The sequence below is a fragment of the Streptomyces albireticuli genome (assembly GCF_021228125.1).
GTDB lineage: Bacteria > Actinomycetota > Actinomycetes > Streptomycetales > Streptomycetaceae > Streptomyces > Streptomyces albireticuli.
On the sequence record NZ_JAJQQS010000019.1, the window covers coordinates 55,735 to 171,077 of the forward strand.

71 protein-coding genes and 3 pseudogenes (1 of these 74 running past the window's edge) are annotated in these 115,343 nt (G+C 72.6%); 32 read left to right on the forward strand and 42 right to left on the reverse strand.

Translation table 11 applies throughout. The features are described 5' to 3' along the window. Positions 1-701: 701 nt before the first annotated feature. Positions 702-1,268: a response regulator transcription factor gene (locus tag LUZ64_RS29055; RefSeq protein ID WP_232398974.1), complete on the forward strand. Its 567-nt coding sequence runs from the start codon at positions 702-704 to the stop codon at positions 1,266-1,268. A gap of 132 nt (positions 1,269-1,400) precedes the next feature. Here the strand turns inward: LUZ64_RS29055 and LUZ64_RS29060 are convergent, their stop codons facing one another. From LUZ64_RS29060 to LUZ64_RS29080, 5 genes are all read right to left on the reverse strand, one after another. Continuing rightward, complete coding sequence (locus LUZ64_RS29060) at positions 1,401-2,204, reverse strand: helix-turn-helix transcriptional regulator (protein WP_095583922.1); 804 nt, start codon at positions 2,202-2,204, stop codon at positions 1,401-1,403. A gap of 31 nt (positions 2,205-2,235) precedes the next feature. Further along, complete coding sequence (locus LUZ64_RS37845; RefSeq protein WP_372478754.1) at positions 2,236-2,505, reverse strand: amidohydrolase family protein; 270 nt, start codon at positions 2,503-2,505, stop codon at positions 2,236-2,238. A 412-nt stretch (positions 2,506-2,917) separates the two neighbouring features. Continuing rightward, positions 2,918-3,736 (reverse strand): ATP nucleotide 3'-pyrophosphokinase, encoded by an 819-nt coding sequence (locus LUZ64_RS29070; RefSeq protein WP_095583921.1) that lies wholly within the window; start codon positions 3,734-3,736, stop codon positions 2,918-2,920. A 180-nt stretch (positions 3,737-3,916) separates the two neighbouring features. After that, positions 3,917-4,822 (reverse strand): SAM-dependent methyltransferase, encoded by a 906-nt coding sequence (locus tag LUZ64_RS29075; RefSeq protein WP_095583920.1) that lies wholly within the window; start codon positions 4,820-4,822, stop codon positions 3,917-3,919. A 75-nt stretch (positions 4,823-4,897) separates the two neighbouring features. Then, positions 4,898-6,247: a condensation domain-containing protein gene (locus LUZ64_RS29080; protein ID WP_170116901.1), complete on the reverse strand. Its 1,350-nt coding sequence runs from the start codon at positions 6,245-6,247 to the stop codon at positions 4,898-4,900. A 496-nt stretch (positions 6,248-6,743) separates the two neighbouring features. Here LUZ64_RS29080 and LUZ64_RS29085 point away from each other — a divergent pair, with 496 nt between their 5' ends. The 5 genes from LUZ64_RS29085 to LUZ64_RS29105 all read left to right on the forward strand — a co-directional run bounded on the left by LUZ64_RS29085 (position 6,744) and on the right by LUZ64_RS29105 (position 14,582). Then, positions 6,744-7,682 (forward strand): acyl-ACP desaturase, encoded by a 939-nt coding sequence (locus LUZ64_RS29085; RefSeq protein ID WP_232398948.1) that lies wholly within the window; start codon positions 6,744-6,746, stop codon positions 7,680-7,682. A gap of 19 nt (positions 7,683-7,701) precedes the next feature. Next, entirely contained in the window at positions 7,702-7,962 is a 261-nt protein-coding gene (locus tag LUZ64_RS29090) for an acyl carrier protein (RefSeq protein ID WP_232398950.1), read from the forward strand. Then, complete coding sequence (locus tag LUZ64_RS29095; protein WP_095583917.1) at positions 7,949-9,172, forward strand: beta-ketoacyl-[acyl-carrier-protein] synthase family protein; 1,224 nt, start codon at positions 7,949-7,951, stop codon at positions 9,170-9,172. The genes LUZ64_RS29090 and LUZ64_RS29095 overlap by 14 nt, the downstream gene beginning before the upstream one ends. A 321-nt stretch (positions 9,173-9,493) precedes the next feature. Next, positions 9,494-11,128 (forward strand): ribosomal protection-like ABC-F family protein, encoded by a 1,635-nt coding sequence (gene abc-f / locus LUZ64_RS29100; protein WP_095583916.1) that lies wholly within the window; start codon positions 9,494-9,496, stop codon positions 11,126-11,128. Between the two features lie 112 nt (positions 11,129-11,240). Beyond that, entirely contained in the window at positions 11,241-14,582 is a 3,342-nt protein-coding gene (locus LUZ64_RS29105; protein ID WP_232398951.1) for a DUF4132 domain-containing protein, read from the forward strand. Positions 14,583-14,649: 67 nt separating this feature from the next. On the opposite strand, the gene LUZ64_RS29110 is transcribed toward LUZ64_RS29105, so the two are convergent. Then, positions 14,650-15,252, reverse strand: coding sequence for a TetR/AcrR family transcriptional regulator (locus LUZ64_RS29110; RefSeq protein WP_095583915.1), 603 nt, complete (start codon positions 15,250-15,252; stop codon positions 14,650-14,652). 227 nt (positions 15,253-15,479) lie between these two features. Between LUZ64_RS29110 and LUZ64_RS29115 the strand changes: the two genes are divergently transcribed. Next, positions 15,480-16,670: an FAD-dependent oxidoreductase gene (locus LUZ64_RS29115; RefSeq protein WP_095583914.1), complete on the forward strand. Its 1,191-nt coding sequence runs from the start codon at positions 15,480-15,482 to the stop codon at positions 16,668-16,670. 42 nt (positions 16,671-16,712) lie between these two features. On the opposite strand, the gene LUZ64_RS29120 is transcribed toward LUZ64_RS29115, so the two are convergent. Further along, positions 16,713-19,010 (reverse strand): MMPL family transporter, encoded by a 2,298-nt coding sequence (locus tag LUZ64_RS29120; RefSeq protein WP_170116900.1) that lies wholly within the window; start codon positions 19,008-19,010, stop codon positions 16,713-16,715. Between the two features lie 155 nt (positions 19,011-19,165). On the opposite strand from LUZ64_RS29120, the gene LUZ64_RS29125 reads away from it, so the two are divergent. Further along, positions 19,166-20,065 (forward strand): acyl-CoA thioesterase, encoded by a 900-nt coding sequence (locus tag LUZ64_RS29125; protein WP_095583912.1) that lies wholly within the window; start codon positions 19,166-19,168, stop codon positions 20,063-20,065. A gap of 45 nt (positions 20,066-20,110) precedes the next feature. On the opposite strand, the gene LUZ64_RS29130 is transcribed toward LUZ64_RS29125, so the two are convergent. The 7 genes from LUZ64_RS29130 to LUZ64_RS29160 all read right to left on the reverse strand — a co-directional run bounded on the left by LUZ64_RS29130 (position 20,111) and on the right by LUZ64_RS29160 (position 30,600). Then, on the reverse strand, positions 20,111-20,872 hold the full coding sequence (locus LUZ64_RS29130) for an SDR family oxidoreductase (RefSeq protein WP_095583911.1): 762 nt from the start codon (positions 20,870-20,872) through the stop codon (positions 20,111-20,113). Further along, a complete protein-coding gene (locus LUZ64_RS29135; protein WP_170116899.1) occupies positions 20,862-22,316 on the reverse strand; it encodes a coproporphyrinogen-III oxidase family protein in 1,455 nt (484 codons plus the stop codon). The genes LUZ64_RS29130 and LUZ64_RS29135 overlap by 11 nt, the downstream gene beginning before the upstream one ends. Before the next feature lie 67 nt (positions 22,317-22,383). After that, the gene (locus tag LUZ64_RS29140) at positions 22,384-26,406 is read right to left on the reverse strand and encodes a type I polyketide synthase (protein WP_095583909.1); all 4,023 of its coding nucleotides are present in this window, start codon (positions 26,404-26,406) and stop codon (positions 22,384-22,386) included. Positions 26,407-26,908: 502 nt separating this feature from the next. Continuing rightward, entirely contained in the window at positions 26,909-27,256 is a 348-nt protein-coding gene (locus LUZ64_RS29145) for a hypothetical protein (protein WP_232398955.1), read from the reverse strand. A 230-nt stretch (positions 27,257-27,486) separates the two neighbouring features. After that, the gene (locus LUZ64_RS29150; RefSeq protein WP_095583908.1) at positions 27,487-28,044 is read right to left on the reverse strand and encodes a hypothetical protein; all 558 of its coding nucleotides are present in this window, start codon (positions 28,042-28,044) and stop codon (positions 27,487-27,489) included. A gap of 25 nt (positions 28,045-28,069) precedes the next feature. Further along, positions 28,070-29,218 carry a catalase family protein gene (locus tag LUZ64_RS29155; protein ID WP_232398957.1) on the reverse strand — a complete coding sequence of 383 codons (1,149 nt, stop codon included), beginning with the start codon at positions 29,216-29,218 and terminating at the stop codon, positions 28,070-28,072. Further along, a complete protein-coding gene (locus LUZ64_RS29160; RefSeq protein WP_211305136.1) occupies positions 29,215-30,600 on the reverse strand; it encodes a Dyp-type peroxidase in 1,386 nt (461 codons plus the stop codon). Before LUZ64_RS29160 ends, LUZ64_RS29155 begins: the two co-directional genes overlap by 4 nt. Positions 30,601-31,313: 713 nt before the next feature. On the opposite strand from LUZ64_RS29160, the gene LUZ64_RS37585 reads away from it, so the two are divergent. The 3 genes from LUZ64_RS37585 (at position 31,314) to LUZ64_RS29175 (ending at position 34,250) form a co-directional block, all read left to right on the forward strand. After that, positions 31,314-32,369: a cytochrome P450 gene (locus LUZ64_RS37585; RefSeq protein ID WP_170116897.1), complete on the forward strand. Its 1,056-nt coding sequence runs from the start codon at positions 31,314-31,316 to the stop codon at positions 32,367-32,369. Positions 32,370-32,469: 100 nt separating this feature from the next. Then, positions 32,470-33,504, forward strand: a complete 1,035-nt coding sequence (locus LUZ64_RS29170) for a JmjC domain-containing protein (protein ID WP_095583906.1) — start codon at positions 32,470-32,472, stop codon at positions 33,502-33,504. 206 nt (positions 33,505-33,710) lie between these two features. Then, on the forward strand, positions 33,711-34,250 hold the full coding sequence (locus LUZ64_RS29175) for a hypothetical protein (RefSeq protein WP_095583905.1): 540 nt from the start codon (positions 33,711-33,713) through the stop codon (positions 34,248-34,250). A gap of 90 nt (positions 34,251-34,340) precedes the next feature. Here the strand turns inward: LUZ64_RS29175 and LUZ64_RS29180 are convergent, their stop codons facing one another. After that, positions 34,341-35,075, reverse strand: a complete 735-nt coding sequence (locus LUZ64_RS29180; RefSeq protein ID WP_248288947.1) for a dienelactone hydrolase family protein — start codon at positions 35,073-35,075, stop codon at positions 34,341-34,343. Between the two features lie 125 nt (positions 35,076-35,200). On the opposite strand from LUZ64_RS29180, the gene LUZ64_RS29185 reads away from it, so the two are divergent. Beyond that, the gene (locus tag LUZ64_RS29185) at positions 35,201-35,683 is read left to right on the forward strand and encodes a MarR family winged helix-turn-helix transcriptional regulator (protein WP_095583903.1); all 483 of its coding nucleotides are present in this window, start codon (positions 35,201-35,203) and stop codon (positions 35,681-35,683) included. Positions 35,684-35,752: 69 nt separating this feature from the next. On the opposite strand, the gene LUZ64_RS29190 is transcribed toward LUZ64_RS29185, so the two are convergent. Next, positions 35,753-36,304 (reverse strand): hypothetical protein, encoded by a 552-nt coding sequence (locus LUZ64_RS29190; RefSeq protein WP_095583902.1) that lies wholly within the window; start codon positions 36,302-36,304, stop codon positions 35,753-35,755. Positions 36,305-36,524: 220 nt separating this feature from the next. On the opposite strand from LUZ64_RS29190, the gene LUZ64_RS29195 reads away from it, so the two are divergent. Further along, the gene (locus LUZ64_RS29195; RefSeq protein ID WP_232398959.1) at positions 36,525-36,983 is read left to right on the forward strand and encodes a DUF6314 family protein; all 459 of its coding nucleotides are present in this window, start codon (positions 36,525-36,527) and stop codon (positions 36,981-36,983) included. A gap of 73 nt (positions 36,984-37,056) precedes the next feature. On the opposite strand, the gene LUZ64_RS29200 is transcribed toward LUZ64_RS29195, so the two are convergent. The 3 genes from LUZ64_RS29200 to LUZ64_RS29210 are packed head-to-tail and all read right to left on the reverse strand — an operon-like array spanning position 37,057 to position 40,371. After that, a complete protein-coding gene (locus LUZ64_RS29200) occupies positions 37,057-38,745 on the reverse strand; it encodes a hypothetical protein (RefSeq protein WP_095583900.1) in 1,689 nt (562 codons plus the stop codon). After that, a complete protein-coding gene (locus LUZ64_RS29205; RefSeq protein WP_211305135.1) occupies positions 38,720-39,490 on the reverse strand; it encodes a hypothetical protein in 771 nt (256 codons plus the stop codon). Before LUZ64_RS29205 ends, LUZ64_RS29200 begins: the two co-directional genes overlap by 26 nt. After that, on the reverse strand, positions 39,487-40,371 hold the full coding sequence (locus tag LUZ64_RS29210; RefSeq protein WP_095583899.1) for a hypothetical protein: 885 nt from the start codon (positions 40,369-40,371) through the stop codon (positions 39,487-39,489). Before LUZ64_RS29210 ends, LUZ64_RS29205 begins: the two co-directional genes overlap by 4 nt. Positions 40,372-40,596: 225 nt before the next feature. On the opposite strand from LUZ64_RS29210, the gene LUZ64_RS29215 reads away from it, so the two are divergent. Further along, complete coding sequence (locus tag LUZ64_RS29215) at positions 40,597-41,292, forward strand: 4Fe-4S single cluster domain-containing protein (RefSeq protein ID WP_095583898.1); 696 nt, start codon at positions 40,597-40,599, stop codon at positions 41,290-41,292. On the opposite strand, the gene LUZ64_RS29220 is transcribed toward LUZ64_RS29215, so the two are convergent. After that, positions 41,267-42,478, reverse strand: a complete 1,212-nt coding sequence (locus LUZ64_RS29220) for a macro domain-containing protein (protein ID WP_095583897.1) — start codon at positions 42,476-42,478, stop codon at positions 41,267-41,269. The two genes, LUZ64_RS29215 and LUZ64_RS29220, sit on opposite strands and share 26 nt — an antisense overlap. 221 nt (positions 42,479-42,699) lie before the next feature. Here LUZ64_RS29220 and LUZ64_RS29225 point away from each other — a divergent pair, with 221 nt between their 5' ends. The 4 genes from LUZ64_RS29225 to LUZ64_RS29240 are packed head-to-tail and all read left to right on the forward strand — an operon-like array spanning position 42,700 to position 49,386. Continuing rightward, positions 42,700-45,099 carry a protein kinase domain-containing protein gene (locus LUZ64_RS29225; RefSeq protein ID WP_170116896.1) on the forward strand — a complete coding sequence of 800 codons (2,400 nt, stop codon included), beginning with the start codon at positions 42,700-42,702 and terminating at the stop codon, positions 45,097-45,099. Then, on the forward strand, positions 45,096-46,898 hold the full coding sequence (locus LUZ64_RS29230) for a hypothetical protein (protein WP_143593403.1): 1,803 nt from the start codon (positions 45,096-45,098) through the stop codon (positions 46,896-46,898). The genes LUZ64_RS29225 and LUZ64_RS29230 overlap by 4 nt, the downstream gene beginning before the upstream one ends. Further along, a complete protein-coding gene (locus tag LUZ64_RS29235) occupies positions 46,895-48,946 on the forward strand; it encodes an AAA family ATPase (protein ID WP_232398960.1) in 2,052 nt (683 codons plus the stop codon). The genes LUZ64_RS29230 and LUZ64_RS29235 overlap by 4 nt, the downstream gene beginning before the upstream one ends. Then, on the forward strand, positions 48,943-49,386 hold the full coding sequence (locus LUZ64_RS29240; protein ID WP_095583895.1) for an FHA domain-containing protein: 444 nt from the start codon (positions 48,943-48,945) through the stop codon (positions 49,384-49,386). Before LUZ64_RS29235 ends, LUZ64_RS29240 begins: the two co-directional genes overlap by 4 nt. Before the next feature lie 43 nt (positions 49,387-49,429). Here the strand turns inward: LUZ64_RS29240 and LUZ64_RS29245 are convergent, their stop codons facing one another. From LUZ64_RS29245 to LUZ64_RS37590, 3 genes are read right to left on the reverse strand one after another with little or no spacing between them, the layout of a single operon-like run. Continuing rightward, positions 49,430-50,098: an RES family NAD+ phosphorylase gene (locus LUZ64_RS29245; RefSeq protein ID WP_095583894.1), complete on the reverse strand. Its 669-nt coding sequence runs from the start codon at positions 50,096-50,098 to the stop codon at positions 49,430-49,432. Beyond that, complete coding sequence (locus tag LUZ64_RS29250) at positions 50,098-50,733, reverse strand: hypothetical protein (protein WP_095583893.1); 636 nt, start codon at positions 50,731-50,733, stop codon at positions 50,098-50,100. Before LUZ64_RS29250 ends, LUZ64_RS29245 begins: the two co-directional genes overlap by 1 nt. Next, the gene (locus LUZ64_RS37590) at positions 50,730-54,353 is read right to left on the reverse strand and encodes a CHAT domain-containing protein (RefSeq protein ID WP_095583892.1); all 3,624 of its coding nucleotides are present in this window, start codon (positions 54,351-54,353) and stop codon (positions 50,730-50,732) included. Before LUZ64_RS37590 ends, LUZ64_RS29250 begins: the two co-directional genes overlap by 4 nt. A 291-nt stretch (positions 54,354-54,644) precedes the next feature. Here LUZ64_RS37590 and LUZ64_RS29260 point away from each other — a divergent pair, with 291 nt between their 5' ends. After that, the gene (locus tag LUZ64_RS29260; protein ID WP_211305134.1) at positions 54,645-54,950 is read left to right on the forward strand and encodes a hypothetical protein; all 306 of its coding nucleotides are present in this window, start codon (positions 54,645-54,647) and stop codon (positions 54,948-54,950) included. Further along, positions 54,947-55,600, forward strand: coding sequence for a hypothetical protein (locus tag LUZ64_RS29265; protein WP_095583891.1), 654 nt, complete (start codon positions 54,947-54,949; stop codon positions 55,598-55,600). Before LUZ64_RS29260 ends, LUZ64_RS29265 begins: the two co-directional genes overlap by 4 nt. Before the next feature lie 226 nt (positions 55,601-55,826). Here the strand turns inward: LUZ64_RS29265 and LUZ64_RS29270 are convergent, their stop codons facing one another. The 4 genes from LUZ64_RS29270 to LUZ64_RS29285 all read right to left on the reverse strand — a co-directional run bounded on the left by LUZ64_RS29270 (position 55,827) and on the right by LUZ64_RS29285 (position 60,260). Then, the gene (locus tag LUZ64_RS29270; protein WP_095583890.1) at positions 55,827-56,741 is read right to left on the reverse strand and encodes a DUF6734 family protein; all 915 of its coding nucleotides are present in this window, start codon (positions 56,739-56,741) and stop codon (positions 55,827-55,829) included. A 70-nt stretch (positions 56,742-56,811) separates the two neighbouring features. Further along, positions 56,812-57,714 carry a DUF6734 family protein gene (locus LUZ64_RS29275; protein WP_095583889.1) on the reverse strand — a complete coding sequence of 301 codons (903 nt, stop codon included), beginning with the start codon at positions 57,712-57,714 and terminating at the stop codon, positions 56,812-56,814. Next, the gene (locus LUZ64_RS29280; protein ID WP_095583888.1) at positions 57,711-58,289 is read right to left on the reverse strand and encodes a hypothetical protein; all 579 of its coding nucleotides are present in this window, start codon (positions 58,287-58,289) and stop codon (positions 57,711-57,713) included. The genes LUZ64_RS29275 and LUZ64_RS29280 overlap by 4 nt, the downstream gene beginning before the upstream one ends. 45 nt (positions 58,290-58,334) lie before the next feature. Beyond that, entirely contained in the window at positions 58,335-60,260 is a 1,926-nt protein-coding gene (locus LUZ64_RS29285) for a twitch domain-containing radical SAM protein (protein WP_107426690.1), read from the reverse strand. 602 nt (positions 60,261-60,862) lie between these two features. Here LUZ64_RS29285 and LUZ64_RS29290 point away from each other — a divergent pair. The 3 genes from LUZ64_RS29290 (at position 60,863) to LUZ64_RS29300 (ending at position 62,756) form a co-directional block, all read left to right on the forward strand. Further along, positions 60,863-61,321, forward strand: a complete 459-nt coding sequence (locus LUZ64_RS29290; RefSeq protein WP_095583886.1) for a hypothetical protein — start codon at positions 60,863-60,865, stop codon at positions 61,319-61,321. 131 nt (positions 61,322-61,452) lie between these two features. After that, the gene (locus LUZ64_RS29295) at positions 61,453-61,593 is read left to right on the forward strand and encodes a hypothetical protein (RefSeq protein WP_170116895.1); all 141 of its coding nucleotides are present in this window, start codon (positions 61,453-61,455) and stop codon (positions 61,591-61,593) included. Further along, the gene (locus tag LUZ64_RS29300) at positions 61,590-62,756 is read left to right on the forward strand and encodes a methyltransferase domain-containing protein (protein WP_095583885.1); all 1,167 of its coding nucleotides are present in this window, start codon (positions 61,590-61,592) and stop codon (positions 62,754-62,756) included. The genes LUZ64_RS29295 and LUZ64_RS29300 overlap by 4 nt, the downstream gene beginning before the upstream one ends. Positions 62,757-62,825: 69 nt before the next feature. On the opposite strand, the gene LUZ64_RS29305 is transcribed toward LUZ64_RS29300, so the two are convergent. Both LUZ64_RS29305 and LUZ64_RS29315 read right to left on the reverse strand, forming a co-directional pair. Beyond that, on the reverse strand, positions 62,826-64,832 hold the full coding sequence (locus LUZ64_RS29305; protein ID WP_232398962.1) for an ABC transporter ATP-binding protein: 2,007 nt from the start codon (positions 64,830-64,832) through the stop codon (positions 62,826-62,828). Positions 64,833-65,065: 233 nt separating this feature from the next. Further along, on the reverse strand, positions 65,066-65,608 hold the full coding sequence (locus tag LUZ64_RS29315) for a DUF1707 SHOCT-like domain-containing protein (RefSeq protein ID WP_095583883.1): 543 nt from the start codon (positions 65,606-65,608) through the stop codon (positions 65,066-65,068). A 175-nt stretch (positions 65,609-65,783) separates the two neighbouring features. Between LUZ64_RS29315 and LUZ64_RS29320 the strand changes: the two genes are divergently transcribed. Beyond that, complete coding sequence (locus LUZ64_RS29320) at positions 65,784-66,500, forward strand: RICIN domain-containing protein (RefSeq protein ID WP_267897212.1); 717 nt, start codon at positions 65,784-65,786, stop codon at positions 66,498-66,500. A gap of 144 nt (positions 66,501-66,644) precedes the next feature. On the opposite strand, the gene LUZ64_RS37850 is transcribed toward LUZ64_RS29320, so the two are convergent. The 3 genes and pseudogenes from LUZ64_RS37850 to LUZ64_RS29330 form a co-directional block, all read right to left on the reverse strand. Next, positions 66,645-67,250: a putative immunity protein gene (locus LUZ64_RS37850; protein ID WP_372478756.1), complete on the reverse strand. Its 606-nt coding sequence runs from the start codon at positions 67,248-67,250 to the stop codon at positions 66,645-66,647. A gap of 3 nt (positions 67,251-67,253) precedes the next feature. Then, positions 67,254-68,771 (reverse strand): annotated as a pseudogene (locus LUZ64_RS29325) (AMP-binding protein); the annotation flags it as partial. Positions 68,772-68,867: 96 nt separating this feature from the next. Further along, a pseudogene (locus LUZ64_RS29330) lies at positions 68,868-69,158 on the reverse strand (TetR-like C-terminal domain-containing protein); the annotation flags it as partial. Positions 69,159-69,450: 292 nt separating this feature from the next. On the opposite strand from LUZ64_RS29330, the gene LUZ64_RS29335 reads away from it, so the two are divergent. Genes LUZ64_RS29335 through LUZ64_RS29355 form a run of 5 tightly spaced genes read left to right on the forward strand, consistent with a single transcriptional unit; the run spans position 69,451 to position 82,811 of the window. Continuing rightward, on the forward strand, positions 69,451-76,203 hold the full coding sequence (locus LUZ64_RS29335; protein ID WP_232398976.1) for a type I polyketide synthase: 6,753 nt from the start codon (positions 69,451-69,453) through the stop codon (positions 76,201-76,203). After that, a complete protein-coding gene (locus LUZ64_RS29340; RefSeq protein ID WP_267897211.1) occupies positions 76,200-80,573 on the forward strand; it encodes a beta-ketoacyl synthase N-terminal-like domain-containing protein in 4,374 nt (1,457 codons plus the stop codon). The genes LUZ64_RS29335 and LUZ64_RS29340 overlap by 4 nt, the downstream gene beginning before the upstream one ends. After that, the gene (locus LUZ64_RS29345; RefSeq protein WP_095583880.1) at positions 80,570-80,866 is read left to right on the forward strand and encodes an acyl carrier protein; all 297 of its coding nucleotides are present in this window, start codon (positions 80,570-80,572) and stop codon (positions 80,864-80,866) included. Before LUZ64_RS29340 ends, LUZ64_RS29345 begins: the two co-directional genes overlap by 4 nt. After that, positions 80,863-81,663, forward strand: a complete 801-nt coding sequence (locus tag LUZ64_RS29350) for an alpha/beta fold hydrolase (protein WP_095583879.1) — start codon at positions 80,863-80,865, stop codon at positions 81,661-81,663. The genes LUZ64_RS29345 and LUZ64_RS29350 overlap by 4 nt, the downstream gene beginning before the upstream one ends. Then, on the forward strand, positions 81,660-82,811 hold the full coding sequence (locus LUZ64_RS29355) for a glycosyltransferase (protein ID WP_095583878.1): 1,152 nt from the start codon (positions 81,660-81,662) through the stop codon (positions 82,809-82,811). Before LUZ64_RS29350 ends, LUZ64_RS29355 begins: the two co-directional genes overlap by 4 nt. 11 nt (positions 82,812-82,822) lie before the next feature. Here LUZ64_RS29355 and LUZ64_RS29360 read toward each other — a convergent pair whose 3' ends face one another. From LUZ64_RS29360 to LUZ64_RS37855, 3 genes and pseudogenes are all read right to left on the reverse strand, one after another. Next, positions 82,823-83,881, reverse strand: a complete 1,059-nt coding sequence (locus tag LUZ64_RS29360; RefSeq protein WP_232398964.1) for a class I SAM-dependent methyltransferase — start codon at positions 83,879-83,881, stop codon at positions 82,823-82,825. Positions 83,882-84,218: 337 nt separating this feature from the next. Further along, positions 84,219-85,673 carry an APC family permease gene (locus tag LUZ64_RS29365; RefSeq protein ID WP_095583876.1) on the reverse strand — a complete coding sequence of 485 codons (1,455 nt, stop codon included), beginning with the start codon at positions 85,671-85,673 and terminating at the stop codon, positions 84,219-84,221. A gap of 149 nt (positions 85,674-85,822) precedes the next feature. Beyond that, a pseudogene (locus LUZ64_RS37855) lies at positions 85,823-93,776 on the reverse strand (SDR family NAD(P)-dependent oxidoreductase). 321 nt (positions 93,777-94,097) lie between these two features. Here LUZ64_RS37855 and LUZ64_RS29390 point away from each other — a divergent pair. Further along, positions 94,098-97,316 carry a bifunctional cytochrome P450/NADPH--P450 reductase gene (locus LUZ64_RS29390; protein ID WP_095583875.1) on the forward strand — a complete coding sequence of 1,073 codons (3,219 nt, stop codon included), beginning with the start codon at positions 94,098-94,100 and terminating at the stop codon, positions 97,314-97,316. Between the two features lie 70 nt (positions 97,317-97,386). Here LUZ64_RS29390 and LUZ64_RS29395 read toward each other — a convergent pair whose 3' ends face one another. From LUZ64_RS29395 to LUZ64_RS29415, 5 genes are all read right to left on the reverse strand, one after another. Next, positions 97,387-98,010 (reverse strand): TetR/AcrR family transcriptional regulator, encoded by a 624-nt coding sequence (locus LUZ64_RS29395; protein ID WP_095583874.1) that lies wholly within the window; start codon positions 98,008-98,010, stop codon positions 97,387-97,389. A gap of 68 nt (positions 98,011-98,078) precedes the next feature. Then, on the reverse strand, positions 98,079-99,158 hold the full coding sequence (locus LUZ64_RS29400) for a hypothetical protein (RefSeq protein WP_095583873.1): 1,080 nt from the start codon (positions 99,156-99,158) through the stop codon (positions 98,079-98,081). A 33-nt stretch (positions 99,159-99,191) separates the two neighbouring features. Beyond that, the gene (locus LUZ64_RS29405) at positions 99,192-102,719 is read right to left on the reverse strand and encodes a hypothetical protein (protein ID WP_095583872.1); all 3,528 of its coding nucleotides are present in this window, start codon (positions 102,717-102,719) and stop codon (positions 99,192-99,194) included. Then, on the reverse strand, positions 102,716-104,971 hold the full coding sequence (locus LUZ64_RS29410; protein WP_095583871.1) for a hypothetical protein: 2,256 nt from the start codon (positions 104,969-104,971) through the stop codon (positions 102,716-102,718). Before LUZ64_RS29410 ends, LUZ64_RS29405 begins: the two co-directional genes overlap by 4 nt. Positions 104,972-104,985: 14 nt before the next feature. After that, on the reverse strand, positions 104,986-107,643 hold the full coding sequence (locus tag LUZ64_RS29415; protein WP_095583870.1) for a DUF6603 domain-containing protein: 2,658 nt from the start codon (positions 107,641-107,643) through the stop codon (positions 104,986-104,988). Positions 107,644-108,289: 646 nt separating this feature from the next. Here LUZ64_RS29415 and LUZ64_RS29420 point away from each other — a divergent pair. Both LUZ64_RS29420 and LUZ64_RS29425 read left to right on the forward strand, forming a co-directional pair. Continuing rightward, on the forward strand, positions 108,290-110,029 hold the full coding sequence (locus LUZ64_RS29420; RefSeq protein WP_143593400.1) for a hypothetical protein: 1,740 nt from the start codon (positions 108,290-108,292) through the stop codon (positions 110,027-110,029). Between the two features lie 117 nt (positions 110,030-110,146). Then, complete coding sequence (locus LUZ64_RS29425) at positions 110,147-113,032, forward strand: hypothetical protein (protein ID WP_095583868.1); 2,886 nt, start codon at positions 110,147-110,149, stop codon at positions 113,030-113,032. Positions 113,033-113,180: 148 nt separating this feature from the next. Here the strand turns inward: LUZ64_RS29425 and LUZ64_RS29430 are convergent, their stop codons facing one another. Both LUZ64_RS29430 and LUZ64_RS29435 read right to left on the reverse strand, forming a co-directional pair. Beyond that, complete coding sequence (locus LUZ64_RS29430; RefSeq protein ID WP_095583867.1) at positions 113,181-113,666, reverse strand: DUF5709 domain-containing protein; 486 nt, start codon at positions 113,664-113,666, stop codon at positions 113,181-113,183. 237 nt (positions 113,667-113,903) lie between these two features. Next, positions 113,904-115,343 carry the 3' portion of a DUF8189 domain-containing protein gene (locus LUZ64_RS29435; protein ID WP_095583923.1) on the reverse strand. The gene runs 81 nt beyond the window's last position, so the window shows 1,440 of its 1,521 coding nt (coding positions 82-1,521); its start codon lies off the right edge, out of view — the gene reads right to left on this strand; the stop codon is at positions 113,904-113,906.

Here is a 115,343-nt window from a genome sequence, read left to right on the forward strand (position 1 = left end):
GTAACGTTCCGGCTACTCCGGTCACTTGGCCTGTGCGGGCGGAAACCGTCCGCTCGCGCACGCACTCACGCGGCTGGTACGGGGGCGCAGCCGCGTGAGTGTGGTGGTACCGGGACGCGTGCGCGCCGTGAGGCACCCGCATCACCTTGCTGGTGCGGGCCCTCACGGCGGTGCGGGTTCCCGCTTCCCGTCGTACTGTCCGGCGGCGGGGCCTTCCTTGTTCTCTTCCGCGACTCTTCCTCTCCTCCTGCGGCCACTTGCTCCCTGCGTACTGCCCGACTGCCTGCCGGTTTCCCTGTGGTCCGGCGGCGGGTCCGGGCGCCTTCCCCTACCGGAAAATGCTGTCGGCACCTCAGAGGTGAGTGAAGATGCTCAAGGAAGCCGTACCGGTCCACACGCCCGCATCCGCGACACCCGTTCCCTCCGCGACTTCCGCTACATCGGCTTCCGCTGCGGCCGAGTCCGATGAGGCGGCGTCCGTGGTCTCGTACGCCCGCCACCGAACGCCTTCCCCCGCTCCGGCCGCTCCCCCTGCTGAACCTCCGCTCGAGCCCGTGGGTGTCGCCCCGCTCTGGGCCGCCCTGTCCCCTTCCGCCGCTCCTGTGGGTGCCCCTCCCTCGGACGATTCGGTGGGAGGTGCGCGTCAGGCTCGTGCGCGGTCGGTGAATCTGGCGGGGGGTTGCCGGTTCGAGGTGGTGGTGATGCTGTCGGCGCGGGAGGTGCGCGGGTCCCGTCCGTTGGCCCTGGAGCTGCTCGCGGACCCGCTGCGCAACCGCGTCGGTGTGCGGGTGTTGTGCCCGCATACGTTGCGTGGGGACGCGGTGGCGCGTTCGGTGCTGTCTCGTCTTGTGGCCGGGGGTGCTGAGGTGCGGACGTGTACGGAGGCGTTCGATCCGGTGGTGGTCTTCGACGGGCAGGCGGCGTTCCTTCCGGCTCAGGAGGGGGACGAGGCGGGGGAGGAGGGGGGTTCGCTGGCGTATGAGCGGCATTTGGTGGGTTTTCTCGGCCGGATGTTCGAGCGTTTGTGGGAGTCGGGGAGTCCGGTCGAGGGTGCGGCGCCGGGGTACGGCGGTGACGCGCTGGGTGATCTGAAGTCGACGATTTTGCAGTTGCTGGCGTCGGGGCTGAAGGACGAGGTGATCGCTCGGCGGGTGGGGATGTCCTCGCGGACGTTCCGCCGTCATCTGGCCGCGCTGATGCACGAACTGGGCGCGGGCAGCCGCTTCCAGGCGGGCGTACGAGCCGCCCACCTCGGTCTCGTCAACTGACGCCCTCCACGCCTCCGGGGTCCGCGCACCCCGTGCCGGCAGGGTGAGTGCCCCGGTGCGTGAGGGGCGGGAGTGCCCGTGCCCCGTAAGGGCGCGCCCGCGATCCGAGCGCTACGCGTCGCCGGGCTCGCGTCAGCGGGAGGGTTCGATTCCCCAGGCCGCGGCGCGGGCGGCGGCGGCCGCGCGGTTGGGGAGGCCGAGCTTGGAGAGGATGTGCTCGATGTGGGTCCCCACCGTGCGCGGTGTGATGTAGAGCCGCTCGGCGATCTCCCGGTTGGTGCGGCCCGCGGTCAGTTCGGCCAGTACCTCGAGCTCCCGTGGCGAGAGTCCGCCGGGCCGCCGCGCGTCCGGGTGCCGCGCGTCCGGGTGCCGCGCGCCCGGGGCGGGGCCGGCCGCCGCGGACTCCTCGGACGGCGGGCCCGGCCGAGGGGCGACGGCCGCGGCGAGGGCCTCGGTGAGCAGTGTGACCACGGCGCGCGCCGGATCGGGGGCGCGCCGCGGCCGGCGGGTGCTGACGTTCAGCATGCCGACGTACCGGCCGTCGGCGGCGAACAGGCACTGGGCCACGCCACCCTCGATGCCGAGGGGGCGCAGCACGTCCTGGAAGCCCGGGGACGTGGCCAGGAGCTCCCGGGGGACGTCGCTGAGCCAGAGACCGCCCCGCGCCGGGCCGCGGAGCACGGGGAACACCGGGTCGTGGTGGAGGCTGGTCTCGATGTAGGCCGTGGCCTCGTCCGGGTAGCTCCCGGCCAGGGTGGTGTGGCGCCGGCGCAGCGGATCCCACCGGGTCAGCGAGGCGTGGTCGTACTCCACCACCTCCGACAGCGCCTCCAGGACCGTGTCGACGCCGGTCGCGCCGCTCGTGGCGCTCCTGGCGGCCTCACGGACGCGGACGGCCGCGTCCAGGATGTCCGCCGTGCTCCGCTCCGCTGTCATTCCCCAAGAATGATCATGTGCCTGGAATACGTCAATCGCGAAGGGTGTCGTGCACGACCCGCCCGTCCATGACCGTGAGGACGACGGGCATCTCCGGGATGTCGTGGGGGTCCGCGGCGAGCAGGTCCCCGTCGAGCACGCGGAGGTCGGCGACCTTGCCCGGCTCCAGGGAGCCCTTCCAGTCGTCGGCGAAGTCCTGCCAGGCCCCGCCGATCGTGTACGTACGGATCGCCTCCGCCAGGCCGACGCGCTGCTCGGGGCCGCTGACCCGGCCGGCGGTCTTCACCTCGCGCAGCAACATGGTTGGCGACGCCCTGGCGCCGGTCCGGGCACGTGACCGGGGCGACGGTCCACTTGACGGTGGCGTTCATATTGACGCCGAGGCCGTGGGCGGCCAGCACCTTCATGCTGCGCGCGGTGAGGAAGCCGCCGTGGATGACGTAGTGGCGTGCGTCGGGCCACGGGTGCTCGGCCATGGCCGCGGCGAAGGCGTCCGCGAAGGTGTCGCAGGCCCGGTCACCGGTGACGTGGACGCCCAGCCGGTGCCCAGCGGCGTGGGCGTACCTGATGGCCCCCGGCGGCGTGGGCGTACCTGATGATGGCGCCGATCCCGGCGCCCGGACATCGGTCATCCCACCGATACGCGTTCCGGCGGTGGCGGGGTCCTCGTGCCGAGCCGAGGCGGACGCCACCGCGCGGTCACGGCGAGGCCGTCAGCCGACGGGCATCCTCGGCGCGGCAGGCGTGGGGGAGAGGCCGGCGGGCACCCGGGAACCCGGCGCTGTGAGCTCCGCGGCGCCGTCGGGTACGGGGACGGCCGCGAAGATCGCGTCCTGCTGGGCCTGGAGCTCCTTCACACGCTCCGGCGAGGTGCCGGGCAGGCGTTGCTCCTCGTAGAGCTTGTGGGTGTCCACCTGGGCCTTCTTGCTGGCCGGGGTGTGGAACTGCACCTCGTACGCGTGCCCCCGGTGCGGCTCACGCCAGGCGGAGTTGATGCCCTTGTACCCCTTGGGCCGGTCCCAGGTGTTCGACCACTTCACGGTGTCGTCGCCCCACGCGGACAGCAGCAGCGCGGCGAGGCCGACACCGGAGGTGTACTTCCCGTCGGGCCACTGCAAGGTGTAGCGCACCGAGTCCTTCATCGTGGCCAGGGCCTGGTTGACGGTCTGGCCCGGCGTCTCCTTCATCGAGGTGGCGACCTTGCGCTTCAGCGAGTCCGGGGACTTCAGGCGCTGGTCGAACCCGATCAGCTCGGCCTCGCTCAGGACGGCGGCGGCCCGTACGCGCGGGCTGATCTCCTTCTCGGCCTTCTCGGCCTGCTTCAGGAACGCGTCCACGGCGCGGTTGTCGGAGGCGTTGAGCTCCAGCCCGTCCCCGTGCCAGCCGTCGTCGCGGGCGGTGCTCTCGCTCGTCCTGCCGACCCCGTCCGGGCCGGGGGCGGCCCACGCGGCCGCGGGCGCCATCCCGACACTCAGCGCCGCGGCCAGCGCGGCGGCCACCGCACCTCGACGTGCTCTGACCAGCATCCCCATGGAGACTCCCCTTCTTGTCCTGCGTCCGGGCCGTTCGCCGGCCCGCCCGCACGATCAACGTGGGGAGCGGCCATCGGTTCGCGCACCGCTCCCACCACGGGGCTATTTGACTGGATCACGACGGTTCAGGGCGAGAAAAGATCCAGGGGGTGTGCCCGGTCGCTCGGCTCGGCCGGCGGGCTACCGAGCCCGGCACTGCCGCCGACGCAGCGTGATCCGGTACAGAGTGGAGGCTTGTCGCATGAAGACGATCTCACTGGCCCGAAGGTAGGTGCGATACCGCCGATAGGTGTCGGGCCCGACGAGCGACTCGGCCTCTTCCCGGGCTCGGACCAGCCGGGTGGACCAGCCGCGCAGGGTGCGTACGTAGTCCCCGCCGTCCTCGCGCACCGCGGTGATCGCGAAGTACGGCTCACTCGCGGTGGTGATCTCGGACAGACGGGGCAGTGCCGAGCCGGGGAAGACCTCGCGGGCGAAGAAGGCGGGTACGGGTCCGTCGAGGTCACTGCCGTCGGTCAGCGCGATGGTCTGGAGGCTGAGGCGGCCGAACGGCGGCAGCCAAGCGGCACAGCGCGCGAAGAAGGCACGGTAGGCCGTGATCCGTTCGTCGTGCGGCATGTCCAGGTGGGTGAAGTGTTCGAACGCCCCGATCGAGACGATGCCGTCGTAGGGTTCGTCCGGCTCGTGATCACGCCAGTCCTGGATCCTGACGTCCACTCCGGGCAACCCGAGGGAACGTACGTGCGCGTGCTGGTCGGCGCTGAGGGTAAGGCCGACCGCGTGCCGGACACCGGTCTCTTCCGTGGCCGTCCGCAGGAGGCTGCCCCAGCCGCAACCGATGTCCAAAAGGCGGCCGTCCGCCGTGATGCCGGCCTGGGCGAGGTGGTACCGGAGCTTCGCGCGCTGGGCTCTCAGCAGCAGGTCGGTTCGCGCCGGATCACCGGTGATGCCGTCCCACAAGGCGCAGGAGTACGTCAGGCCGGGGTCGAGCCACAGTCCGTAGAACTCCTTGCCGACGTCGTAGTGGGCCTGAATGTCCGCGGCGGTGGCGCCCGCTCGGCCGCGCTGCTCGGGTGGGACACTCATCGGCCTTCTCCCTCGCGGTGGAAGCGGACGTGGCTACGGGCGCTCTGTTCCCCGGCCTTGAGCCGATTCACCGGCCTACGCATTCGAGAGATTTCCGCTGTGCAGGGCGCCGACGTGCCGGTGAGGATCGGCAGTGGCCATGGCGTCGAGCAGGAGCAGCAGCCGCCGTTGGTGGTCTGCCAGGTCGGCCCGCGTGTACTGCTCGCGGGTGGCCTGTACGTCCAGCCGCAGCCCGGCACCGTCGCGCCGGTCCAGGGCGAGAAGCTTCAGGCAGGCCGGTCGGCCGGCGGCGACGTGGACGCCGGAAACGGTGCAGGGGATACCGCCCATGCTGAGGGGACGACCGAGCGGCATGACGTTGACGATGAGCGAGAACCGGGAGGCGATGCTGCCGGGCAGACCGAGGTCACGGGCCAGATCCTCGCCGGGGTAGCGCTGATGGGCCACCGCCTCGTTCATCGCGCGGTCGACCTGGGTGAGCAGTTCGGCCAGCGGCATGCCGGAGTGGACCCTGAGGCGCAGGGGCACGATGTTGTGGAGCACGCCTGGGGTGGTCATGAGCGCGCGCTGCGGGCGGCCGGTGACGGCCAGGCCGATCACCACCTCGGGTGCCGCCGTCAGCCGGTGCGCGTACACCGCCGCCGCGGCACAAAGGAACCGTGACCGCGCGATCCCGGCAGCCAGGGCCGCCTTTTGAAGTGCTTCCGGGCGTGCGAGCGGACGTTCCCCGCTCACGCGCAGAGCCTGTTCGGCCAGGTAACCGCTGTCCGTGCCTTGCCGCCCGTCCGTAGGAGCCGGTCGGGCGGGCAGCGGGGCCGGGGCCGGTGGATCGCTGAACGTCCGTTTCCAGTAAGCGCCATCGGCGGCGTACCGCGGCGAGGAACGGTAGTCCAGGTCGGCCTTCACCAGGTCCGCCAGTGATCCGAACGGGGACGCCCCTACTGGTTCCCCGGCGGCCAGAAGCGCGTACACCCGCGTGAACCGGCGTGTGATCAGGAAGAGGCTGTAGCCGTCCGCCACCACATGGTGGGCACTGAGGTAACACAGCCAGTGGTCCGCCCGGAGCGCGATCAGCGCGCACCGGAAGAGCGGGCCGTGAGCCAAGTCGATCGGTTCGGCCATGTCCGCCGCGATCCAGCGCCGCGCCGCGCCGTGCGGATCAGGCTCACCGCTGACGTCGACGCACGCCCAGGCGCTGTCGGCCGCCGGGTGTACCTCTTGGACGGGGCCGTCCGGGGTGGCGGTGATGCGTACGCGCAGCGTGTCGGCCTCGGCGAGGACCTGTCTCATCGCCGCTTCGAACAGCCCGGTGTCGACCGGTCCGTGGAGGTGCGCGCACTGGCTGATCCGGTACGCCTCGTGCGCGCCGGACGCGTCCTGCTCGGCGAGCCAGATCTTGCGCTGTGCCGCGGTGAGCGGCAGCACGTGCGGGGTGGGGCGCGCTGTGCGGCCTTCGGCGTCAAGGCATTCTCTCCGGCTGGGAGCGGACGGAGTCGCACCGCTGGAACCGGGCATCGGCACCTCCCATGGGCTCCCGACGAGCCTCCCCGCCGGTCCCCGGGTTACACCATGTGGCATATACAGCCTTATGTGATCACCCGAAACGAAGGGCCTGGGCCGCCCCTTGAAGGTGCGGGTGTGCTCGCGGTGAGCGCCGTCCGCCGCCTTGGCGGCGCGCGTGCGTACCCCGGGCGGCGACCGCGAGACTCTCCCGGCGTACGCGGGCGTTCGCGTCGTCGTGCCCGCGCCTTCGCCCGCTCCTTTCCGCGATCAACTACCGCTCGTTGCCCGCATATAGACGCCACAGCGGCGCAGACTCGCATGAGGCATGAACGCGGAGAGGAAGCGCGACAAGTGAAGCCGGGACGCGTTCGGGCTTCGCCCGGCAGTCGGAGACCGCACGAGGAAATGAGGTGAGCAGGTGACTCCTGCTGCGGCTGAGAGCGTGCTGCGGGAGCTTGAGCCCTCGGTGGAAAGGCTGCTGGAACGCCATCTCGCGGCCGCTCATGACTGGCTGCCGCACCAGTTCGTACCGTGGAGCGGGGCACAGGACTTCGACGGGCCGCTGGAGGGCGCCGCCTGGCAGCCGGAACAGTCGGCTCTGTCGCCGGCCGTGCAGGACGCGCTGGTCATCAACCTTCTCACCGAGGACAACCTGCCCAGTTACCACTTCGAGATCGCGGTGCAGCTCGGGCGGGACGGGGCCTGGGGAGCGTGGAACCACAGATGGACGGCCGAGGAGGACCGGCACTCGGCCGTGCTGCGTGCCTTCGTCCACGCCCGCCGGGCGGTGGATCCCGTCGCCCTCGAACACCTACGGATCCGGCACATGGCGGCCGGGTGGTCCCTCGGCTGCTCCACGGTGCTGCACGGCCTGGCGTACGCCACCGTCCAGGAGCTGGCGACCCGGCAGGCCCACCGGAACACCGGCGCGCTGTGCGGTGACCGGCTGGGCGAGATGCTGATGACCAGGATCGCCGCCGACGAGAACCTGCACATGCTGTTCTACCGGGGGCTGTTCGCCGACGCGCTCCGGGCGTTTCCCGACGACGCCATGGTCGCCCTGGCGGATGTCCTGTGCGAGTTCCGGATGCCGGGGACCGGCATCCCCGGGTTCCGGGCGCGGGCCGTGCGCGTCGCCGCGGCCGGTATCTACAACCTGGACGTCCATCACGAGCACGTGGTGCAGCCGCTGCTGCGCGCCCTGTCGGTGATGACGGCGCCCGGCCTCGGCCCGGTCGGCGGACAGGCCCAGGAACGAATCGGCCTGTACGAGGAACGGTTGAAGGCACAGGCGGCCCGGGCCCGCGCGCTGTACGCACGTATGAACGCAAGCAGGACCCTCCCCCTGTCCCCGTGAGAGAACAGGAGCTGTCGTCATGACGAACCCCATGGACCAGGTCGCGCTTCCCGAGAATTTCATCGCCCTGCTGACCGATCACCTGAGGATTCCGGTACCCGCCGACGGGCTCTCGGCCGCGACGACGCTGGAGAGCCTTGACATCGACTCGCTGGCCCTGATGGAACTCGTGGTCGCCGCCGAGGACGTGCTCGGCATCGTCCTGCCCGACAGTGCCCTGGACCTCTCCCCGGCCGCCACCCTCGGCGAGGCGGCGAAGGTGTTCGATGAGGCGACCTGACATCGCGATCACCGGACTGGGCCTGGTGACTCCGGCGGGGCATACCGCCGAGGCGAACTGGGCCGCCCTGTGCCGGGGGAGCTCGGTCGCCGCCACCGACCCCCTTCTGGAGGGGCTGCCCGTCGATTTCTCCTGCCGGGTCAGGGACTTCGACGCCGAGGCGGAGCTCGGCCGGCTCGCACAGCGCCTGGACCCTTTCGCGCAGTTCGCACTGGTCGCCGCCCGGCAGGCGGTCCTCGACGCCGGCCTTGAGCCGCGCACCTGGCGAGGGGAACGGGTCGGGGTCGTCCTGGGCGTCGGCAGCACCAGCATGAGTACCTACGAAACCGTCTTCCACCACCTCCACACAGGGCAGCCGGAGCGTGTCTCCCCGCTCGCGCTGCCACGCAGCCTGCCGAACATGGCGGCGGGGGAGGTGGCGCTCGACCTGGGAGCGCAAGGACCGAATTTCACCGTCTCCACGGCATGTGCCTCGGGTGCCACCGCGATCGGGGTCGCGCGGGACCTGCTGCGCTCGGGCACGTGCGACATCGTGCTGACAGGCGGAGCCGAGGGGGCGCGGACCCGCATCTCCGCCGCCTGCTTCGCGCGGATGCGGGCGCTGTCCCGGCGCCGGGAACAGCCGGCGCTCGCCAGCCGTCCGTTCGACACGGCCCGCGACGGATTCGTCCTCGGCGAGGGCGCCGCCGTCCTGGTACTGGAACGGCTGTCCACCGCGCGGGCCCGCCGGGCACCGGTGCAGGCCCTGCTGCGCGGCTACGGGGCCAGCGCCGACGCACACCACCCCATCTCCCCGCACCCCGAGGGCCGGGGCGTACTGCAGGCCATCGCCGCCGCCCTCAAGGACGGCGGATGCCGACCCGGCGACATCGGGCACATCAACGCGCACGGCACCTCCACCCCGAGGAACGACGCGCTGGAGGCGGCGGCCCTCTCACGGGCCTTCGGGGACCGCACACCACCGGTCACCGCCCCCAAAGGCATCATCGGCCATTCCCTCGGCGCGGCCGGTGCGATCGAGGCCGTCTACACCGTCCTCGCGCTCCGCCACCAGACGGTGCCTCCGGTGGCGAACTTCCAGGACCAGGACACGGGCCACGAGATCGACATCGTCGCCGGGGAGCCGCGCCCCATCCGCGCGGACACCGCCCTGAGCTTCTCCTTCGGCTTCGGCGGGCAGAACGCGGTCCTGCTGCTCACGGCTCCCTGATGCCCGGAGCGGCAGGGGGAGAAGCCGACCCCTCCCCGCCCCCGCGCCCGCAAACGGCGTACCGCGCCCAGGCTCCGTAAAAACGACGTGCTGCCGACCGAGCGGTCCTGTTAGCATGCCGCGAGTATTGATCATGCGTTGAGGAGATGCAGGACATGGCGATGGACGACGACATCTCCGGGTGACTCCCCGGCTCCGACAGGCCACCGGCCGGTGCGCGGAAGCGCCGCCGTCGTGGCCTCGTTGTCGCATCCTCTCTTCCCTTGTCTGCTGCCGAGGCAGAAGTGTCATTCCTGCCTCCCTCCCCACGAGGTCATCTCCATGTCCGGCGTTTCCGTCGTCTGCTCGAACCTGTCCTTCACCTGGCCCGACCGCACCCCCGTCTTCCAGGGCCTGTCCTTTACCCTCGGCTCCGGCCGCACCGGCCTCGTCGCACCCAACGGCACCGGCAAGAGCACGCTGCTCAAGCTCATCGCCGGTGAACTGCGGCCCGGCACCGGATCGGTCTCCGTGACCGGCACCCTCGGCTACCTCCCGCAGAGCCTCCCTCTGACCGGGGACCTCACCGTGGCCGAGGTGCTGGGCGTCGCCGCGATCATCCGGGCCATCGACGCCGTCGAGTCCGGGGACGCCGACGAAAAGCACTTCACCACCATCGGCGACGACTGGGACGTCGAGGAACGCACCCGCGCCCAGCTGGACCGTCTCGGCCTGGCAGACCTCGCCCTGGACCGCACCCTGAGCACCCTCAGCGGCGGTCAGATCGTCTCCCTCGGCCTCGCCGCCCAGCTGCTGAAGCGGCCCGACGTGCTGCTGCTCGACGAGCCCACCAACAACCTCGACCTCGACGCCCGGCACAAGCTCTACGACGCGCTGGCGGACTTCCACGGCTGCCTGCTCCTGGTCAGCCACGACCGCGCCCTGCTCGACCGCATGGAACGCATCGCCGAACTCGACCGAGGCGAACTCCGCGTCCTCAGCGGGAACTTCACCGCCTACGAGGAGACCGTCCGCGCCGAGCAGGAGGTCGCCGAGAAGAACGTCCGCAACGCCGAACAGGAGCTGAAGCGGGAGAAGCGGGAGATGCAGCAGGCCCGCGAACGCGCCGAACGCCGGCAGAGCAACGCCGCCCGCAACCTGAAGAGCGCCGGACTGCCGCGCATCTTCGCCGGCAACATGAAGCGCGGCGCGCAGGAGTCCGCCGGACGGGCCGGTCAGATGCACGCCGGCCGGATCGACGAAGCGAAGGCCCGGCTGGACGAGGCCGGACGCGCACTGCGCGAGGAACAGCGCATCACCCTGGACCTGCCCGCCACCAACGTCCCCACCGGACGCAACCTGTTCTCCGGCGAACAACTCCACATCCACCTCGGCGAAAAGAACGTCTTCGCCGGCCACGGCGTCGACCTGACGATCCGGGGACCGGAACGCATCGCGCTGACCGGCCCCAACGGCGCCGGGAAGAGCACCCTGCTCCGCCTGCTCGACGGCGACCTGACCCCCGGGAACGGCGAGATCAAACGAGCCGACGGGCGCATCGCCTACCTCTCGCAGCGCCTCGATCTGCTGGACCCCGACCGCACGGTCGCCGAGAACTTCGCCGACTACGCCCCGGAACGGCCGCAGGCGGAGCGGATGAACCTGCTCGCCCGCTTCCTCTTCCGCGGTGACCGCGCCCACCTGCCCGTCTCCGTACTCTCCGGCGGCGAGCGGCTGCGCGCCACCCTGGCCTGCGTACTGTGCGCCGAACCGGCCCCGCACCTGCTGCTCCTGGACGAACCGACGAACAACCTCGACCTGGTCAGCACGGGCCAGTTGGAGGGCGCCCTGAACTCCTATCAGGGGGCCTTCGTGGTCGTCAGCCACGACGAGCGTTTCCTCCACAAGATCGGCGTGAACCGGTGGCTGAGGCTGTCCGACGGCCGGCTGACGGAGACCGGAGCCCCTGAGGTGTGAGCCGGCTGTTCCCCGGCGCCGCCGGGCCTGAGCCCCCGTCGAGAGTCCGTTGTCAGTGGTGACCCCTACCGTGGGGAGCACCCGATGACGGACTGTGATTTCAGGGGGAACCGTGCTGCTCAGCGAGCACACCGACGGCGCCGCGCCGCACGACGAGGACACGTTCACCATGCCCGGCGCGTGGCGGCGCGCGCTGCATCCCCGCAGAGGCGGCCTGTCCACACAGGTTCCCCCGGTCGCGGCGGACGCGGCCGAGCAGGCCGCGCGCCTGGCCGGGCGTGCCGCGGAGTGGACCGAGAAGGTCCTCGCCCACCCGCGGAGCGACCAGCGGCTCGTCGCCGCCGCGAGGGCTCGGCAAGAGGGTGACGCGAGCCCGCTGGGAGCCGCGGTCCTGGCCTTGGCCGACGGCGGGCGGGCGGTTCCGGCCGCGCTGCGGGCGGACGCCTGGGTGCGGGCCCATGGCCTGCCGTTCGCGGCCGAGGCCGTCGCGGAGCTCTTCGACCTCCATTTGGACTACGTCGAGGGCGAGCCCGGCAACGGGGTCGCCGTCCGGTCGGAGCACGGGTCCTACGTCTCCCACATGTACCGGCCCGTCGCCGACCGCGTCCGAGCCCTGCTCGCGGTGGCGGACGAGGAGGCGTACGCGAGGACGGTGGCCGCGCTGGCCCCGCACCGGACGGGCACCCGGCGCCGCGCCGTCGTGTCGTATCTCGTGCCCGGCGAGGCCGAGTGGGTGGCCGAGTGCTGCGCGGACGAAGGCCCCGGCATCCGGGGCGACAACACCGTCATGCGCATGATGCTGTGCTCCGTCGCCACCGCCCAGCAGGTCACGCGACTGGGTGGGCGTGACGACTACATGTGGCAGGGCTGGGACCTCGCCACGATCGCCGGTCTCACGGAGGCCGTCGGCCCGGCGATCGCCCCGTTCCTCACACAGGACCTGAACGCGGACCACGTCCTCAACGACACCCTCGAACTGCTCAGCGGCGCCCTGGCCGCGCTCCCGTCCGACGAGGCGTTCCGGGTCCTGCTGGCCAAGGCCGGGAACGCGTCCGTCCGCCCCGCGCTGCTCGACGCCGCGCTCCGGTACCCCGCGCGGGCCGTGAGGCTGCTCGGCGAGACATGCGCCGGACCCGATGAACCGGCGCCGCTCGTAAGACAGATGTTCACGGCGCACATCCGATCTCACCGTGCGCTGGCCGTGTCCCTCCTGCCCGCGCTTCCCGAGCGGGTCGCGGCACTCGTCGCACCCCTCGCCCACGGAGACGACCTGCTGCCGGAGGCACCCGCCGACTCCGTTCCGGAACTGCTGACGAGCCCGCCGTGGGAGGCGGCGGGGCCGCGCAAGGCCACCCTGGTGAAGGTGCCGGCCCCGGACGGCGACCCGCGTATCGCCTGGCTTCCGGGAGAGCGCGAGACATGGGCGGCCACGGAGAGCTGGTGGACCGCACCGGCAGCCGAGGCCGAATGGGCGAGGCAGCCGAGCCCGGAAGCACTGCGGAGCGGGTCGCTCCTGACATCGCTGCACGCGGCGGGGTTGTTCATCCACCTCCCGGCGGAGACAGTGCTGCCCCTGCTGGAGGAGTGGGCGCCGGACGACCTGTGGGACGTCGAAGGCTCTTTCAGACCGGTCGTGGCCCGGTTCGGACCGGACGCGCTCGCACCGGTGTTCCACGCCGCTTCGAGGCAACCGGTCACCGCGGGGCCGCTGCTGCTCCCGTTCGTCGGCCTCGGCGTCGCCCGGCTCATGGCCGACTGGCTGATCCGGCTCAGGACGGCGTCGGCCGTCGCGCGCGCCTGGTTCCTGCGGCACGGCGCGGAGGCTGCCGCACTGCTGGTGCCGGACGCCGTGGGCAAGCCCGGTGCCGCCCGTCGCGGCGCCGAGCGGGCGCTGCGGCTGGTCGCCGCTGAGCACGGTGATCAGACCGTACGGGACGCCGCGGAGGCGTACGGCCCCGCGGTGGTGCGGGCCATCGGTGAGCTCCTCGAGGCGGACCCCTTGGTGAGCGCCCTGCCGGTGCGCCTGCCCGAGGTGCCCGGCTGGGCGGACCCGGCGGTCCTGCCGCAGATCATGCTGCGGAAGGGCGGCGCGCTGCCCGTGGAAGCGGTCCGGAACGCGGTCGTCATGCTGGCCGTCTCCGCGCCGGGCGAGATGTATCCCGGCCTCGCCGTACTCCAGGACTCCTGCGAGCCGGAGTCGCTGGCGGAGTTCGCGTGGGGCCTCTTCCAGCAGTGGCGCCTCCATGGAATGCCGGCGAAGGAGAATTGGGCGCTGCACGCGCTCGGGGTGCTCGGCGACGACGGAACCGTCCGTGGGCTCACCCCCGTGATCATGGCCTGGCCGGGCGAGAGCGCGCACCACAGCGCGGTCGCGGGCCTGGACGTCCTGGCCCGCATCGGCACGGACACCGCGCTGTCACACCTGACGCGCGTCGCCGACCGGGTGAAGTTCAAGGCGCTCAAGGCCCGTGCCCAGCAGAAGATCGAGGAGGTGGCCGAGGAACTCGGGCTGACCCGTGACCGGCTGGCGGACCGTCTGGTGCCCACGCTCGACCTTGGCCCCATGGGCTCCACGGTCATCGACTACGGCGCCCGCCGGTTCACCGTCGGCTTCGACCAGCGGCTCCAGCCGTACGTCCGGGACGACGCGGGCAAGCTCCGCAAGGCACTGCCCGCCCCGGCCGCGCGGGACGACGCCGAACTGGCCGCGGCGGAGCGCAAGCGCTTCACTGCCCTGAAGAAGGAAGTACGGACCATCGCCTCCACGCAGGTGGGTCGCCTGGAGTCGGCGATGCTGACGGGGCGGACGTGGGAGGCGCCGGAGTTCGTGCGGTACCTGGTCCGGCACCCGTTGCTGGGTCTCCTGGTGCGGCGCCTGGTGTGGCAGGACGGAGCCGGTACGGCGTTCCGGGTGGACGAGGACGGCACGGCGCGCGACCTCACCGGCCGTGAGGTGCGCCTGACCGAGTCGGCGACCGTACGGCTCCCGCATCCCTTGCACCTGGGCGAGGGTCTCGACGCCTGGGCGGCCCGCTTCGCGCACGCGGGGATCGGCCAGCCCTTCCCGCAACTCCACCGCGCGGTCCACCGCCTGACGGACGAGGAAGCGGGCGACTGGCGGCTCTTCCGCTTCGAGGGGCTCACCGTGCCCACGGGCAGGGTGCTCGGCCTGGAGCGGCACGGCTGGGAGAGGGGCGAGCCGATGGACGCGGGCGTCGAACGCTGGATCTCCAAGCGGCTGGGGGCGAACCGCTTCGCGGTCATAGCCCTGCGGGAGGGGATACCGGTGGGGCAGATCGACTCCGCCCCTGAACAGTTGCTGGAAACCGTCTGGCTCGACACGAGGCCGGCCGATTACCTGCCGTTCCGCGAGTACGCGCTCCGGCTGGGGGAACTCGGCGCCGTCGAGGCGTCGGAACTCCTGTCCGACCTCACGGAGCTGACGGCGATGTGAGGCCAGGGGCTCCGCCGTCGGCGGAGCCCGCGGGAGGGGCTGACACGGCATCCGGCCGTGGTCGGCCTCACCCCTCCAGGTCGGAACGGCCCTCCTGGACCAGGGGAGTGGTGGCCCAGCCGTGTTCCAGGAGGGCGAACACATCGCGCAGGGTGCGGGCAGGGTCTTCGCTCGCCCGGGCGAGGCCGGGGGCTTCCAGGGCGAAGCGTGCCAGGCTGGTGACGGCCGGGTCTTCCGGGGTGAGCCCGGTGGCCTCGGCGAGGGTGGCGGCCAGCGTCTTCTCGTGGCGCGACCACATGCGCCGGGCGTAGTCCCGCAGCGCGGGGGTGGATTCGACGAGGATGAAAGTGGGGTCGTCGGTCCGCACGGCGCTACGGGTGAGCACCATGTGGTCGCGCAGGGCGTGTAGTACGGGCTGGCCGGGGGCCCGGTCGCGAACGGCGGCGACCAGAGCGCTCTCGATGTCCGCGTCCAGGTCGAAGACGAGGGCTTCCTTGCTGGGGAAGTGCTTGAACAGCGTGCTCAGCGAGACATCGGCCGCCTCCGCCACCTCGCGCACACCGACGTCGTCGAAGCCGCGCTCGGTGAACAGCCGCACCGCGGCATCCGTCAGAGCCTGCCTCGTCTGAGCCTTCTTGCGCTCGCGGCGTCCTGCCGTCGTCCCGACCATGCCCCCACCTTACCCCCGTGAAGGGATTCGATAGCAAAGGCGATCCGATTCAAAGTCGGAGCGGTTGTACTTTTAGATCTGCTGTGTTTTTGTGGGACGGGCCCCTGACCGGCACACGGCCGCCGGAAGCCCGGGGCCGGGCGGCGGCTGATCCGCCGTGCCCGGAACAAGGCGTCACCACAAAGACGCCGGCACTCTCTTCGACCCTCGAACGGAGCGTGACCCTCATGTCCACCACTCCTCGTATCGCTGTCGCCGGCGCCGGCCTCGGCGGCCTCGTCTGCGCACGCGTCCTCCAGCGACACGGCGTGCCGGTCACGGTCTTCGAGCGCGAGACCGACCCCCGCTCCCGCTCCCAGGGCGGCACTCTCGACATCGACGAGGCCACCGGCCAGACGGCCCTGCGCGCCGCCGGCCTGTTCGACCGTTTCCTCGCCCTGTCACGCCCCGAAGGCCAGGAGTGGCGTCTGTACGACCACCACGCGTCCCTGATACGCCACGACCGGGCCGGCGAGGGCGATCTGAGCAGGCCCGAGATCGACCGCGGTCAGCTGCGCGCGCTCCTGCTGGAGTCCCTCGCCCCCGGCACCGTCCGCTGGGGCCGCTCCGTACGAGCCGTCGTCCCGCTCCCCGACGGCACCGCCCGCCTGCACCACCACGACCGCACCGGCAAGGACTTCGACGACTTCGACCTGGTCGTCGGCGCCGACGGCGCCTGGTCCCGGGTGCGCCCCGCGCTCTCCGACGCCCAGCCCTCCTACGCCGGAGTCACGATGGTGGAAGCCCACTTCGACGACGTCGACGACCGCCACCCCGGCATCGCCCGCCTGGTCGGACACGGCACCATGGCGGCCAAAGCGGGCCGCCGCAGCCTGGTGCTGCAACGCAACAGCGACGGACACGTCCGCGCCTACGTCACCTTCCGCGGCCCCCAGGACTGGCACGCCGGCCTCGACCTCGCGGACACCGACGCCGTACGCGCGCGCCTCCTCGACCAGTACCAGGGCTGGCACGAGAGCCTGCTGGACATCCTTCGCGGGAACGAGGGCGGTTTCGTCAACCGGCCCATGTTCGTCCTGCCCGTTCCCCACACCTGGCGGCGCGTACCCGGCGTCACCCTGCTCGGCGACGCCGCCCACCTGATGCCGCCCGTCGGCGTCGGCGCCAACCTCGCCCTGCTCGACGGCGCCCAACTCGCCCGGGCCGTCATCGACCACCCCACCGTCGACGCGGCCCTCGACGCCTATGAGAACGTCATGCTGACCCGCGCCGCGGACCACGCCGGGACCGCCCGGCGGATGCTCGCCACCCTCATGCCCGACACCGACTCCGACACCGCCGTCTTCCCCGACACCCTCTGGCCGGCCGGCGCCCACCCTGACCCGAGCCCCGCCCACGCCGGTCGTGAGAGAGCCTGAAGAGCCGGTCCGTCCTGACCTCCCGCGCACGCGTCGGGCCCCTCAGCCGTCGGCGTCCTCGCGCAGCCCGACCCGGTTGTGCAAGCGGCGCAGCGGCCCGGGGGCCCACCAGTTGGCCCGTCCGGCCAACCGCATGAACGACGGTACGAGGAGGGCGCGGACCAGGGTCGCGTCCAGGACGACCGCCAGCGCGAGGCCGACGCCGAGCAGCTTCAGCAGCGTCACACCGGAGACGGCGAAGACGAACAGCACCACGGCGACGAGGAGCGCCGCGGCCGTGATGATCCGCCCGGTGTGCTGGAGCCCGAAGGCCACCGACTCCCTGTTGTCCCCGGTGCGCAGGTAACGCTCGCGGATCCGCGAGAGCAGGAACACCTCGTAGTCCATGGACAGGCCGAACGCCACGCAGAAGGTCAGGATCGGGATGGTCGCGTCCAGGGTGCCGGTGTGCGTCGGGCTGCCCACCAGGGGCGACAGGTGACCCTCCTGGAAGACGAACACCATCGCCCCGAACGTGGCGCTGAGGCTGAAGGTGTTGAGCACGAGCGCCTTCACCGGCATCAGCACGCTCCCGGTGAACAGGAACAACAGCACCAGGGACGAACCCACGACGATGCCGATGGCCGCCGGAGTGGCCCGGGCGATGGCCGACGTGCTGTCCCTCACCTCGGCGGCCCGTCCGCCCACCGACACCGTGCTCCCCTCCGGCGGCGCCACCTTCCGCAACCGGTCGACGAGCCGGGTGCCGGCGGAGGAGTCCTGCTCCACGGCGGAGACCACGGAGAACAGCGCGGTGTCACCGTCCACCAGCGCGGCACCGGCCGCTCCCGGCCCCCGGACCTGGCGCCCGGCGGCATAAGCGCCGGGCGCCGCGCTCACCTGACGGACGTCGCGCACCTCGGACAGGGCACGGGCGTAGGGCTCCAGGGCCTGCCGACCGCTTTGCCCCACGCCCTCCACCACCACCGGGACGGTACGCAGCACGTCCCTGTCGAACCGCTCGCGCAGCAGCCGCGTGGCGCGGTGCACCTGGGAGTCGACGGGCAGCGAGCGGTCGTCGAACAGCCCGGAGGAGACCCGGGTGAACGGGGACGCCAGAACGACCAGAACTATCACCGCGCCGCCCCCGTAGAGCAGCGGACGGCGCATCACCGCCATGGCGAACCGGTACCAGCGGCCGTTCTCCGGCGACACCGGCGCCGCCGTTCCGGAGGTGGCCCGCCGCGCCGGGCCACGCAGCCGGGCGAAGACGTCGTAGCGGTCGACCCGGTGGCCCAGGACGGCCAGCAGCGCGGGCAGCACGAAGACCGCCCCCGCGGCCGCGGAGAGCACCACGACGATGCCGCCGTAGGCGAAGGACCGCAGGAAGTACTGGGGGAAGACCAGCAGCGCGACCAGGGACAGGGCCACCGTCAGCCCGGAGAACGCGACCGTCCGCCCTGCCCTGCGCACCGTGGGGCCCAGAGCCTCCCGCACCGTGGCGCCGCCGCGCAGTTCCTCACGGAAGCGGGAGAGCATGAAGAGGCTGTAATCGATGCCGAGGCCGAGACCGAGCGCGGTGGTCGAATTCATCGAGTACACCGAGATCGACACGACACCGGCCAGGGCGTTGAGCACGGCCCGGCTCACCAGGACCGACAACAGCGCGATGACCAGAGGCAAGGCCGCGGCGACGGCACTGCCGAAGATCAGCAGGAGGAGGACGAGGGTGATCGGCATGGCGATCGCCTCGGCGAGCAGCAGGTCGTGCGCGGTCTGCTTCCCGACCTCGGTCTGCACCTGCGCGGGCCCGGCCGCCATGACCGTCAGCCCCCGCGCGTGCCGCCGGAGTTCCGGCACCAGCCGCTCCGCGGTCTTCGCCTGGGCGTGCTCGTCACCGCTCAGGGAGAGCGACACCAGCCCCATGGATCCGTCCCGGGACCGCAGCGCGGACGGACGCCCCGCCGTCCAGTACGAGCCGGCCGCCCGTACGCCCGCGGCCCGCTCGGCGCGCCGGGTCAGATCGGTGCCGAGGGAGGCCGTCGTCGGCGAGTCCACCGGACCCGCGCCGCTCAGCAGCAGTATCAGGTCGCCGTCGGTGGTGGGGAAGTGCTCGGACACCAGGCGCCCGGCACGGGAGGACTCCGCGTGGGGATCGGAGAACCCGCCGTGTGCGAGCCGGTTCTCCACGCCCAGACCCCCGAGCGCGGCCAGGACGAGGGCGAGCGCGCTCACCCACAGCACAGTGGTACGCCGCCGGTACAGCGCCGCGCTGAAGCGGTCGGACATGGACGGGACCTCCCCGGTCGAATGGTCTGCCGGGACGCGGGCCCGGCGGTCGTGCGGAGCCGTCGTGCTCATGGCGATCTCCGCCATGCGTGGTGCCGGGCCACCGTACCGACCCCCGCCCCTTCGGGAGGCCAACTCGGCCCCGTTCCAGGGGCATTCGGTTGATGGCCCGGGTCGCGGTGGTGATACTGGCTCTCGTGCGGTGAAGCCGAGACGGAGTGGGGTCCATGGACCGGGAACGCGCGCTTCTGGACCTGCTCGATCTCGCCCCCGGTGGGGGAACCCCCGGTCGGGGAGAGGGGGTCCACTTCGTCGGACGCCCTCCCCTGGAGCAGTCCGTCCCCGTGTACGGAGGGCATCTGGCCGCCCAGGCGCTGGCCGCCGCCGGCCGTACGGTGCCCGCCGCGCTGCCCGCCCACTCGGTGCACTGCTCCTTCCTGCGGCCCACCCTGCCGAGCGCGCCCTTCGAGTACCGGGTCGAGAAGGTGCGGAACAGCGCCTCCTTCGCCACGCGCCGGGTCCACGCGACCCAGCACGGCCTGGAGGTGTTCGACCTGACCGCGTCCTTCCACCGGCCCGGCCCGGGCCTGGACCACCAGGACCCCATGCCGCCCGTCCCGGACCCGGAAAGCCTGCCGACGTACGAGGAGCGGCTGACCACGGCGTTCGGCGAGGTGATGCAGCCCCTGGGGAAACCGTACGAGCTGCGCTTCGTCGGCCCGTTGAGCTTCGACACGGAGAAGAACCCCTCGCTGTCGTCCCCCCGGACCCGGGTGTGGGTGCGCGCCGAGGGCGAGCTGCCGGACGAGACGGCCGCCGGCGGCGCGCGCCTGCTGCACGCCTGTCTGCTGGTGTACGTCTGCGACGTCACCATGCTGGAGACGGTCCTCGTCCGGCACGGCATCTCGTGGTTCCACGCGGACGGCCGGAGCGTCGACTACACCGTGTGGATCCATCGTCCCTTCCGGGCGGACGACTGGCTGCTGTGCGCCTTGGAGACCCCGGCGGCCTCCGGAGGGCGGGGACTGGTCCTGGGCCGGGTCTTCACCCGTGCCGGCGTGCTCGTGGCCACCCTGGCCCAGGAGGGCCTGATCCGGGTGAGCGCCGGTCACGGGGCCCTCGGCTGAGGACCCCGTGACCACGGAGCGACGCCCGCACGCCACTTCGTACGGCTAGACGACCAGGCCGCCGGAGACCTCGACGGCCTGCCCGGTGATGTAACGCGCCCGGTCGGAGGCCAGGAAGCACACCAGGTGCGCCACGTCCTCGGGGGAGCCGAACGCGTGCCCGGGTATGAGGGACTTCAGGAATTCGGCCTTGTCCTCGGGTATCGCCGCGGTCATGTCCGTCTCGATCAGACCGGGGGCGACCGCGTTGACGGTGACGCCCCGGGCGCCGATCTCCTTGGCCAGCGCCTTGGTGAAGCCGATGACCCCCGCCTTCGCGGCCGAGTAGGCCGTCTGACCCGGGATGCCGTGCAGCCCGGACGAGGAGGCGATGTTGACGATGGCACCGCTGTGCTGCTTCACCAGGGGCATCAGCAGCGGCTTGGTGACCGTGTACATGCTGTCGAGGTTGGTGGCGATGACCTCGTGCCACTGCTGCGGGGCCATGCGGGCGAACAGGGTGTCACGCGTGACGCCGGCGTTGTTGACGAGCACGTCGAACCGGTCCAGGCGGTCCAGGGCCGCGCCGGCGAAGCGCTCGGCCTCGCCGGCGTCGGCGACGTGCGCGTACAGCGGCGTGCAGCGCTGCCCGGGGTGGGCGGCGCGCAGCTCGTCGGCGAGGGCGCGGGCCCGGTCCTCTCCGCTGTGGTAGCCGAACACGACGTCGGCGCCTTGCGCCAGCGCCAGGCGGACGACCGCGGCGCCGATGCCCCGCGATCCGCCCGTGACGATGACGCCGCGCCCCGCCAGGGGGAGGTCATCCGCCACTGCCCACCCCGGGCACCGGCAGTGTCACGCCCGCCGCGGCGGCGTGCCCGCGGGATTCCCTCCGGTGCCGCGCGGCCTGCTCCCGCAGCTCGCGGTAGCGTTCCTCGGCGACCAGGGCGGAGATCATGGGAGCGTAGAACGCGCCGTCGTCGACCAGCTTGATCCGCTCCGGAGTGACCTTCGCGAGGCCCCGCTCGGCCAGGGCGTCCCAGATGGTGGCGAACTTCTCGTAGATGTCGAGTCCCAGGGCGGTGCGGTACCGGGTCCGGTCGATGTCCGTGCTGATGAGGCTGCGGAAGAGCAGCATCAGCAGCCAGTCGTCGGGCGTGTGCCGGAAGCCGCGTTCGACCGGGAACCGGCCGTTGTCGATCGCCGCCTTGTACTGGGGCAGGCTGCGGTGGTTGATGAAGGACCACGAACGGCCGGACGGGAGCGCGGGATTGCCGAAGAAGGTGATCGCCGCGTAGCCCAGTCCGAGGCTGTCGACGTGGTCGAAGCGGGTGGTGTACCCCTCGCGGAAGTCCCGGGTCGTGGGGTCGCCGGGGCGGCGGAAGTTGTAGGTCGACAGCTGCTCGTAGCCGTGGTCGACCAGGAAGTCGCGCCCGGCCCGGTACAACTCCAGGTTGGCCAGGGTGCTGGGCAGCTCGTGGTAGCGGTTGAGCGCGAAGTCGGTCGGGCCGCCGACGTTCAGCTCGTAGTGGGTGATGTCGTAGACGTCCCAGGAGACCAGGGTCTCCAGGTCCTCCAGCAGGGTGTCGACCGTCTGCTGGGGCCAGCCGAAGATCAGGTCGACGTTGGCGGCCAGCCCGAGCTCGCGGGCCCATTCCAGGCTCTGGATGACGTGCTTGGTCGTCTGCTTGCGCCCGCTGAAGCTGTTGAGCCGTTCGTTGATCTGCTGGACGCCCATGCTGATCCGGTTCATCCCGGAGTCGGCGATCGCCCGCATCTTCTCCCGGGTGAAGAGCTGCGGAATGCCCTCCAGGGTGAGGTCCGCCTGATCCGAGATCTCCGGGAAGAGGCGGCGCACCATGTCCATGATCCGGTGGTACACGGCGGGCCGGTAGAGGTTCGAGGTGCCCCCGCCGAAGTACGCCCCGGCGAGGAGGACGCCCTCCATCTGTTCCCGGTACATCTCGGCTTCGCGTTCCACGTAGCCGTAGTAGTTCTCCAGTGCGGCGTTGCCCTGGAACTCCTCGACGGGGAACAGGCAGTAACCGCATTTGCCGGGGTCGGTCTTGATGCAGTACGGCACGCCGATGTAGAGGAACACCGGGGATTCGTTGTGCGTCTCGCTCAGGCGGCGGCGGTCCTCGCCGATCTCGTCGAGCGGCACGGAGAGCTCGTTCCAGAACCGCGGCGACGGGAAGCCGTGCTGGATCTTGTTGACCTGGCGTTCGGCCAGGTGGCTGTCGAGGTAGTTGTTGACGAAGTCGGGGGTTAACACGATTGCTGGCACTTCCCCTCTGGTGGGATCTGCCGGGTGGTCTGCCGGGCGCGGCGGGAGGAAAGGCTCACGAGTCCGTCGGGGCGGTCGCCGCGTCGGCCGGCTCCGCCAGGATGACCCGTTGCACGAGGTACTCCGCCAGTTCCTCGATGCTCTGGTATTCCAGTGCCTCCATCGCCTTGAAGCGGAAGTCGAGCTTTTCCTGGATGCGGCGCTGGAGTTCGGTGATGGACAGGGAGTCCAGGCCGATTTCCAGCAGTGCCAGGGAAGGATCGAGGTGGTGGATGTCGACCGCCAATTCGGCCGACATCCGCCCGAGGGTGTCGATGATCTCGTCGGTGAGCCAGCCGATGACCGCCTGACGGCGTTCCTCGGCCGTGAGGGGCTCGATGCGCTCCCGCAGTTCCCGCCGGGAATCGCCGCTCTCCCGGGCGCGGTCGCCGGCCGGTGCGGCCGGGACCGCCGAGGTGTCCGTCAGCGAGGCGACGCGCCGGAACTCGACGTCCTCCATCTCCGCGAGGATGTTCCCGGTGTCGTCCAGGACGCGCAGCCGGGCCGTGAACGCGGTACCGGAGTCGTTGGTCCGCAGCCGGACGTGACCCCAGACCTGGTCGGGGAGAGCGCCGCGCAGCACCATGCGGCCCACACCGACCGGGATGTACGTGCCCTTGGCCGCCCCGTCGCGCGCCGCCGCGGCGGTCAGGTGCAGGCAGCCGTCGAGCATGGTGGCGAAGCCGTGCTCGTGACCCACGCGCGACGCCCCGTCGGGAGCGGCCGTGATCCGGCCCAGCGCCTGGCCGGCCGCCTCGTCCAGCCACACCTCGCGGACGGTGGAGAAGCTCGCGCCGTACTCCATGCCGTCCTCCCGCAACAGCCCGTAGAGCCGCCCGGGCGCGAGCTCCGTGGGCATCGCCGCGCGCAGCTCCTCGGGACGGGTGGCGGCGGAGTCCTGCCGCGGGGCCGGTCCGACCTTCCCCTGGCAGTAGCGGGGGGTGCCCTCCCCTCCGGCCACGGCGAACCGGAAGCGGCCGTCCGTCGCGGGACCGTCGCCCTCCAGGCCGATCTGGACGCTGCTGGTTCCGGTGGGGGCCAGGAGGAGCGGCCGGACGAAGCCGACGTCGGTCAGCTCGACCGGCGCGGACCCGTGGCCGTTGACCGAGGCGTAGGCGTCCACGGCCAGGCCCAGGTAGGCGGTGGCAGGGAAGACGGTCGAGCCGAGGATGCGGTGGTCAACCCACGGTGTGCCCGCCCGCACCTCGTGCCGGTGGACGATCCGGGCGGCGGGCTCCGGCTCGGCCGGGGCCTCCGGGGCCGGGGACCGCCGGCGCGGGGCCGGTTCCGCCGGCTCGCGGCGCCCGGCGTCCGGCGTGTCCGTCAGCCAGTAGCGGTCCCTGCGGAACGGGTACAGCGGGGCGGACGAGGTGCGGCGGTGGCGCGGGCCGCGGTAGAGCGCGGGCAGGTCGATCGCGGCTCCGGCGGTGAACAGGGCGCCCGCGGCGGCGAGGAGGTTGCGTACGTCCTTGCGGTCGCGCGACAGGGTGGGGATCACGGTGACGCCGGTGGCCCCGAACGCCTCCGGGATGTGCGCCCGCAGGGCGGGGTGCGGGCCGATCTCGACGACCACGGTGCAGTCCAGGGCGGCCACCGCGCGCATGCTGTCGTGGAACAGGACCGGCCGACGGAGCTGCTGGCTCCAGTACTCCGGCCCCTCGGCGCCGGTCAGGGGCTCGCCCGTCACGTTGGAGAGCACCGGGAGGACCGGGGCCGCCGGGCGGAGCGCCGCGGCGGCCTTGCCCAGCTCGGGCAGGGCCGGGTCCATCAGCGGCGAGTGGAAGGCGTGCGACGTGCGCAGCCGGGTGGTCCGCACACCCGCGGCCCCGGCCAGGCGGGCCACCTCGTCCACGGCCTCCGCCCGGCCGGAGACGACCACGGCGCGCGGGCCGTTGACCGCGGCGACGGACACGTCCGCCTCGCGCCCGGACACCCAGCCCCGCACGGTCTCCGGGGGCGCGGCGACGGCCAGCATCACGCCGTCGCGCGGCAGCTCGCCCATGAGACGGCCGCGTAGCGCACTGAAGCGGGCCGCGTCCTCCAGGGGGAGCATGCCGGCGACGCACGCGGCGACGACCTCGCCGATGCTGTGGCCGACCACCGCGTCCGGAACGACCCCCCAGGAGCGCAGCAGCGTGGCGAGCCCGTACTCGACGGCGAACAGCGCCGGCTGGGCCAGCCGAGTGTCGTCGAGCACCTCCGGGGACGGCTCCTCGAAGAGTAGCCGCCGAAGCGGTACGGGCAGTTCGGTGTCGAGCACCTCGGCGCACCGCTCGACCGCGTCGGCGAAGACCGGTTCGCTGTCGTGCAGTTCGCGGGACATCCCGGGGTACTGCACGCCCTGGCCGGTGAAGACGAAGGCGGTACGGGCGGGTTTGGCCGGGTGCCCGCTGAGGACGGACGGGGGCGTGCGGCGGGTCCGCCACAACCGGAGGTCGTTGGCGATGCCGAGGGCGCCCCGGCCGGTCACCGCGAGGCGGTGGCGGTGCGCGGCACGCCCGGCGGCGGTGAACACGGCCGCGGGCAGGGTCTCCTGATCGGCCCGGGACAGGTAGTCCGCCCAGCGGTCGGCCAGCCCGTCGAGGCTCTCCGGGGACTTGGCCGACAGGACCAGCAGCTCGGCGGGGCGCGGCCGCGCGGTGTCACCGGCGCCGAGCCGGGCCCGCGGTGCCTCGCGCAGGATCGCGTGGGCGTTGGTGCCGCTGTAGCCGAAGGAGTTGACGGCGGCCAGGCGCGGGGTGTCCCCCCGGGGCCAGGGCACGGGTTCGCCGGGCACCTCCACCGCGGCGCCCTTCAGGTCGATCTTGGGGTTCAGCCGGTCGAGGTGGAGGCTGGGGTAGATGGTCTCGTGGTGCAGGGAGAGAGCGGCCTTGATGACGCCGAGGAGGCCGGCGGCGGCCTCGGTGTGACCGAAGTTGCTCTTCACCGACCCGACGTAGAGCGGCCGGTCCGCGGTGCGGGCGTGGCCGTAGGCGCCGGCGATGGCGTTCATCTCGATGGGGTCGCCGACCGGGGTCCCGGTGCCGTGCGCCTCGACGTAGCCGACCCCGGCGGGATCGACGCCGGTGCGCGACAGCACCGTGCGGATCACCTGCTCCTGGGTACGGCCGTTGGGCGCGGTGAGCGCGGGGGTGTGGCCGTCGTGGTTGATCGCGGTGCCGAGGACACTGGCGAGGATGGGGTCGCCCCGCTCCTCGGCGAGCGACTCCCGGCGCACCAGCGCGGCCACGCAGCCCTCGCTGCGGACGTAGCCGTCCGCTTTCGCGTCGAACGCCCGGCACTGCCCGGCGCGGGAGAACAGCCCTAACTTGCAGAAGGAGACGTGCACGTCGGGGGAGAGGATCAGATTGACCCCGGCGACGACGGCCGAGTCGCACTCGCCCGTGAGGATGGACTGCCGGGCCAGGTGCAAGGCGGTCAGCGACCCGGAGCAGGCGGTGTCGACCGTGAGGCACGGCCCCTTCAGGTCGAGGAAGTGGGCGATCCGGCCGGCGCTGATGCTGATCTCGTCGGCCATCGAGTCGTAGGCCGTGATTCCGGTGAGGCCGCCCGCGTCGTGCTTGAGGAAGGCGTAGTTGTTGCTGTTCATCATCGCCAGGAAGACGCCGGTGTCGCTCCCCCTGATCTCGTCGGGGTTCTGCCCCGCGTGTTCCAGGGCGTGCCAGACGGTTTGCAGGAGCAGGCGCTGCTGCGGATCCATGCGGGCCGCCTCGGCGTCCGAGATCCCGAAGAACGCCGCGTCGAAGAGATCGACGTCGTCGACGAATCCGCCGTGGCGGACGTAGGTCTTGCCCAGGGCCAGGGGGTCGGGGTCGTAGAGTTCGTCCACGTCCCACCGGCTGGACGGGATCTCCTCCACACAGTCCCGCCCTTCGCGCAGAACTGTGTGTATATCGTTCAACCCGTGCACCCTTCCGGGGAGCGTGCACCCGATTCCTACTAAGGCAATGGGCTCAGCATCCATGCCGACTTCTCCTCCAGGCGGTGGGGGCGATGCTGTCGTGAGGGCCGGGACGGGAGCGCGGCCTGGGACAGCCATCGGTTCGCGGAGCGTCGCGCGAGTTCGGTGCCGCACCGCGAATCCTCGAAGCGGATTGCGGTTCTATGAGCAGGAGTTGACCGAATTGCGCTTCCGCACACCCTCGCAAGGCTAGGTGCGGCCCGGTGCATGGGGCAAGGAGCTGCGAGGGGCGCAGAGGGGGCGCTCTCGGAGAGCGCCGGGCGCCGCCTTTTGTGACGGGCGTACGCTCCGCACGGCGCACACGGCGTGTGGGGCGGAGCGCAGTGCTCGGTGAGTGCTGAGGCGTGCGCCGGCGTGAGTACCCGGCGGGCGGTGCCCGGCAGTGAGATCAGGCCGGCGGCGCGCCCTCGGGCCCCGGCACCGGGGGCGCCGCTGCCGTCAAAGCCGTCAGGCGCGCCTCGGAGGAACGCCCCGCGCGCCGGACGCGTAAGGAACCGCACGCCACGAGTGCGTGCGGTTCCGGGGGCCGCTCGGCTGTGCGGGAAGGGCGACCGCGCCCGTCCCTGTTCTACTGACGGCCTCAGTAGAACATGAACGTCGGGTACAGGCCGTTGAGGTACTGCGTGATGACCTCGCCGGCACCGATTCCCCCGCCGTTGGCGGCGTTGGCCACGTCGTAGACCGATCCGTAGTTGCCCATCCAGTGCCAGGTCTTGGGTGCGGCGGCGGCCTTCGTGCTGCTGCACTGCCTGAGTGCGATGCCTTCCTGGGCGGTGAGGACGGCGTCGGTGGCCGGCGTGTCGCATACCGCTCGCGGGGCCTTGGGCGTGGTCGACCGCGGGTCGTCCGCGGCCGCCGCCGGGGCTGCCAGGCCGATCAGCAGGGCGATGGGGGCGGCCGCGAGAGCGTGGGTGCGAAGACGGTTCATGGTGACCTCCATGAGGGGATCAGATGTTCGACGGGGCGGACATCTGGACCAGCAACCGTACGGTGACCCGTTCTCCCGGGCGCTTCGGATGGGCCATTCGGGTGATGGCTGTGACGTTGACCAGCGGGGATGGGCTGATGATCTCCACATGGGGGTCGGTCGGGTCCGGCGCGGGCGGCGTCGGTGACGAGGAGGAAGGCGAAGACCGCGCTGCGCCGGAGATGGTCAGGTCAGGCCTGGGCCGCGTCCAGCAGGTTGTCGAACGCCGCGGCCACCGCGAGGCTCTTGGTGATGTCCTTGGGGCTGGCCTCCGGGTTCGGGCCGCCGTACCAGACATCGGCTTGTACCTGGTATTTCGCGATGTAGGGGATCGCGTCGTCGGAGGCCAGGCCCGGGTAGCCGACCGCGACGTCGACGAACATGTGGTCGATCCAGGGGGTGGCGAAGCGGATGACGTCGACGACGTAGGGTTTGAACTCGTCGCTGTAGGTCGCGCAGAAGAGGATCTGCTGGTCGTCGTTGACGAGCGCGACACGCAGGTCGTGGACCGTCCCGATGCGGCCCTCCCAGTAGGGCGCCTCGATGCAGGCCTTCTCGGCGCGCTCCCGGAAGACGGCGGGCCCGGTGGGCTGGATGACCGGTGCGATCAGGGTGAACTCGGACCGGTTCACGGCGCGCAGGCCGACGCCGTCGGTCTGGGAGCGGGGGCTCTGGAAGTGCTTGGCGATCTCCTCGACCGGTACGTCCGGGGAGATCGGCTGGTAGGTCGACGGGTCGAAGTCGTACATCTGGTTTCCTTTTCGGCAAGGGACGTCAGGACCGGTCGGGAAGCACGTCGGCCGCCGAGGCGGGTTCGGCGCGGTGCTGGCCGTTCAGCTCGTGGCGCAGCACGGACGAGCGCCGGTACACCTCCTTGCGGACGGCCTGGATCGGGCCGATCGGTACGTGCTCGGGAGGGCAGCGCCACGGGGTGAACGACAGGCCGTCGGCGGCGGCGAGGTTGTCCTCGCCGCCGATGTCCTGGCGGGGGAAGCGAAGTCTGCCGACCGTCACGAACGGGGACTCGTGTTCCTCCCATTCGACGGTGAGGTCGTCGACGGGCATGGTCTCCAGGGACGCGCACAGCTGCACCTGGAAGTCGAACTCGTGATCGGACCGGGCGAGCTCGCCGACCAGGGCGGGCCGGAAGACCTCGTCCTGGCTCGTCGGGTCGAGCACGCGGGCCCGCACGCCGGCCGCGGACGCGTCCGTCGGGCGGATGCGCAGTTTGGCGATGTAGTCGCCGTGGCGCATCGCGCCCATGGAGAAGAACGAGCTGAGGAGGAGGTTCTGCCAGCGGGCCCGCGCGCCCAGCCGCAGGAGCGCGCCGAGCTCGTCCCAGGCCCACTCCTCGGGCGGCAGCGTGCCGTACCCGGTCACCCAGTTGTAGTACATCCGGTGGTTGCCCCGACGGCCGTCGAGCCGGTACTTCGGCATGTCGATGAAGAGCTTCGACAGGAAGGTGTAGTGGGCCGCGGTGTTGCAGAAGAAGATGGGCCCGTTGATCATGTTGAAGTCCATCGTGCGGCTCGTGGCCTCGTCCGGCAGAGTGGTGGTGGAGTCCACTCCGAAGACCTTGACGGCCATGCCCACCACGTTGCCGAGCATCCGGTCGGCGCCCAGGTGGGACAGCCCGTTGGAGTAGCGGACCAGCACGTCGTGCGTCCCGGGCCTGCCGTAGACGCCCTGGGCGTACTCGGGCGGGGCGCCGTCGAGGATCTCGAGCGTGCCGCGCACCAGTCCGTACGCCTTCGCGTGGGCGAAGCGGACCGCGCGGCCCTCGCCCTCGCCCTCCACCGAGCCCCTCTCGAAGTCCTCGATGACGTCGATGGCCTGCCGCATGTGGCGGTCGAAGTCCGGTTCCGGTGGGGCGACATCGGCCGAGTACCGCACAGGGGAGAAGTTCATCTTGGACGGCGTCACCTGTCGTCCTCCGGTTTCTGTGAGGGGCGCGTGATGGTGGGGTCCCCGGCCGGGTCGGGCAGCGTGGTGAGCCACTCGAGCGCGGCGAGGCCGGGGAGGAAGAAGTACTCGCCGCCGCGCATGGTCACGAACCGGGGCAGCCCGGTCAGCCGGCGGCGGACCGGCCTGGCCGGGATGGTGTGCGTGCCGTCGCCGTCGTTGTTGCCGACCAGGGGGTCCTGCTCGGTGCCGAGCCCGGCGAAGTCGCCGCCGTTGAGCCACACCTGCTGCACGAACTCGAACTGCCGGGACAGGCTGGCGCCCATGAACACGAAGATGATCCCGCGGTCCACGCCGTCGTCGTCGAGGACCCCCTCGGGCAGCAGCGGGCCGTACGCGGCACCTCGCCGCAGCACACGGTGGATGCCGGTCTCGACCACGGTGTCCGTGAGGCTGTCCCTCGGGTTGGCGCGCCGGATGTGGGCGCCACGCGGCACGCACAGGCCCCGCGGGTCGTCGTAGTAGCGGAAGTCGTTGTTGCGCATCGGGTCCGCGCCCAGTTCCGGATCGTCGTGGTCCGGGGCCAGCGCGAGCGGCGCGCCGCTGCGCCAGCGACCGACGATCTTGGCCGCGAGCAGTTCCTCGTCCTCGGGTGAGCGCGCGTTGTCGCGCAGGTACCGGCGGAATCCGGCGACGTCGGCGCGCAACTGCCGGAAGGCCAGGTAGCAGCCGTTGCGGCTGAGCGCGTCCGGGACCGGCCCCTTCGGCGGTGTCCCGGATTCGTCCGGGTAGCCGAAGAGGAACTCGCCGGGCTGGACGGCGTCCTGACCGGGCAGCGGCTGATCGGCGCTGCCGACCAGATACGGGCTGGAGATGCCGTCCCGGAACCCGAAGTGCTCGCGGCCGGTGACCGGCACCCCGACGTCGAGCCGGTAGACCAGGCTCACCCCGGCAAGCCGCCCGGCCGCGTCCACCGGCTCGCGCAGCCCCTCGGGGGTGCCGGAGATGATCATCACGCCGATGTGTACGTCAGGGCCGCCCAACGGGGGGATCCAGTTGCCGGGATCGTTGGCGCCGACGTCGCCGAGCACCTCCTTGCGGGCGGCCATGCCCGCGCGGAACTCCTCGGAGAAGGAGGCGAGCGAGTCCTGCGGCAGGCCCAGCCGGGCCAGCCCTCGGTAGCTGAAGGCGATGTTGAGGGTGAACGGGCGGGGGCGCTCCCACTCCACCGCGCTGGTGACCTTCGGCAGGACGTCGCGCAGGGACCGCTTCGTCGCGGCCGGGTCCTCGATCCGGTACAGCAGGTACACGCCGTGGTAGTCGTCCGGGCGACGGCGCAGCACGGTGCCCTGGACGTCGTCCAGTTCCAGTGCGGGCGCCGTGCCCTGGCCGAGCCCGCTCACCCCTGGGGGTCGAACTGCCGGGTGGGTGCGGACATCGGGGGCCTCCTCCACGCTTCGCAAATATGGACATATTGTGCATCGTGGGTGCCCGCGGTGGCGGGAATCAGCTCATCGTGTCGCGAGGGCGATCGATCCCCTCGTCCTCTCCTGGGGTGGGCACGGACGGTGTCGCCGCCCTGGTCAGTCGCGTCCGGGTGGCTGGAAGCACGGGTTCCGAGGTCGTCCCGGGCAGGGGTGCGGTACCGGGGAATTCCTTAGTCTTCACCAGGGGAGTGCCGGAAACGTTCATGCTCGATTAAGGTCCGTGGGTAGCCGAAGCATTCGGGTTCCGACCCCGGATCTCCGAATTCCGCTTTTGGTGTGGGTGTCGCTTTATGCCGTGCCCGCAAAACCTGAGAAGGGAGTGCTCATGAAGATGGTCAAGGCTTTTGTGAAGCGGTTCAAGAAGGACGAGGACCTCGCCAACCACGCATGGGTCCTGCACGTCATCTGATGCCCCGTCGTCGGCGGAGGACACGGCGAAATGCCGCTGCCTCCGCCGACACCGCAGAGTGCCCATGGCCGCCGCGGTGCGCGGCGGCCATGGCCGCGCCGGATTCCGCCGCAGGCCGGGCCGCGGCGCGGAGCGGCGGTCCCGCCCGCTCCTCGCCCGGAGTTCTCCCCCTGCCGCGGGGAACGCATTTCATCGCTGTTCTAGTGGAGGCGGGATTCTCGTGGAAGAAACGGTGTCGGCGGCGGTGCACGGTCATTCCGTCGTGTACGCACCGCGCATTCAGGAACTGCTGGCCGCGGAAGAAAAGGTATTCCGGATCGACGCCACCACGGTCGGCGTATCCGACTGCCACCTGATGGCCGAAATCGTCGCGGCGCGCCCTGTACTGGCGACGGAGCGCTCGGTCTACAAGCCCGCCGCGGGAGCCGACATCCCCCACGACAGCGCCACGCGGACGATCCGCGCGCTCGGGCAGGACGTCATGGCGGGCATGCGGACTCCGCCGCCCCCGGCGCGCGGGCTGTCCGGCGCCTGGCCCTACGCGTCCACCGCCTATCTGCGCCGCTGGCTCTTCTCCTCCGACCCCCTGCCGGTCTCCCTGTTGTCGAAACGCGGCGTCACGCGCTCCGACACGCTCTCCCGGATCGTCGACCGGGCCGTCACCGCCTGGCCGGGATCCGGTGCCGAGGGCAGGGGCACCGCACTGGCCGAGCGGATACGCGGTGCTTCCGGTACCCAGGACCGGAAGCAGGCCGTCGCGATGTACCGGCGAGCGACGGCGACCCTCTGCGACGGCGTGGCCGCACTGGCCGGCAACGCCCTGTGGCTCATGGGGCCGGGAAGGAAGCGGGAGGGAGCCCCCGCCGACCTCACCGCGATCCTGTGGGAGACACTGCGGCTGCTCCCGCCCGCGTGGATGCTGTACCGCAAGGGCGGGGACGCGTACACCGCGCTGCACCCCGAGATCCGTCCCGCGGACAACGTCGCGCTCTTCCCCCTCCTGATGCACCGCCACCCGGATTACTGGTCCGACCCCCTGGAGTTCCGGCCCGAGCGGTGGGCCGGGGTGGAGGACCCGGAGAAGACGCCCGGGTTCATGCCGTTCGGCTTCGAAGGCGCCCGCTGCTGGGCCAAGCATCTGGTCGTGCCCCTGGCCGAGCGCCTGCTGACCGTCGGCTTCGACGACGGACTCGCCATCCGTAGCCCGCGGCGGGACGCGGAGGTCCCCCTGCGCTCCCTGCTCGCGGTGCGATTCGAGGCCGAAGCCGGGGCGTGAACGGCGCCGCCCCCTTGTGCCGCCCGCCCCGCCCCGCCCCGAGCCGACGCCGCCGACCGCAGACATCAGGCACCGACACCCTGACCCCACGGGAAACACCATGGAATCACCCACGCTGGCCGGCTGGGTCGGCGACGTCGAGAACTTCACCGGCGACCAGTGGCAGCGCCGACCGGCGGTCTTCGCGCCGGAGGCACTCGCCTCGCCGTTCGACCTCGACGAGCTGGACGACGCCTTCGACGGAGGGCTGCTGCGCACTCCCTACCTGGAGATGGTCCGCTCCGACAAGGTCACCGTCCCGCCCGAGGCCTACACCACCTCACGCGTCGTCAACGGCATCACACACCACGGCTTCGCCGACCGTGCGAAGGTCGTCGGACTCCTGCGCGCCGGGTCGACGCTGCTCCTGCGCTGTGTCGACCAGTGGCACCGTCCGACGGGCGATCTGGTGGCGCGACTCTCCGAGGAGCTCGGCCGGCGCGTGGAGGCGTTCTTCTTCGTCACGCCCGCGGGAAGCCAGGGCCTCGCGGTGCACCGTGACGACGCCGACGTGTTCGTCCTCCAGACGGCCGGGCACAAGACCTGGTACGTCCACGACGCGCCGACGGTCGCGGACTGGTCGCTGGGGGAACTCCCGGACGACGAGCACTCCCCGCTGCTCCTGCGCAGCGTCCTCGAGCCCGGCCACGTGCTCTACGTCCCGCGCGGCTTCGCCCACCGCGCGGTGGGCGCCGCCGGACTGTCCGCCCACCTGTCGCTGACGGTCCGTGACATTTCCCTCCAGGATCTGCGCACGGCTCTGGAGCGGAAGTTGTGCGAGGGGCTCGACCTCCCGGCGCGCCCCTTGGGCGAGGCCGCGATCGCCGACGCCTGCGCCACGCTGATCGATCATGTCCGGGCGAAGCTCGACACGATCGAACCGGGGGACCTGCGGCTGGCCGCACGGACCGCGCAGGCGGCGCGGCGGCCGGTCGCGACGGCGGATGCGGAGGTGGGGGCGGAGACGCCCGCGCGGACATTGGCCGAGGCGGCCCGGAGCTGGGGAGACGGCGGATCCGGTGCCAAGAGTGCCGGGTCGGCGCCCATCAGCCGTACGTGGCGCAAGCTCCGTGACGCGGCACGCACCGCGCGCTGACTCCGATGCCGGCGGCGATACGACACCGACGGGCTCCGGGACGGTGCGGAGGCGGATGGTTGAGCGTCAACAAGCCGTTTGTACAGGAGAGTTATGGCCGAATCGCCGACGGGTTACTGATGCTTTGAGGCGCCTTTGGGTCGGATCCATAGTGAAGAGCGACCGGAAACGGACGCCAGGAGATCGATCCGAAGGGAAAGAAGAACATGCGCAAGTTACGTGTGATCGCCGCGGCCGCCGCCCTCACGGCCACGGCCGGCCTCGGGCTGGCCGCACCGGCGGTGGCGGAGCCGGCGGCGGACCCGGTGCCCACGGAGCTGACGTGGGTCGGCCGGGACCCCTCGGCGGCGGTGCCGGACGGCAAGACGGCCATGTACGACATAGATGTCACGACCGCCCGGATCACCTTCACCGGCTACAAGGACCGGCAGGAGGCGACGCCGGAGCCGGCCGACTCCGCCGACCTGCTGACGACGAAGGTCCGCACCCCGCCGGCGAGCAATGACTGCACCTTGTTCGCGAGGATCCCGTTGAAGTTCTACGGTTTCTACGGCGCGGGCCAGGCGTACAGCGACGAGGGCTGGCCGCACCGGAACAAGATCGACTCCGGTAAGTGGACGTGCCGGGCCACGTACTACGAACAGCGCACGAACTACGGACCGTTCAGCACCCCGAAGCTGTCCCCGCACACCGAGGCGAAGTTCCGGAGCGGGACGGCGCGGGTGGAGATCGTACGGATCTGGTGACGGCGCCCGGGCGCCGGGCCGGGGCCGGCGGCTGATGTCCTGGGTCGTTGAGGCCATGCCACCATCGGCTACCGGTCCGGCGCCACCACCTCAGTCGTCGGTCAGCGTGCGGCCGAGGAGGGGGAGCAGGCGGTCCCAGTGGTGCTGTAGTGCGGAGGGGTCGAAGGCGTCGGTGTCGGACATGGTGAAGCCGTGGACGGTGCCGGGGTAGATCTCGGAGGTGTGGTCGACACCCGCGGCGTCCAGGGCCTGGTTGAGCTCGCCGAGGGCCTCGGGCGTCAGGTCGCTTTCGGCGTGGCCGAGGTGGACCCGGGCGGTGAGCGTGGAAAGGAGGTCGCGCAGGCCGTCGGGTCCGCCGGTGCTCACGGGACCGTGGAATCCGGCGACGGCGGCCACCTGGCCGGGGTGGGCCGCGGCGGTGCGCATCGCCAGGAGGCCGCCTATGCAGTAGCCGGTCACCGCGACCGGTCCGGCGCTCACCTCGGGCCGGGTGGTGAGGAACCTGAGGTAGGCGTCGGCGTCGCTGAGGATCCGTTCGGTGGTGTGCGCCTCGATCAAGGGCATCAGCTCGGCGAAGACCGCGGTCCGCGCCTCTTCGCCGATGTGCTCGGGAAGTTCGATCACCGGTGCCGGGCCGTGCCGGTAGAAGGGGTTGGGGGCGAGCACGTAGTACCCGTGCCCGGCCAGCTCGCGCGCCATCTCCCGTAGTACGGGCCGCAGGCCGAAGCCGTCCGCGTACATCAGCACCCCTGGGTGCCGCTCGCCGTGGTCGGGGAAGGCGGCGAAGGCGTCGGCCCGGCCGTCCGGGGTGGGGATCTGCAACATCTCGGTGGGAATGGCGGATCTTCCTTCCTTGGGGTTCGCCGAATCAACGTTTGTCTCACTAACGGTTTCGGCGTGGGTGACCGTACATCGTTAGTCCGGCTAACGCAATGGGTAGGATGGGCCCCATGACCAGAGCCGAAGCCGCGGACATGCCCGACGACGCCGCGCGCGAGACGCCCGACCGGCTGCGCCGGCAGGCGAGCCGGCAGCTGTCGCAGCTGACCGCGCGGTCGGACCGGCTGATCAACGAGGGGCTGGCGCGCGTCGACGCACGCAAGTGGCACTACGCCGTGCTCGCCTCACTGCAGGACTGCGGGCCGGGCAGCCAGGCGACCCTGAGCGGGCGCACCGGCATCTACCGCAGCGACATGGTCGGCGTGCTCAACGAACTGGCCGAGCGTGAGCTCGTCGAGCGGGCGCCCGACCCCGACGACCGGCGCCGCAACGTCATTACGATCTCCCCCCGGGGCCGCCGCCACCTGCGCCGCCTCGACAAGGTCCTGGACGGCCTCCACGACGAACTGCTCGCACCGCTGGATCCGGCCGAACGCGACCAGCTCATGCGACTGCTCACCCGCTTGCTGGACCACCACACCCGGACCTCCTGACCCCGTGCGGTGCCCTCCGGTGTCGATGGCGCCCGGGCCGCTCACGCGCCACCCGGGCACCGCGCCGCCCTACGGCGCCTTGACCGCCTTGAACTCCACGAAGTCGAGGTCGCCCTCGCCGTACTGGTCCTTCCAGTAGAGCGCCTTGTCGCGCGGGAAGGCGGAGGACGCCGCGAAGTACAGGTACGAGCCGTCCCACCGCGTCTTGACGCGGAACGAGTCCCCGCTGGGCACCAGCATCCAGGGGTTCTGCCGGCAGCTGTCCATCAGGACGATCCGGCGTTGGTAGGAGTGACACAGCGAGGGCGTGCCGCCCCGGCGCCGGAGTCTGATCTGATATCCCTCACCCCATGTGGAGTTGCCGTCCTTCTCGAAGACGACGGGTATCCCGCGGTCTCCCGCGCGATCCGTGTAGCGCACCGCGTCCCCTTCCGCGGTGAGCCCGCGGTCGAGCTTCGTGGCCACCAGGTAGTAGGGGACGCCGGGCTCTACGGGGCCGGGCCCCGCGCCGTCGGCGGCCAGGGCCGGCGGGGGCGCGAGGGATACCGCCAGCATGGCGAGGAAACCGGCCAGGACGGCCGACGGACGGACTCTCGGGAGACTTCCTGAAGCGTGCTTCACCGGATCGCTCTCCTTCGGAACGGAACGTGTGGCCTTGAGCGGAGTCCGTACGTTCGGCCGACCGCCGCCACCGGTACGCCGCTCATGATCTACAACAACCGGCCCGTGACGAAAGGCTTTTGCGTCCGGGGCAGGACGGCGTAAGGGACAGGTGGTGTAATAAGGGATGCAGTTTTCCGTTCCCGACCGATCTTCCGCCCAGGCTCCGAGGCCCATGCCGGTGAGTGAGGCGGCTCCGTACCCGGTACCCGACGCGGCGGCTTATCTGACGGGGGAGTGGACCGTCGAGCGCGTCCTGTCCGACCTGGCGGCGGACCGTAGGGGCTCCTTCCGCGGCACGGCGGTGTTCCGGGAGGCCGACGACGGCCGGCTGACGCACACGGAGGACGGCGAGCTGTGCTGGGAGGGTGCGGCGAGCGCGGCGGGCCGCACACTGGTGCTGCTCCCGGCCGGGGACGGCACCTGTGAGGTCCTGTTCTCCGACGGCCGTTTCTTCCACGACCTGGACCTGCGCACGGGGCACTGGGCGGTCTCCCACCCGTGTGCGGCGGACAGCTACGAGGGGACGTTCGACGTCGTCTCCCGTGACGAATGGCGGGTGTGCTGGCGTACCACCGGCCCGGCCAAGGACCACTCGCAGCGTTCGGTCTACCGGCGCCGGCTCGCCCCGGGACGGTGAGGGAACACGGGGCCGCCCGCCGAAGGGTCGTCCCAGGTGAACTGAGACGACCCTTCGGCCGTGCTCGGCCGGCTCAGGGAGCGGTGCGTGGGAGGGGAAGCAGCGGCCACGTGTTCGACAGGCGCATGGCGGACTCCGTCACCGCCGGGTCGGCCGACTTCTCGACCACCTTCTGAAGGAACGCGTACGCCGCCGCCTCGTACAGCTCGGTCGTCGACCGCAGCCGCGCCGCGGTCGCCTCCCGGCGCAGCTCGGCGCGCTCGGCGGCCGTCGACTCCAGCGCCCGCGCCCGCTCGGCGGCGGCGACGGCGGCCTCCCGGGCCCGCTCCAGCCGGGCGCGCAGCTCCAGGTGGGAGCGGTAGGAGTCGAGGTACGGATGCTCCCGCAGCAGGCCGAGCAGGAGGCCGATCCCTCCGGACAGCAGGAGCAGGGCGACGAACATCCAGGTCACGGTGGCCGGTTCGAGGTGCAGGCTGTCCACCAGCGTCGGAGTCGGCCGGAGGTCCTCCATGCCGGCGACGCCTTCGAGGTCCTTGGGGAGCGGCTGCGGCTCGCGGTGCCGGAAGACCAGCTTGGACCGCAGGTGGCCGAGGGACCAGGTGGAGAACCCCCAGACCGCCAGCAGCGCGACCGCGGGCAGGTTCACACCCTTCGCCGAGGCGGTGGCCGGCCGGCCGCGCAGAGCCCGGCCGGCGAGGTGGGGGACGACCACCATGACGACGGCCGCCGAGACGGCGAGCATGCCCGACAGGGCGTCCGACTCGGTGCTGCCGGACCCGTGGAAGGGCTGGAACGCGATCCAGTAGATCGGCACCTCCACGGCCGCGATGACCAGCAGCAGGCTCCACACCATCCACCGGGGCAGCCCGGGCCGTACGGGCAGACCCTCCCACTGGGCGGCGTCGGCCTGCCCGCGCAGATCGGCGTACGGGTCCGCCTGCCGGGTCCCGGTCGGGTCCCGGCGGGTGTCCGCACCGGCCGCGGCGCCGGTCGCCGGACTCGGATCCAGGCTCTGCCAGTCCTCGTCGTCCGGCCCCTGGGGCGATGCCGCGCCCGGTCGCCGCTTCCCGCGGCTGCCGCCGTCGCCGTCGTCCGCGTCGTCCCCGTGCGGGTGACCGGGGCCGTCGGTGTCGTCCCCCGGGTGGCCGGGGGTGTGCGCGCGTCCGTTCCTCCGCTCGGGTTCCTCCGTACCCTCGTCGAGGTCCAGGTCGCCGAACCGGGCGCGCAGCCAGCGTTCCTCCAGTCGCTCCCGGACGCCGTCCCGGAACCGCTCCCAGCGCACGGCCCGGGCGGCGAGCCGGTCCAGCTGCGCCCGGTTGGTGTCCAGCCAGCGCCGGTTCTCCGCCAGTTGCTCCTCCAGCCGCCGGACCTCGGCCTCGGCGCCGGCGGCGGCCGAGAGGGTGTTCGCCTCCTGGGCGCGCGCCCGGGCCTCCTCGTCCTCGGCCTCCTCGGCCAGCCGGTCGCGTATGTGGTCGCGCACGGATGCCAGCTGGGCGAAGTAGGGTATGCGGTCCCCGCTGCCCAGGACCCACGGATCCAGGGCGCCGGCCTCGGCCGTCCTGGCACCGCGGCGGCGCGCGGCACGGAACAGGCGCAGCTGGTCCGGCCGCTCCGGGACCAGGGGAACGCGCTGCGACCCGGTCGGGTACGGAGCGCGGCGGGTGTCGCCCGCGGTCGTGGCGGGCCCGCGTCGGAAGGGGCGGGCGAACCGCGCCCGGCGGGGCGTGCCCCCGGGGTCAGCGCCGGTAGTCGTCGTGGACACGGGCTTTGGCCCTCCCTTCCATGATCTCCGTCCAGAAGGCGTCGAACGGCTCGTACTCGCTGGGCTTCGCCTCGCGGCTCATGCCGTAGCCGACCGGGTAGACGTCCATGCCGGACAGCTTCGGCACCCCTCGGGGGCCGATCAGCTCCTCGACGGCGCTCTTGCGCGCCGCGGGGGTGGAAATGGAATCCGGGGTCAGCGAGAACTCGGGGTCGGCCTGTTCGAAGTCGCTGACCACGAGCAGGGCCGCGCGGCCGCCCCCGGAGGGCATCGCCTCGGCGGCCCGCGCGAGTCCGCCGAGGATGTCGGACCCGCTTTCGGTCTCCTGCGCGCACTTCAGCATCGTGCGGGCTCCGGCCACGGCCCGGACCATCGCCTCCTGACGGATGGCCGCCACGTCGTCGGTGCTCTTGGCGGGCGGATCGAGGTCCACGTCGCCGACCCGGCACCGGGAGGCCTTGGAGGCGCGGGTGATGGGCGCGAAGGCCATCGTCGCGCAGCCCTGCTTCTTCATGAACGGCACGATCGTCGCGTCGAGTTTGGCCTTCGCGTCGAACCCGTCCTTGGCGGAACCGGAGCCCGAGCCGTCCAGGACGGCCGCGCAGGGGGTCTTGAGGGCTTCGGGCTTCTCCGTGGAGCAGCCGACCGCGGTGAGCAGGGCGGCCAGCGTCAGGGCGGCGACCAGCCGCGCCGGCCGGCGGACACGGGGTGAGTGCGCGCGCGGAGGTGCGGGGTGGGACGTCATCGGGTTCTCCTCCCTCGGTCGGCGGCGGGTCGCGGCCGCTGCCCGGCCGGAGTGTCCGCCCCGTCCCGGCGGGGCTGTGTGTCGAGGATCTCCAGCGCCCGGGCTACGGCGGGCACGCGGGTGCGGGCCGGCGGGTCCTGCGCCGGGGTGCCGCCGGTGAGCAGCCACGCGTCGACGTCGTCCCAGGAGGCGTCGAGCGTGACGCGACCGGGCAGCCAGTGCGCGGGGCGGGCGGTGAACAGCGGGTGGGCCGGTCCGTCCGGGTTCGCCCGAGCCGCCTCCGGCGTCCGTGCCGTCGGCGGGAACCGGTGCCGCTGTCGTCCGCGTGGCGGCTCCGTCGCCCTTCGGTGCTCCTCCGCCCGGGTCGACCGGACGGTCAGCCATACCGCGTCCCAGTAGCAGGCGAGGCGCTGGTCGGCCTCGTGGGTGAGGGCGGTGGCCCGTGCGCGGCACAGTTCGGCGTCGGCCCGCCAGGCCCCGACCATCGCGCCGTAGCGGGCGAGCGCGGCGGGCGAGGGCTCGGCGCGTACGTCGTACTGGGTGACCACGCGCACCGACTCCGCCTGGATCCGGATGACCGCCCGCCGCTTCTTCCGCAGCATGCGGGAACGTAACTGGCCGACCGCGCGCAGGGTGCCCGAGTGGACCTCCATCACGAACGGGGTCACGATCTCCGGGAGGTCCGACGGATCCAAGAGGTCCGGGAGACCGGGGAGATCCGCGTCGTCCGGGCGCGCGCCGGGTTCCCGCGGCGGAGGCACCGGCAGCAGGGGCCGTAGGCGGGGCGCGTCGAGCCGCCCGCGCCGCCGGGCCCGGAAGGCGGTCAGCCGCCCGAGCCGGGCCCGGCGCGCGGGCCCCCTGATCTGGTCTGTGGTGATCACGATGACGGATTCCCCCTTCTCCGTTTCCCTTGCTCCAGATGGAGGAGGGTAACCGAAGGAAAGCAGAAAGGGAGCCGCAAATTCGACGGATTTCGGCTCCGGCCGCGCTCCCGCCGAAGTCACCCGGTTGCCGACCGGAAAACGACCGGCTTGTTTTCCCGAAGTGTTTGCGGTGAGCGGGTAATTCCGTTGATACTCGATTCCCGTCCACCGGGGGAGGGTGCGGTGCGCATCAGAATCAACGGGACGCATTTCCCGCTGGAGACGCTCGGCCCGGGCCGGCGTCTCGGCGTCTGGTTCCAGGGCTGCCCGCTGGCCTGTGCGGGGTGCATGTCGCGGCACACCTGGGCGCCGGAGGGTGGCCGTGAGTCGTCGGTGCGCGAACTGCTGGACCTGTGGCGCGAAGCCCTGGACAAAGGCGCTCAAGGGCTGACCGTCAGCGGCGGCGAGCCACTCGAACAGGCCCCGGCCCTGGCCGAGTTCCTGGCCGGAGCGGCCCTGCTGCGCGGTGCGCACGAGCGTGCCGGGGGCGTGGCGCACGGCACGCGGGCCGACTTCCTCGTCTACACCGGCTACGAGGAGGAGGAGTGGGATCCGCCCCGGACGCGGGCTCTGCGGCACGCGGACGCGGTGGTCGCGGGGCGGTTCCGCGTCGCCGAGCCGACCGCTCTGGTCTGGCGCGGGTCGGCGAACCAGCGGCTGCTGCCGCGTACCGCGCTGGGGCGGATCCGCTACGCGCCCCATCTGCGCAGGCGGGCGACGGGCCCGGCCGTCCAGGTCGTGGTGGAGGCGGGGCGGAAGCCCGGGGCGGCCCCGGTCGCCCACCTCCTGGGCGTGCCCGCCCGAGGCGAACTCGGCTTCTACGAAAGGTGGTTGGCGGAGCGTGGGCTACGACTCAAGGGCCGGAGCTGGCGTCCGTGAGAAGACGGGCCAGTTCGGGGCGGCGGGCCACGAAGTGGACCGTCCAGTAAGGGTGCCGGCTCAGCTCCTCCTGGACGGCCCAGCACAGCCAACGGGCGGCTTTCACGGGGGTGAGGCCGCCCTGCCCGGCGCCGAGCAGAGGAAAGCAGATCGACGCCAGGGGCGGGTCGTAGGCGTCGCGTTCGGCGTTCGCCCGGGCGAAGACGGCCGAGACGGCGTCGGCCAGCGTCTGCGGATCGACGTGGTAGCGGACGCCGTCACCGAGGGGCCGGACGACGGCCGCGTGGTAGACGCGGCGCACCCCGCGCTCCGCGAGGGCGCCCGCGGAGGTGGGGACGACGATTCCGGGCCGCACCGGCAGGCCGGTGCGGCCGTGGGCGCGCATCCAGTCGGCGAGTTCCCGGCTCAGCACGTCGTCGGTGATCTCGCCGCCCGGGCTGCGTATCGCGGCGGCCCGGCGCAGCGCGCCCGAGACGGTCGGCCGGAAGGTCTTGGACATCTCCATGTGCGTGTTCTCCGAGGACACCAGGATGTCGATGTCCCGCAGCAGTTCCACGGAGGACACGTGCACGGTGACACGACGCGGCACGGCCGCCGACGGCGCGGGCCCGGCCGCGCGGACCGGGGGGTCGGGGAGCGCGCGCGGGGCCTCGGGCCCCACCCGGCCGGGCCGGGCCTCGCGGGCCAGGGCGAGGACGGCGCCCGCGAGTTCGGCGATGACCTCCTGCTCCTGGCCACGCCGGAAGCGCTCGGCGGTGACCCCGTACACGGCGGCCGCCGCCTTGCGGCGCTCGGGTGCCGAAGCGCCACGACGGCCGGGAAGCAGCCCGAAGGTGTGGGCGGCGGCCCGGCCGAGCGGATCGGCCCGCCGGTCGTCCGCCTCCTCGGCCGGCGCTCCGGGCGGGAGGGGCCCGGCGGCCGGTGCGGGCGCGGCGGCGAGCCGTCGCACGGCCGCCTGGAGCAGCGCCTCGACGCCGGCGGCCTCGTCCGCGCACCCGAGCGCGTACCCGGCCGCGGCGGCGGCCCGCTCCAGGGCCTCGGGACGGACGCGTCTGAGGGCGGCGAGACCGGGCCGGCGCAAGGCGCGCAGCTCGTCGGCCAGCCGGGCGTGGGAGGGCAGTCCGGTGTCGGCCGGGGCTCCGGGGGATCGTGGGTCCGGTGCGGACGCGGGGGTCAGCGGGCTCATGGTCGACACGATAATCCCGGTTACCGGATGCGGAGGCGGGGCTGCGGGGCAGTGGTTTGGAATGATCAATTCCCCATGCCTGTCGCCGGTCGCGCGAAAGGGATATCCGGATCACTCCCCTTCGGGGCGGATGTCGTGAACGCTCCAGAGGGTGCCGTGCATTTATGCGCTTTCCCTGCCGCCGGAGTTCTCGACGGGAGCCCCGGCGGAAGGCGGAAACCATGACGACACTGCCGCCCACCGAAGTCGATCCCGAGGGATTCGGCACGGACGGTGACTCCGGACCCGAGGAAACCCGCCGCGGACTCGACCGCGTACCCGCCTCGCTCAGCGGACGACTGGACCTCACCGAAGTCCTCAGCGACGTCCGGCGCCCCTCACAGGCCGTCGTCCTGCGGGTCAAGGACCGCGAGGCCCGCCACCGGGACGCCGCGGTGCCGCTGGTCCTCAAGTGGTACCACCGCGCCTTCGCGCCCGACCCCGAGGCACGCCGGGTACTGACCGGGGACCTCGGCGGCCACATCGTACGAGTCCTGGAGCACGGGACCGCCGACGGCCACCCGTACGAGCTGCTCCCCTCCTACGGCGAGACCACACTGGCCCAGTACCACGCCCGCCACCCCGGCGCCCTGCCCACGCCCCTGGTCCACACCGTGGTCGCCCACCTCCACGAGGCGCTGGCCGCCGCCCACGACCAGGACGTCGTCCACCGGGACGTCACCCCCGACAACATCGTGGTGCGCACCCAGAACGAGGACCGCCCCGACCTCGTCCTCATCGACTTCGGCGCGGCCGTCCACACCGGACGCGACGAGGACTCCCCGCGCCGCCGGGACTGGAAGGGCAAACCCCTCTACCTCGCCCCCGAGGCGAGCACACACCGCCAGACCGTCACCCCGGCCGTCGACTGGTGGTCCGTCGGCATGGTCGTGGCCGAACTCGCCGGCGGCCGCCACCCCGTCGACTTCCGCGGCGACGAGGAAGTCCTCGCGGACATCGCCACCCACGACCCCGAACTCCCGCTCGTGACCGACCCGCGCCTGCTGATGCTCTGCCACGGCCTGCTGACCCGGGCACCCGAACACCGCTGGGGCGCCGAGCAGGTCGGCCGCTGGCTCGCCGGCCACTCCCCGGCGGTCGCCCCGCGCACCAGCGGCGCCGCACCCGGGGAGATCCCTCCGCGCGCCACCGCCGAGCCCTTCGCCTTCCTGGGCCGCGCGGTCACCGGCACCGAGGAACTGGCCCGCCAGTTCGACCTCCAGTGGCGGGCCGCCGACGACCTCCTGGCCAGCCGCCGCGGACGCGAACGCCTGGTGGCCTGGCTCGGACAGTTCGCCGGCGCGCCCGGCCGCTCCCCGGAGGACACCGACGAACTGGACGCCCTGCGCACCCGGCTCGACCGGCCCCCGGACCCCCCGACCACGCTACGCCTGCTCAACTGGATGGGACCGCGGCTGCCCGCCTCCTGGCACGGGGTCCCGCTGGACACCCTGGGCATCGGAGAACTGGAGCAGGAGGCGGTACGCGGCGACGACCGCGCCCGGGAACTGGTGGCGCACCTGGCCCGCCACCAGCTGCTGCCCCTGCTGAGCGCCCGGCCCGGCGGCGAAGGCCTCGACGAGGTGCAACGGCGCTGGCAGGGCTACCGGGAGAGCTGGCGGCAAGCGACCGCGGACCTGTTCGTACGCGGCGGACCCCAGGAGCGCAGGTCCGCGGACCGGCTGCTCCACCGCACCGGCGACCTGGACGCCCGGCTGCTGCGCCTCGCCCGCGAGCCGGAGCGCACGAGCGCCCGGCTGCTGCGCCGCACCGCCTGGGACCGGAGCCGCGGGGACGCCCCGCCGCACTGGTACCGCGCGCTGCGCGCCGACCCCGACAACCCGCTCCGGCTGCTGGCGGCCTCCCTGCTGACCGGACTCGCCCGGCTGGAAGCCGAACGGCACCAGGCGGAGCTGCGCGACCGCGAGGTCGACCGGCTCTTCGCCCTGGAGACCGACGCCCGCTTCGACGTCCTGCGGCGCCTGGACCGGGCGCCCACCCTGGGCTGGGCCCTGCTCGGGACGACCGTGGCCACCGCGCCCTGGACGTTCGTCATCGGACTGTCCGACCTCCTCGGCCGCGCCGGCCAGCGGGAGGTGGTCCTGGCCTGGATGCTCGCACTGCCCGCCGCGGCGGCCGTGTTCGCACTGGAGCTGTGGATCGCCGTCTACATCGGACCGCACACCTACCATCCGGCGCGGTCCCTGGCCGGCCTGGTGATCCGCACCGGCGCCGGGCCCGCCCGGGCCGCCCGCGCCCACGGCCGGCTCGGCATGACGCTGGCCGCGGCGGCCCTGGCCGCCGGGGGAACGCTGGGCGTCTGGGCCGTGACCCGGGCCCCCTGGGCCTGGCCAGCCGGGACGGTCGTGGCCCTCGCGGCGTGGACCGTCCGGCGGTGGTGGGCCTGGCGGCGGCGCGGCCGGGACGCCCGGCTTGCCCGGGCCGCCCACCGGGCGGGCCGGGGCGCGGCACCCGGAACGGCCCCACCGCACCGCCCGGCCCGTCCGGCCCGGCCGGGCGGCACGTACCCACGACGTCCCGGCGCGCCGCGCCCGGCCGCACCCACCCGGAGGAACGGATGAGCTTCGGCCTGTTCTACCCCTCGATCGCCGAGATCCTGCCGACGGTCGGCTACCCGGCCCCGGCCTCGACCGCCTTCCCCGGCTTCACGGACGTGTCGGCCGCGGACGGGACCGTCCGGCAAACGGCCGGTTCCCTGGCCGACGGCTCGCTGACGGACAGCCCCCTCGTGGACGGCACCTTCGCTGACAGCGGCTTCGTGGACAGTACTCTCGCGGACGGCGCGCGCTCGGTCGGATCACTCGCCGACGGCGCCCAGGAGAGCGCCTCGCACGCCCTCGACGCGGCCGGCCACGCCCTCCAGGAACTCATGGAGCCGGCCGCCGTCGCACTCGGCGCGCTCAGCGGGGCCCTGCTCGTGGGCCGCGCGGCACTGGTCACCACGCAGGTGCTGGCCGCGGCGGCCGTCCGGGCCGCCGAGGAGCAGACCTGCCTGGAACGCGGCCGGCAGGTCGCCGCGGCCGTCACCGCTCAGTGGGAGGCTGCCGCCTTCGCGGCCGTACGGGCCAACGCGCGCCGCGCCGCGTTCCTGGCCCGTGTGCGCCGGGCGGCCTTCCGCACCCTGCCCGACACGCCCCCGCCGCCGTTGCCGGACCTGCCCCCGCCGCTCACCTGCACCGGAACCCGGCTGGGCGCCCTGCGCGGGGAACTCGCCTCGCTGGAGGCGGCGTTGCGGCACGCGGAGGCGGCCCACGCGCGCTGGACGATGGAGCAGGCGCTGCGCAGCGCCGACGCCCCGGAGGACGAGGACTGGCACCGGCTCATGCTGTCCCGCCGCGAGGCCGCCGTACGGGCCCGGCGGACGGAGCCGGCGGCCGCGCCCGCCGTCCTGCCCCAGCCGCCCGCGGCCGAGAGGCTGGGCCGGCTGGAGGCCGAGGAATCGGGCGCCGGACTGCTGGCCCTGCTGGAGCCGGGTGCCGACACCAAGGACGCCGAGCTGGCCGTGGCCGCCGTACGGCACGCCCTCGCGTGCGCCGAGGAACGCCCGGCCAAGGCCCGCGTCCACCTTCGCGAGGCGCGCCGCTTCGTCGCGGACGCCAACCGGGCGGTACGGGACCGGCTCGCGGCGCGCGAGAAGGCCGCCGTACAGCTCGACTTCCTCCTCACCGAAGCGCCGCCCGGCGAGCCGCCGCTGGCCCCGGCCGCCGAGGAGATCGCCCTGCTGCGCAAGGCGCTGGAGGACGGGCGGCCACTGGGAGCCGACGAGCAGCGCGCGGTGGACCGGCGGGTGGAGGAACGCCTCTCGGACCTGGAGTGCCGCTACACCCGGGAACTGATAGGGCTGGCCGTCACCCGGCTCGCCGACCCGGCCACCGCCGGGCGGCCGGCGGCCGCGGACGTCCCACCGGCCGGCGCGCACCAGGCGGCCCGTGGCGGCTCCGGTGGCGACGGGCCACGGTGCTTCGACCTGACACCGGCCGGCTGGTGGCCCGGACACTGGCTGCGGATCACCGTGCACGACGGGAGGACCGAGCTGGTCACCATGTACGAGGAGCGCCCCGGGCCGCGCGGCCCGGCGGACCTGGCCCTCGACGCCCGGCGCTGCCGCGAGGCACGCGGGCACCTGGAGGAACTGCGGGAGGCCGGGCGCCGGTGGGGCCTCGAACTGCCGGTGTCCTTCACGGAGAGCGGGTCGGCCGCCCCCGGCGTACGGGGCGCGGACGGAGCGGTCGTCCTGGACGTGGCCGCCTCGGCGGCCCAGCGGCCACGACAGGAGGACGGCCCCGGGACCGCGGCCCACCGGACCGAGCGCGCCAAGGCGCGGCGGGTGGACGACGACCGGAGGAGCCCGGGCCGATGAGCACCTACGACCGCATGGTCAAGTCCCCCACGGCACCCGGCGCCCGGGGACCCTCCCCGGAAGCCGCGGCGGAACGACGCGTCCCGTTGTTCATCGAGGAACTGACCGGGACGCTCAGCGTCCACGCGCAGTACGTCCTGTACGGCAACATCCGAGACCTGCACCTGGTACGGCACCGTGGCGGCGACCGCCACCACGCGCTGGTCGAGGTGCTGTGGAACTCCCTGCGCGGGCAGGGCTACCAGGCACTCGTCCAGTACGACCAGATCTCGGGGTTCGGCGTCGTCGCCGGACCGGAGCGGGACCTGGTCGGGCACCTGCTGACGGAGAGCGGGCAGGCCACGTTCCCACGGGCCGGCCGCGGCGAGCGGCCGCCCCAGCTCATGGAAGCCGCGGCGCAGCTGCGGGAGGTCGTGACGGGCTGGGCCGAGCGGCGCGAGGCCACCTCTCCCGGCGGGCGCGAACCGGAGCCGCTGCGGGTCGCCCTGCTCATCGACCACGCCGCGCGGCTGACGACCGACCCGGGCCGGCTCACCGAGGCCGAGCGGGACTTCTTCGTCGCCTGCCTCAAACTGGCCGACGCGGCCCCGCTCGTCGCCCCGGACCCGGTCGCCGCGCTCCACTCCGCGCACCGCACCGCCCCCGCGCTCTTCAACCCGGTCATCTGGCTCACGGACGGCGAACGCGACCTGCCGAACTGGCTGGTCTCCGGCAGCGAGCGGATCCGTGCCATCGCCGTCCCCGAGCCCGACGCCGACGAGCGGCGCCGGATGGCACGGCTCCTGGAGCGCGAACACGCCGACGTGGCGGGCCGCACGGGCGGCGACGAGGCCGATACGCCGGAACCGGCCGACCGGCGGGAGGGAGCCGACCCCGCGGAGGCGTTCGCGCGGGCCGCCGCGGGCCTGACCCTGCGGGCGATGCGGGAGAGCGTCAACCTGGCGCTGGCCCGGCACATGCCGTTCACCGCGATGCCCGACGCGGTGCGCGTCTACCGGCTCGGCGTGGAGAAGAACCCGTGGCGGCGCGAGGAGATCCGGCAGCGGATCAGCGAGGGGGAGCGGCGGATCCCCGCCCGCGTCCTCGGCCAGGACGCGGCCGTCTCGATGACCCTCGCCATCCTCAAACGAGCGGCGCTGGGCCTGTCCGGAGCCCAGGCCGGCAGCCCCGGCCACCGGCCCCGCGGCACCCTCTTCTTCGCCGGACCGACCGGCACGGGGAAGACCGAGCTGGCCAAGGCCGTCGCCTCGGTGCTCTTCGACAGCGACCAGGCGTACCTGCGCTTCGACATGAGCGAGTTCTCCGCCGCCCACTCCGCCGACCGGCTCGTCGGCGCGCCACCGGGCTACGTAGGCTTCGAGGCCGGCGGCGAACTGACCACGGCGGTGCGCGCCAACCCCTTCCGGGTGATCCTCTTCGACGAGATCGACAAGGCGGACAAGGGCGTCCTGGACAAGTTCCTCCAGGTGCTGGAGGACGGGCGGCTCACCGACGGCCAGGGAGTCACGACGTACTTCAGCGAATGCGTACTGATCTTCACCTCGAACCTCGGGGTCCAGCGCACGGACCCGGAGACCGAGGAACGGCAGTGGATCGTCGAGCCCGGAACCCCCTACCGGGAACTGGCACGGAAGGTGAAGCGCAACGTCAAGCACCACTTCGAGGCGGTCGTGGGCCGACCCGAGCTGATGAACCGCATCGGCGGCAACGTCGTCGTCTTCGGATTCATCACCGAGGAGACGGCCGGCCGGATCCTCGACCTCCAGATCGGCAACATCCGCCGCCAGCTGGCCGCCGAGCACCGCCTCCACCTGGAGCTGGCGGACGCGGCCCGCGCCCAGCTCGCCGCGTACTGCACCCGGGACCTGTGGAACGGCGGCCGGGGCATCGGGATGGTGCTGGAGACGCACCTGCTCAACCCACTGGCCTGCGAACTCTTCGACCGGCCCGGGGTCGGGCCGGGGGCGACCGTGCTGGTGCGCGAGGTCCGCGAGACCGAGGACGGACAGGTGGAGATCGACGTCGAGACGCTGCCGGGAGAGCGGTGAGCACGCCCGCGCTCGACGACTGGGACGAGGTCCCGTCGGTCCCCGCGGCGTTGCCGCCCCGGCCCGCTCCACCGGAACCCGTGCTGCCGGACCGTCCGGCCGCCCCGGCCGTGCTGCGCTTCCTGGAGGTCGGGCTGACCCTGACCGTCGCGCCCGGCACCCGGGTGGGACTGGGCCGCGACCCGGACTGGGCGCCGCGCACCGCCGCCGCGCTCGCCCCGCACCGCACGGTCTCGGCACGGCACGCCGGCCTGGCCGTCGCGGCTGACGGTACCGCGACCGTCACGGAGGAACCGCCGGGTGCCGTCAACGGCACCCGGCTGAACCGCATCGACCTGGTGGCCGGTGTGCCGTACCCGCTGACGGACGGGGACCGGCTGCGGCTCGGCCCCCGGATCAGCTGCGTGGTCCGGCTGGGCCGCCCGGACCGGCCCGAGTGAGGCGCCCGTCCGCCCCGGCCCGCCCCGTCACCCGGTCAACGGGTCAAGGAGCCGAGGGGGCCGGGAGCGATATCCGCGCGCGCAGCGGCTCCAGCAGGGCGTTCACCTCCCGCACGTCCTCCTCGGCGTCCAGGCGCAGGGTCACGCCGGGTTCGGAGCGGAGCGGACCGGGGCCGCAGCGGTCGCCGAACAGCTGGAGGGCGGTGCGGGGGCGGCAGCGCTTGGACTGCCACAGCAGGCCGTCCGCCCGGGCGCAGTGCTCCCGGATCAGGCGTGCCCAGTAGCGGGTCTTGTCGTAGTCCTCCTCCTCGCAGTCGACGAGCCAGGCGTCCTGCCACACCGCGGCCAGGCCCTCGGCCGTGGTGAGGTCGACCAGGGCCAGCTCGGCCGTGGTGCGCAGCACCGACAGGTGGTACCGGGAGGCCTGCGCCCAGGGCACCAGCCGGAAACCTGTGGCGTCGTCGTACCCGACCGAGCGCAGCAGGACCTCGGACAGCGCGGTCACCGGGTCCAGGGCGGCGTACAGGTAGGGGTACGGATCCTTCTCGGTGGCGTCGAAGCGGCTTCCGCGGAAGAACTCGTGGGCGAGCCGCGGGTTGAACTCGGCGGCCTCGTAGCGGTTCAGGTGCAGGCGCCACAGACGGGTGCCGGCCGCCAGCGTGTGCGTCAGCGGCTCCATCGGCAGCCCGGTGGGCGGGACATGGCGGCCCATCAGTCGCCCTCCACCAGTTCGCGCGCGGCCCGGGTCAGCTCCTCGTCGGGTACGGAGCCGAGGAGTTCGGCCGGTACGCCGCCCAGCCAGCGGTTGCCGCCGAGCCACCAGTCGGCCGCGCCCCAGGGGTCCCGGTCGGCCATGAGCAGGCGGTTGATCCGGCCGACGACGTCCAGCGGCCGGGTGGTGCCCGACACGAACTGGAACCGGGGGTAGCGGTCGCCGAGTTCCGGGTGGCGCAGGCGGATCAGCCCGGGCTCGCCGGGGGCGGCCGCGACGTCGTCGGCGGCCAGGGCGGGCGCCGCGAGCAGCCGGGCGTGGACCGGGTCGGGCGTCGGCGGAGCGTGCAGCGTCGCCAGCAGGGCCAGCACCGGTGCGCGGTCCACCTCCGAGGCGTCCGGCGCGTCGGCGAAGCGGACGCCGTCCCGCAGGGCCCGGGTCACCGGATGCTCGTCGGGCAGGGCGCGCAGCAGTCGCCGAAGGCGGCGCAGGGCGGCCCGCACGGCCCGGGGATCGGCGGCGCCCGCCAGGCCCTGGAGGAGTACGGCCAGTTCTTCCCGTTCGTCAGGGCCGAGCGCCGCGAGGGTCCGCGGCCAGTGGTCGCCGAGCAGGGCGACGAGATCGTCGGCTGTCATGCGGCTGGTTCTCCTTCCCCGTGGTGATCATGTCCGGGGTGCGCGCGGGCTGCCGGTGCCGGGTTTCCCTGATGGATGAAGGCGCCCCAGAAGGCGGGCCCGGACAGCTCCGGCCGGTCTGCCGTCCGCCGCAGGTGCGGGGTCAGGCCCGGCACCGGGTACCGGGCCCCGGCGGGGGCCAGCATCCAGCGCTGGGCCGCCCGCAGGGCGTCGGGCGGGGCGAGCCCGGCGGCCACGTGGTGGTGGAAGACGGTCATCAGGACGGCCGAGGCGTCGTCGCTCACCTTCCAGCGCGAGCCGACGGCGTCGGCCGCCAGCCCGTGCACGAACGCGGTGGTGACGGTCAGCGCCTCGTCGTGGTCGCGGGTGCTCAGATCGGTCTCGCAGGCACTGAGGACGACCAGCGGCCGTCCGGCGTCGGCGGGGGCGGCCGGGGCGTCGAGCAGTTCCGTCACCGACAGCCGGCCGGCCTCGGGGCCGGCGCCGGCGGGCCGGCCCAGTTCGAGCACCGAGGAGCCCGGGTCCGCGCCGGCCGTGCCGTGGCACACGAGATGAACGACGGCGACCGGGTGCCCCGTGGCGTTCCGTGCCCCCAGCATCCCCAGCACCTCGGCCGGCGTGCCCCCGGGCAGCGGCGGCTCGAAGTCGCGGGTGTCGAACTCCCCGTACAGGGCCGCCCGGGGGTAGTACGCGTCGTGCACCGCGAGCACCTCGTCCTCGGCCATGTCGAGACCGGCCGGCACACAGACCAGGGCCTGTCCCCGGGCGAGCGGCAGCCTCCGGGCCCGTGCCGCCCGCAGGAACTCCCGGCCGGAGGCGGCGTACGTCAGCACGACCGGCTCGCAGGCGCGCACGGTCGCGGGAGCGCCGGCCTCGCGCCACCGCTCAGGGACGGTGAGCCGGGCGGCCTGCCAGGGGACCACGCCCAGGTTCCCGCAGGGGACGACGACCAGCCGCACCGGTGCGGCGCCCGCGTCGTCGGCCGCACGGGTGAGCAGGCCGGCGTCCCGAAGTCCTCGCTCCCACAGGCCGAGTGCGTCCAGGAGCGGTCCCATCACCCCGGTGCCGGCCCAGTCGCACAGCGCGTCCAGCGCGGCCTCCCAGCGCTCCACCCCACGGCGGGCGGAGAACCGGACGCCGGTGGCCTCCAGATAGGCGGCGACCGGGGCGCGGCCCCGCCCGGAAAGGGCCGGCAACGGCAGGACCCGCGGCGGCCGGTCCGGCACCAGGAGCAGCGCCCAGCCCTCCTCGTCCCGCTCACCGGGCAGCAGATAGACGAGGGCGTCCGCGCCCGACCGGGCGACCGCGTCCCGCAGTTCGGCGACGTCGGGTACCCGGCCGTCCTGCCCGCCGCCGATTCCGTCTTCCTGTCCGCTGTCTTGTCCGCGCAGCAGTTCCAGGGCCCGGCGGCGCAGTCCGCTGGGCAGTTCGGGCCCGTCGAGCGGCCCGTCGAGCAGCGCCGTCAGCAACTCGGACGGTCCCGCCCCCGGCGCCGTGCCGCCCGCGCCGGGCCGCGCGTCCCGCCACTGCCGGGCCAGCTCCTCCTCTCCCAGCGCGGCGAGCCGTTCCGGCACGGTGGCCGAGACGGCCGCGGCCGCGAGCACGAGGGCGCGGCCGGCCTCCAGACAGGCCACCGCCTGGTCCGGACGGCCGGCCCGTACCGCCCAGGAAGCGGCGGTCAGCCCGCGCGCGGCGCCGCCCCGGGCGGTCTCCAGCCCGTGCTGTACCCCCTGTTGCAGCAGGACGTCGGCGGCGGTCGCGCGCAGCGAGTCGCGGGCGTCGGCGACGGCCCGCGCGAGGTCGGGCCCGGCGTCGGGACCCTTGCCACGGCCGGCCCGCGCGGCATAGCCCTCGGCCAGGTCCCAGTACAGCGCGGAGGCGACCGCGGCGGTACCGGAGGACAGCTCACCACGGGCGCGCTCCAGCTCGGCGAGGGCCTCGTCCAGCAGGGCCGGCTCCCGCTCGGCCCGGTACCTGAGGGCGAACGCCATGGCGATGCCCATCCGGGTGCGGATCCGCTGGTCGGCGACGACGGGCGTGTGCCGGAGGGACGCCCGGGCCCGCTCCACGGCCGCGGCGACCCGCTCGGGTTCCGGATCGAGGAAGGAGGTGAGGGCCGTCAGGGGCGCCCACAGGGCGTCCATGAGCCGCAGCGCGAAGGGTTGGGCCTGGGCGGCGCGGTACGCCTGGTCCAGGTAATGGCTCGCACTGCGCAGCGCGCCGGTGCCGGAGGTGGCCTTGGCGAGGGCCAGATGGGCGTAGCCCAGGAGGAAGAGCGGTACGAACCGCTGTCCGGCCGCCGTCGTGGAAGCCCCGGTCCGGTCCTGGCGTCCGGCTTCGGGCCCGGCCGGTTCGTCGAGCTCGTCCAGCAGATCGAGCGCGTCCCCGATCAGCGCCTCCAGGGCCGGTACGTCCTCGGCGTCGGCGGCCCGGGAGAGCTTCACCATCAGGAGCATGTTCCGGTTCGACCGCAGCACGTCCAGGGCCTCGGGGCGGTCCTGCGGCTGCCGCGCGACCAACGGTCCGACGCCGGGCGCGAGCGACTGCTGGAGCAGTTCCTCGGCCACGGCGGAGTCCAGTCTGCTGCCGCCGGTCAGCGCGGATCCGGCGAGCACCCCGGGCAGTACCCCGCGCACCAGCCAGGCGAAGCCCTCGTCCGGCCCCTGCTCCTCGGCGGCTCTGCGCAGCAGACGCAGGGACTCCTCGTACTGACCGGAGTCTCCGGTGCGGGCGCCCAGGAGCGCGCGGGCCATGGCCAGCACGCTGTCGGAGATCTGCAGGCCCGTCTTAGGCGCGGGCGCGCCGGCCTCGTGGAGCAGGTCGGAGATCTGGTCCGCCGTGAGCGCGCCGGGCTGGGAGACCTCCGCCATGAGGCCGAGCAGCGGCCGTAGCTCCTGTTGCTCGTCCTGGGTGGGGGGCTGCATGCCGGCCGGGGGCAGTTCCTCGGCCGAGGCGGGGAGCATGCGCATCAGCGGCTGGATCAACGGCGCCATCGGTCCCAGCAGACTCTGGTCCAGGGTGTTCATCCGGTGCACCAGACCCAGCACTCGCGTGGTGTCCCCGGTGGTGAGTGCCGCGTGGAGTTCGGTCTGGAAGGCGAGGATCTCCGCCATGCCCGGCGGCAGCCCTTCGCGTTTGCTCGCGGCGAGTTCGTGGGCGAGCTGTTCGAGCTCGGGCGCGGCCTCGATCAGCCCGGGCCCGTTCAGCCGCTCGGGCACCGACGCGTCCAGGACGCCCTGCACCGCGTCCAGGCTCAGCGGCCCGCCCGCGCCGAACCGGCCCACGAGCAGGACGAGCAGGTCCCGTGCCGCGTCCGTGCGCGGACCGGTGCCGAGCAGGTCGCCCGCCCGCGCCCGGCGCAGCAAGGCGATGGCTTCCTTGCGATCGGCCTCCTCGCGCGCATCGGTCCACCGCGCGCCGATGAGCGCGCCCAGCCGCGCGAGGAACACCGGGACCACCGGGTCGTCCGGCAGCCGCCCGGTCAGCTCCGGCAGGAGCGACCGCATCTCCTCGACGAGCGCGTCCCGTTCGGCGGCGGGCGGCCCCGGTGCGGGCTCCTTCGCGGCCGGCAGCACCCGGGCCCCGGCGGAGCGCCGAACGAGGTCCCGGGCACGGTCCACGAGCTCACCGATGGGTTGTTCCGCAGTTTCGTCCTGTATGCCCAACGCCCCTCCCAGGCAAGCGAATCCAGACCATCATGGCCCGATCGCCCGGTGTGCGGGGAGCGGTTCGGCGGGCCCGCGGAACCCGCCCGGTAATCGACCGGGGAGCACCCCGGACGGCAGCGTCCCCGGGCGGTCCGCGTGGCAGCATCGAGGACACGGGGGCCGCGCGTACGGGTCTCGCCTCCGTCCGGCCCTCTCTGTCCGGCCCTCTCGTCGAGGGGCCCTCGTCCTGGAAGGCGGCCGCTCTTGACCGTGCTCCCTTACCTCGAGGTCACCGCCGCGTCCTACGCCGCCTCGTACACCGCCGGGCTACGGGTGACGGGCACCGGGGACGGCGCCGTACTCAGCGGCACCTGCCCCCGCTGCGCGTGCCCGTTCGACTTCACCTACACCCGCCGCGTCTACCGCCACCGGCCCATCGGCGGCCGGTCCGCGCACGCCGCCACGGTGCCCGTCCTGTGCGTGTGCGAGACCGCGCACACGGGGCGCCCCGCCGACGAGGAGGGCTGCGGCGCGTACTGGAACGTCCTGCTGGAGAGGACGCCGCGATGACCTGGCGGGCCCGCCCCGGCCCGGCCGGGACACCGGCCGACCGGATCGCCGCCCGCCACGGACGCCTGCTGCTGCACCAGGAGCTGCCGCGCGTCCGGGAGTCGGCACTGGCCTGGCGCAACGGACTGGGCGCGCTCCTGGCCGGACTCATCGGATTCGGCCTGCTCAAGGGCCGTACGGACGTGGGGGCGCTCGCGGCACCGTACGGCGCGGTCGTCGGCGGGCTGCTGCTGTGCGCACTCCTGTGCGCGGTGGGCGGAGCGGTCCTGCTCCTGCGCGCCGCCCACGGCCGGCCGGCCGCCTCGGAACTGCCCGGACCCGCCCCGGGCACGTTGCCCGCCGGCCCGGTCACCGCCGACCACACGGAGGCGCTGCACGCCGCGCGGGCCCTGACCCGCGGCGTCCTGGCCACCCTGGGCTGCGCCGCGGTACTGACCGCGGCCGTGGCGCTGACCTGGTACGGCCCGGCGAAGGACGGCCCCCGGATCGCCGTCACGACCCCTACCGGAAGCCCCTGCGGCGAACCACTGCGCACGGCCGACGGCCGGCTCGCGCTCAGAACGGACGCGGGCGAGGTGACCGTCGACCTGTCGACCGCCGTGACGCTGCGCGCGGTGGCTTCCTGCGCCGCGCTGCCCGGTTCTTCATGACCGGCGTTCTCCAGGATGTCCCGTCGACCACACCAAGTTCGCCAACCAGGGGCTGTACGCGGTGGCCCCCCTCACCGACTTCGACCTGGACCTGGTGGACGACGACGCCGCCCCGGACACGGCCCGCGGCGGCGGCCCCTGGGCGCGGGCGCTGGCACCATCTCAGCCCCGCCCCGGTGGGCCTCCTCGCACCCGGGTGTCGAGGGAGCGCGCTCCCGCGAAGTGGCTACACGTGCGGCAGTTCGTCCGCCGCCCGGAAGTGTTCCCGTAGGAGCCGGGACCTCGCGAGAGCTTCCGCGACGTCCGGGTAGTCCTGCCCAACCCTGTGGGCGTACCTCGCGCAAAGTTCCCTTCTCTTATCCGGGTTGTTGTGCAGGAGTGTCTTCGCGTTCCACAGGTGGGTGAACGTCGTGTTCTTCCGCCCGGACCACAGCTCGACGCCCGTGAAGTCGCGCAGGAACGAACCGATGCGCACGCCGTACGCCTTCGCGCACATGGGCAGCAGCCGCTGCTCCGCGAAAATCGGGTACGTGGGGAGCGCCCCTTCCGGTTCCGACCGGACCGGGTTGCCCTCCATGAATGACAGCGCCCGGTCGGCGTAGGCGTTCTTGAACGTGTTTTCGGCGAAGAGGAGCAGCGCGGCGCTACAGGGGGTGACCGACCAGTCCAGCCCGCTCCAGTCGAACCCAGGCGGAGCGACGAGGCGGTCCCGGCCGACATAGGCGGCGAAGCCGAGTGACTCCTCGTGCAGGCTCATCACCTCCGCGGTGACAAGCTGCTGGATGCCTGCCCAGACGACGAGATCTATGTCCATGACACAGCACGGCGCTTCTTCCTGCCGCAGGGCCACGATCTTGCCGAAGGACCAGAAGACGCCGCAGTTGATCGCCCGGGACGCCGACTCCAGGAGTTCGGTGTCGACACCGCCGTCCCAGAGGTCCAGAAGCTCCAGCCGGTCGTAGAAATCCCGGCCTGCGGCATCCGTGTAGAGCCGGATCACCCCGTTGTGCCGGCGCCATTCGAGAGCCGACAGGATCGTGGTGAGGACTTCGAAGTCCTCCTGCCGGTACGGAGAGCCGTCGGCTCGTGAGACGTAGTAATTCGTGGTCGGCCGGGTGGAAAGGACATGGATCGCCTTCACCGTGGCCGCCTCTCACGATGCTCTGCCCGGCGGTCCCGCTCGCCGACGCGGCCCGCGGGTGGTGATTCCCTCACGACAGGTACCGCTGGACGCTCGGCATATGGGGCAGCATTCCCACGAGTTCGGGGTAGTCGGTGCGGAGCCGGGCCACGCACTGCCGGCAGAACGCCTCCCGCCGGTCCGGGTCCTTCTTGAGCGTGTCCTTGTAGGCCCAGACATGAGTGACCAGCCGGTTCTCCCCGCCGTCGGCCATCGTCTCGCTGTTGCGCTCGGGCCGAGGCCAGTCGAGGAAGTACGCCGGCCGGATCCCCAGTCTCAGCGCGCACATCGGCAGCAGCCGTTGGGCCACAAAGACGTCGTAGACCGGCAGTCGGCTTTCGGCCTCCCGGCGTGTGGGGTTCCCCAGGATGAATTCCATCGCCTTGGCGTGGAACATCTCGGTGAGCCGTTCGTCCGCGAAGTAGGTCAGTGAGGCGTTGCACGGGAGCGCTTCCCAATCCCACTCCTCCCAGACGTAACCGGTGGGCGTGGTCAGCTCGCCCTGAGGCTTGTACACACCGTGGTGCAGGGGCTCCGTGTGCAGCGCCATGAAGTCCGAGGTGATCAGTTTCTCGATCGGTCCCCAGACGACGAGGTCCGTGTCCAGCGAGAAGAAGGGTGCCGTCTCCGCCCGGAGGGCCGCGACGCGGCCGGCGGTCCAGAACACGTCGTGGCTGATAGAGGCGGGAAGCGCCTCCAGGACGTCCGTGTCGATGCCGCCGTCCCAGAGTTCCGTCATTCCCAGCCGCCGGTAATACGCCGCTCCGACATGGTCGGTGTACAGCTTGATCGGGCCGTTGAAGCGGCGCCAGGCCGCTGCCGAGAGGATGGTCGTGAGGAGTTCGAAGTCCTCGACCTGATAGCCGTCGGGGCCCTTCAGCCGCCCCAGGTACGGCACGGAGGGCAAGGTGGAATTGACGTGGATGGCCTTCATCCGGCACCGGGGCTTCGGTGGCCTGTGAGCCGGTTGACGACCGCGGCCAACTGCGCGAGGACCGGGCGGACGCTCGGGGGAGCCATCGACGCGCGCAACACGAACGGGACCTGCCCCCGTTCGATCCTCATCGTCGCGTTCTCGCCCTTCGGGGGATCCTCGTCCTCAAGGGGGAACCACAGGGTGATCCGGGCGTTCCCCGCCGTGATGACGACCGAACCGACGAGCGAGTCCGGCACGTATCCCTCGTCCTTGTTCGCCGGGAGCCCCATCAGGGTTTCGACGTCCAGCTGCCGCGCCAGTGCCGCCAGTTCCTCGGGGCGGACCGCCGCCGCGAACCGCTCGTCGACATCCCGCAGCTCGTCCACATGGGTCACCTCGGCCTCGCCCCGCGAGGGGATCGAGGCCTGGAAGTCGACCCGCTGTCCGGGGCAGCCCCCGTAGCAGCGCAAGTTGATCGTCACGTCGTCGGAAGCGCCCTCTCGAGCACTCTCGAGCGGGCCGGCCAGCCGTGACACCGCGGCCTTCATGCGCTCGATGTCGGGCCGGGTGAATGATTCGATGATGACCCTCATTTTGTCCTCGTCCTCGTTCTCATCCTCGTCCTGAAGCGTCCGGGCCTAGATGAGGTCCAGGCCGATCGAGAAGACCTCGGCCGTGAGCGGTGCCGAGACACAGATGCGGTTGACGTGCCGCTGCAACGCCGGTCCGGTTTCGTTGTCCATGACCGTCCCGGTGCTGACCGGGTTGCGGTTGGGGCAGGACGAGTCGAGGTACTCGTCCGGATTGCCGAGCATGTGGCCGAACTCGTGTGCGGCGGTGTCGCCGTTGTCGGCCGTGTCCCACGTGGTCATGTCGCTCTGGGCGGGACCTCGACGCACGCGGACGACGTGGTGGGGACTGGAGGTCACCCACTGCACGTCAAAGGTGATGACGGAGCTGCCGTAGGGCCCGGTACAGACGAAGCGGTTGCTCCACTTGTTCTCGATGCCGGTCTCCCACGTGTTGCGCAGCGTCGCCATCTCGGCGGCCGTGATCCCCGCGTCCGGGTTGAGCTGGATCCGAACCGTGACTGCCGTGCAGTTCTGCCGGTACGCGGCGGTCCAGCTGAATCTGCATTCGGACACCTGGAATCGGCGCTCGCCGGTGTACGGGCAGGGGCCCGCGAGGCCATAAGGAGCCTCGGCGAGCTCGAGGGAATAGTGCGACACGACGACTCCCTTCGCCGCTACCGCACCGGGAGCGGCAGGTTGGGACGTGGGTGGGGGCGTGACCTGCGACCGGGGCGGGCTCGATGAGTCGGACGCCGCGGTAAAGCCGGCCGCGCCGGTCGATCCGGTCGCGCCGGTCGTGAAGTACGAGCTGTACTCCGGCAGAGGTTCGACCCCGTAGAAGGCGTCCGTTCTCCGGGTGAGGTCGAGGAACCGGGCGAACAGGTGCGGAGAATAGGGAACCGAGTCGATCCGGCGGAGGACGTTCCGCGCGTATGCCCGTGCTCCGATCACCTTGACGCCGAACGCGTCTTCCGACGTCACCTCACCCACAGAGTCCAACTCACGAAGGAAGTCCTCGATGCGCTCGCGCGCCAGTCGCCGGAGCTCCGGCGGGAGGGTGGAGACGCGGTGGACGGCCGGCGTCGTGGCGATGTAGCTGGAGATCGAGTCGGCGTCGGCGAACTCACCGGACAGGGTCATCGCGTAGTAGGAGGGCAGGTCGAAAAGGTTGAGGTTGGTAATCGTGTTGTGCAGGTTGACGGTTGTGTTGGGAAGGGCTTTGACCTCATTGAAGTGGCGGAACACATTGTCGAAGTCGCTGTGCACGCGTACGTATTCGGTCGTCCGTCGTGTGCCGTCGAGGCTGATGTTGAAATGGACTCGCTCGAACCGCGAGAGGTGCGGGCGGATGTCGGTCTTCCCCGAGGAAAGCGTGGAGCCGTTCGAGATGATCTCCACGGACACATCGTCCGACAGTTCGTTCAGGACGTCCAGGAGACGGGGCTCGTTGATGGGGTTGCCACCGTGGAAGGTGACGATACGGATCGGGTTCGCCCGGATGAAGTCGATGACCTTGTCGATGTCGTTGCGCCGGTACCCGATCGGCTCCACGCCCAGCATCCGGTGACGGTCCGAGTTGAGTCTCGTACTGAGCTTGTCGAAACACATCCGGCAGCTGTAGGTGCAGAGGTTGCTGAGCGCGATCAGTAGATACTGCGTCCGGCTGACGTTTCCGGTCGTCTCGTCGTAGGCGTCCGCGACATCCTGCCAGCGGAATTTATCCTGGTAGTAGTTGTGAACGGTGGGCTGGCGTGTTGCCTCGTCGAGGCACGTCCGGCAGCCTTCCGGCACCTCGCCGCGCATGAACTGTTTGCGGGCGGTGCGCATCTTCTCGCTGTTGACCAGCTCGGACATACTGCTGACCAGGCCCAGACGACCGGCCTCCGGCCCTTTGTCCTCACAACAGATAATCGACTCGCCATCGGCCCAGGTGGCAATCGAGACGAAGGGAGCGACGCAGAGCGGGGTCCTCTTCTCGGCCTTCTGACCCATCGCGGCCCCCAGCGGGTAGCGGAGAGGAACGTCAACGGTCGGCCGGGGAAAACGGCACCAGCCCCGTCTTCCGGCATTCTCTCGGGCAAAGGTGGGGCTCCGCCACGCGAAATAAGAGTCCACGGGCGAAAATCGGCCAGCCCCGCACCCCGTAGAGGCTCCAGGGTTCTCCTTTCCCGCCCGCAGGGAAATCCTGGAAGACGGCTGGTCGTGTGCTCGACTCGCTGATGTTTAACGCGTGATGTCTGCGTCGAGAATGGCGTGATTCCCGCTCCTGGCTACGACGAGGGGCGGAAGCGATGCCATGAGGACCATCCGATTATCGTAGGGGGAATTCAACGGTCTTGGTCGGCCCTTCAGTTGTGGTTCGATAACCCTGCCACCGGCCGCCGGGTAAGCGGACGGACGATGCGCGATGGTACCCGGGGGCCCCGGAGCGGGGAAGCGGGGCCCGGAGCTCTTGTCCGGGGCATGCCCAGCAGGACGATAGGCTCACCCGAAGAAGAGACTTCGGGTGGGGAGACGTGATGAAACGCCGGGCACTGTGTACTGCCGCTGTCGGCGCACTGGTCCTGACAGGGTGCTCCGACACCGGTCAGTCCGTGAAGTTCGGCGAGAAGGCCACCGTAGAGGGCGACAAGTCCGGCACCGTCGGCGTGACCGTCGAGCGCGTGGAGAAGGGCGACAACGCCGACCTCTCCGGCTTGGAAAACCCGGAGAAGTACAAGGGCAAGACGCCGTTCTACGTGCGCTACAAGCTCACGAAGACCGCCGAGGGCAACGGCAATGACGCGTCCTCGCACTTCGAGGTGTCGAAGGACGGCAAGCGGCTGACCGAGCTGATGGTCTTCACCTCCTTCGACACCACGGGCGACCCGTCGAACCCGCTGGTCGTCCGTGCCTTCGAACGGTGCGAAGGCGCCGGCCACACCAAGTACGAGGAAGCCGCCGAGGGACAGAGCGTCGAGGGCTGCGCGATCTACCTCGCGGAGGGATCCGGCGCGCCCTCCACCGTGACCTGGACGCGGCACAACAAGACCCTCGCCACCTGGAAGGAATAGCGCCTCGCGCCCTTCCGGGGCAGGGCGTCGATCGCCTCCCACGCCAAGCCCCGGACGTCTTCCGCGTCCGCTACGGCTGCGGCAGACTGCGACCCGTCCACCGGTCCGACCGACACGAGAGGGGCAGCGCCATGGCGGGCAAGCACGGCGGTGGGAACGCGGAGCAAGAGGACTGGAACCCCGACAAGCACGGCGGCGGTATCGGCGAGCCCTCGTCCGACGGCAGTACTCCTCAGGGCAGCGGCGACCACCGTAAGGACGACAACAAGTGACCGCTCCGGACTTCCCGGCGCTGCGGGCCGCCTGTGTGGACGAGCTCGCGGCGCGCGGCTGCTTCGATCGGGCGCCCTGGGCGCGCGAGGCGGTTGGGGAAGTCGAGCGTGAACGGTTCGTTCCGCGTGACGTCTGGCAGTGGGCCCGGGACGGCTACCGCCCGCTCTCCTACGAGGAGGAGCCGAAGGAGTGGGCGCGGGTCGTCTACGACCCGGTGAAGGCGGTCGTGACCCAGATCAACGACGGAGAGCACGACCCCCGCACCACGAAGGGACCTGTGGGCGGGGCCGCCACCTCGTCCGTGTCCGCGCTGGACATCGTGTGCGTCAAGCTCGGGCACCTCGGCCTCGAACCCGGGCACAAGGTGCTGGACATCGGTGCCGGTTCGGGCGTGAACGCCGCCCTGCTCGAGAGGAGGGCGGGCCCGGGGAACGTCGTCACGATCGAAGTGGACGAGGCCCTGGCCGACCAGGCCGCCCGCAAGCTGCGCACGGCCGGGTACGCGGCCCGGGTGGTGTGCGGCGACGGGGAGATGGGGGTCGCCGACGGCGCGCCGTTCGACCGGCTGGTCTGCACGGCGTCGGCACGGTCCATTCCCCGCGCGTGGCGGGAGCAGGTACGCCCCGGCGGGAGCATTCTCACCCCGTACGGAACGCTGTTCTCCGCCAGCGGGCTTCTCAGGCTCACGGTGGGCGAGGACGGCACGGCCGAAGGCCGGTTCGTGGACATCGCCTCGTACATGTGGCTCCGCGGGCACCGGGCCCCTGGCGGCCGTCCGCCGCGCGACGGCGCAGAGCGGTTGTCGGCCTCGGCGGCCGACCCGGACAAGGTCCTGGACGGGGACTGGAACGCCGACTTCGCGATCGGCCATCTGGTGTCCGGCCTGACGATGCGGCGCGTCACCGGCGGCAGTCGGCGCGTTCTGCTGTGGGACGGCCGGCAGTCGTTCGCGTCCGTGTGCTGCGACGCCTGGGACGAGGCCGACAGCGTTCTGCAACAGGGCCCGAGGTCCCTGTGGGACGAGACGCTGGCGGCCCGCGCGTGGTGGGACGAGCAGGGGCGGCCGGAGATCACGCGGTACGGGCTGAGCGTCACGGCCGACGGCGAACACCACGTGTGGCTCGACGCCCCGGAGAATCCTCTCCCCGGGGGCGTGGTCTGACACACGCCGCCCGGACGCGCCCGTCGCGGACGGTGAGACCGCTGATCGAGTTCCGGATCTCCACGCGTGTCACCTTCGCTGGGTGGGTACCTTCGTCGCCCCGTCGGCCTCGGCGGCGTACTGGGAGGCCTGAAGCTCGTAAAGCCCCCGGTAGTGCCCGTCCTTGATGGCCATCAGGTCACCGTGGCTCCCCGACTCGATCAGCCGCCCCTCGTGCAGGACGTAGATGATGTCCGCGGAGGCCGTCGCAGCCAGACGGTGCGTGATGAGCAGGACCGAGGTGGCGCCGTCATCGGTCAGCTCGTGCAGCGACTCGAACATCTCGATCTCCGCCCGCGGGTCGAGGGCGGCTGTGGGCTCGTCCACGATGTTCAGCGCCCGCCCCCGGTACAAGGCCCGGGCGACACCGACGCGCTGCCACTGCCCACCGGAGAGCTTCGTCCCTCGCTCGAAGCCCTTGATCGCGATCGAGTCCCAGCCGTGCGGCAGCTCCTCGACGATCGTGCGCACGTCGGCCCGCTCGGCCGCCGCTTCGACGTCCTCCTGCACCAGCGGTCTGCCACCGTCGCCGATGTGCACGTTGGCCTTCACCGTCATCGGCCACGCCTGGACGCTCTGGGACAGCAGCGCGACCCGGTCGAAGACGCTCTCGCGGTCGGCGTCGCGCACCTCCACGCCGTTGTACGAGACCGTGCCGCCGGTCGGCAGGTACAGGCCGGCCACGAGCGCGGCCAGCGTGGTCTTCCCGGACCCGTTCTCTCCCACCAGCGCGACGACCTTGCCCGGCGGGATCGTCAGCGACACCCCCACCAGGGCGTCCTTGTCCGCGCCCGGATACCGGAACGACACATCCCGAAGGACCACATCGACGCCGGTTCCGGGCACCGGGGCGCCGCCGACGGGGATGGCGTGATCCTTGCCGAGCTTGATCGCGTTGTTCATGTCGGTCAGGTACAGCGACTCCTCGAACATCTGGTTCATCTGGTTGACGACCGTGTTGAGGTAGCCGGTGGCATTGCGGATGGCGAAGACGGCCGTGCCGGCAGCGGCCAGCGGCATGCCCCCGGAGACGAGCAGCCACCACAGCAGCGCGTACGCGAGCACGCGGGCCGTGCCGGACATGGTCGCCGCGATGATTTCGGTGACGGCCTCCGCGGTGCCCAGCCGCTCCTTCTCCTTGGCCGCCGTGGCACCCATGTCCTTCTGCGCGTGCACCAGGACGCGCCCGGCGCCGTGGACACGCAGCTCCGGCGTCGCGTCGGCCCGCGTGATCGGGTAGATCAGGACGTCCACGGCCCGGGCGTGGTCGATCCACGCGTGCCGGGAGGCGTACGCCCGCCGCATGACGACGACCGCGCCCCACCAGCGGGGCGCCGCGATCAGCGCGAGCGCGCCGACGAGGAGCGGGTGCAACGAGGCGAGCACGACCGCGGCGGCCGTCAGGCTCATCAGGCCGCTGACGACCCACACCGAACTGTCGAGCATCCGGCGGACGCTGTCCGTGCCGTTGATCCCCGCGGCCAGCTTGCGCTGGATGTCCTTGTCCTCCATCGCGGCCATCTCGACCCGCGACATCATCTCGTAGTACGCGCTCCCGCAGGCCAGCTCGATCTTCGGGTACAGACGGGCCTCGACCTTCACGATCAGACACCCCAGCAGCACCGACGCGCTGGACGCCGCGCCACCCGACAGCAGCGCGGGCAACGCGTCCCAGAGCTTGTCGGACGTCGGCCCGTTGGAGAACAGGGCGACGAGCACCTGGTTGATGGAGACGAGCAGGAACGCGGTCATGACACCGGAGACGACCTGGGCGCCGACGAGCACGGCGAGGGCGCGGGGGTCCTCGCGCCAGGCGATGCGGGCGATCACAGTGAGCATGGTGGGGAACTGCCGGGCCATGGACCAGAAACTCATGCGCAGCAAGGGGTCTGCGTGCTGGGCCCATGTCTTGTCGTGACGCAACGTGCCGGAGAACAGGAGCTGTTCGGACTTCGAGATGGGGGGTTGGGTGGCGGTCGGTTTGCGGAGCAGCTTCATCGCACCTCCGGTGTCGGCGTCCGGGCTGGAAGATGTCACACAGCACCTGGCCGGCGGACGCCGATCGTTATGCACGGCAGAGGCCTGCGACTGTATGTGCGAGACACCGCACAGGTTCGCCGGGTCGGCGGGCGTGGCACGCGATGACGCTACCTGTCCCGGCCGGTGGAACCGGGTACTGGCGATCACCCAGCCGGTCCAGGCCGACGAGGGCAGTGCGCGCGATGTGATCCACCGGTTCGACGAGATCGGGAGAAGCGCCGGACGGAGCCTCAACGCCGGGCGTGGCGGATCTTCAATCGTCCGAATCCCATGGTCCCGGAGATGCGGATCTTCGGCCCGCCGGGGCGGGAACTCGCCTGGACCTTGTAGTGCAGGTCCTTCCACTCGGTGCGCAAACCCTCGACGTCGACGACCGCGTCGTGAGGCAACGTGATCTTGGCCCTGCCACTGCCGAGCCGCAGCTCGATGTCGACCACCGGATGCTCGATGATCGCCTGGGACAGATCCAGGCGGACCCGTCCGAACGCGGACTCGATCTTGAGGATCCGAGGTACCCGCCATGCGCCGCGCCGCTGGATCCGTCCGCCGGCGGCGGCGATCGTCGACGTGGTGTCCGGTTGCTCCGCCGGTAGTGAGGCCAGCGCCGACACGAGCTCGCCCTGTGCTTTGGCGGTCAGCGCGTGGTGGAGGCGTTCATCCAACTCCTCGTGCGAGAGGAGCCCTTCGGCGTACGCCTGCTGCAGGCGCTGCACGGCCGTATTGCGGTCGTCTTCGCCGATCGGCCGCGGCGAGTTTTCCGGTAAGGAGGTCACCGTTTCACCCTACTGCCGTGCCGGCGTCGAGAGCGCGCCAAGGCCCGTAGCGGATAAAAGGGGGCGGGAGTTGTACGCCCTGTAGGCCTCACCCGGTCCGGGCTCCTGCGGGGCGGGAGGAGTAGTCGGGGGACCGGGACCCCGGATCGCCTCCAGGACCGGCTCGCACGGGGGCGTGTCCGGTGGATCTCCCCGTTCCAAAGGACATGGCGGCCGTTGTCTGAGATCGAGGTGGCCGCTGGAGCGAGGACGGTACTCGTTCGAGGGGTTTAGCCGCTCAACCCCGTTCTCTCGCATTTGCGTCGGGGAATCGTGGTGCCCCGTCACACCACTTGGGACAGGAGGAATCTTGAGGCTATCGCGTACGCGGCGGGCACTGGTTCTCGCCGGACTGCTCACGGCACTGGCGTCCGTCGGGCCGAGTTCGGACGCCGTTGGCCGGGCCGCCGAACCCGCGGCACGCGCCGCGGTCGGCCCGTTCCAGGTACGGAACCATGGCACGGGCCGATGCATGGGCATGCCGGCGGGCGACGACCGGATGCGGGTGTGGAACTGCACAGGCGAGCCGTACCAGCTCTGGGACCTGATCGCCGACGGCCACGGCGCCTACCATATGGCCACTCGCAGGGACGGCCGCTGCCTGGCCGGATATGCCCAAGGGCCCAGTGGCTGGGCGACGTGGCTGAGCGACTGCGACAGATCGTTCACCAACGTGGATCAGCTCTGGTACGTGGACCCCGCCCACAGCGCCGACCCCGCCCGGATCGCCAACCTCTTCGGCCGCGTCCTCGAACCCGACCGCGGATGGGGCGGGGCCAACGAATCCCCGGTCGTGACCAATGACAATCAGGGACTGCCCAATCAGAAATGGACCCTGATCTACGGGCCGTGAAAGACCTGCGCTCTCCTGTCGTACCTGGTTACCAGGGAAGCCGTTGCCCGAGCTCGCCTTGCTGCCGGCCCTCGGAGACGATCGGGGCATCGGGGCGAAGTCAATCACCGACGGATATGGGCCGCGTGGCCTGGACGCCGAGAGTCACTCGACGAAGGTGAGTGAACGAAGGCCGGCGTCCAGCATGCGGATCAGCTCACCAACCCGTCCGCCGCCACTCGGTGCTGCCGGGAAGCGTTTGAGCACGTCAACGACGACCGGTGTCGCACGACGCACTGTCTGCTCAAGATGTTCGGCACCAACCCTCCGGTCGTCGTCGGCGACGAGTTCGGCCGCTCTGGCCGCGTAGGCGCCGGCTCCGAGGATGTGCTTGACCTGGGTGGCCTTGGCCAACGGATGCAGGTAGGCGGCGCCTGCCGCGGACACCGCTGCCCACGCTGCCTCGCGTGCAGCCGCGGTGTCCGCGCTCTTGGCCGCCTTGAGGGCCGCCGACGCCGTGTCGCGCAGATACTTCCCGCGTTCGCCGCCCTTGGCGAACTCCCGCGCGGCACTGACAGCGTCCCTAGGCCGCGGGTCGCCCGGCTGGTCGGCCTCGAATGTCTTGAGCACTACCTCGGCACACCCCGCGGCGAACGCGGTGACCTCACGAAGGTCCTGCTTGCTCAGAACGATCTCGCTCGGCGCGGCTGTCCCGCACCACCGTCCACGACGAGGGCCGGTTGCGGCTTCGCGGCGACCGGGTTCTGTCACGCCGCGCGATCGCAGCAGTTTCTTGTCCGGCTTGCCCGCGTCCGTCAGCGGCAGCTGCCCGGTGAAGGTGATGCGCGCCGGTTCGTACATCGCGCCGCGCTGCTCACGGACCATGGCCCGCAGCTCGTCGGCGGTCACCTCGGCGCCCGGGGCCCGTACCACGGCCGCGTGCACCTGTTCCGTGCGGTCGTCGTCGCGCACGCCGAAGACGGCGCTGTGCAGCACTTGGGGGTGAGAGTTGAGGAGGTCTTCGAGTTCGCTGGTGTATACGTGGCCGCCGACCACGACGATCATGTCCTTGATCCGGTCGACGACGGTCAAGTAGCCCTCGGAGTCCAGGAATCCGATGTCGCCGGTGTGCAGCCAGCCGTCCCGCAGAACCTCGGCGGTCAGCTCGGGCCGCTTCCAGTAGCCCTGCATGAGGTGACCGGAGCGGACGCAGATCTCGCCGTGCTCGCCGTGGGGCAGGTCGTCGCCGTGCGCGTCGCGGATGACCACCTCGACCCCGTTCAGTACCTTGCCCGCGGTGCGCAGCAGCCCGGGGCGGGTCAGGTCGTGGTCCTCGGGTCCGAGGACGCTGACGCTGCCGCACTCACTCTGGCCGTAGCCCTGCCGGAGGACGGGGCCGAAGCGGCGTATCGCGTCGGCGATGCGGGCCGGGGACGCCTGGCAGCCGCCGTAGGTCAGCTGGCGCAGGCTGGAGGTGTCGGTGCGGTCCGCGTCCGGGTGGTCCGTCAGCCGGTACAGCAGCGGCGGCAGCAGGAGGAGGTGGGTGATGCGCTCGCGTTCGATCGCCGCGAGTGCCTGACCGGGGTCGAAGTCCTCCTGCAACACCACGGTGCCGCCCTCGGCCAGCAGGTGGTCGGCGATCATCCCGGCGCCGTGCGCGAGGGTGGTCGGCACCAGCTGCCGGGGCCGGTCGGCCTCTTCCACGCCGGGCCTCGGCCGCATCCTGCCGGCCCTTTCGAAGCTGGTGCAGATGCCTTTCGGGTGGCCGGTGGTGCCGCCGGTGTGACGGATGGAGCAGATGTCCTCGGGGCGGGCCAGGCCCGACACCGGCTCGGCGGGCTCGGCTGCGGCCAGCTCCAGCAGGTCGGTGCCGATCTCGCTGACGCCGAGGGTCAGGACGTGCGGGACCGGGGCCCGGTCGGTGATCTCGGCGGCGCGCGCGGCGTAGGCGGGGTCCACGATCAGCACCCGGGTCTCCACATCGCGGACGATGGCGGCCTGGGCGTCGGGGGAGAGCTTGTTGTAGAGGTGGGTGACCGGGCAGCCGAGCAGGTTGGCGGCGTAGCGGGCGGCCAGGACCTCGGGGAGGTTCCCGCTGAGCAGCGTGACGGTCTGCCCGCGCTCCAGGCCCTGGGCGCGCAGCGCGTGCGCCAGCCGGTGGATCAGATCACGGAACTCGCCGGCGGTGATCCGCCGCTCCTGGTGTACGAGTGCCTCCCGGGAGGGGGCGGCCCCGAGCGAATCCAGGATGTCGTCCACGAACGAACGAAAGGGCAGGGCGGCAACGGACATGCTCGGACTCCTTGGACGGGTGTGGGGCAGTTCGCGCGCATCGCGTAGTGGCCGGTTTACGGCGCCGTGTCGTGAAGCGCGTGATGCGGGATCGGATCAGGACGCGGGCCCGTTCCGCAGCAGGGCGTCGAGACGGTCAAGGGACCGGATCCAGCTGTCCTGGGTCGCGGAGACGCCGTGACTGAAGCCGCCGGTCGCCTCCAGGCTGATGCGGCCGTGGATGACGCGGCCCAGGAGGCGTACAGCGTGGGCCTGTTCGGGCTCGGTCAGCTCGTAGCCGCGCAGGATCGCCCGCGGCATCAAGGAATGCCTGGGGGCGGCGCTTTCGGCCGCCGTGTCCGGATCGAGCCGGAATCGGGTGGCGGCGGCCAGGCCCGCGCGCTCTCGTGTCATGGCTCCCCCTCAGCGATCTTATGGGATTTTGAAGTTGCCTGATCTCGTCAGGCAACCCGTTTTGTCGTCCGTGACGCCGTCGCATGGGCAGAGGCCCGGGCGGCAGGTCCTCGGCCCGGCCGGTGATCCGCGTGGTGACCTCGGCTGCCGCACACGCCGTGCTCTCGTCGGCTACCGGATGGACTTGCGCTCGTAGGAGTGAACTTCCTTCCGCTAAGCATTACTTGGCGCGCACGATGGAGAAGTTGATCGGTGTCGGCACGCACGAAGGAGGCATCCCTTGGCGGTGGCAACGGCCCTGCCCCTGGTGATCGGCGTCAGCCCCTTCGGGGAGCCGGACGCGCGGCTCGCCGCCGCCGTCAGCAGAGCGGGCGGGCTCGGGGTCGTCGACCTCGGAAGCGCTGCCGGGGCCGCCCGTGACGCGCTGGAGCTCGCCCGGGCCTGGACACCCGGCTCCTTCGGTGTCAGGGTCTCCGCCGAGTGCGCGCTGCGGCCCGACGAGCTCTTCACGCTCGACGGCGACGGCTTGTCCCACGTACTGACCGCGCCCGACTCCCCCTTGGGCCCGGGAGCCTTCCGCCCCGGAACCGTCATCGCGGAGGTGCGCTGCCCGCGTGAGGCCCGTGCGGCGGTGGCCGCCGGAGCGGTCGGTATCGTCGCGCGGGGCAGCGAGTGCGGTGGGCCGGCCGGTGAGCTGTCCACGTTCGTCCTGCTCCAGCAGCTCCTCGACGACGACCGGATCAGCGTGCCCGTGTGGGCCTGCGGCGGCATCGGGCCGCACACCGCCGCTGCCGCCGTCCTCGGTGGCGCCGCCGGGGTGGTCCTCGACGTCCAGCTCGCCCTCCTGGACGAGGCCGACACCGCGCCCGGGCTCGCCGCGGCCCTGCGGTTCCTGGACGGCACGGAAACCCTCCACGAGAACGGCTACCGTCACCTCGACCCGAGCAAGGCCCCGGGCCTCCCCGGGACCCTGCGCGGCAGACCGCCGCAACTCGGCCAAGACGCCTTCCTCGCCCGCCGCTTCGCGCGGGCGTACAAATCCGTGCCCGTCGCCGTGCGAGCCGTCCATGACGCCGCCGACCGGGCCGCACGGGACCGGAGCGCGCCCGAAGCGCTGCGGCCCGGCTCTCCGATGAGCCGTGCGCTCGGCACGGAACTGCCCGTCGTTCAAGGGCCGATGACGCGCGTCAGCGACCGGCCGGGTTTCGCGGCGGCCGTCGCGGACGCCGGGGGACTGCCGTTCCTCGCCCTGGCGCTCGCGGGTCCGGAGGACACCCGGACCCTGCTCGAAGGGACCCGCGCCGAGCTCGGAGACCGCCCCTGGGGCGTCGGCCTCCTCGGCTTCGCGCCCGAGGACGTCCGGGCCGCCCAGCTCGCGGCCGTGCGTGACGCCCGCCCCACCCACGCGATCATCGCGGGCGGCCGGCCCGCGCAGGCCGCCGATCTGGAGAAGCACGGCGTCCGTACGTTCCTGCACGTACCCTCGCCGGGCTTGCTGGAGCAATTCCTCGCGGCGGGCGCCCGGCGCTTCGTCTTCGAGGGCGCCGAATGCGGCGGCCACATCGGACCGTACAACAGCTTCCCTCTCTGGGAGGCCCAACTCGCCGTCCTCGACGACTTCCTTGCCGCGCGGCGCGACGAAGGCGACCCCGCGCCGGAGGTGCTCTTCGCGGGCGGCATCCACGACGAGCGCTCGGCCGCCATGGTCGCCGCGCTCGGCTGCGGAATCCGCGCGCGCGGCGCCGCCACCGGCATCATCATGGGCACCGCCTACCTCTTCACCGAGGAAGCCGTCGCCCGCGACGCCATCCGCCCCCTGTACCAGCGGCAGGCGATCGCCGCCGGGCGGACCGCCGTCCTGCGTACCGGGCCCGGTCAGGCGACCCGCTGCCTGCCCAGCCCGTACTGCGACACGCACGAGGCCCACAGAGAGGAACTGAGCAGACGGGGCGTGCCCGAGCGGCAGGCGTGGGAGGAGCTGGAGCGGCTCAACCTCGGAAGGCTGCGGATCGCGGGCAAGGGCGTGGAGCGCGTCGAAGGCACCCTTCAGGGCGTCGACGAGCCACGGCAGCTCGCCGAGGGCCTCTTCATGGCCGGTGAGGCCGCCGTCCTGCGTACCGCCACGACCACCGTCGCCGCATTGCACCGTCAGGTCGGCGAAGCGGCGGCGCAGTTCTACGAGCGGCGTGCGAAAGCGACGTCGGCGCCGTCACCCTCGGGCGGGGAAGGGGCGGCGGCACCCGAACCGCTGGGCATCGCCGTCATCGGCATGGCCTGTGTGTTCCCGGAGGCCCCGGACCTGACCGCCTTCTGGGGCAATGTGCTCTCCGGCGTCGACGCCGTCACCGAGATTCCGCCCGAACGCTGGGACGTCTCCGTCCACCACGGGCCCGGGGCTACCGCACACGACGTGTCCGCCTCCAAGTGGGGCGGCTTCCTGCCCCGCGTCCCGTTCGACCCACTGCGCTACGGCATCCCCCCGGCCTCCCTGCCCGCCATCGAACCCGTCCAGCTGCTCGCGCTGGAGACCGCCGCGCGGGCCTTGGCGGACGCCGGCTACGACCACCGTGAGCCACCCCGGGACCGCACCTGCGTGATCTTCGGCGCGGGCTCCGGCAGCGACACCTCGGACGCCGCCGTCCTGCGCGCCGTCCTGCCCTCCTACCTCGGCCGCCTCCCCGAGGAGCTGGCCGCCCGGCTGCCCGCCCTCTCCGAGGACACCTTCCCCGGCATGCTCGGCAACGTCATCGCCGGGCGCATCGCGAACCGGCTCGGCCTCGGCGGCGCCAACTACACCGTCGACGCGGCCTGCGCCTCCTCCCTGACCGCCGTCGACGCCGCCTGCGCCCAGCTGCGCGGCGGGGCCGCGGACCTCGCCCTGTGCGGGGGCGCCGACCTCCACAACGGCATCAAGGACTACCTCCTCTTCTCCTCCGCCCGCGTCCTCTCACCGACCGGCCGGTGCCGCCCCTTCGACGCCGGAGCCGACGGCATCGCGCTCGGCGAGGGCGTCGCCTGCGTCGTCCTCAAGAGGCTCGCGGACGCCGAGCGCGACGGCGACCGCGTCTACGCCGTCATCGAGTCCGTGGGCAGCAGCAGCGACGGGCGTTCGCTCGGGCTCACGGCGCCCCGCCGGGAGGGGCAGCGCGCCGCCCTGGAAAGGGCCTACGCGCAGGCCCGCATCGCCCCTTCCGCCGTGGGAGTCATCGAAGCACACGGCACCGGTACGGCCGTCGGCGACCGCGCCGAACTCGCCGCGCTCACCGAGGTGTTCACCGAATCCGGGGCGGCACCGGGAAGCTGCGTCATCGGCTCGGTCAAGTCCCAGATCGGGCACACCAAGTGTGCCGCCGGGCTCGCCGGGCTGATCAAGACCGCCCTCGCGGTGCACACGGGCGTACGGCCGCCCACCCTGCATCTGCGGCGGCCCGACCCCGCCTGGGACGCGGACAGCAGCCCGTTCGTCTTCCACGACAGGCCGCTGCCGTGGGCGCGGCCCGTAGGGCAGCGGGTCGGGGGTGTGAGCGCCTTCGGCTTCGGCGGCGCCAACTTCCACGCCGTGCTGCGGGGCCACGCCGGAGCCGCGCCACCGCGCTGCGGCCACGACCTCTGGCCCGCCGAACTCCTCGTACTGCGAAACGCGGAAGACGCGCGCGAGATGCTGCGGCTGACGGAGATCAACGACCGCTCCGGGCGGCCCTGGCGACTGCGCGACCTCGCCCTGACCGCCGCCCGCCGCACCGGAGCGCACCGGGCCGGCGCCGCCGTGGTCGCGGCATCCCTCGACGAACTGCCGGAGCTGCTGCGGGCGGTGATCGCGGGGGAGCCGAGAAAGGGGGTGTTTCTACCGGAGCAGTATGAGCTGCCTGAGGCGCCGGATGGTGGCAGTGCCGGCGCGGAGCGGTCGGACACCCCTGATCCCGGCAAGATCGCTGTCCTCTTCCCCGGCCAGGGCAGCCAACGCCCCGGCATGCTCGCCGACCTCCTCATCGCCTTCCCCGATACCCGGCGCCACCTGCGCCGGGCGCCCGCCGACGTCCTCTTTCCCCCCGCGACGTTCGACGACGCGACCCGCGAAGCCGGGCGCGCTCGCCTCGCCGCCACCCGTCACGCCCAGCCCGCCCTGGGGGCCGTCTGCCTGGCCGCCCATGACGTGCTCAAGAGGTTCGGCGTACGGGCCGACATGGCGGCCGGCCACTCGTACGGGGAACTGGTCGCCCTCGGCGCGGCGGGCGTGATCTCCCCCGACGCCGTGCTGGACCTCAGCGTCGCGCGCGCCGAGGCGATCGCCGAAGCGGTGGGGGACGAACCCGGCACCATGGCCGTCGTCGCGGCGGAACCGGGGGAGGCCGAGGAGCTTCTCAAGGAGGCCGGGCTGCTGGGCAAGGTGGTCGTCGCCAACCACAACGCGCCCGCCCAGAGCGTCGTCTCGGGGAGCGCCCCGGCCATCGAGCGGGCCCTCGCCGCCGCTGCCGGCGCCGGGCTGGCCACGCGCCGCCTCCCCGTTTCCTGCGCCTTCCACAGCCCTCTCGTCGCGGGGGCCGTGGAGAAATTCGCCCGGAAGCTGGACGGTCGCTCCTTCCGTACGCCCGAATTCCCGGTCTGGTCCAACACGACGGCCGACCGTTATCCGGACGGTTCCTCGGGCGTACGGGAGCGGCTTGCCGAGCAGATCGCCGCGCCCGTGCGGTTCGTCGAGCAGATCGAGGCGATGTACGAGGCCGGGGCGCGGGTGTTCGTCGAAGCGGGGCCCGGAACGGTGCTCACGGGACTGGTCCGTGCCGTTCTCGGCTCACGCCCGCACCTCGCCGTCCCCTTCGAACCGCACCCGGACGCCGGGCTGCCCGGGCACCTCCAGGCCCTGGCCCGTCTGGCGGTGGCGGGCGTCCCGGTGGTGGCGGAGCGGCTGTTCGCCGGGCGCGACGCGCGCGTCGCCGACCCGGAGGCGGTACCGGAGCGGACGGGCTGGACGGTCGACGGGCACCTCGTCCGCACGGCCGACGGGGCGCCGCTGCCCGGGGGACTGCAACCGGCGCGGCGGATCGGGTCCCTCGCGCCACCTCCCGAGCGAACGGACGGCCCCGGCCTGCTGACCGAATTCCTCCGGGGAAGCCGGGAGATGGTGGCGGCACAGCGGGACGTACTGCTGGCGTACTTCGGCGCGGGGCAGGCGGCGCGGACATCGGACATGCCGGACGCTCCGGCCGTGCCCGTGTCCCTGCCCGCGCCCGCGCCCGCGCCCGTGCCCGAACCGAGGGCCGAGGCCGTCACCGCCGCTGCCGGACCGGACGTGCTGAGGACGGTGCGGTCCGTGATCAGCGAGCGGACCGGCTATCCGCTGGAACTCATCGAGCCCGACCTGGACCTCGAAGCCGAGCTGAGCATCGACTCGATCAAGCGCACCGAGATCGTGGGAGAGCTCGGCCGACGGCTGACCGGAGCGGCCGGTACGGATCGGAACGCGCCGGCGGACCAGGATCTGGAAGACCTGCTCCAGGCCCGCACGGCGGCGGCACTCGCGGACCGGCTGAAGGCGAGGCTGCTCGGCGAGCGGCAGGAGGAGGAAGCCGCCCCGACGCCCGCGGGCGCCACGGCCACCGCGCGATACCTGCTCCGGGACGCCCCGCTCACCGGTGCGCCCGAGCCCGACGACGCCGCCCTGCGCGGGCGCCGCTTCCTGGTGCTGTCCGAGGACACGCCACTCGCTCGCGCGCTCGTCGAGCGCCTCCGCGCGCTCGGGGCCGCCGCCCGGTCCGGTAGCCGTCCGGGCCCGGAAGAGAGCCACCGGTGCGATGACGGCGTCATCCACCTCGCCGCATTCGGGCCCGGCACCGACCCCGTGCTGCCGGCCGGATTCCCGCTGTTCCAAGCCGTCCTGCGCGACGGCCCGCGCTGGCTGCTGTGCGCCCGGCCCGCCGGACAGGACACCCGCACGGCGGGGCTGGACGGGTTCTTCCGAGCCGTCGCGCGGGAGTACCCGGACACCCTGGCCCGCGCCGTCACGCTCGCCCCCGACCGCCCCGTCACCGCGCTCGCGGACGACCTCGTCCGTGAACTCCTCGCCCCCGACCGGTGCCCCGTCGTCCGCCACACCGCCGAAGGCGTCCGACTGGGGCCGGAGCTCCACCCGGCCCCGCTCGGGCCCGAGACCGACGGTGACGCCACGGCGAACGCCCTCGCCGCCGGTCTCGGCCCCGGCAGCGTGGCCCTCCTCGCCGGCGGGGCCCGGGGCATCACGGCCCGCGTCGCCACCACCCTCGCCGCCGCCGGATGCCGCGTCGAGCTCCTGGGCCGCACCGACATGGCCGACGCCGCGGAGGACCCCGACACCGGCCGGGCCCCCGGCATCACCGCCCTGCGCTCGGTCCTCGCCGGGCGCGGGGGCCTGGCCACCGCCGAGATCGACCGCGAGGCCCGCCGTGTCCTCGCCCGGCGCGAAGTCGCCGCGACCCTCGCCGAGATCGCCGCCGCCGGCGGGCAGGCCCGCTACCACTGTCTCGACCTCCGGGACGCCGCGGCCGTGCACGCGACCCTCAAGGACATCCACGCCCGGACGGGCCGCGTCGACGCCGTCGTCCACGCGGCCGGCGTCATCGAGGACCAGCTGCTCGCCGACAAACAGCCCGGCTCCTTCGAGCGCGTCCACGGCACCAAGGTGGACGGCGCCCACGCCCTCCTCTCCGCCCTGCGCGGCCTGCCCTCGCTGCCGCGCCTGACCGTCCTGTTCGGCTCCGTCACCGCCGTCCTCGGCAACCGGGGCCAAGCCGACTACAGTGCCGCCAACGACGCCCTCGCGGCCCTGGGCCGGCACTGGCGGCGGGACACCGGAAGCCGCACGCTCACCGTCCACTGGGGCCCGTGGGCGCCCGACCCGTCCCACCCCGGCATGGTCGGGCCGGAACTCGCCCGTGAATTCGCCCGCAACGGCATCGGGCTCATCGACCCGGAGGACGGTGTACGCGCCCTGTTCCGCGAACTCGCCCACGGCCACGCGGACGTCGACGAGGTGGTCCTCACGGCTCCGGGCAGGCTCCCGTGACCGCGGCCCGCGAGCCCGTCGCGATCATCGGGATGGCGGTGACCGTGCCCGGCGCGGGCGACCTCGGCACGTACTGGCGCAACCTCGTCGACGGCTTCGACGCCATCACCGCCGTCCCGGAGGGGCGCTGGCACCCGGAAGGGATCACGTGCCGTCGCGGCGGTTTCGTCGACGGCCTCGTCGACTTCGATCCCGCCGAGTTCGGGATCATGCCGACGGCGGTGCCCGGTACCGAACCCGACCAGCTGATCGCGTTACGCACCGCGGCCGCGGCCCTCGCCGACGCGGGCGGCGCCCTGCCCGGTGCCCGTGCCCGCGTCGGGATCGTGCTCGGCCGGGGCGGCTACCTCACCCCGCGCACGTCCCGCCTGGATCAGCGCGTACGGACATCGGCCCAGCTCACGCGGACGATGCGGGAGGTGCTGCCGGACCTCGACGACGAGCGGCTAGGCCTCCTGCGCACGGCCTTCCTCGACGCGCTCGGCCCGTACGGCCCCGGCGACGGGCTCGGCCTCGTACCGAACTTCGCCGCCTCCCGCGTCGCCAACCGCCTCGATCTGCGCGGCCCCGCCTACACCGTGGACGCGGCGTGCGCCTCCTCCCTGGTCGCCGTGGACCACGCGGTCACGGAACTGACCCGCGGGCGGTGCGACGTGATGCTGGCCGGGGGAGTGCACCACTGCCACGACGCCACCCTGTGGAGCGTCTTCGCCGACCTGGGCGCCCTGTCCCCCTCCCAGCGCATCCGGCCCTTCCACCGCGACGCCGACGGCATGCTGCTCGCCGAGGGCACGGGCGTCATGGTGCTCAAGCGGCTCGCCGACGCCCAGCGGTCCGGCGACCGGGTGTACGCGGTCGTACGGGGCGTGGGGCTCGCCTCCGACGGACGCACCGCCTCCCTGGTCACCCCGGACCCCGCCGGTCAGGCCCGCGCGGTACGGCTCGCCTGGGCGGAGGCCGGACTCGACCCCGCCGCGCCGGACGCGCTCGGCCTCCTGGAGGCCCACGGCACGGGTACCCCGGGGGGTGACGCCGCCGAGCTGGCCGTGCTGGCGGAGGTGTTCGGCGTGCCGGACACCGGGCCCGACGCCGTGCTCGGCTCGGTGAAGTCGATGATCGGGCACACCATGCCGGCGGCCGGCGCCGTGGGCATGGTCAAGGCGGCCCTGGCGATCCACCACGGAGTCCTCCCGCCGACCCTGCACTGCGACGCCCCGCACCCGGCCCTGCGGGCCACCCGCTTCCGCCCGGCTCCGGCCGCCCGTCCCTGGGAGGCCGGCGTACGGCGGGCGGCGGTCAACGCCTTCGGCTTCGGCGGGATCAACGCCCACGTGGTGCTGGAGGGGCCACCGGGGCAGCCCACCCCGGCCCCCGCCTCCCGGCCACGGCGGGCCGCCGTCACCGAACGCGACCGGGTGCTGCGCCTGTCGGCGGACAGTCCCCAGGCCCTGGCCGCACTGCTCGACACGGACGACGCGGCCCTGCGCGCCGTGGACGCGTGCGGCAGCGGTCCGGCCCGGCTGGCGATCGCGGGGCCCGGCGACCGCCGGCTCGCGCTGGCGCGCAAGGCCGTGGCGAGAGGAAGACTGTGGGGCGGACGCGGGGACCTGTGGTTCGCGCCGACGCCACTCCTCGGACCCGGAGCGGGACGGACGGCATTCGTCTTCCCGGGCCTGGAGGCCGCGTTCTCCCCTCGGGTGGACGACGTCGCCGACCATTTCGGCACAGAGCGCCCGGACACCGGGCAGCTGAAAGCCGGTGACGTCACCGCTCACACCGCCGCCCTGTTCGATGTCGGCGGACTGCTGTCGGCCGCACTCGACCGCATGGGAATCCGCCCGGACGCCGTGGCCGGCCACAGCGCGGGCGAATGGACCGCGATGATCGCGGGAGGGATCTTCCGCGAGGACAGGCCGGGGGCCGCGCTGCGCGACGCCGTCGTCCGGCACCTGCGGCTTCCCCCGCTCTCCTTCCTGGCCCTGGGCGCCCCCGCCGCACAGGTCGAGGACGCCCTCCCCGGATACCCCGGCGTCGCCCTCTCCCACGACGACGCCCCGCACCAATGCGTCGTCTGCGGCCCTCAGGAACAGCTGGAAGCCCTCGCGGCCCGGCTTCGCGGCGAAGGCGTCCTCGGCCGCGTCCTGACCTTCCAGTCGGGATTCCACACCCCGATGCTGGCCCCGTACCTCGACGGGCTGCGGGACGCGCTGCCCCACCTCGCCATCCACCCGCCCAGGACGCCGGTGTGGTCGGCCACGCTGGTGGCGCCGTTCCCCGGCGACGAGGCCGGCATCCGTGACCTGTTCATCCGTCACCTCCTCGAACCGGTCCGCTTCCGGCAACTGACCGAAGCCATGTACGCGGCGGGATTCCGCGTCTTCGTCCAGGTCGGCACGGGCCAGCTCCCGGCGCTGATCGGGGACACACTCGCCGGCCGGGCACACCTGGCCGTCGCCGCGAACTCGCCGCGCCGCAGCGGCCTCGCCCAGCTCGACCGGGTCGCGGCCGCACTGTGGACGGTCGGCGCGGAGCCTGACCTCACCGCTCTCGGCGGGCGCCGCGCGACAGTGGGCATCGACCTGGGGACGGGACCGGTGTCGCTGCGGCCGCAGGACCGGGAGCGGCTCCGCGCCGCGCTGGGCCGGACCGGGCGCGGCTCCGGCACCCCGCTGCGCGATCTCGCTCAGCGCATCCCCGCCGCCGCCGAACTCGAGGCGCTGCTCACCGAGACGGCCACCACCGCGGCCGAGCTGTTCACCGCCGCGGAGCGTCCTCGTGAGCCCGGGCGGGCGACGTCCCGCGCGACGGCTCCCGCCGTCGCCCAGCGCGTCGTCGAGGTCGACGTCGACCATATGCCGTACCTCCTCGACCACTGCTTCTACCGGCAGCGTCCCGACTGGCCCGACCTGGCCGACCGCCGGCCCGTCGTCCCCGCCACCACCATCGTCCAGCTCATGCTGGACGCCGCCGGCGCCGCGGGGACCCCCGTCGCCCTGCGCGACGCCCGTTTCCTGGAATGGGTGGTGGCGACACCGCCCGCCCGCGTGGAATTGACGGTCACCGCTGGTCAGGACGGTGACGGATGGTACCGGGCCGCGTTCGGCCACTACGCGCGCGCCGACATCCGGACGGCGGCCGCATACCCGGAGCCGCCCGCCCCGTGGCCCTGCGACGAGCCCGAGACCGCACCGCCCATCTCCGCCCGGGAGTTGTACGAGCAGGGGTGGATGTTCCACGGGCCGGGCTTCCAGGGAGTCACCGACATCGTCGCCCTGGGGGAACGGCACGTCCGGGGCGTCCTCACCTGCCTGGACGCGCCCGGAGTTCTTCTCGACAGCGTCGGTCAGCTGATCGGCTACTGGCTGATGGTGACGCATACCGACCGGGTGGACGTCCTCCCCGTAGGCGTCCGGGAGATCGTCTTCCATGGCCCGCCTCCTGCCCGCGGCTCCCGTGTCGACTGTCATATCCGGATCACCCGGCTCACGGACAAGCTGCTCGAAGCAGACGCGCGACTCGTGCACGAGGGGCGGGTCTGGGCCGTGATCCACGGCTGGCAGGATCGGAGATTCGACTCGAACCCCACCACGATCGCCGTGCGGCGCAGGTCCGACCGCCACACGTTGTCGGCCCCCCAGCCAGGGGGCTGGCAGCTCGTCTTCGACCAGTGGCCCGACCCGGCGTCACTGGAGTTGATGATGCTCTGCCAGCTCGCCGGTGAGGAACGCGCTGCCTTCGCGCGCCGTCCCGTGCGCGGCCGACGGCAGTGGCTGCTCGGCAGGGTCGCCGCCAAGGACGCGGTGCGCCGCCATCTGTGGGACCACGGGGCGGGGCCGGTCTTCCCCGGTGAGGTGCGGGTGCGCAACGAACCCTCGGGGCGCCCCCGCCCGGAAGGTGTGCACGGACTCCGGCTGCCACCGCTGGACCTGTCCCTCGCGCACTGCCAGGAGGCGGCCGTCGCGCTGGTACGGCCTGCGGGCACCCGGGTCGGCATCGACATCGAGGAGATCACCGAACGCCCCGCCGCGACCCGTGACACCGTGCTGGCCCCCGGTGAACGCGCGCTGTTCCAGGACCTCGGCGGCGGGCCCGAGCAATTGACCCGGTTCTGGACGGCCAAGGAGGCGGCCGCGAAGGCGGAGGGCACAGGGCTGCGCGGCGATCCGCGCGGATTCCTCGTCACGGCCACGGACCCCGGCCGCGCCGACGCCCTCACCGTCCGGGCGCCCTCGGGCCGCTCGTACACCATCCGCCTCGCGCGCGTCGACAACCCGCCCGGGGCACGGCCCAGGAGCTACATCGTGGCCTGGACCGCCATGGACGAGGCTCACTCTCCGCCAAAGACTCAGATGAATGGACAGCAGTCATGACCACCGCATCCCCCGACACCGACGCGACCGCAGCCCTGACCCGGGTCATCGAGGCACTGGACGTGGTGCTCGAAGACTTCCCGCCGGACCCGGGGACCGTCACGATGGAGACCCGCTTCGTGGAGGACCTGGACCTGCAATCCATCGACCTGGTCGCCCTCACCGCCGAACTGCGCTCCCATTACGGTGAACGCGTCGATTTCCCCGCCTACTTCGCCTCGCTCGACATCGACCGGATCGCGGATCTCTCCGTCGGGGACCTGGTGCACCACATCGTGGACCGCCTGCGATGACAGCCCTGCACGTCGGACCCACCCGCCTCAACGTCGAGTGCCTGGGCGATCCCGGCGGGCCGGTCGTGGTGCTCGTCCACGGCCTGACCCTCAACAGCCTGGCCGCCTACTACTTCAGTGTGGCCGGCGAACTCGCGGCCGCCGGCCACCGCGTCGTGATGTACGACCAGCGCGGCCACGGCCGGAGCGAACGACCGCACACCGGCTACCGGCTCGAGACGTTCACCGACGATCTCCTCGCCCTCCTCGACACCCTCGGCGTCGACCGTCCCTTCTTCCTCGTCGGCGACTGCTTCGGCGGGGCGGTCGCCATGGACTTCGCCGTTCAGTACCCGGACCGGCTCATCGGCGCCGTCCTGATCGAGTCCGTCCTCCCCACCCACGACTGGGCACGGGAGATGAGCCGGCTGCTCGCGCGGCTCGCGGAGGCGGCCCGCGATCCCCGGGCGGTCGGCCCGATCGAGCGGGAACACGGCCGCGACGCGGCCCGGGCGGCCCACCAGTCCCGTACCCTGCTGCTCGACACCACCCTGGTCGAGGACATCGCGGCCAGCCGTACCCGGGAAGAGGCCGTCTGGAGCTCCCTCGACGTGCCGGTACTGGCCCTCTACGGCGGGGACTCCCCGCTCGCCCCGACCGCGCCCGCACTGGCACGCGTCCTGCCGCGCTGCCGCAGCGTCACCATCCCCGGTCACGGGCACCGCGTCCTCGTCGACGCCCGCGAGACGGTCGGTGAGCTGCTGGTCGACTGGATGCGCGAGGGCCACCGACGCCCGCAGGGGGCGCGTACGCCATGAGCAGGTTCCTCTTCGTCGTCCCCCCGCTCGTGGGGCACATCAACCCGGCGGCGGCCGTCGCCGCCGAACTCGCCGAACGAGGCCACCGCGTGGCCTGGGCGGCGGCTCCCGAGACCGTGCTGGACGCGGTCGGCGCCGACGCCGAGGTGTACCCCTGCGCGAGCCCGGCGCGGGCGTGCCGGCCGCCCGGGTCGCGGGGGGCCGCGGCGCTGCGGTTCCTGTGGGAGGACTTCCTCCTGCCGTTGGCCGAGGCGATGACCCCGGGTACGCGGGAGGCGATCGGCGCGTTCCGCCCGGACGTGGTCGTGGCCGACCAGCAGGCTCTCGCCGGGGCCCTGGCGGCCGAGCGGCTCGGGGTGCGCTGGGCCACCTCGGCCACCACCCCGGCGGAAGTCGGCGGTTACGTCGCCGCCCTGCCCGGGATCGAGATGTGGATCCGCTCCCTGCTCACGGGGCTGCGCGAGCGGTTCGGCGATCCCGGGGCCACCCACGATCCGCGGTTCTCCCCCGATCTCGTCCTGGCCTACACCGTCGCCGAGCTGGTGGACACGACGGTGCCCGGCGTGCGCTTCGTGGGTCCCGCCCTGCACACCCGCGGTGCGGCGCCGGACTTCCCCTGGGAGTGGCTCGACCCGGACCGGGCCACCGCCCTGGTCTCCCTCGGGACGGTCAACACCGATATCGGCGGCCGCTTTCTGGCCGAGTGCGTGGAGGCCGTACGGCACCGGGCGCACCGCTTGCAGGCCGTGATCACCGATCCCGGCGGGGCGCTGGCCGGGACGGCGGACGCCACCGTGCTCACCCTTCCCAGGGCCCCTCAACTCGACCTGTTGCCCAGGATGTCAGCGGTGATCTGCCACGCGGGACACAACACCGTCACCGAATCGCTGTGGCACGGCGTTCCGCTCGTGGTGGCCCCCATCCGCGACGACCAGCCCTTCGTGGCCGCCCGGACCACGGACGCGGGTGCGGCGGTGCGGGTGCGCTTCGGCCGCGACGACCACGTCCGGCTGGGAGCGGCGCTCGACACCGTGCTGGACGGGCCGGACCACCGGGCCGCCGCCCGGCGCCTGCGGGACCGCTTGCGCGCGGCCGGAGGCGCCGGTGCGGCCGCCGGACACCTGGAGATGCTCGCGGCACGCCCGTGACCGTAGTGGTCTCAGCCCCGGCGGGCGAGGAGCCGGTAGGCGTTGGAGAAGGACGTGCGCCGGGCGACCGGGCCGAAGGACAGATCGAGGGCGTACGCGGCCACCACGGCCGGCAGGCCGCCCGTCCGCGCGAGCTTCCGCACGCGCCGGGCCGTGGTGGACGGCGGCCGAGGGTGCCAGGGGGCGTCGTCCCGGGGCATGAGGTGGGAGAGCCGGAGCGCCACTGCGGCGGCGAGGTCCACCGGCCGGTGCGGCACCCGGCGTTCCACGTTCACCACGGTGAAGCCGGCGTCGCCGAGAGCCTCCCGGAGGTTGCGGCAGGGCATCAGATGCAGGTGCTGGGGCTGGAACCACGGCAGCCACCAGCGGCCCAGCATCCGGGAGTACGCCGACTCGGGGTCCGGTACCTCGATCTGGAGCAGCCCGCCGGGAGCCAGCGCGGTGCGTGCGGCCCGCAGCTCCGCGCGAGGATCGGGGGTGTGCTCCAGATAGTGGTGCATGCTCACCACGTCGTACTGCCCTGCCCGGGACGGGGCCAGGTGCGTGAACAGGCCTCGCAGAGCCTGGTCGATCCGCCCTTCCGCCTCGGCGAACGTCACGCCTTCACCCTGGTCCAGGCCGTGGAACGTGGTCTTGGGGAACACCTGCCGCGCCGCTTCGGGGAAGTATCCGTAGCCTGTGCCGACGTCCAGCCAGCGCTCGGGGTCGACGAGATGGCGCATGGACTCCGCGGCGGCCCGGTGGTGTTGTCTGCTGCCCGAGGCCCCGAGGAGCTTCTCGGCGTGCTCCCGGCCGATCCCGTCGTAGCAGTCGCGGTAGTAGAACTCCAGGCCCTGCTCGCTGAGCCGGGGGTTCTGGAAGTGGTGGCCGCACGTGAGGCACCGGTCGATGACGAAGGTGCCGGGCTTGTGCTGGAGAAGGTCGGTGGTGCGCAGCCGCTCGCGCAGCCGGTTCGACCCGCACCAGGGGCAGACCTCCTGCCGGGGTTCGAAGAACCGCCCGGTGCCGGACGCCAGATCCTGCTGGTAGCCGGGACGGAGGGTGGCGATGTGCTCGGCTCGCGTCGTCACGTTTGATGTCGTACCACTCCTCCGGCGTTCCGAACCGGCGGACGGCCTTGAGCAACCCCAAGGAGGGACAGGGGGCATTGTCAGGCGAGCCGCCACCGTGTTCGGGCCTTTGTACCGCGTGAGGAACCGCCGGTGGGGGAACGATGGCTCGGTATGGAGGCGATGGAGGCCATGGAGCGTGGCACAGCGGTCGGGTGCTGTCGGCGGAGGAATTCGCCGCTGCCTCGTCACCAGCGGTGCCGGGGGCCAGTACTCGCGGCGTGAGCTGTGCTACCCCGAGGCGACATGTGCTCGCGCATCGCGCCTCCACACCGGGCCCGCGTGGTTCGAGACCAGCTCACCGATCCGCGTCTCCGCCCTGAAAGGCTGACCGGCTCAGCCGCTCCGGGTTCCGGCGCCGTACCACCAGCAGCACGCCCGCCCCCAGCAACAGCCATACGCCCACGGCCGCGCCCGCGTACGAGACCGGTGACTTCAGCGGGGTGACGAAGGAGAACACCGGCAGCCCGGAGGCGGTGAGCAGGGCCGGTATCAGGGCGGCGATCGCCAGGGCGGGGACGAGGAGGTGGTGTACCGGGCGCAGCCCCGGACGGCGTAGGAAGTACCCCGCACAGGCCAGGTTGGCCGCGACGTAGACGCCGACGACCACGATGACGACCCCCGTGGCGATCAGGTAGAAGGCGGTGACGGGGTCGTAGGCGAAGCCCAGTACCAGGGCCACCGCGACGGTCACGACGGTCTGTGCGGCGAGGGCCGTCACCGGGGAACGGTGCCGGGCGTGGACGGTGGCCAGGGATCGCGGGAAGAGTCCGGCACGGCCGAACGCGTAGGCCGTGCGCGTCGCCGCGTTGGCGCCCGCGTTGGCACTGGCGACGCAGGAGTTGACCACCGCCAGGAACACGGGCACCCACATCAGACCGAAGGCTCCGCGGGCCACACCGTCCCACGACGCGTCGCCCTCCGCGCCGAAGCCCGCGAACCGGCCGGGCCCGTAGTACACGGTCATGGCGTAGGTGGTCAGGACGTAGAAGGCGCCCACGCCCAGGGCCGCGCCGACCACGGCCCGCCGGATCGTCCGCCGGGGCCGGCGGGCCTCCTCGGCCAGCGGGGCGGCGGCCTCGAACCCCGCGAAGGCGAGCATGCAGTAGACCGATCCGGCGAACACCCCTCCGGCGGCGGACTGGCCGGGGCCGGTGTGCGAAGGAGTGAAGACGGACAGGGTGTTGGCTTTCCCTGCCTGGACGATCAGCAGTGCCGCGAACACGACGAGGACGGCGACCTCGAAGACGCCGAGGACGACGCCGAGCCGTGCGGAGGCCCGGATGCCCCGGTACCCGGCCGCGGCGACGGCCGCCGCACCCGCCAGGACCCACGGCCACCACAGGTCAGCCGGGTACGCGGCCCACTGGCGGTGCAGCGTGCCCGCCAGGGTGAAGCCCAGCTGGAGCAGCACCAGCGGTGGCACGAGGGCTTCGGCGAAGACGTACCCCCAGGCGACCAGGAAGCCGGCCGCGGGATGCAGTCCCCGGGCGGCGTAGGCCGCCACCGAGCCGGCGGCCGGCAGGCGCCGGGCGAGTTCGCCCAGGGAGGAGGCCGTGAGCAGCGACGCGGCCAGGGCGAGGAGGACGGACAGCGGCAGGCTGCCACCGGCGAAAGCCGCCCCGCCCGGAATGGACGCCACGACGGCGGCCGCGGGCGCCATGGCCGTCACGCTCTGGAACAGCACCGCGGTCCCGCCCACGGCATCCCGCCGCAGCTCGGCTCCTGTACCACTGCCTCCCGTGTCGGCCATGCCCGTCTCCCCCCGTGCGTTGAGCAGTGCGGCAGTGCGACTGTTCCATGGCCCCGTGGTGAAGTGGCGCGGGAGTCACGGTAGTGGGGTGGCCGTGGGGCGGGGAAGGAGGCGCCCTCACCGAGCGCCGCCCCGAGGCGCGCGCTCTGTCAGGCATCGGTGCCCCTGGTGGCCGCGAGGCGTGCGTCGAGCCACTCCCTGATCGCCCGCGCCGTCGTGCCGGCGTGCTTCTCGATCACGCTCCAGTGGTCTCCGGGAACGTCCAGGGTGGTGTGCGGCACCGGCCAGGAAGCCCGCCGCTCTCCGATCGCCGTTAAGGGCCCGACGCCGGTGAACGGTCCCGGCAGCGGGTCGGTGGCGCGGAGCAGGAGCGTGGGAACGTCGGCCGGTTCCGGGTGCCAGCCGCGGGCGATGCGGGTGTAGGCGCCGAGGGCGGCCATGGCCATGTCGTCCACGGCGGTGTCGAAGCGCTCGCCCATCTGCAAGGGGAGACGGGCGGGCAGGGCCAGCAGCCACGGCTCTTGTTCGAGGTCGGGGGTGACGTGGTAGGTGTCGACGAGGACGAGGCCGACCGGTGGTGTGCCGGTCGCCGCGAGGCGCGCGGCCACCGAGTGCGCCGGGCAGCCGCCCATCGAGGAGCCGAGGACGGCGTACGGGCGGTCGCCGAGGTGCTCGCGCACGGTGCCGGCGTGCAGATCCACGAGGGTCTCCCAATCGCGTGGCACGGCGTCACCATGGGCGATGCCGGGGTGCCGGAGCTCGAGGACGTCCCGCTCGCCGCCGAAGGAAGCGGCCAGCGTGGCATGCCAGGGCCTGCCGAGAGCGGGGGAGAAGCCGGGCAGGCACACCAGAGCGGGACCGGTGGCGCCTTCCGCGAGCTTGAGGGGCGCGAGCTCGTGCGGGGCGCTGTCGGCGCGTTCGAAGGCGGGCACGGCGAGTGAGGCGGTCACCAGCAAGCGCATCGCCGACACGACGTCACCCGTCTCGCACACACGCCGGTAGAGGGAGGCGAGGGGCTGCGCCGGTCGTGCCGTACATGGGAGCGCGATGGCGGCCTCTTCGAGGAGGACTCCGCCCAACTCCTCGTGAAGATGTCCGGCCAGCTCCGCTGCGCTGGGCCGCTCGAACACGACAGCGGCGGACAGCGGCAGTCCGGTGAGCGCGCTGAGACGGTTGCGCAGCTGTACCCCGGTCAGGGAGTCGAAACCCAGCTCGGCGAAGGGGCGCCCGGGGGGAACGGAGGCCGCGCCGGTATGGCCGAGCACCGTGGCGACCTCCTCGCGGACCAGTTCCAGCAGGGCCGGCTCCCTGTCGGCCGCCGGCAGTGCGGCCAGCCGTTCCCGCCAGGATCCGGCCGTGATGCCAGGGCCTTCGCCCCTTCCGTCCTGTGCTGACTCACGGGCCGTGCGCAGCAGCCCGCGCAGGGGCGGCGGCACCGGCCGCCCGGCGGTCCCCGACTGCCGGGAACGGTCCAGCAGCAGTGGGGCGAGCACCGTCTCACCGCTGCCCAGCGCCGCGTCGAACATCGCCAGCCCCTGCGCGGGGGAGACAGCGCGCAGCACGCCGTCCAGGGCCTGGCCGCGGCCGGTTACGCGCGCCGCCATTCCCTCCCCGCCCGCCCACGGGCCCCATGCCAGGGAAAGAGCCGGCAGGCCGAGGGCGGCGCGGTGGTGCGCGAGCGCGTCCAGGAAGGCGTTCGCGGAGGCGTAGTTGGCCTGACCGGCGGTGCCCAGCAGTCCGGCCGCCGAGGAGAACAGGACGAAGTGCGACAGGGGCAGATGCCTCGTCAGTTCGTGAAGGTTCCAGGCCGCGTCCGCCTTCGGTCGCAGCACCGCGGCGAGCCGCCCGGGCGTCAGGGACTCCAGCACGCCGTCGTCCAGAACGCCGGCGGCATGCACGACGGCGCTCAGTTCGTGCGCGTACGTCTTCACGACGGCGGTCAGGCGGGGGCGGTCGGCGGCATCGCACGCGATCACGTCCACGTGGGCGCCGGACTCCGCCAGCTCTGCCGCGAGTCGCCGCGCGGCAGTGGACCGGAGGCCGTGGCGGCTGAGGAGGACGAGGCGGCGGACGTGGTGCCGGGTGACGAGGTGCCGGGCCAGCAGGCCGCCGAGCGCTCCGGTCCCGCCCGTCAACAGGACCGTGCCCTCTGCCGGAAAACCGCCCGGCCGGTAGTCCGATCCGGCCAGCCGGGGGACGCGCACGGCTCCTTCCGCGAGGGAGAGCTGGGGTTCGCCGGTGGCGACGGCCGCGGGCAGCAGGCGCAGGGACTCGGGCCGGCCGTCGGTGTCCACGACCGTGAGGCGCCCGGGGTACTCCGCCTGCGCCGAACGCACCAGGCCCCACACCGCCGCGGCCGGCAGCTCCGGCTCCGTGGAGGTGGCGCCGCGGGTCACCACGACGAGGCGCGATCCGGGCGCGGCCGGGGCGGACAGGTGGCCTTGCAGCACGGCCAGGGCACGGGCAGTCAGGGCATGGGTGTCCGCGACGGGCCCGGCGCCCGAGGCGTCCGGGGACAGGGAGATCACCATCGTCCCGGGTGCGTTCCGCCGTCCGTCGGGCGCCGCGGGGAGCACGGAGCGTACGCCGATGTCGTCGGGTTCCGTCACGGACAGGGACGGCCCGTCGCCGTCGGCCGGAATACCGACCCAGCGCAGGCCGTACAGGGCCCCGTTCGCTTCCGCGGTCGCGGTGGATTCCGGTACCGGCCGGGTGGTCAAGGACTCCACCCCGGCCACCGGCCTCCCTGTGGGGCCGGTGAGCTCCACGGCGACCGTGTCCGTGCCGGTGGCGCGTACGCGCACGCGCAACGCCGTGGCACCGACGGCGTACACGCTCATGCCGCGCCAGGCGAACGGCATCCGGGCGGGTCCGGCGAGCGGCGCGGCGAGCAGTGACGCGTGCAGGGCGGCGTCCAGCAGCGCGGGGTGAATGCCGTACCGGCCGGCGTCGGCGCTCGCCACCCCGGGCAGCCGCACTTCCGCGAACACCTCTTCGTCCGGCCCGCGCCAGACGGCTGTGACGCCCCTGAAGGCGGGTCCGTACGCGTGACCGGCGTCGGCCAGGCGCTCGTACGCCCCCGTGAGGTCCACGGGCACGGCCTCGGCGGGCGGCCACTCGAAAGCGCCGGAATCATGGCCTCCACGTCCGGTGGCCGGGCCGAGCCGTCCGGTGGCGTGGTGCGTCCAGGCGCCGAGCGGGCCCGACTCCCGTGGGCGGGAGTGGACATCCGCGGTGCGGCGGCCCGACGCGTCCGGTTCACCGAGTACCACCTGCACCTGGACCCCTGCCCCGGAACCGGACAAGGGCAGCGGCGCCAGCAGCACGAAGTCCTCGACGACCTCCAGCCCGCACGCGTCGCCCGCGTGGAGCACCATTTCGGCGAACGCGGCGGCGGGTACGAGCACCTGCCCGGCGACGACGTGATCGCGCAGCCACGGCTGAGCCGTGACGGAGAGGTGACCGGTGCACAGCAGTCGTTCCGTGCCGGGCACGGTGGTCGTCGCGGTCAGCAGAGGGTGCTCGTCCCCGGCGGGGACATGGGCGGCGGTGTCGTCCAGCCAGTAGCGCCGCCGCTGGAAGGGATAGGTCGGCAGGTCCACCCGCCGGGCGCCGCTGCCCGTGAACACCCGGGACCAGTCCACCGGCACGGCGTGTGTGTGCAGCCGGCCGAGCGCGGCCAGGAGCGTCTCCGTCTCCGGCGTGCCCGCCCGTGCGGTGGCCGTGCACACCAGCCCCTCGCGCTGCCCGGCGGCGCCGCTCAGGGCAGCCGCCGTGAGCTGTGCGTCGGGGCCCACCTCCACGCAGGCGGTCACCTGCTCGTCGTGCACGAGACGACGCAGGGCGTCGCCGAACCGTACGGTTTCGCGGGCGTGGCGCACCCAGTAGGACGCCGAGCGCAGGTCGTCCCCGTCCGCCCGGCGTCCCGTCAAGGCCGAGATCACCGGGATACGGGGCCTCCCGTAGGTCACCGCCGACGCGACGCGGCCGAACTCGGCGAGCATCGGTTCCACCAGCGGTGAGTGGAAGGCATGACCTGCCCGCAGCCGCGTGGCACGGCGCCCGCGCCCGGCGAACCGGGACGCGAGGGCGAGCACGGCCTTCTCCTCCCCGGAGACGACGACCGACCGCGGACCGTTCACCGCCGCGATCGCCACGCGGCCCGTCAGATCCGGATCCGGATGGGCCAGCTCTCCCGCCACCTCGTCCTCGGCGGCCTCCAGGGCCACCATGGCGCCCGTACCGGGCAGTTGACGCATCAGCCGCCCCCGGGCCGCGACCAGCTCCACCGCTTCCGGCTCCGACAGGACGCCCGCGACGTGAGCCGCCGCCAGCTCGCCCACGGAGTGCCCGACAAGGGCCTCGGGCCGCACCCCCCCAGGACTCCAGCAGCCGGAACAGCGCCACTTCGAAGACGAACAGGCCCGCCTGCGCGAAGTCGGCCCCGTCCAGCAGAGCGGCGTGCTCGGTGCCCTCCTCCGCCCACAGCACCGAGCGCAGAGGCCGTTCCAGGCTGCCGGTGCCGTCGAATCGTTCACACAGGGCGTCGAAAGCGGCCGCGAACGCGGGGAAGGCACTGTGCAGTTCCCGTCCCATGCCGGGCCGTTGCGCGCCCTGGCCGGAGAACAGCAGGGCCGGACGTCCGGCGGGCGAGCCCGGCTTCGTTCCGCCGCTTCCGGAACCGGTCGCCGCCAACGTGTCCAGAGCGCTCAGCAGCGCCTCGCGGTCCCCCGCGGGCACGGCCGCCCGGTGAGTGAGCGCCGCCCGGGTCGTGGCCAGCGAGAAGGCGACATCCAGCGAGGACAGCTCGGGTCGTTCCCGCAGCAGGGACGCCACCCGCCCGGCCTGCGCGCGCAAGGCCCGCGGATCCGCGCCCGACAGCAGCAGCGGCGGCACCGCACTCCAGGGCTCTCCCGGAGCGGGCTTCTCAGCGGTCCCCTCGGCAGGCTCCCCAAGGGCCTCTTCCAGGATGACGTGGGCGTTCGTCCCGCCGATGCCGAACGCGGACACCCCGGCCCGGCGTGGGCCGCCGGGCGCCGGGTGCCACACCTCCTCCCGCGTCGGAAGCCGTACGGCGCCCGACGACCAGTCCACATGCGGTGACGGCTCCTCGCAGTGCAGGACGCGTGGCAGCCGTCCGTGACGCATCGCCATGACCGTCTTGATGACACCGCCGACACCGGCCGCGGCCTGGGTGTGCCCGATGTTGGACTTGAGCGCACCGAGCCACAGCGGCCGGCCGGCGGGCCGCTCCCCGCCGTACGCGGCTTGCAGCGCCCGGGCCTCCACCGGATCGCCGAGCGCGGTACCCGTGCCGTGCGTCTCGACCGTGTCGATGTCGGCCGGGGACAGCCCGGCGTCGGCCAGGGCCCGGCGGATCACCTCCTGCTGGGCCGGGCCGCTGGGCGCGGTCAGGCCGTTGGAAGCGCCGTCGGAAGCGACGGCCGAACCGCGGAGCACGGCCAGCACCGGATGACCGTTGCGCCGGGCGTCGGACAGGCGCTCCAGCAGGACCACCGCGGCACCCTCGGCCCAGGCGGTGCCGTCGGCCGCGGCCGAGAACGGTTTGCACCGGCCGTCCGGCGCCAGGCCGCGCAGCCTGCTGAACGCGACGAACGGGGCCGGCGTGGCCATGACGGTGACGCCCCCGGCCACGGCCAGTGAGCACTCGCCGGACCGCAGCGCCCGCGCCGCCGCGTGCAGGGCCACCAGCGACGACGAACAGGCGGTGTCCACGGTCACGGCGGGCCCGCGCAGGTCCAGGGCGTAGGCGATACGGCCCGAGGCCACGCTGCCCGCCGAGCCCAGGGCGAGGTGCGCCTCCAGCTCGTGCGGGCCGCGGTGCAGGAGACGGCCGGCGTAGTCGTCGTGCATCACGCCGACGAAGACACCGGTGTCGCTGCCGCGCAGGGCCGCCGGGTCGACACCGGCCCGCTCGCAGAGCTCCCAGGTGGTCTCCAGGAGCAACCGCTGCTGCGGATCGGTGGCCAGCGCCTCCCGTGGCGACATCCCGAAGAACCCGGCGTCGAAGTCGGCCGCCCCGGACAGGAACCCGCCGCGGAGGGTGACGGACCTGCCGAGCCGGTCGGGATCCGGGTCGTGGAGAGCGGACAGGTCCCAGCCCCGGTCGTCCGGGGCGTCCGAGGTCGCGTCACCCCCGGCCGCGACCAGCCGCCACAGGTCCTCGGGCGAGGCCACGCCGCCCGGATACCGGCAGGCCATCGCGACGACGGCCACCGGCTCCGCCGAAGGCGTACGCGCCCCGCCGCCGCCCGGGGCCGGGGCGCCGACCAGCGCGGCTTCCAGGAACGCCGCCACGGCGGCCGGCGTCGGGTGGTCGAACACCAAGGTGGCGGGCAGCTCCAGGCCGGTGGCCGCGCCGAGCCGGTCACACAGCAGTACGCCCCCGAGAGAGGTGACCCCGAAGGCGGTGAAGGGCCGGTCCGGTGACAGGTCCCGCTCCGGCACGCCGCTCGCGTGCGCCGTCGCGGCGAGGACGAGGCGCAGCACGGTGTCGGACCGGGCGGACGGGTTCAGCGCCGACAGCCGCCCGCGCAGGGCGGACGCCGTGGCCTCGCGCGCCGACTCGAGCCGTCCGGCCAGGTGCCGGGCCAGCGCGCGGCGGTCGATCTTGCCCGAAGGGGTACGGGGCACGGTGCCGGTCTCGTACACCTCATCAGGCACCTTGAAGTCCGACAGCCGCTCCCGGCACAGGGCACGTACGAGGTCGGTGTCGACGCCGCCCCGCGCGTCGGTGACCACGAACGCCACCGGCACCTCGCCCAGCACGTCGTGCGGCCTGCCGACGACGGCCGCGTCCACGACGCCGGGGCAGGTGAGCAACGTGTGCTCGACCTCGACCGGGTTGACGTTCTCCCCGCCACGGATGATCAGTTCCTTGACCCGGCCCGTGACGCGCAGCCCGCCGTGTTCCTCGCGACGGCCGAGATCTCCGGTGCGGTACCAGCCGTCCGTGAAGGCCCGCGCGGTGTCGTCCGGGCGGTTGTGGTACCCGAGCATCAGGTTCGGTCCGCGGACCCAGATCTCCCCTTCGTCCCCGTCGGCGACGTCACCACCACCGGCGGGACCGGCCAGCCGCACCTCGACGCCGGGCACCGGCAGAACGCCGGAGCCCCCGGAACGGCCGAGCCGGCCGACGGCGATCTTCCCGCAGGTCTCGGTACTGCCGTAGCCCTCGACCAACGGGGCACCCAGCAGCTCCTCGACCTCCGCCCGCAGCTCCGGGGGAGTCGGCGCGCCCCCGGTGACGCACAGGCGGAGACCCGTCGGCGGCCGGGAGGCTTCGCGGACCGCGGTCGTGAGTAGACGGTAGGTGGCGGGCACCCCGGCCACGAGGGTGAACCGCCGCTCGGCGAGCGCCCGCGCGACGCTCGCGCCCCGGTCGAGGAGGTACGCGCTCGCGCCCACGGACACCACTCCCAGCAGGCACAGCGAGTGCGCGTAGGCGTGGAACATGGGCAGCGGCCACAGCAGCCGGTCCCGTGGCCCCAGGTCCCACAGCGGGACGTAGGCCGCCGCCACGGACCACAGCGCGGCGCGCTGGCCGGAGACCACGCCCTTGCTGGGCCCCGTGGTCCCCGAGGTGTAGAGGATCCAGGCCGGCTCGTCCAGGCCGAGGTCGTCCCGGGGCGCGCGCCCGGGGTCCGACCCGGCGAGCTGTTCGAAGGAGTGGGTGCCCGCGGCTGTTCCGTCCGGTACGGCGCTCGTGCCCGACACCAGGATCCGCGACCGTAACCGCGGCCGTACGGCCGCCAACCGCGAGATCCGTGGCAGCAACGTCTCCTCGATGAGCACCGCGACGGCCTCGCTGTCGTCGAGGAAGTGGGCGAGCTCCGTGTCCGTGGCCCCGGAATCGAGCGGCACACCCACGGCTCCCGCCCGCAGCACCGCGAGGAAACCCTCCACCATCTCCACCCGGTTGCCCAGAAGGAGCACCACCCGGTCGCCCCTCCGCACCCCCAGCCGCATCAGGTGCCCCGCCAGCCGGCGGGTGCGCTCCTCCAGCTCCTTGTACGTGACGCCCCGCCGTGCGTCACTGAAGGCGGTCTTCCCGCCCGCTCGGGCCGCGTGTGCCTCCAGCACGCCCGGCAACGCCCGGATCAATTCGCCGCGGATCTCGGTCACTTCGTCCCTACCCCTCCGGTCATGAACGAGCGAAAGCGTCCCCACGCGCACCACACCACAATCCTCGCTCGCGAGGCCGGAGGAGCCGGGGGCGCGGCAGCCGCGTCGCGAGCGACCGTGAAGCCGGCACCAAGTCGGCGACAGTCAACGCTTTTCCCCCGCCGGTAGTTCCGTCACACGGTCGCGTCACTCGACACAATCAGTAGACATGGTCGAGTGACAATGTCGTCTGTATGGTGGTCGGGAAGCGACCGATGACGCGGAACGAAAGGCACGCTGATGACTCATGCGTCCGTTGCCAAGGCCCAGGCGATACCCGAGCGCCGGGCGCTGCCCCTGGTCGGCCACGCCCTCGACCTGCCGCGCGGCGCCGACGGGCTCGTCCACCTGATGAGGGAGGTCAAGGAGCTGGGGCCGGTGTTCCGGGTACGCGTCTTCGGGTCCGAGATCGTCGTCGTCGGCGGTCTGGATCTGGTGACGGAGCTGTCGGACGAGACCAGGTTCCGCAAGAGCGTGAACCGGGACCTGGTCGAGGTCCGCGAGATCGCCGGGGACGGCCTGTTCACCGCCTTCAATCACGAGCCGAACTGGCGCAAGGCCCACGACATCCTGATGCCGGCCTTCTCGCTCGGCGCGATGCGCGACTACCACGCGACCATGCTCCGGGTCGCCCGCTCTCTCATCGCCAAGTGGGACCGGGTCGGGCCGGACCGCCCCGTGGACGTCCCCGAGGACATGACCCGCCTGACCTTCGACACGATCGGGCTGTGCGGCTTCGGCTTCGACTTCGAGTCGTTCCGCCGCGACGAGGCGCACCCGTTCGTCGACGCGATGTCACGCGCGCTGGCCTTCACCCAGGACAAGGTCGAGTCCGTCCCGGGCTCGGAACTGTTCAAGCGCAAGCAGACCGAGCGGTTCCACCAGGACAACAAGCTGATGACGGACCTCGTCGACGAGGTCGTCCGGCAGCGCAGGGCGTCGGGCGACACGAGCACGGACGACCTGCTGGGCCGGATGCTGCACACCCGGGACACGGTGACGGGCGAGCCGCTGGACGACACGAACGTCCGCAACCAGGTGATCACGTTCCTCATCGCCGGGCACGAGACGACCAGCGGTGCCCTGTCCTTCGCCCTGTACTACCTGACCAAGCACCCCGAGGTGCTCGCACGGGCCCAGGCCGAGGTGGACGCCCTGTGGGGGGACGAGGACGCCCCGGACCCCGGCTACGGCGACGTCGGCAAGCTGACCTACATCCGCCAAGTGCTCAACGAGAGCCTGCGGCTGTGGCCGACCGCGCCCGGCTTCGCCGTGGAGCCCCTGGAGGACACCGTCATCGGCGGCAAATACGCCGTGCGCAAGGGCGAGGCGCTGACGGTGCTCACCCCGGCCCTGCACCGCGACCCCGCCTGGGGCGAGAACGTCGAGCTGTTCGACCCCGAGCGCTTCACACAAGCGCGGGAAGAGAAGCGCTCCGTCCACCTCTTCAAACCGTTCGGAAACGGTGAACGCGCCTGCATCGGCCGCCAGTTCGCCCTCCACGAGGCCACCCTGCTGCTCGGTCTGCTGGTGCACCGCTACCGGCTGATCGACCACACCGACTACCAGCTGAAGATCAAGCAGTCACTCACCATCAAGCCCGAAGGGTTCACCCTCAAGCTTGCCCGGCGCGCCGCCGGCGAGCGCCGACTCCCCGCGGTCGCCGCGAACAGCGTCCCCGCGGGCCAGGACGGACCCATAGACCGACGGGCCGGCGGTACCACGCTGACCCTTCTGCACGGCTCCAATCTCGGCACCTGCGCGGGCATCGCCCGCGATCTCGCCACGGACGGCGACGCGTACGGGTTCGCCCCGTCCGTGGCGCCCCTCGACGACTACGTCGGCGAACTGCGTTCCACCGACGGCCCGGTGGTGATCGTGGCCGCCTCCTACAACGGCAGGCCCACCGACGACGCCGCCGAGTTCGTCGCGTCACTGGAGGGCCTCGAGCCCGGCTCGCTGGACGGCGTCCGGTACGCCGTGCTCGGTGTCGGCGACCGCAACTGGGCGGCCACCTACCAGCGCGCCCCCTCCCTCATCGACGAGCGCCTGGCCTCGGCCGGTGCCACGCCCCTGCTGGAGCGAGGCACGGCCGACGCCTCCGGAGACTTCGCGGGCACGGTGGACCGCTGGACGGCCGACCTGTGGACCGCCCTGCTGGATCGCTACGGCGACCCGGCGGCCGTCCCGGTTCCACGGACGGAGCCGGAAAAGGGCCAGGACCAGGACCTGTACGAGCTCCAGGACACCCCCGGCTCGGTCACCGGCGGACTCGCGGAACGGCACGGAGTCCGGCCGATGGAGGTTCTGGAGGCGTACGAACTCGTCGATACCGGCCACGCGCTCGGCCGCCCCAAGCGCTTCCTGAAGCTTCGGCTCCCCGACGGCGTCACCTACCGCACCGCCGACCACCTGGCCGTCCTGCCTCGCAACCCGGATGCCCTCGTCCAGCGGGTCGCCGACCGCTTCGCCCTCGACCTGGACCGCACGGTGCGCCTGCGGGCGCGGCGCCGCAGCCGTAACACCCTGCCCGTCGACCGCCCGCTGACCCTGCGCCGGCTGCTGACGGACTTCGTGGAACTGCAGGACCCCGCCACCCGGGAGCACGTCGCCGTGCTCGCCGAACACACCGCGTGCCCGCCCGAGAAGCAGCCCCTGGCCGCACTGGCCGGCGCGGACCCCGAGACCTTCCGCGAACAGGTGACAGCCGCCGGACGCAGCGTCCTGGACCTGCTGGAGGACCACCGCGCCTGCGAGCTGACCTTCGAACGCTTCCTGGAGATGCTGCCGGTCCTGCGCCCGCGCCACTACTCCGTCTCCTCCTCCGCCGCGGCCTCTCCCGGCGAGGTGGACCTGATGGTGTCACTGCTCGCCGCCCCGCACCGCGGCGGCGAGGGCACCTTCCGCGGCATCGCCTCGCACTACGCCCGGACCCTGACGGCCGGCGACACCGTCCAAGCGCGGGTGCTGCCCTGCGCCGACTCCTTCCGCCTGCCCGAGGACCCGACGGTGCCGGTCATCCTGGTCAGCGCGGGAACCGGACTGGCGCCCTTCCGCGGCGCCGTCCTCGACCGGCTGCACGCCCGGGCGACCGGAACCCTGCTGTGCTACTTCGGCTGCGACCACCCCGACGTCGACTACCTCCACCGAGAGGAGTTCGAAGCCGCCGAAGCGGCCGGAGCCGTCAGCATGCGCCCCACCTTCATGCACGCGCCCGTGGACGGCGTCCGATTCGTCCAGGACCGCATCGCTCGGGAGAGCGCGGAGGTCTGGGCCGCGCTGGAAGCCGGCGGCCGGGTGTACATCTGCGGTGACGGCCGTCGTATGGCCCCCGCGGTACGCGAGGCCTTCAAGGCGATCTACCGCGACAACACCGGGGCGTCCGACGAGGAGGCCGCCGCCTGGCTGACCGCCCTCACCGAGTCCGGTCACTACGCCGAGGACGTCTGGGCCGGCTGACCACCCGCTCAACTCGACGGTGACGGCTACGGGCGCACAGCGCGCCCGTAGCCGTCACCGTCGCGGCGATTCAGTCCGTCGGTACGTCCGCGAGGCCCAACCGCCCCGTGGCCAGAGCCGTGGTCGCGGAGACCAGGCTCCTCAGACCCAGGACCTCGGCGGCCTCGTCCGGGGCGTAGAGGCGCTGTATCGTCAGGCCGTCGAAGCCGGCGAGGAAGAAACGGGCGATCGCCTCGGGAGGCCGGGAGAGCTCCTGCCGGGCGCGCGCCGCCGCCTCGCTCACCAGCCGCGCCGTCACCTCGACCACTCCGCGGTAGTGGGCCTGGCGGGCCTCGCTCAGCCGGGGGGTGCGCAGCGCCAGCAACGACAGCTCCGTGAGCAGGTGGTAGCCGGCCGACTCCTCGCGCGCCGAGCGCCACAGCGCCCCGGCCAGGGCGGCGATCGTCTCCTCGAAACCGGCGTCCTCGGGCGCCGCCCGCTCGACCCGCGCGATCAGGTCCTCGGTCAGCTGGTCCATGACCGCGCGGTACAGGTCCTCCTTCGTGCCGAAGGTGTAGTGGACCGTTGCCTGTGCGACGCCGAGCTCGGCGGCGATGGCACGCGTGCTTCCGGCTGCCACGCCCTTCCTGGCCATGAGGTCGATGGCCGCCTTGACGAGCTGGGGGCGGCGTTCGACCGCGGAGACATGAGCCATGCGCGGATTGTATCGACCTGGTCCTACGAACAAGTCGGCAGACCAAGGTCGGAGCGCCGGGCCTGCGGTCACATCACGGTCGTCGTCGCTTCGGACGTGCTCTCGTGTATGTAATCCAGCTTCGTCGTGCCGATGCCCTTGTTCGCCTGGAGCCTGTCTCCCACGGTGAGCAGCTGGTGTCCGCCGTACAGGGTTCCGAAGACGTGTGCCTCCTGCTCCACTATCACGGCGCCGTCGATGGTGAGGACCCGGTGCTCGTGCCCGTTCTTCCTCTCACCACCCGGCGTGATCTTGTCGACGATCAGGTTCGGGACCGTGTGCTCCTCGACGACGACGGTCGTCGAGAGGTAGCGCGTGAGCGTGTCGCCCGCGCGCCGCAAGGTGACCTGGATCTGGAACTGGGTGTCACGGGTGAGGTCCGCCACGGGGAACAGCCATTTGTCCTGGCCGGTGAACGGTCCGGCGTGCCGGCCGCCGTAGTAGACGTCGCAGGTGGCGTCGGACGGCGCGGTCCACGTGAGGACGGCCTTCTGCCCGGTGCGGAGCATGGTGACCGGGGTGGAGCCGGGGTTGCCGTCGGCGTCGGTCTCGCGGAGGACGAGGTCGCCGACGGTGTCGGCGGTGAGGGCCTCCGTCGGCGGGTACTTGGCCAGTGGCACGGTCACCTCGTTGGTCTCCCAGGTCACGCCATCGTCGACGCTGACGGTCTCGCGGATGCGCAGCAGGGCGGTGCCCGCGGCGTCGTTGGCCTTGAAGTCCTTGAGGCGCAGGAGCAGTCCGTGGGTGGTGAGGGAGACGGACTCGCCGGAGGCGGGGCGGACCGTGACCGGGGTGCCCTCGCGGCCGCCGGGGGTGAACGCGGCGGTCTCGTCCCGGGGCAGGGTGAGGATGACGCCGTTCTCGATCTCGTCGATGGTCCACTGCTTCGACGGTGCGGCGGTGGGGACGACGCGGGCGCCCGCGGGCACGAGGTCCTGGGCGAGGCCGCCGGTGGGGATCACGACGAGGATCTGCTTGCACAGCACGGCTTCGACGCCCGAGTTCGACGCGACGATGTCGAGGTGGACGGGCCGTCCGGTCGCGAGAGGGGACGGGACCGTGTTCAGGCTGTACGTCAGGCGGCTGGTGCCGCCGAGGTGGGTGCTCATGGTGGCTTGTCCTTCGGTGGTTACTCGGACGCGTTACTCGGACGCCGTGGCGTCGCTCTGCGGCAGCGGGCGGTGGGAGGTGAGCAGGCCGGAGCGGAGCACCGGGGCCTTGTCGTCCCAGCGCGGTGCGGTGCTCGCGGAGGACGTCGTGAAGTGGGCCCAGGAGCCGTCGCGGGCGCGTTCCGCCCACATCCACGTCTGCTCGTCGACCGTGCGCACCGGCAGGGCGACGGTGCCCCGCGGGAGGAGCGGGGCGGCCGCCCGCGGGGCGGTGCCGGTGGCCGGGGTGAGCAGCGGCCCGGTGCGCAGCACCGTGCGCATACGGGACAGCGGTCCGTCGGTGAAGCGGTGGGGGATCTCCAGGGTGGCGGTGGGCAGCAGGCCGGTGGTGGCGTGCACGGGGGCGTGCGGGTCGACCAGCAGGGTCAGGCGGTGGGAGGTTCCGGCCGTGACGGTGAGGTGGGTTCCGTCGCCGACGGCGGCGATGCCGGGGTGCGAGCCGTCGTCCGGCCGCACGACGGTGCGCAGGACATCGGCGGCGCCGTCGGCGAAGTAACCCACCAGCCCGTCGCCGACACGCAGTCGTTCCCCCAGCCGTACGGGCCAGTGGTGGTCGGTGAACTCCGGCCGCGGCGGGTCGTGGTCGAAGATGTGCCGCCATCCGGGGTCGGTGACCGGCGGGCCGTCCAGGTCCAGGCGGAGGTCGCAGCGGACGAGGGCCAGCGGACGCCCGGCCAGCGCCGCCGAGGCGGCGCCCGCGCTGGGCAGGATGTCCACCAGGGAGGACTCCAGGACGTCCATCACGGAGGGCAGGGGACTGTTCGTACCGGCGCCCTGGAGCCAGGTGACGAGACGGTGCAGGTGCGGGAAGGCGGCGGCCAAGGCGCCGAGGTCGCCGGGCGCGGCACCGGGCAGCGGCGTCCACACGGCTTCCCGGGCGGCCGAGCCGATCCGGTACGTCCAGCGCATCAGGCCGAGGGCGGTCCCGTCGGGCGCGTGGACCGTGAGCGAGCCGTCGACCAGGTCGGGGATGATCCAGCCTGCGATCGGATCGCCCTCCGCGGAGTGCGTGGCCCAGTCGCCCCGGGAGGAGGCGTCCAGGAGGTCCAGGCTCAGGCGCGCGGCCTGCGGCAGGCGCGGCGGCAGCTGTACGACGTGCTCCGCGCCCGTACCCAGGGCCTCGGGGACGTGCTGGGGGCGCAGTTCCCCGGCGATCACGGGGTGCCGGAAACCGCTCGCCCCGCCGGTGCCCGCCGGGGTGAAGACGTCCAGGGAACGCCCGAAGGAGTCCACCAGGGTCAGCCGGAGGAAGCGGAACTGGCCCGCGCGCAGCTGCTGGAAACCGGAGTCCTGCCAGCCCTTGAAGGGCACGGGCAGCGGGCCCGGGACGGGGCTGGTGCGGTAGGCGTCGCCGATCAGCTCGACCAGCTCCGCCGGCGCGCCCAGCGGGGGAACGCCCTGGGTGGGGTCCTGGCCGACGAGCATGTCGCGCAGCCCCGCCAGCGACGTGGACAGCACGTCACCGCCGTCCACCTTGTCGGCCAGGGCCTCGCAGCGCGGGCCGAGTTCGGGGTCGTCGGGCGCGTACTGCCGGAGCCGGTCGGCCAGGTTCCGCGACAGGTGGTCGTGGAGCAGCGTGCGGCCGGTGTAGGTGCGCGCGGCCTCGGGGCGCGGCTCGGGGCAGGTGTGGCGGGTGCCGTCGAATGTCCACTGGGTGCGGGGGAGGGGGTGGTACTCGACCTCCCACAACAGCTGGAGGGGGTGCCAGGGCTGGTGCCAGGGGGCGTCGCCGAATACCGGGGCGGTGCCCGCGGACGGGGTGGCCCGGGGCGCGCGCTCCCGCAGTGCGGTGGCGGTGGCCCGGTCCGGGCGGCCGTGTGTACGACGCGAATCCACGACGGTGCTGTTCGGGTCCAGCAGGAACGCCTCGCGCAGCAGGGCGCGGGTGGAGCCCGGCATGGCCGTGCGCTCGTCCGCGCCGAGGTCGAGCGTGTTGCAGGCGAGGTCGGGGCGGTCCGCGGTGAGTTCGCCGTCCAGGCCGTCGTACCGCACGGCGGTCACGGCCTCGGCGCCGAAGCGGCATCGCAGGGCCGTGTCGTCCGCGACGGGCAGGGAGCCCGCGCCTTCGAGGACGACGGCGGGGTCCAGCGCCCGCTGGAAGGGGGCCAGGGTCACCCGCTTCAGGCTCCAGCCGGTGGGCAGGTCGTGCTCCCGGGCGTACGCGTCGACCGCCGCCGTCAGCTGTCCGGGCGTGTCGCCGTCGGGGACGGCGGACCGGAGCCGGTCGACGGTGCCCCGTTCGGCGCGGACGCGTGCGGCGAGGCTCCCTGCGCGCGCGGGGTCGAGCTCCTGCGTCAGCTGCCGGTGGTGGTAGCCGCGGGGCAGCACGGGCAGGCCCTGGAGGCGCCACATCCCGTACAGGCGCCGGCGCAGCCCGGCCAGCTCGCGGTCCGCCCGGTCGTAGGCGTGCTGCGCGGCGTTGAGGGCGGCCTCGACGGCCCGGGCCCGGCGTTCGTCCTCCGGGTCCGGTGCCTCCTCGGTGGTGCCGGGCGGCACCGCGTGCCAGGCGTACGAGGCCGAGCCGGTGCCGAAGCCGGCGCCGTGCAGGGCCTCGCCGAGGTGGTGAGCGTTGTCCGGCTCGTCCGCCCGGGCCAGGGTGTCGCACTGGAGCTGGTCGAACAGCGCGGGCACGAGGGCGAGCGACGGGTCGGCGGCCGCCTTGTGCTCGGTGAGGGCGGTGAGCGCGGAACGCGCGCTGTCGGCGACGGCGACCGTCGGGTCGGGCCGCACCTCGCCGGAGGGGTCGTATTGGGGGAGCACGTTGTGGACGCGGCCGGTGTAGACGGTGCGTGTGCCCTCGGGCGGGGTGCCGTCCGTCTGCCAGCCGAGCGAGCCGCCGAGCGCTTCGCGTACGCCAGGGTCGGCGAGCGGGTCGTCGCCGGCCGCCGCGTGCCAGCCGATGACCTGGTAGCCGAGACGGTCGAAGTGCCGCGGCAGCTGTACCAGGGGGTCGTGGAGGGAGAAGACGTCCTGGCAGTGGGGCTGGAACGCCGCGAACTCCAGGGTGCCGGGGCCCGTGGCCGTCAGGAAGGTGGGCCGGTCCGCCGCGGGCTCCCGCCATCGCGACGCCTCGGTGTGCCGCCCGATCCGGGTCGGGGTGACGTGGCCCCGGCCGGGGCGCAGGTACGGCGAGGTGCCCGCGCGCTTGTCGAGGAAGTCGCTCTCGACGACCCACGCGGCGGTGGCGTACTCGCCGTCGGCGCTGTACGCGTGCCGCACGACGAGCCAGCGGTTGGGCGCCGGCGGGAGCGTGACCTCGCCGCCCGGCGTCGTCGCCCGGCGCAGCGCCGAGGGCAGCTCCCAGTGCAGGTACACCCCGTGGTGGCGCGGGTCCTCGGGGAAGCCGGTGTCGACACCGGCGTAGGGCGACGGCTCGGGGGAGCGGTGGACGCCCAGCAGGTGGTAGTCGGGCGTCCAGCGGAGGAAGGTGTCCCGGTCGCGCACCCGGTCGTTGACGACCAGGGCCCGGAGCCGTACGGGGACCAGGAGGTCGGTGTTCATCGGGTGGTTCCTTCGAAGGTGAGGGACAGCCGCTCGGGGGCGCGCACCAGCTGTACGGCGAACTCGGCCGGGGTGAGCGACGACGATTGAGGTTTGACGTTCTCGGCGAGCCGGGCCGCGAGGGCGCCGACGTCGAGCATCCGTGCTCCGGTGGGAGTGGTACGGGTCAGGGCCGCGTCGCCGGTGACGGACAGGGACCGGCCGAGGGACAGGCCGACCTCGCCGGGGGACAGGCTGCGCAGCGCCACGCGCCCCTCGTCGTCCACGCCGAAGTGCAGCCCCTGGCGGGGCTCGCCGAACGTCAGACGGTCGGGCATCCGGTCGAAGAGCACCAGCAGGACGTCGGCGCCGAGCGCCTCGCGGCGGAGCACCTCGACCGGGGCGGTCCCGGAGCCGTCGAGGGCCTCGATGCGCAGGGCCGGCCAGCCCGGGACGAGGGCCGAGCGCAGCAGCAGACCGGCGGCGGGCACGGGGCCGGCGGCGTCGAGGAGGGCGTCGAGCTCGGCGTCGGTCGCGCGGTCGGCGCGGGGGTGCCGGTCCAGGCCGCGGGCCCCGTCGAGCAGGGCGTCGAGCCAGGCGCGGTCGACGTGGAAGAGGCGCAGGCTCTCGGGCGGCAGCATCCGCTGGTCCGGGACGAGGTAGTCGAACGGCACGCTGCCGAGCACGCGCAGCCCGGCCAGCCATGCCGCCGCTTCCTTGGCGTCCGGGGACGGGGAGGGCCCGGTGGTGGAGCGCTTAAGCGCGCGGGGGACGGGTGTGGTGAGCGTGACGGGGACGGGCCCGGCGGCTGCGGGGGCGTCGGTGGCGGTGCCGAGGGAGTCGGCCAGTGCGCCGAGGGCGTCGCCGCGCAAGAGCTCTTCGAACTGCTCGCGGGGTGTCGCCGCCCGGGAGGGAGCACCGGGCACGTCGGCCATCGGCTCGGCGGTGCCCGCGAGACCGGCCTTCTTCACCCCTGAGGAAGACGTCAACGGCCCGCTGAGGAAGATCTGCTGACTGTACGTCTGGTACTGATGGTCGGTCGCCCGGCGCAGCCGGCCCTGGTGGCGCAGGCGGACCAGGGTCGTCGAGAAGCCGGGGTCGGCCAGGGCCAGCGCCCGGCCGAGGTTCCAGGCGCAGGCGTATCCCGTGGCGAACGTACCGGTCCGCGGTTCGTGGAGCAGCAGCCCGTCGGCGTCGCCGAAGTGCCCGCTCTCCGGCCGGGGCGTCGCCGGAGCGACGCGGGGGAGGAACGGCCCGCTGTACCAGGCGAGGGCGCGTTCACCTGTCTCGGTGACGTGACTCATCGGGACCATGCCCTGGTCGAGCAGGGCGGCCAGCTCGTCGTCGAGCCCGGCCCCCGGAAGGGGAGCGGGGCGCAGCGGGGCGGCGCTGTGCTCGCCGTTCCCCGGTGTGAAGCGCTCGGCCAGCCTGCCGAAGCCGTCCCCGGACGCGGGACAGGAGGTGAACGTCCAGCGGTGGAGGGACACCAGACGCACCGGCTCGCCGCCCTCCGCCTGCCCCGGCGGCCGGTGGCCTTCCAGCGAGACGAGGTGGGCCACGTACCGCCCCCGGCCCGTGCCGGGGAAGCGCGCGGCGGTGACGACGGCGTGCGCGTCCTGGTCTCCGGGCCCTGCCGTGTCCCGGTCCGGGGAGGAAGGGGCGTCCTCCCCGCCCGCGCGGACGTGGGCGAGGAACGGGAGCTCGGCGGGCGAGGGGAGGAGCTGCGCGAGCAGGTCCCGCGGCACGTCGACGATGTGGCAGGAGGTGTCGAGCAGGGCGGGGTCGACGGCGTCGGCGTCGAGGGAGGGGCCGGTGACCGTGGCGTCACCCGCGAGGAGCTCACGCACCGTCACCATGGCGGGTGTGCCCAGTGCGTTGGGGTCGCCGGGAAGTTCGCCCTCCCCGAACAGCAGCAACGCGAGCCAGGGCGACCGTGCCGGGACGCCCGTACCGCCGGTGAAGGGCTCGCGCTCCCACGGCAGGGCCGCGGGGGTGAGCGTGATGTGCGGCAGCAGGTCGGCGAAGGGGCCCTGGCTGTGCGGGGCGGGGTGGACGGCGTGCACCCATGAGGGGTCCAGACGGAACTGCGCGGCCCGGACGTCGACGATCTGCCGCACCGGGTCGAACGCCGCTCCCGGCAGGTCACCGGCGGGCAACTGCTGGTCGACGGTGATCCGGTAGCGGCCCGTGCCGATGCCCGGCAGCAGGTGGTCGTGGAAGGTGACGGGGGTGTGGTCCGCCGGTGCGGACCGCTCGGTGGGGTGCGTGGTCATGGGGTCTGGGGTCCTCACGGGTGGACGAGTCGCAGGGGCGGGGAGGCGAAGGTCGCCTCGCGGGCGTAGCGGCCGAGTCCGGTGTCGACGTCGAGCGGGTAGCCGGCCCGGGCCAGGGAGGCGAGGGCGGCCTGCCGCGACGCGGCCTGTCCGGGCGAGTCGACCTGGAGCGCGGTGGCGCCGGAGCCCTCGGCCCGCTCCCCGCGGAGCCCGGTGGGGGCCGCGGCCGGGTCGAGCGGCAGGGTTCCGGGGCGGAGCGGGGCGTGGTCGAGCCGGCCGCTCCGGCTGGAGGCGGCCGCCTCGGGCCGGCGTGCGGCCGGCACGGCGATGCGCGCCCCGCTCACCAGGCCGTGGACGAAGGGGTCGGCGCTCAGCGCGTTCTCGGCCGTCCCGGCACCCCACAGGGCCGCGGGCTGGGGCGTGCGCTGTGCGGTGACTGTCCAGTCCCGCCAGTGGTCGGCGGGCAGTCGCCGCCACTGGCCGTCCGCGGTCTCCTTCTCGACCGTGACCGAGAGGGTGACGTCGAGACCGGTCCTGGCCATCGGGCGGACGTGGACCTTGACGGCGTCGCCGCCGGTCTCGTCCACGTCGTTGACCTTCAGCGTGGAGGCGGGGAACGCGGTGCCGACGGTGAAGGCGAACCCGTCGGCCGTCGCGGCCCAGGGGGCGGAGGCGCCGTCGGTCTGCCCGGTCCGCCGAGCTGCGCCGGTGGCGTGGTCGGGGTGCAGTCCGTCGGCGGGGGTGAGCGTGAGCGGGTGCCGCGGGAGCAGGGCGCGGAACTGCTCCCAGCCGATGGGCGCGGGTCCGGCCTTGGGCTCGCCGAACTCGATCGGTACGGAGATGCCGAGCACCTTGACGTGCGCGGTCCCACCGAACGGTGGCCCCCACAGGGACAGTCGCGCGCCCAGCGAGACCTCGCCGCTCCAGCCGAACAGCAGCCACACCTGGGCGGTGATCTCGGCCCAGGCGTCCACCTCGTAGTGGAAGGGGGCCCACTCCAGCAGGGCGTCGAACCCGACCTCGATCCGGGCCTTGGCCCACGCGCTGTCGTACCGCAGGTCCAGGCTGCCGCCGGCCATGGCGGCGGACGGGGTGAGGGCGAAGTAACTGCCGCCCTTCAGGGTCAGCGAGGAGCCGGAGCTCCAGTTGACGCCGACGCGCTCCGCCTGCGGGTAGTGGGCGGGCACGGGGTAGCGCGGGTGGTAGCCGCCGAGGGTGAAGACGAAGTCGCCGGGGTGGTCGCTGCCGCCGAACCACAGGCGCAGTGCCGCCGCGCCGGTGAGGTGCGCGGCCCGGTCGAGGAGGAAGCTGTCGGGGGCCAGCCGGGCGTCGACGGCCAGGGTGTCGGTGGAGTGCCGGTAGACGGCGGAGACGTCCAGCTCGACACCGGCGTAGGGCTCTCCCATCCCCTTCGCCGGGTCCGGGAATCGAGCCGTGGCCGAGCCGAGCAGTCCCACCACCAGGTCGTCCGAGCCGAATTCGGCGAAGGCCAGGGCCTTGCAGTGGACGATCTCGAAGACGTCGGCGTTGAGTCCGAGTGCCAGCCAGGTCCGGTCCTCGTGCGGGGTCACCCAGGCGGGGGCGTCGTCGGTCCCCTCGGTGAGCTCCTTGAGCACCTCCAGCGGCTCGGGCGGCGTGCCCCCGCCCGCGTCGGCGATTCCGCGCAGCAGGGGGAAGCCGGGGACCTGGTCGATGGTGGGTACGCGCAGGCTGCTGTGGTAGCCGAAGCCGGCCTTGACCCCGGTGACCCTGAAGGCAGGCGGTCCGCCGAACGCGGCTCCCAGCTCCGCGTACAGGAAGAGCGACTGGAAGCCGCTCTTGAGGCTTTCGTACGCGCCGATGGCCGAGAAGGAGGCGCTCGGGGTCTTGATCAGGGCGGTGCCCTCGATCAGCCGGTCGTAGGGCGAGTCCTCGGACACGGGCTTGTTCACGAACGCGCCGGAGATCTCCAACGGCGGTTTACGGAAGGCCAGGCTCAGTCCGTCGAGCCGGCCGGAGGGGGTGAGGTCCTCACCGCCCAGGGGGATGCCCAGGCCCAGGCCGTCCACGCCGAGCTCCAGGGGGCCGGCGTGCACCGTGGCGTCGACGAGGAGCCAGACCTTGTCGTCGTGGTAGCTCGCGCCCAGGCGGCGTACGAGCAGTGGGCCGAAGGAGCGGTCGAGGGTGACCCACGCGGCGGCCGGAGTGTCGTCCTGGCCGGCAGGGGCGCCGTCTTGTCCGGCGGGGGAGCCGCTCTGGCCGGTGGGGAAGCCGCTCTGATCGGCGGGGGAGCCACTCCGATCGGTGGGGGAGCCGGGAGCGCCCTGCGCGGCGGCGAGCTTCGGGCGCGCGGTGTCGCCGTGGGGCTCCGGGCGGCCGTCCGCGCGGTCCTCGGCGGCGTGCGCGCCCGCGAGCCGGAACATCAACGGGGCGCGTTTCTCGCCTCCCCACTCGTAGTCCAGTGCCACCAGGGCGCGCCCGCGGGTTTCCTCGGGAAAGCGCGGGTGGGTGCCGTCCAGGCGCGAGATCTGCTCGTTGAGCGCCTTCACCTGTTCGGTGGTGAGGGCCTCGGAGGCGATCACGGCTTTGACGCCCGTGATGCCGAGGTCGTGGTCGGCGGGTATGCGGTCGCCGACGAGAGGGAGGTCGGTGAGTCCGGCGGCGAGCCGCGCGTCGACGAGGAGGGCGAACAAGGGGCGCCTTTCAGGCCGGGGCCAGGGAACGGTGGCCTAGGGAATCGAGCCGGTCGGGGAAGAGGCGTGAGAGGGACACGCGCCGCCGGGCGCGTCACGAAGCTCGCGCCGCCGGAATGACCGCCTGTTTTTAATTGCTTTCTGAACAACTTCCCCGGGGTCGTGGGAAGTCATTCCCATGGTCTGCATTGTTCTGCGGGTGGGTCGAGGCGACAACTTCGGCGGAGTGCGCGGCCATAACTCCGCTGGGGAGGCCGGCTCGGGCCATGTCGACAATAGCGCAGGAATCCCGTGCCGGTGTCTCTCCGGCGGTCAAAGGTGACGCTACGTCATCTGAAGGAAGGTCAAACCGCCCGCGAACTGCGGGAACCGATGTGAGTCACGCCACGTACGGGCAGGTGGATGGCAGTTCGCGTGTATGTGTAAATTGATGGCGCGGCACCGGTGTCCGCCCCTGCGAAAAATCAGGCCGACATCAAATCGGTTGAGGATTCAACGCATTGGGGAATTCGCCTTCCGGTCCGGCACGCGGAATGGTTCGCAGGGCTTCCCGGATCGAACCGCTCGCCCATGCTGCCCGGCCTCCCTTCGTCGAGTGGCGGCCGTCCGCAAGTAAAACCAGACATATCGAGGACGGGAATCGGCCATGCCATTGTCCGTTGCAGAACTCGCCGAGAGGGCGGGGAGCCGGAGCCTGCTGCTCAAGGCCGAGGAGTTCGACGACACCGCGGTACGGGAAGTGCTCGCCACCCATCTCGGCGCCTCCGAACTGGCCCTCACCGACGTGGAGTACGACGCGGCGAGCCTGACGGCCCGGGGACGCTGCGCCGTGCCTTCGCTCGGCCCGGAACCCCGCCCGGCCGTGGCCGAGTTCCTGACCGACGCGTCGGGCACGACCGCCGTGGGCCTCGTACTGATCGTGGAAGCGCCCGAGTGGCGACTCCCCGAACCCTTCCCCGCACTGGACCTCGGCCCCCTGGAGGCCCTGGGGGCACAGGCGCCCGTCATCGTCCTCAACGCCACGCCCGAACCGGACGGAGAGGCGGAGCGGGACCGGGTTCCGGCCGTCGCGGGAGTCAGATGCGCGGTGCCCGGCACCGAAGAGCCGTTGCTCTTCCTGGCTTCCCTGCACGAGGGCGCATACACCCTGTCCGCCCGTTTCCCCGACGGGCTCTCCCTGCCCTCCCTGCGGTACGTGTCCGACCTGCCGGGCTGGACGGGCGCGGACACCGTCACCGAACACTTCCCCGCGCACTGGCAAGGACTCCTGGCCTCGGCGCTGCCCTCACTCCGCGATGTCACCCTCTCGTACGCCCCTGGTGACGGGCGGATGACGGGGGACATCCTGGTCGGACTGGCCGACGAGTGGCCGGTGCTGGAGGGCGTGACGCTCAGCCGGGTCACCGCACGGATCACCATGGACTCCGCCGCCCGGCACGACGCCTGGGCCGGGCTGTCGGTCGAACTGAGCGGCCACCTGGCGCTGGCCGGGCTGGAGAGCACCGTGACGGTCGCCCTGCCCTCCCTGACGGCCCACGGCGAACTCGCCGCCGGCAAGGAACTCCTGGGCGGCATCGCCTCCGACCTCGGCGAACACGGCACGGGACGGCTCTCCTTCCTGTGCGACCTGCGTGAAGGCACCTTCCTCGCCGCCGGACAGCTCCTCGGCCCCTGGGAGATCGCGGGGGTGAGGATCGAGGACCAGGCGGTGATGGTGACCGGAGGCGGCGACCGCGCCCTGGAGGCCACCCTGGCGGGCACGCTCGTACTGGGCGGCACACGGATCGGCGTACGGGGCAACCGCACGGCCCAGGGGTGGGGGCTCACCGTCGAAATGGACCACCTCGCCGTCGGCGACCTCAGCGCATGGGCCGAGCAGGCCATGGGCAGCCGCCTCCCCGCCGCCCTGGACGAGCTGACACTGGAGAACCTGTACTTCGAGGTCGCCTCCGCATCCGCCGGGCGGACGTTCGCCATGGAAGGATCCGCCGAGTTCCCCCTGCCCGCCGGGCTCCACGCCGGCGCCCACCTGGCCGCACAGATCACCACCGGCGACGGGGCACCCGAGGCCGAGGCCACCGGCACCCTCGTCCTCAGCGGCCCGGACACGTCACTGATGGAACTGGACCTCGTGGTCGACAAGGGTCCGGACGCCACCAGCTGGACCGCGACATGGGCCGCACCGGAAGGCGTCCCCCTCGGACAGGCGGTCGCCCCCTTCCTGCCCGCGACGGGCTCCCCGCTGTCTGGGCTGCCCGACCTGCTGCCCACCGTCGAGAAGATCTCACTGCGGCACACCGGGCGGGCGGCGGACGGCACCACCGGTTCCCTGGTCCTGACCGCCGACACCCGGAAGGCACGGGCCGTCCTCGTCGTGACGGACTGACCCCGGCGGCCGGCTCCCCGCGCGAGGAGACCGGTCCCCGGCCGACCGACTCCCCGCGGGAGACATCCGACGAGTGACCGGAACCAACCCACCGACTACGTAAGGAAACACCCCGTCATGCGTCGCCTCACCGGGCTCGACCCCACCCGCCTGACGCCGCCCCGGCCCGTCAAGCCCACCGTGGAGACCCACCCCGTGGTCTCCTGGATCGGCGGGGAGCCGCTCCGCCTCACCGTGCTGCGCCCCGGCATCGCCGTATGCGCGGACCCGGCCGTGCTCGCCGAGGTGCTCGACGACGCCGACCCCCGGCCCGAACTCGCCTTGCCCGACCAGCAGTACGTACAGGAAATCGACTTCCTGCTCCAGCGCATCGAGACCTCCGAAGCCGGAAAGCGCCTCATCGAATTCCTGGGCCACGCACACCCGCTGCCCGACCCCGACGGCTCCTACGGCGGCCCCGAGGACTGGGGAGCCGGCATCAACAGGCGGGTCCTCTGCCGTCACCGCGACTCCGGGACGGGCGGCCAAGGGCACACCGTGACGCAGCGGGACCTGGCGGGAATCAACGTCGTCATCATGCAGAGCACGGACGGGCAGCCCAGCCAATGGGGGGTCGACTCCGACGGCGTCCGGGCGATGTTCGACGGCCGGGGCGCGTTCTCCGGCGTCTCCTTCCACCCCCGGCTGACGCTGCTCTTCGACGACATCGCCATGGCCCCCGAAATCGTGCTCGCACACGAACTGATGCACTGCGCCCACGCCCTGGCCGGAACCATGGACGACGTCGGTTACGACGAAGAGGAACAGCTCAGGATCCGGAAGGCCGCGGCCGCGGAAGGCCGGCGGCTCTTCCACGAGAAGTACGGCACCACCGTCCAGCTCAGCATGAACAACCCGGGCGCGGTGAGGGTACGCGAGACCGGAAAGACCGAGACGCTACAGGAGCGCAAGGACTTCTACGAAGCGACCTGCGAGGAACTGCTGCTGCGCTATTCCCATCCTCTTCCGGTGGCGGAGACGGAGCGGGGACTGGTCGTGCTGCGGGGTGTGAACTGGGAGGAGATCCGTACCCACGGCAGTGATGTGGCGATGGAGTGGATCGACGGGGTCGTGCAATTGCACAAGGGCCGGCGCGTTTCGCCTTCCCCGGCCGAGACGCGGGCCGAGCGACTGGCCTTCGACCACCACGCGCGTACGGTCGTACGGGCGTCCCGAAAGGACGCGGACACCCTCGCGGCGCTGCGTGAGGCCGCCGATACCTGGCATCAGCGCAAGCGGGTGCGCGGGGTCACGGAGGTCGCTCTCTGCCGCGACCTGGGATACCGTCACCGCATCGCCTACGCGTCTCTGACACGGTCGGAGCGCGTCATTCACCTGGGCGTGCCCCGGGCCCGCATTCCCCACCGTGTCTTCGCCGGTGCCGGTACCTTCGTCTATCAGCGCGATCTCTCCTCCCTCAACGCTTTGGCGGAGGCCCTGAGTACCGCCGATCCGGCCGCCGCGAACCAGGTACGGGAGTACAGCGGGAGGCTCGGCGACGCCCGCTTGGAGGACGGCCTTCTGGTCGAGCAGCGCGTGTGCGGGCGAACCCCGGGCCGCCCGCCCACCACCTCTCAGCCCCACTGGGTGAACCCCGAGACCCTGCCCGAGGACTTGCGGAAGCAGGCGGGCACCCTCATCCGCCGGGCCCGCCCTAAGACCCCGGCCACCGGTAAGCCACCCACGGGCCCGATCACGGACGTGTACGAGGCGGAGCCCTTCGGCAGCCCCGCGGCCGAGGGAGGAGTGGGCTTCGTGGCCATGGTCCCGGCCAAGGTCTCGGACCACCGCAAGCTGCTGGAACTGGCCCGCAGGTACCGGGACGAGGGCTTCGGGAAAATCGCCACGGCCCAGCAGCGGTTCGCTCTGGTCATCGGGCTGAACGAGGGGTACGAATACGGGGAGAAGGACGCTGGGCGTGCGCAGCGCACTGCCCGGCAGCAGCAGATCATCAAGGACTTCACCGTCGCCTGGGAGAAGGAGTCGCACAGGATTCCGATCGGGATCCTTTCCTTCCTCTGGTGCGCGCGTTCGGGCCATGCGGGACTCTCCGATCAGAAGACCATTCCCTACGGCGCGATACGCCAGAAGATCGCGGAGAGTGGCCTTACACAGTCGTTCGTCCAGGCGCTGTACGCCGACGGCAAGGGGTGCGACCAGATCTTCCTGCACACCGGCGACGCGGACGTGATGTCCCTGAGGACCGCCGAGAAGGCCCCGCTGTTCGACGCGGCGGCCGAGCGGCTGGAGGCGGCCGGCTGGCCGGACCTGTTCAGCGGGGGCTACCGCCTGCCCGACGACAGCGACGTGCGTGCGGACATCGCCACCAGGACGGACCGTGCTGTGCGGGTCGCCATGGCGGCGGTGGACCCGAAGACCGTCTACTTCCCGGAACCCAACACCTTCATCAAGGTCGTGGAAGGCGTCTCCGGGCTCGAGGACGGTGTCGGCTTCGGCGTGGGAGATCAGGAAGGCGAGGCTCTGGCGAAGTCCCTCGGGAAGATCAGAGGGGCTGGAGGCAGGGTGTTCGACGCGGACTGCTCCGTCGTCACCGACGGCACCCGGCTCGTACAGCGCATCGAGGCTCTGCCGCGGACGGGCCCGAAGAGTGAGCGCCTCGCCGCGATCCGCCAGTCCTTCACCCAGAGCCACGCCCGCCGCGAGGAGTGGCAGAAGCGGGTCCTCAATCCCTGCGATGTCGACGGGGAGACGGCGAAGAAGCTGCTGGACATCGTCTTCGCGGTCCCCGACGACAGCGAATTGCAGAGGCTGGCGGAACTCGTCGGGCGTGACCCGAAGAAGTTCGCAGAGGAGAGGCAGAACCGCCTCAAGGAAGCCCTGCGGGAGAAGAAGATCGGCGCCGACCTGCGAGAGGAATATCGGATCCACATCGGCAAGCTCGCCAACGGGACCCACCACGCCCTGCTGACCAGCTATATCGACGCGTATCCGCGACTCCCTTGACCGGGCGGGGGCCGAGAGAGGGGCGGTGGCGGGGGAGGCCCCCTGAACGGTGGCACCCGCTCTCCGGTGGGTGACCCGGTGGATGGCCCGGAGGCGATGTCACGCCGAGCAAGGGGGCAACGGTGGCACTCGCGGCGGCCGACCGTCGTCACACGCCGAGGTCGTCTCCGCCCTCGACCACAGGCTCATCAGGCACGACGTGCATCGCCGCCTCCTCCGCGGAGGCCGCCCCGCCGTCGATCCCCACGTCGAAGGCGAAGACGTCGTTGCGCCGAGGGGGCATGGCGTCGATGGTGGCGACGATACGGCCGGCGCGTTTTTCACCCACCTCCTCGTCGATGGGCTCGCCCTCCCCGCCGGGCACGTCGCCGATGCCGTCCCCGTCCGGCATCGCGATCTCGGGAACCTCCTCGGCGAGCCGCCGGCCGAGGCTCTCGCGCTCCCGCTGCTCGCGGGCCGTCGTGCCGTGGTGGTCCACGCCCAGGGGCCTCTCCGGGGGCGAATACCCCGCGTCGAGGACCTGGTCGTAGAGATCGCCGTCGAGGGCGTTCTCCAGGTCCAGGTCGCCGGGGTGGTCCCGGCGGCCGGACCGGGCAGGCTGGTAGACCTCGTCCCCCATCACGTCATCGGACATGGTGAGACAACCTCCTCCCGCACCGTTCCGCGGCGACGACCTACCTCCACTCTCCCTCGTACGGTGGCCTCGCGCTTCTCTGGAGGGGGAAGCCCGCCCAATCGGTGGGAACATTTGTTTGAAATGCTCCTCGCGGTGCGGCCACGGCACCGAGCCCCCCGGCCACGGCCGCGGGGGTGACCGCGGCCGTGCTCCGAGGGGCGCGGCGAAGGCGGGCCCGAGGCGAGGGGCGCCGGATCAGGTCGCGGCCGGGCCCGGGCCGCTGTTGAGCCAGCCCCACTCGGACCAGGTGCTGAAGCCCGTCTGCCACCTGTGGTGGACGCCGACGCGGTTGGTGCCGAACACCTCGATGCGTCCGTCGGCGTTGGTCGCGGCGGCGACTTCGGCTCCGCCGCCTCCGAACTCGGTCCAGTCGCCGTAGGGGGCGTTCACTCCCTTCTGCCACATGTGCATGGCGACGTCCCCGTTCATGGCGAACACCTCGACCCGCCCGTCGGGGGTCCGCTCGCTGGTCAGCCGGGAGTCGGCCGGACCGCGGGTCGCCTCCCACCCCGACCAGCTGCTGGGGTTCGTCTGGTACCTGTGGAACACGCCCACCGGGCCGGAGGCGAAGACCTCCAGGCGCCCGTCCGCGTTGTGGTCGACCGTCAGGTCGTGCCCGCCGCCGCCGAATTCCTCCCACGACGACCAACCGCCGTTGACCGCGGTCTGGTACTGGTGCTGGAAGATCTTGTCATTGAGCGCGAAGACCTCGAGCCGGCCGTCGGGCGACTTCTCCAGCTCGAGCCGGCCGGAGGCGGGCCCGCCGCCCGTGGGTTCCCAGCCCGACCATCCGCTGTTGGGGGCGGTCTGGTACCTGTGGAACACCCCCGATGGATTGGAGGCGAAGACTTCCAGGCGGCCGTCCCCGTTGGCCCCGGCCGCGACGTAGCGCCCGCCCTCGCCGAAGCCCTCCCAGCCCGACCAGCCGCCGGAGGGAGACGTCTGGTAGCGGTGCTGGAGGACGCCGCCGTTGAGGGCGAACAGCTCCAGGCGGCCGTCGGCGTTGGGCGCGATCGCGAGCTCCGCGCCGCCCGGCCCGCCGAGGGCCTCCCAGTCCGACCAGGCGCCGTTCACCCGGGTCTGCCACGCGTGGTGCACTCCGTCGGCCCCGGCCGCGAACGCCTCCAGCCGCCCGTCGGCCGACCGCGCCGACACCACCCGGCCCGCTTCCACGGGGTACACCAGCGGCTTGGGCTTGGGACCGGGGCCGGTGCCCGGGGTGCACGGCAGCGTCACGCCGCGTTCCGCGAGGTAGGGCTCCGGGTCGATGCCGCGTCTGTCGGTGGACGTGTCGACCCGCACCCTCAGGTGGAGGTGAGGGCCTGTGGACTGGCCCTCGCTGCCGACGAGGGCGATGAGCTGACCGGCCGTCACCTGTTGGCCGACGACGACTTCCCGCCGGTACATGTGTCCGTATTCGGTCACCGTCCCGTCGGGGTGCAGGATGCGGATCCACTGGCCGTAGCCCTGGGCGGGGCCGGAGTTGATGACCTCGCCGTCACCGACGGCGTAGATCGGGGCGCCGTGGTCGTTGGCGATGTCGATGCCGTCGTGGCTGTCGCTGTAGTGCTGGAACACGGCGCCGGCGGTCGGGCACGCCGCGGCGAAGCCGGCGGCCTGGGCGGTGGCCGGGGA

Bases quoted from the DNA above. Each gene is read 5' to 3' on its own strand.
- LUZ64_RS29055 (WP_232398974.1), top strand. From the start codon at position 702: ATGCTGTCGGCGCGGGAGGTGCGCGGGTCCCGTCCGTTGGCCCTGGAG.
- LUZ64_RS29060 (WP_095583922.1), bottom strand. From the start codon at position 2,204: ATGACAGCGGAGCGGAGCACGGCGGACATCCTGGACGCGGCCGTCCGC.
- LUZ64_RS37845 (WP_372478754.1), bottom strand. From the start codon at position 2,505: ATGTTGCTGCGCGAGGTGAAGACCGCCGGCCGGGTCAGCGGCCCCGAG.
- LUZ64_RS29070 (WP_095583921.1), bottom strand. From the start codon at position 3,736: ATGGGGATGCTGGTCAGAGCACGTCGAGGTGCGGTGGCCGCCGCGCTG.
- LUZ64_RS29075 (WP_095583920.1), bottom strand. From the start codon at position 4,822: ATGAGTGTCCCACCCGAGCAGCGCGGCCGAGCGGGCGCCACCGCCGCG.
- LUZ64_RS29090 (WP_232398950.1), top strand. From the start codon at position 7,702: ATGACGAACCCCATGGACCAGGTCGCGCTTCCCGAGAATTTCATCGCC.
- LUZ64_RS29095 (WP_095583917.1), top strand. From the start codon at position 7,949: ATGAGGCGACCTGACATCGCGATCACCGGACTGGGCCTGGTGACTCCG.
- abc-f (WP_095583916.1), top strand. From the start codon at position 9,494: ATGTCCGGCGTTTCCGTCGTCTGCTCGAACCTGTCCTTCACCTGGCCC.
- LUZ64_RS29110 (WP_095583915.1), bottom strand. From the start codon at position 15,252: ATGGTCGGGACGACGGCAGGACGCCGCGAGCGCAAGAAGGCTCAGACG.
- LUZ64_RS29115 (WP_095583914.1), top strand. From the start codon at position 15,480: ATGTCCACCACTCCTCGTATCGCTGTCGCCGGCGCCGGCCTCGGCGGC.
- LUZ64_RS29120 (WP_170116900.1), bottom strand. From the start codon at position 19,010: ATGAGCACGACGGCTCCGCACGACCGCCGGGCCCGCGTCCCGGCAGAC.
- LUZ64_RS29125 (WP_095583912.1), top strand. From the start codon at position 19,166: ATGGACCGGGAACGCGCGCTTCTGGACCTGCTCGATCTCGCCCCCGGT.
- LUZ64_RS29140 (WP_095583909.1), bottom strand. From the start codon at position 26,406: ATGGCTGTCCCAGGCCGCGCTCCCGTCCCGGCCCTCACGACAGCATCG.
- LUZ64_RS29145 (WP_232398955.1), bottom strand. From the start codon at position 27,256: ATGAACCGTCTTCGCACCCACGCTCTCGCGGCCGCCCCCATCGCCCTG.
- LUZ64_RS29150 (WP_095583908.1), bottom strand. From the start codon at position 28,044: ATGTACGACTTCGACCCGTCGACCTACCAGCCGATCTCCCCGGACGTA.
- LUZ64_RS29170 (WP_095583906.1), top strand. From the start codon at position 32,470: ATGGAATCACCCACGCTGGCCGGCTGGGTCGGCGACGTCGAGAACTTC.
- LUZ64_RS29175 (WP_095583905.1), top strand. From the start codon at position 33,711: ATGCGCAAGTTACGTGTGATCGCCGCGGCCGCCGCCCTCACGGCCACG.
- LUZ64_RS29180 (WP_248288947.1), bottom strand. From the start codon at position 35,075: ATGTTGCAGATCCCCACCCCGGACGGCCGGGCCGACGCCTTCGCCGCC.
- LUZ64_RS29185 (WP_095583903.1), top strand. From the start codon at position 35,201: ATGACCAGAGCCGAAGCCGCGGACATGCCCGACGACGCCGCGCGCGAG.
- LUZ64_RS29205 (WP_211305135.1), bottom strand. From the start codon at position 39,490: ATGACGTCCCACCCCGCACCTCCGCGCGCGCACTCACCCCGTGTCCGC.
- LUZ64_RS29220 (WP_095583897.1), bottom strand. From the start codon at position 42,478: ATGAGCCCGCTGACCCCCGCGTCCGCACCGGACCCACGATCCCCCGGA.
- LUZ64_RS29225 (WP_170116896.1), top strand. From the start codon at position 42,700: ATGACGACACTGCCGCCCACCGAAGTCGATCCCGAGGGATTCGGCACG.
- LUZ64_RS29230 (WP_143593403.1), top strand. From the start codon at position 45,096: ATGAGCTTCGGCCTGTTCTACCCCTCGATCGCCGAGATCCTGCCGACG.
- LUZ64_RS29235 (WP_232398960.1), top strand. From the start codon at position 46,895: ATGAGCACCTACGACCGCATGGTCAAGTCCCCCACGGCACCCGGCGCC.
- LUZ64_RS29245 (WP_095583894.1), bottom strand. From the start codon at position 50,098: ATGGGCCGCCATGTCCCGCCCACCGGGCTGCCGATGGAGCCGCTGACG.
- LUZ64_RS29250 (WP_095583893.1), bottom strand. From the start codon at position 50,733: ATGACAGCCGACGATCTCGTCGCCCTGCTCGGCGACCACTGGCCGCGG.
- LUZ64_RS29265 (WP_095583891.1), top strand. From the start codon at position 54,947: ATGACCTGGCGGGCCCGCCCCGGCCCGGCCGGGACACCGGCCGACCGG.
- LUZ64_RS29275 (WP_095583889.1), bottom strand. From the start codon at position 57,714: ATGAAGGCCATCCACGTCAATTCCACCTTGCCCTCCGTGCCGTACCTG.
- LUZ64_RS29280 (WP_095583888.1), bottom strand. From the start codon at position 58,289: ATGAGGGTCATCATCGAATCATTCACCCGGCCCGACATCGAGCGCATG.
- LUZ64_RS29285 (WP_107426690.1), bottom strand. From the start codon at position 60,260: ATGGGTCAGAAGGCCGAGAAGAGGACCCCGCTCTGCGTCGCTCCCTTC.
- LUZ64_RS29295 (WP_170116895.1), top strand. From the start codon at position 61,453: ATGGCGGGCAAGCACGGCGGTGGGAACGCGGAGCAAGAGGACTGGAAC.
- LUZ64_RS29345 (WP_095583880.1), top strand. From the start codon at position 80,570: ATGACCACCGCATCCCCCGACACCGACGCGACCGCAGCCCTGACCCGG.
- LUZ64_RS29350 (WP_095583879.1), top strand. From the start codon at position 80,863: ATGACAGCCCTGCACGTCGGACCCACCCGCCTCAACGTCGAGTGCCTG.
- LUZ64_RS29355 (WP_095583878.1), top strand. From the start codon at position 81,660: ATGAGCAGGTTCCTCTTCGTCGTCCCCCCGCTCGTGGGGCACATCAAC.
- LUZ64_RS29365 (WP_095583876.1), bottom strand. From the start codon at position 85,673: ATGGCCGACACGGGAGGCAGTGGTACAGGAGCCGAGCTGCGGCGGGAT.
- LUZ64_RS29390 (WP_095583875.1), top strand. From the start codon at position 94,098: ATGACTCATGCGTCCGTTGCCAAGGCCCAGGCGATACCCGAGCGCCGG.
- LUZ64_RS29395 (WP_095583874.1), bottom strand. From the start codon at position 98,010: ATGGCTCATGTCTCCGCGGTCGAACGCCGCCCCCAGCTCGTCAAGGCG.
- LUZ64_RS29400 (WP_095583873.1), bottom strand. From the start codon at position 99,158: ATGAGCACCCACCTCGGCGGCACCAGCCGCCTGACGTACAGCCTGAAC.
- LUZ64_RS29405 (WP_095583872.1), bottom strand. From the start codon at position 102,719: ATGAACACCGACCTCCTGGTCCCCGTACGGCTCCGGGCCCTGGTCGTC.
- LUZ64_RS29410 (WP_095583871.1), bottom strand. From the start codon at position 104,971: ATGACCACGCACCCCACCGAGCGGTCCGCACCGGCGGACCACACCCCC.
- LUZ64_RS29420 (WP_143593400.1), top strand. From the start codon at position 108,290: ATGCCATTGTCCGTTGCAGAACTCGCCGAGAGGGCGGGGAGCCGGAGC.
- LUZ64_RS29425 (WP_095583868.1), top strand. From the start codon at position 110,147: ATGCGTCGCCTCACCGGGCTCGACCCCACCCGCCTGACGCCGCCCCGG.
- LUZ64_RS29430 (WP_095583867.1), bottom strand. From the start codon at position 113,666: ATGTCCGATGACGTGATGGGGGACGAGGTCTACCAGCCTGCCCGGTCC.